The following is a 110,739-nucleotide window of genomic DNA, read 5'->3' as shown; positions in this document are numbered from 1 at the left end:
TCCCAGCGCTCGATGGGTCGGCCCCAGATGGTGAAGCGGTGTCCCTCCAGGGGCTGGATGTCGTTGGGAAAGAACCAGACGGCGAGCCATTCGGAATCGGTAATGGCGCGCCAGACAATGTCCACCGGATACTCGAACTCGGCTTCGGTGACGATGGAGCGGGTCTCGATAACATCCGACATGGACGAAACTCCCCAAAAAAGGCGATCAAACAAACAAGGGTGGCCCGCCTTGCGAGGAAGCAAGAAATGGGCCTCAAGCCACGGGCACCGCCGCGGCGAGAGCGGCATGGAACTGCCGCGCGAAGGCGGCGCGGTCGTCCTCCTGTGCAAACAGGATGTCGGCGCTCCACTCGATGCTTTGAGCGCCATCGGGCCAGAGGCGCTCCGCCCGATGCCACGACAGGGCCGGCCAGCGCGGATTGCGCAGGGGCAGGTCATCCACCCCCCGCTTTCCCGGGCGGCCGAGATGGAAGGTCAGGAACGCCACCACCTCGGGGCGAAACGCGAGGGCAAAGGCTACGCCGTGCCGGATGGTCCGGGGCGGCGGCCGCATCAGCGCCTGCTCGATCACAGCGAAGCCGGCCGGCCCGTCGCCGGCGGCAAGCTCGCGCAGCACCAGCAGGCGGAAGCCGTGCTCCAGCACCACAGCTGGAACCGCATGGACCGCGACGGCCGCCTCATGGGAGGGCGCGGCGGCGAGAGGCGGACGGGCGGGCGCGGTCATGCCGGCGCTCCCGGATAAACCCGGGCTGGCGCCACTGGCATTGTTCCTGCTTGGCGCGGAGCGCCCCACGCGTGGGGCAGGCGCGAGGGCACATCTTGGTCAAGACCGACTACATTCCCGAACTCAGCGAAGTGCGCATGGAACGGCGCGCCCCCGAGGGGCCGTACACCCTCGACGCCGACGACCGCGCCTATATCGAGGGCTGTCTCCGGCAGGTGGAGGCGGCGTTCGGCACCGAAGGCTTTCCCGGCATGCGGTTCGAGGCCATTCCCGGCCGCGCGCTGATCCGCCGCTTCATCGTGTGGTGGCGCACCCTGGAGCCGGAAAGCGAGGCGCAGAGCGAAGCCCACGCCCAGTTGCCCGGCGCCATCCGCCTGCTCGACACCGTCTCCTCCTACCTCGAAGAGAAGGCGCGCGGCGGGCGCTGAGGCGGCCACCGCCTCAGGCCTTTGCCGAGCCGGGTGCGGGCGGCTCGCGGTCGGCGGCCTTCAGGGCATCGATGCAGGCGAACAGGGCCAGCCGGCCGTCGGCGAGCGCCTCCTCCTCGGTCTCGCCGACACCGTGGCAGCCCGGCACATCCGGAAAGCTCGCCACGAAGCCGCCGCCCTCCTCGGGCGGCAGGGGCGCGAGGGTGACCGGATAGGCCTCAAGATCGGGGGGGACGGGGGCGCTCATTGGTCCATCTCGTCCATGCGGTCCACCATGGCGACGAACGCCTTCACATGGACGGGGCGGATCTTCTGCTTCATGGGCACGGCGACGCAATCGGGCACCGAGGGGTGGGTGAAGACCACGTGGGTTCCCGTCACCTTGCGAAATTTCATCGCATACTGGGATGCGGTGATCTCGATGTCGGCGGGCCGCCACTCCCCGCCGGGATTGGCGCGCAAGGCTTCGAGCCTCTTGTTATGCATGACAGTATCCGTCGAATGAAAAGGGATGAAGCTGTAAAGACTTCAGTGTAGGCGCACGCGCCCTGCGGGCAAGCCGAAATGGTGGGCAGGACCGAGAGGCAGGCCTGCGCCGGGCGCAGGCGGGGCGCAGACTTGAAAGCCAGCTGCCGGACCGGGCGCGCTCTGGAACCCTCGCCCGCTTGCGGGAGAGGGGGTTGAGGCCGTTCGAGCCTCCCCGGCCCCGCCGTCAGTCCCTGAGCAGCCTGCGGATGACCTTGCCGGTGGTGGTCAGGGGCAGTTCGTCCACGAATTCGAACGCGCGGGGATATTCATAGGTGGCAAGGCGGGTGCGCACGAAGGCGCGGATGTCGTCTTCCAGCGCCGCCGAGGGCTCGATCCCCGGCATCAGCACGATCACCGCCTTGACGATCTCCGTGCGCAGCGGGTCCTTCTTGCCCACGGCGGCGGCGATGGACACCGCCGGATGGCGCAGCAGCACATCCTCGATCTCCGCCGGGCCGATGCGGTAGCCGGCGGAAGTGATCACGTCGTCGTCGCGGCCGAGGAAGTGGAAATAGCCCTCCTCGTCCTGGGTCGCGAGGTCCCCGGTGATGAGCCAGCCGTCGCGCACCTTCTCCTGCGTGGCATCGGGCCGGTTCCAGTATTGAAGGAACATGACCGGATCGGGCGCGCGCACGGCGATCTGCCCCATCTGGCCGGGGGGCAGCACGGCGCCATCCTCGCCCAGCACCGCCACCTCGTGGCCCGGCACCGCCTTGCCGGTGGCCCCGGCCTTGGCCACGCCCAAAGCGGCCGACGAGCCGATGACGTAATTGCATTCGGTCTGGCCGTAGAATTCGTTCACCGGCACGCCGAGGGCCTGCCTGCCCCATTCGAAGGTCTCCGCCCCCAGCGCCTCGCCCGCCGAGCCCACGGTGCGCAGGTCGAAGTTGAAGCGGGCCTTGGGGTCCGGCACGGCGCGCATCATCTTGAGCGCGGTGGGCGGGATGAAGACGTTACGCACCTGCGCCCGCTTGATCAGATCGAAAGCGGCCTCGGGATCGAACTTGCCGCGCGGCTGCGCCACCACCGGCACGCCCAGCGCCAGCGCGGGGAGGATGGTGTTGAGCAGCCCGCCGGCCCAGGCCCAGTCGGAGGGGGTCCACATGCGGTCGCCCGCCTGGCCGATGCCGTCATGGGTGAAGGTGACGCCGCTCACATGGGGCAGAAGCACCCGGTGGCCGTGGAGCGCGCCCTTGGGCTGGCCGGTGGTGCCCGAGGTGTAGATCATCAGCGCCGGATCGTCCGGGCCGGAGGTGATGGCAAGCGGCCGGTCGGAGGCGGCGTCCAGCAGGGCAGTGAAGTCGAGCACCCCCGCCCGCGCCCCGTCCACATTGATGACCAGCCCCAGCGCCTCGGGCCGCTCCACGATCTTGGCAAGGCCGGCATCGTCGGTGACGAGGGCCTTCGCGCCGGAATCGGCGAGGCGATAGGCGATGGCGTCCACCCCGAAGGCGCCGGCCAGTGGCACCGCGATGGCGCCCATCTTGTAGACGGCGAGATGGGTGACCAGCACGTCCAGCGACTGGGGCAACAGGATCGCCACCCGGTCTCCGCGGCCGATGCCGTGGGCCAGAAGCGCATGGGCCAGCCGGTTGGAGGCCGCAGCCAGCGCGCCGTAGGAGACGGGGCGGAAGCCGGCGCCATGGGGCAGGAACAGGGCCGGACGGCCGGGCGCGCGGGCGGCGATGCCGTCGCAGGCATGGACCGCCATGTTGTAGCGGCGCGGGATATCCCAGCAGAACGCCCGGCGCCGGCGCTCATATTCACTCGTGTGCGCCAGCATAACCCGGCCGACCCTTCTGCCCCCGCAATGTTGCGGCGCACGCTACAGCTTCGCGACCGCGAGGTGCAAGGGTCTTTTGCCGGCCCCGGATGCGCCGGCCCAGGCCGAGGACGTCAGGTCACCGCCCGTTCTTGTCCGGCTCGGCCAGCACCAGCGCCCAATAGACCTTGTACTTGGAATTGGGCGCATTGGCCGTGGCGATGCCCATGCGGGTCACGCCCGGCTCCAGCATGTTCTTGTTGTGGGAGGGGGAATCGCGCCAGCCGGAGAAGGCTTCCGCCAGGGTGTGATAGCCCGCGCCCACGTTCTCCACCGCCTTGGAGGCGTTGTAGCCCGAGGCCTTCATGCGGGTCATGAAGTTGCGCCCGCCCACCTCGTGGGAGAGGTTGTCGGCCCGCGCCATGGCGTTGGCCTGGTCCTGGGCGATCTTGTTGAGCTGGTCGTCGAGGGTCACCGGGCTCAGCCCGCGCCCGACCCGATAGTCGGAGATGATGGAGGCGGCGGCGGCCGCGTCCACCGGTTTTCCGGTCTTGGCGAGGTTGATGTAGAAGGCCGGCTGGCTGTCGAGCTGGGTTTCGGTGGTGCCGCAGGCGCCCAGTGTCAGCAGCAGCGCGAGCCCGGCACCGGCGAGAAGGGGACGGCGGAGGATCGGGTCGCGCATTTCTCTCTTCCAGCTGGTTCGGGGGCTCCTCGCCCCTTGGCACATGTTCGGGGGGCTTCCGCCCCCTTGGCGCGTCCCGCCTTGTGCGCCCTCAGGGTTGAGGAAGCGTTAGCGTGGGGACGCGCCTTGCCGCGGGAACGCACGCCGACCGGATCGGCGCGCGCATCGCTGGAAGCTAGAGCGGGGCAGGGGGCGGCGCCACGGCGGCCGGGGCATGGGCTTGCACGGCCCAGGGTTGGGCGGTCATGCTGATGCCGGCCTTGCGGAAGCGCGCGAGCACCTGGAAGTGCAGGTCGCTCTTCACGGTCAGGCCATAATCCACGTTGGCCACCACGCAGCGCAGCTCGAAGCCCATGCCGGCGTCGGCGAACTTGGTAAGGAACACCCGCGGCGGCGGCGTCTGCAGCACCTGCGGATGGTCGCAGGCGCAGGCGACGAGGATGTCGCGCACCTCCTCCGCGTCGGCGTCGTAGGACACGTTCACCGCCACGATGATGCGGCCGGTGGTGTTGGAGTGCGTCCAGTTCTTCACCATGCCGGTGATGAGATCGGAATTGGGCACGATCACCGTGGCCCGCTCGAAGGTCTCGATCTCGGTGGAGCGTACCGAGATGCGCCGCACATAGCCCTCCTCGCCCTTCACATTGATGGTGTCACCCACCCGGATCGGCCGCTCTGCGAGCAGGATCAGGCCCGACACGAAGTTCGACACTATGGCCTGGAGGCCGAAACCGATACCCACCGAGAGCGCGCCGGCGACCAGCGCGATGTTCTCGAGGTTCAGCCCCACCTCGCTCATGGCGATCATGATCGCGATGATGGTGCCCACATAACTGACGATGGTGGCGATGGAGGATTGCAGCGACGGCTCCAGCCCCGAGCGCGGCAGCAAGGCGGTGGAGACCCAGCGCTGGAAGGCGCGGGCGGCCACCAGGCTCACCAGCAGCAGCAGCACCGCGTAGAACACGCTCCACAGGGTGATGGTGGCGGAGCCGATGCGCACGCCGAAGGAGGCGCGCTCCACCGTGTCCATCACGTCGGCGGTGGAGGTGCCCCAGCTTCCGGCGATAAGGAAGGCGGCCACCACGAACAAGAGCAGCTTCAGCAGGCCGGAGAGCACCACCCCGATCAGCTCGAGGCTGGTGGGCTGGAGGCCGAGGGCCTTGGACATGTGACGGGCGCGCGGCGTCTCGGCCGAAAGCCCCTCCCCGAAGAAGGAATCGATGAGGGCATAGAGCAGGTAGAGCCCGCCCAGCACCGCGGCGGCCACCACCATGCGGGCGGCGACGAAGGCGGCGAAGCTCACATAGCCCCCCACCAGGGCACCGATGAGCAGGATCACCGCCATCCAGATGACGAGGCGCAGCCATTGCGGGCGGCTGCCGGAGGCGCTCGCCGCCGGCTCCGCAGCCGGAGACACCTCGCCCTCGGTCTCGATGCCGCCATCCTCCGAGCGCGCCACCCCCACGAGGAAGCGGGCGATGAAGCCGGCGATGAACAAGGCGAGGAGCGCGCTGGTCAGCACCGTCAGGCCCACGGGGGCGAACAGCACCTTGTGCAGGGCGTTGAGGAAGGCGGCGATGGCCAGCGTCCACACCGCGAACGAGAAGTAGCGGAAAGCGAGCACCGCTGCCGCGTCCGAGAGCGGCGGCAGGCGGCGCCACGGCTCGTCGGGGGCGAGCAGCGCGCGCGCCACCGCATTGCCGATGGCCTTGATGAAGACCGCCACCACCAGCCCGTGCAGCAGGTCCGCGGCGCGCGGCGGCACCACGTCGAACCCGCCCAGGAAGGCGAGGGCGGCTATGGTGGCGGCGGGCGCCACGCAGGCGTTGAGGACGAGCACCTTCAGCGCCTCGCGGGCAGAGCGCAGGCGGGTGAAGTTCTCGCCCGGCCCCGGCGGCGGCGTGCGCAGCCGGCGGCGCAGCAGGCGCCCGCCCAGCACCACCGCCGCGCCAATGCCGAAGCCGCCGAGCACGATGCCGAGCATGGCGAGGGTGCCTTGGCGGCGCTGCGCGAACGAAGACCAGTCGTTCACGAAATACTGGACGGCCCGCCACTCGGACGACACCGAGGACAGGGCGTTGCCCCAGAGATCGGGATCGAGGATGGAGTCCGAGCGCTCGAATAGCTGGCCGGTGAACAGAGCCCGGCGGCGGGCACTGATGCGGTCGGAGATCTGGTCGGCGCGCAACAGCAGGGCGCGGTTCTGCTTCAGCACCCCGCCGAGGTCGGAGCTGATCTTCTGCAGGCGCTCGCGGTCGGCGGCCACCGCGGGGTCCTCGGCGGCGCCGTCGGCGGGCTTGGCACCGAGGCCGCTGAGCCGGCTCTCGGCGTCGGTGACGCGGGGCGCGATCTGCTCGCTCACCGCCGCAAGGTCGCGGCGGGCGGGATCGAGCCGCTGGCGCACCTCGTCGAGGTCGTTGGGGCGCAACCCCTCCAGCGCCAGGCTGGCGTCGAGGGCGTCGAGGGTGGCGCGCGCCGCCTCCAGCTTCTCGCGGGCGGCGACGATCATGGGGTCGGGCGGCAGCACCACCGGCTTGGCCGCTTCGGGCGCGGCGGCGGCAGGCGGAGCAGCGGCAGGCGGAGCAGCGGCAGGAGTTCCAGCGGCAGGCGTTCCAGCGGCAGGCGCAGCCGGCGCGCCCGCAGCGGGCACGCTCTGGTGCGGGGCGGCCTGCCCCTGCGTCGTCTGCGCCCCGGCCTGGGCCAGGGGAACCGTCGACAGGAAGAGCGCGACCAGAACGGCCGCGGGCTTCGTTACATGCATATCGGACCTCCGCGGCGGCGTTCCTGTCGCCCGAAGGCGGCATGTTCGTGGCAGATGGGAGAGAAAGGCGACGCGGCGGGGCTTCGAAATCACGAAAACCGGTATAAAGATCGTCCCGATTTTCGCCTTTTCGCATCCTCCGGCCGCAACCGGAGGCAGAGAGACTCTCGTGATGACCGGCGCCGCTCCCGTCAAGCCCCAGACTGCCCCTTCCGCCCCGCCCGCCCCCGTGGCCCCCCCCTTGGCTGCCGCCTCGGACCCGGTGGCGCTGGCCGCCGAGCTGATCCGCGCGCCCTCGGTGACGCCGCACGCGGACGATGCGCTGGAGCTGGTGGCCAAAAGGCTGGAGGCTGCGGGATACCGCGTGGAACGCCTGACGTTCGAAACCGGCGGCGTGCCCATCCCCAATCTTTACGCCCGTATCGGCGAAACCGGCCCCAATTTCTGCTTCGCCGGCCATGTGGACGTGGTGCCAGAGGGCGACGCCGCCCAATGGGTCCACGGTCCCTTCGCCGGCACGGTTGAAGACGGCGTGCTCCACGGGCGCGGGGCGGTGGACATGAAGGGGGCGGTGGCGGCCTTCCTCGCCGCCGCGCTCGCCTTCGGCCGGCCGGAGCGCGGCAGCCTCTCCTTCCTCATCACCGGCGACGAGGAAGGCCCGGCGCTGGACGGCACGGTGCAGGTGGTGGAGTGGCTGAAGGCCAAGGGCGAGACCATCGACCATTGCCTGCTGGGCGAGCCCACCAATCCCGATGCGCTGGGCGATGCCTTCAAGGTGGGCCGGCGCGGCAGCCTCTCCGGCATCCTCACGGTGAAGGGCGTGCAGGGGCACGTGGCCTATCCGCACCTCGCCGACAATCCCATCCCGCGCCTCCTGAAGCTCATCGGCGAGCTGACCGCCGCGCCCCTCGACCACGGCTCGGACTTCTTCCCGCCGTCCAACCTGGAGGTGGTCTCGGTGGACGTGGGTAACCCGGTATTCAACCTGATCCCGGCGCAGGCCACCGCCCGCTTCAACGCGCGCTTCAACGACCACTTCTCGCTGGCGACGCTGAAGTCCGAGATCATCCGCCGCATCGATGGCGCCGGCCTCACCTATGACCTCGAATTCCAGACCGGAGCGAGCCAGAGCTTCCTCACCGCCCCCGGCCCCTTCACCGAGCTGGTCGCCGGCGCGGTGGAGGAGGTGACCGGGCGCCGGCCGGAGCCCTCCACCTCGGGCGGCACCTCGGATGCCCGCTTCATAAAGGACATCTGCCCGGTGGTGGAATTCGGCCTTGTCAGTCGCACCATGCACAAGGTGGACGAGGCGACGCCGGTTAAGGACATCCACGCCCTCACCGCCATCTACAGCCGCATCATCGCCCGCTATTTCTCGACCTTCGCGTGAGTCCCCATGAGCCTTGACGAAGACTTCTCCCGCCTGGACGTGGGCGGCCGCGACATCGCCGTGCGCAGCGTGGCCGGGGCGGCGCCGGGCCTGTTCTGGCTGGGCGGCTTCAAGTCGGACATGACCGGCACCAAGGCCGAGCACCTCGCCCGCTGGGCCGCAGGCCACGGCCGCGCCAACGTCCGCTTCGACTATTCCGGCCACGGCACCTCCGGCGGCGCCTTCGAGGAGGGCACCATCTCCCGCTGGCTGGAAGAGGCGGTGGCGGTGTTCGACCAGAAGACGCAAGGCGAGCAGGTGGTGATCGGCTCGTCCATGGGTGGATGGATCGCGCTGCTGCTGGCGCGGCTTTTGGCCAAGCGGGGGGACAAGCGCCTGAAGGGGCTGGTGCTGGTGGCCCCGGCGGCGGACTTCACCGAGGACCTGATGCGGGCGCGCTTTTCCCCCGAGGTGTGGGCGCAGATCGAGACCACGGGGCGTTTCGAGCGGCCCTCGCCCTATGGTGACGGGCCTTATGTGATCACCCGCGCCCTCATCGAGGACGGACGCCGCCACCTGCTGCTGGGCGCCCCCTTCGCGGTGGGCTGCCCGGTGCGCATCCTCCAGGGCGCGCAGGATGAGGACGTGCCATGGGCGCACGCCATGCGCCTCGTGAGCTGCCTTGCCGAGGACGACGTGGTGTTCTCCCTCATCAAGGACGGCGACCATCGCCTGTCCCGCCCCGAGGACCTGGAGCGCCTGACCGACGCGGTGGCGGAGCTGGCCTGACGGCAAGGCCGGTGAAAGCGAGGCTTGCCCCCGCTCGCTGCGCCTGCGAAAAGGCGCGACCATGATCGTTCTCGACGATATTTCCCTGCGCCTCGCCGGGCGCCTGCTCATCGACCATGCCTCTGTCGCCATTCCGGAGAATGCGCGGGTGGGCGTGGTGGGGCGCAACGGCTCGGGCAAGACCACCCTGTTCAAGGCCATCGTCGGCGAGCTTGAGCTGGAGAGCGGCGCGGTGCGCCTGCCCAACCGCACCCGCATCGGCCGCGTGGCGCAGGAGGCGCCCGCCGGCCCCGACAGCCTGCTGGAGCGTGTGCTCGCCGCCGACACCGAGCGCGCCCAGTTGCTGCACGAGCGCGAGACTACCCACGACCCCATGCGCATGGGCGAGATCGAGATGCGGCTCCTGGACATCGACGCCCATTCGGCGCCGGCGCGGGCGGCCACCATCCTCGCCGGCCTCGGCTTCGACGAAAGCGCGCAGCAGCGGCCCTGCTCGGAATTTTCCGGCGGCTGGCGCATGCGCGTGGCCCTCGCGGCCCTGCTCTTCACCGAGCCGGACCTGCTGCTGCTCGACGAGCCCACCAACTATCTCGACCTCGAAGGCACCCTGTGGCTGCAGGATTACCTCGCGCATTATCCGCGCACGGTGATCCTCATCTCCCATGACCGCGACCTGCTCGACGAGAGCGTGGACCACATCCTCCACCTCACCGGAAAGAAGCTGACCATCTACAAGGGCGGCTTCACCGGCTTCGACCGCCAGCGCCGCGAGCGGCTGCTCCTGGACCAGAAGGCGCGCAAGAAGCAGGAGATGCAGCGCGCCCACATGGAATCCTTCGTGGCCCGCTTCCGCGCCAAGGCCACCAAGGCCAAGCAGGCCCAGTCGCGCCTCAAGGCCCTGGCCCGCATGGAGCCGCTGGCCGCCCAGGTGAGCGAGGAGGCCGCCGCCATCTCCATCCGCCACCCGGAGCGGCTGCTGTCGCCGCCCATATTGGTGATGAACCATGTGTCGGTGGGCTATGTGCCGGGCAAGCCGATCCTGCGCAATCTCGACCTCCGCATCGACGAGGACGACCGCATCGCCCTGCTTGGCCCCAACGGCAACGGCAAGTCCACCTTCGCCAAGCTCCTCGCCGGCCGCCTCCAGGAAGAGAGCGGCAGCGTGGTGCGCGCCGATAAGCTGGAAGTGGCCTATCTCGCCCAGCACCAGATCGACGAACTGATCCCCGGCGACAGCCCGGCCCAGCATGTGCGCAAGCTCATGCCCGACGCGCCCGAGGCGCGGGTGCGCGGGCGGGCGGCGGAGATGGGCTTTTCCGGCGGTGCCGCCGACACCAAGGTGTCGTCCCTCTCCGGCGGCGAGAAGGCGCGGCTGCTGCTGGGCCTTGCCACCTTCCACGGGCCGCACCTTTTGATCCTCGACGAGCCCACCAACCATCTGGACATCGAGGCCCGCGCCGCCCTCATCGAGGCCATCAACGACTATCCCGGCGCCGTCATCCTCGTCTCCCACGACCGGCATCTGCTGGAAGCCTGCGCGGACCAGCTTTGGCGCGTCTCCGGCGGCACGGTGAAGGCCTATGACGGCGACCTCGACCAGTACAAGCGCGAGGTGCTCTCCAAGTCCGACGGCGACCGCATGACCGATGCCGGCCGCAAGGACAAGGCCGAGCTGAAGAAGGACGGCACCCCGGCCGACGGCAAGCGCCGCGTCGCCACCGGCCCCCTGAAGAAGCGCATCCGCGAGCTGGAAGCGGCCGTGGAGAAGCTGGAGAAGGAGATCGCCGGCATCGACGTGAAGCTCGCCGCGCCGGATCTCCACGCCAAGAAGCCGCTGGATGCCGCCCGCTTCGCCAAGGCCCGCGCCGAGGCGGTGGAGAAGCTGGCCGTAACGGAAGAAGAATGGCTCGCCGTCAGCGCCGAGCTCGAGACCGCGGGCGGCTGACAGGCGCCGCAGCGGCGGTTTTCGCGGGAATCGTCGCGCCTGCTGCCGGCTCGCGGATCAGCGCCATCAGCGCCTGCGCCGCCCGCGAATGATAGCGATCGGCGTGGCGCAGCACGTAGAAGCGCCGGGCCGGAAAGGTCAGGGGCAGCTGGCGCAGGGTGCCGGTGGCAAGGCCCGCCGCGGCCACGAGATCCGAGATCACGGTCGCGCCCGCGCCTGCCGCCACCGCGCTCACCACCGCCTCGTTGGAGGGCAGCTCCAGCGCCACCTTGAGCCCGGCGGGGTCGAGCCCCGAGGCCCGAAGCGCATCCTCGAACACCTGCCTTGTGCCCGAGCCCGGCTCGCGCAGCACGAACGGCATCTCGAACAGATCTGCCGGGGCGATGGCGCGCCGTTTGGCGAAGGGGCTGCCCGCCGCCGCCACCAGCACCAGCCGGTCGCCGGGCACTGCGGTGCGGGCGAGCAGAGGCTCTTCCACCTCGCCCTCCACGAAGCCGAGATCAGCCGCCCCCTCCCGCACCGCCGCCGTCACCTGCGTGGTATTGCCGATGACCACCGACAGGGCGATGTCGGGATAAAGTTTGTGGAAGCGGTTGAGCACCGGCCCGAGCCAATAGTTGGCGATGGTCTGGCTGGCCTCCAGCGCCAGCCGCCCCCGCCTGAGGCCCGAGAGATCCGCGAGCACGGTCTCGGCGGCGGCGGCGCGGGCGAGCACGGCCTCAGCTTCAGGCACGAAGGCGTGGCCGGCCTCGGTCAATTCGATCCGCCGCCCCACCCGGTGGAACAGGGCGACGCCGCAGGACGCCTCCAGCGCCGCCACCGAGGCGCTCACCGCCGACTGGGTCATGTGGAGGCCCTCGGCGGCGCGCGTCATGTGCAGGGCGCGGGCCACGGCGACGAAGACCTTCAACTGCTCCAGCGTCATGGACCCTGCCTCGCCGCACTCGCGCTGCTTCGCTCAAACGCCGCGCGGGCTTGATCTTATGCCAACAGCCCCGGTCTGCGACCGGGCCGAGAGGGCACGCTCAGGCGCCGCGCGGGCTCACATGAGCGTCTTGATGAGGATAAAGCTCAGCACCGAGATGAACAGCCAGGCGGCAGCACCGAGCAGCAGGGGCTTCACCCCCTTCAGGCGCAGCTTGGCGATGTCGGTCTCCAGCCCCATGGCGCCCAGCGCCACCGCCAGCAGGAAGGTGGTGCCGATGGCGATGTCGCTCTTCACCTCCACCGGCACCACCCCGGTGGAATTCAGCATCACCATGCCGATGAAGCCGAACACGAACCACGGCATGGGCGGGCTGGCATGGCCGGCCTCCTTGTCGCCCCGCGCGCGCCAGATGGCGGCGGCGCCGAGGCCGATGACAAGGGGCGCCAGCAGCATCACCCGCGAGAGCTTCGCCACCGTGCCGAACTCACCGGCCTGCTGGCCGCCCTGGAAGGCGGCGGCCACCACCTGCGCCACCTCGTGGATGGAGGCGCCGGTCCACAGGCCGAAGGCGTGGGCATCGAGGCCGGTGTAGGGCAGCAGCGCCGGCATGATCAGCATGGAGAGCGAGCCGAACACGGTCACGCAGGCCACCGCATAGGCCACGTCCTCGTCCGAGCCGCGGGTCACCGTGTTGGTGGCGATCACCGCCGAGGCGCCGCAGATGGCGGTTCCGGCCGCGATCAGCTCCGACAATTGCTTGTCCACCCCCATCAGCCGGCCGAGCCAGCGGGTGGCGAAGAAGGTGGAAAACAGCGTGCCGGCCACGATGGCAAAACCCACGAAGCCGACCGAGCGCACCTGCGCGAAGGTGAGTTGCAGACCCAGCAGCACGATAGCGAAGCGCAGGATACGCCGCAGCGCGAACTTCACCCCCGGCTTGGCGATGGCCGGCGTGCCGAAGATGTTGTGGAGGCCCATGCCGATGACGATGGCCAGCACCAGCGGGCTCACCAGCCCCATGCCGGGGATCTGGCGCAGTCCATAGCTTGCGGCGGCAATGAGCACCGTCAGCGCCAGCCCCGGGAGGATGCCGCCGAACGCGCGCGTCAGGAAGCGCGGAGCGGCGGGAAGCAGTGTGGCATCGGGAAGGACGGCGGGCTCGGACAACGGCTTGTCGGTCATGGCGGGGTTCCTCGGACGCGGCGAGGATCGCGCCGCAGCATGCATCGATCAAACGAGTTATATTTCTACAATAGATCGATTTTTGTAGTTAGTTCCTCATCGCTGCAAGGCGGTGGGGCCACGAGCAGCGTGGGAATGTCACCCGTCATCCCCCGGACAGGCCGGGGGATGACGGGTGACGCGGCCCGATGACCAAGGCCCCAGGCACTCCTTCCCCTCACCGCTCGGCGAAGGCCTTCTCCACCACGAAGGTCTCGGGCCGGTGCCCCGCCCCTTCCGCGAAGGCGCGGCGCTCCAGGAGGTCGCGGGTGTCGGCGATCATCTGCGGCGAGCCGCAGAGCATCACCCGGTCAAAGGCGGGATCGAGATCGGGAAGGCCGAGGTCGGCGAAGAGCTGGCCGCTCTCCATCAGGTCGGTGACGCGGCCGCGATTGCGGAACGGCTCGCGCGTCACCGTGGGATAATGGAGCAGCTGCGTTGAGGCATATTCGCCGAGGAAATCGTGGGCCTTCAGCGCCGCCACCACGTCCTCGCCATAGGCCAGCTCCGCCACCTCGCGGCAGCCGTGCACGAGGATGATGTGCTCGAAGCGCTCATAGGCCTCCGGGTCCTTGGCGATGGAGACGAACGGCGCCAGCCCGGTGCCCGTGGCCAGGAGATAGAGCCGCTTGCCGGGCTTCAGATTGTCGAGCAGCAGCGTGCCCGTGGGCCGGCGCCCGACCAGGATGGGATCGCCCGGCTTCAGCATCTGCAGGCGCGAGGTGAGCGGGCCATCCGGCACCTTGATGGAGAAGAATTCCAGCTGGTCCTCGTGGGGCGCGCAGGCGAGCGAATAGGCGCGCAGCAGCGGGCGCTCCTCCGCCGGCAGGCCGATCATGGTGAACTGGCCGCTCTTGAAGCGGAACGCCGGATCGCGCGTGGCGGTGAAGGAGAACAGGCGGTCGGTCCAGTGGCGGACCTCGAGGACGGTCTCGGTGTTGAGATTGCTCATTACTGCCTCCTCACGCCGGGCCGGAAGCGGACGGGCTGGCCGCCTGCCCCGGCGCGGGCGAGAACGCGCTCTCGAACTTGTCGGCCACGTCCATCCACTGGGCGGCGTCGACCGGCGGCTCCTTCTTCTCGGCGATGTTGGGCCACAGGGCTGCATATTGCGCGTTCAGCGCGATCCAGGGTCCGGCTTCCGGTGCGGTGTCGGCAGCGATGGCGGCGGCGGGGCATTCCGGCTCGCAGACGCCGCAGTCGATGCATTCGTCCGGATTGATGACGAGCATGTTCTCGCCCTCGTAGAAGCAATCCACCGGGCAGACGGCGACGCAATCCATGAATTTGCAGCGGATGCAGCTGTCAGTGACGACATAGGCCATGGGGCAGGTCCTGTTAATTGTGCAACAAGACTATCCGGGCGGCGGCACAAGACTGAGTGTTAAGGCAAGATGAGGTCAATTAATTGCAGTATTTTTGCACTCAGGGGAACGAGAACGACAGCAAGAACCGGGCCCCGGATGCCTGCCCACAACAAAGCGTCGTCATGCCCGACCTTGTCCCGACCATGACAAGATAGCGTCACCCCCCGTGAAGAGGCCCCCCGGACAAGACAGAGGCTGGCGGGAGCCGCAGCTGCCGCCCTCACACCACCTGGGCGAGGCTCGATCCATTGAGGTTCACGGCGAGGCCCTTTAGGGCGTCCTCGTTCAGCTCGCCGCCCATGGCCTTCAGGCTCTCCTCGCGGATCAGCGCCCCAAGGTCCGCCCGCAGCTGGATGAATTCGGGCGAGAGCTGCAACGCCGCGTCGCGCGGACGCGGCAGCGGCACCGTCACCTCGGCCTTGATGCAGCCGGGGCGCGCGGTCATCACATAGATGCGGTCGGAGAGGAAAATCGCCTCGTCGATGTCGTGGGTCACGAACAGCACCGAGATGCCGAGGCGCTGCCAGAGGTTGGTGAGGATCTGCTGCATGATCACCCGGGTCTGGGCGTCCAGCGCGCCGAACGGCTCGTCCAGCAGCAGCACCTTCGGCCCCGTGGCGAGCGCCCGCACGATGCCCACCCGCTGCTTCATGCCGCCGGAAAGCCTGTCGGGATAATGGTTCTCGAAGGCCGACAGGCCGGCCAGCCCCAGCAGCGTACGCGCCGCCACCGCCCGCTCTGAGCGGCCCATGCCGCGCATCTTGAGGCCAAACTCGACGTTTTCCCGCACCGTCTTCCACGGGAACAGGGAATATTGCTGGAACACCATGCCCCGGTCGGCGGACGGCCCCTTCACCGCTTCCCCATCCACCGTGACGCGCCCGGCGGTGGGCTTGAGGAAGCCCGCCACCGCATTGAGCAGTGTGGACTTGCCGCAACCCGAGGGGCCGATGATGGACACGAACTCGCCGGGGTTCACCACCAGGTCGGCGTCGCTCACCGCGATCACCGCGCCGTCGATGGTGTCGTAGGCCAGCTCGAAGCCGGTGACCTCGATGAGGCCGGTCTGTGTGGGGGCGGTTGCGGGAATGGCCATGGCGCGCCTCGCGGGGTTCATTTGGCCCGGGACCAGGGCGTCACCGCCCGCCCGAGCAGCCGGATGAGAAAGGACGACGCGAGCCCCAGCACGCCGATGGTGATCATGCCCAATGCGATGTCCGGATACTGCACCAGGGAATAGGCCTCCCAGGTGAAATAGCCGATGCCGAACTGGCCGGAGATCATCTCCGCCGCGATCAGCGACACCCAGGCCACGCCCATGCCCACCGTGAGGCCGGTGAAGATCTGCGGCAGCACCGCCGGGAAATAGACCTCGCGGAAAGTGGCGCGCTCACTCGCCCCGAGGCACCGCGCGGCGCGCACCAGCACCTCGTCCACGTTGGCCATGCCATGCAGCGTATTGAGCAGGATGGGGAAAAATGCCCCGAGGAAGGTGATGAAGACGATGCTCTGCTCGTTGGTGGGCCACAGCATGATGGCCATGGGCACCCAGGCGATGGCCGGGATGGGCCGCAGCACCTCGCAGACCGGGAACACGAATTCCTTGATGAGCGCATAGCGCCCCATCAGCAGCCCCAGCGGCACCGCCACCAGCGCTGCCAGGGCGAAGCCGAGGAAGATGCGCCGGCAGGAGATGACGATATGGTTGAAGAAGGCGCCGGTGGAGAAGGCGGTGCGCGCGCTCTCCAGCACCTGTTCCGGCGAGGGCACGTTCAGGAACCGCACATAGAGATCCATGCGGTTCACGGTGACCACATGCCAGGCGAGGATGAAGAGCCCGATGGCCAGCGCCCCCAGCAGCGTCGCCCGGATCGCCTGCGCGTTCAGCTTCAGCCAGCGCCGGGCAAAGCCGGTCAGCGCGCGGTCCGGCGGCATCAGGGGGGCGGCGGCCGGACGCTCGGGCCGCAGCAGGATGGACCCGGCGGGGGGACGCGGGCGTGCCGCCTCCGCCGTGCCGGCAATATGCAGGGGCGTCTGCATCTTCACGGGGGATTTCGCCGCGGCGCTCTTCATAGCCCTCACCCACGCCCGGCGGTGGCGGCCTTCAGCGCATCGCCGAAGCTCATCACCTTGCCGCCGCCCTTGGCCGCCGCCGCTTCCGCATCGGCCTTCAGCATGAAGGGCAAGATCTCGCTCTTGCCGTCCTTCGCGGTCACCGCGAAGAACGCGTCGGTGGCGAACAGCTTGATGCCGCGGGCGGTGTCGAACAGATAGGTCATGTTGGCCTTCTTGCCCTGGGCGGTCAGCTCGGCCAGCGCCCCCAGCGTGCAGGCGGCGCTGGAATAGGGCTTGATGCCCTCGCCCTCGATCCAGATCTCGCCGGCCTTGCGCGGCTCTGCGATCTTCACCTTGCAGAAGCTGTCTTCGCCGCTCACCTCGTAGTTGGCGAGGCTCTTCAGCTGCGTTTCGTAATCGAGACCCATCTCCTTGAAGGCCTGGCGCATATAGGTGTCGTTGACCCAGGCCTTGGCGTCGAATTCCTTCATGCGTCCGAGCTTCTGGAGCACGGCGGCATCCTCCGCCGCGTCGGCCACGAGCTGGGGCTTGAGTGTGGGGTCCAGGGTCATGATGCCGCCCGGGCCGAGGAAGATATAGACCACTTCCTTGTCGATGCCGGTCCACTTGGCGATCTTCTCGGCGGCGCCCTGCGGATCCTTGCGGACCCAGTCATTGGCCTCGATCACCGCCTTCAGATACGCCACCACGACTTCCGGATACTTCTGCGCAAAATCGGTGCGCACCACCACGCCGTGCCAGGTGGGGGCATTGGTCTCCACCCCGTCGAAGATCTTGCGGGCAAAGCCCCGGAACGGCAGCAGCTCGGCGAAGGGCACGAAATCGGCGTGGGCGTCGATCTTCTTTTCCTGGAGGTTGGTGGAGCCCACCTCCGGCGACTGGCTCACCAGCTTGAAATAGTCGCTGGGCCAGCCCTTGTCCTGCATGGCCTTGAGGATCATGCCGTGGGCCGCCGAGCCGAACGGCACGCTCAGCACCTTCCCCTTCAGGTCGGACAGCTCGTAATAGGGCGAGTCCTTGTGCACCACCACGCCGTTGCCGGAGCCGTCGAGATTGTAGGCGGCGATGCCGATGAGCTGCGACTTGGACTGCGGATTGGACTGGAAGGTATAGCCGTTCACCACGAGGGGATAATCGCCCATGGCGCCGAACTGGAGCTTGTCCGCCATCATGCCGTTGGTCACCGGCGGGCCGGAGGTGAAATTCTGCCAGTCGATGGAGTAGGCCACGTTGGCGTACTTGCCGTCGTTGGGCAGGTACTTCTCCAGCAGCTTCAGCTCCTTGATCACCACGCCCGTGGTCACCGTGTTGGTGGTGGTGTCCTGGGTACCGATGCCGAAGCTGATGGCGGTCTGGGCGCGCGCGGGGAGCGCCCCAAGGGCGCAGCCGACGGTCAGGGCAATGGCGGCGGTGCGAAGAAGCTGGGTGCGGAAATGCTTGGAGCAAAACGGGGGCATCGGATCCACCTCTCGGGGCAAAGACGGCTCTCGACGGTGATCTTCGGGCGCCAGCTTCCATTCATTCAAAGGAAGATGCGGCGGGGGTGTCGATTAGTTGCCTCCTTTCGAGACCCGCCTCTTTCTTGGTCACAGGCTGCCTGCCTTCCCGGCGCGGGGCCACCTTCGCCCTGCGCCGGCCTCAACGGTTGCCGCGCATGGCGTGGAGCGCGTCGAGGTCATGGATCACGATCTTGGCCTTCTCCGCCCTCAGAACCCCCTGTTCCTGCAGCCGCTTGAGGCTGATGGTGACCCATTGCCGCGTCGCCCCGACCATGTGCGCGAGGTCGGCGTGGGTGAAGGCCGTGCCGATGACGATGGCGCCCTCCTCCCGCACCCCATAGGACTCCGCGAGGTGCAGGAGCAGGTGGGCGAGGCGCTCGGTGACCGAGCGGGTGCCCAGCATCTGGGCAAGGGCGGAATAGCACTTGCCCTTGAAGGTCAGCCCCTCGATGAGGCCGATGGCGAAGGCCGGGATCTGGGCGATGAGCCGGCGCAGGGTCTTGCCGGTCAGATGCACGACCACCGCATTGGTGGCGGCAACCCCTGACCACACATGCTGCCCCTGCCCGAACAGTTCGGGGCCGCCGACGAAATTGCCCGAGTTCCAATAGGCCAGGGTGATCTCACGGCCTGACGGCGCGATGTAGAAGACGCGGATGCGGCCGCTCTCGATCAGGAAGATCCCGTCGTGGGGCGTGCCTTGCGAGAACAGCATCTTGCCGCGATAGACCACGCGCTTCTGGCCCTCGCGCAGCACCTCTTCACGCTCCTTGGCGGTGAGGCGCTGGAACAGCAGCGGCGGCCCGTTGGTGAGGGCGGCATTCTCCGTGAGCAGAAGCGCCTGCGCGGGAGCGGCACCTGCCAGGAGCGGCGATGCGGCGACGGGAAGCGGCCCGTGGGGCGGAGCGTTCAGCATGGCTTCTCTCCCGGTTGGATCCATTCTCAACCGCAAGAAGCGTACCATTACTATTATAAGTTATTCCATAGATTAAATCTAATAATGCCGACACGCGATGTCACGCAAACGCAAACGGCGGCCTCACGGCCGCCGTCGGAACAGTCCTTCCCGCTGATGCGGCATCACGTTCACCCGGAACGAACCAGCGCGATCAGCCCACCAGCGAACGCTGGGGGATACTGCGACAGGTCCAGCCTCAGTGCCCGCCGCCGGCGCGGCCGCTCTCGAGGGCCGCATAGACCTGCTCGAGATCGGCAAGCTGCCGCGCGGCCCGCTGGCGGGTCTCGTCGGTGGTGGCGTCGGTCACGTCTTCCTTGGCATTCTGGATCTGCTGCTGCAGAGCACCCAGGTCCAGCTCCTCCAGCGGCTTTGCCTCTTCGGCGAGGATGGTAAGGCCGGCCGGGTTCACCTCGGCAAAGCCACCGCGCACGAAATAGGAGCGCGGCGAGCCGTCACCCTTGATGGTGAGGATACCGGGCTTCAGCATGCCGATGAAGGGCGCATGGCCCGCCAGCACGCCGAACTCGCCTTCCGCGCCGGGCACGATCACCTCGGTCACGGCGCCGGAAAACACGAGCCGCTCGGGCGAGACCAGCTCAAAGGGTAAGGTCGCCATAATTCTCGTCTCCGGGTCGTCCCGAACGGGAGGCGCCCCAACATCGGGTGCTCCTCCGGGCGCCATCCAGCCGGATGGACGCCCCAACTCCATGAAGGAAAGCGGCTTCACCGCACGGGCCTGGTCGGCCCGGGCGCAACCGCCTCCGCGGCATCAGCGCCGGCGATCGGCAACGAAGCCGACGCCGAGCCCGATGATGGCACCCACCACGGCGGCAAGGCCGATGTGCTGGCTTTGCTCCGAGGTCAATCCGCCGCGCGGGTTTTCGCCCTGCAGCTCGATATTGAGGCCCGGCAGCCGGATCTCGGCGACCTGCGGCCGGGTGAGCCAGCCGGTGATGCCGCCGGCCACAAGTCCCAGCACGAGGCCCAGGACCTTCACATTCATCATTTCCTCAACCCCTGATCCGAATTTGCCACTTGAGTACAACACCCTAAGCGGCAAATTCGCCTCAAAGCGGAGCAGGAAAATCACGCATTCCGATCACCATGCGAACGATGACCGGAAAGCCTTTGTCGAACGTCCGCTCAGGCCGCCTCGGCCGCGAGCTTCTTGCCCTTCTCGATGGCTTCTTCGATGGAACCCACCATGTAGAAGGCCTGCTCGGGCAGGTAGTCGTACTTGCCTTCCACCAGGCCCTTGAAGCCGGAGATGGTGTCCTTCAGGTCCACGAGCTTGCCCGGGGAGCCGGTGAACACTTCCGCCACGTGGAAGGGCTGCGAGAGGAAGCGCTCGATCTTGCGGGCGCGGGCGACCGTGACCTTGTCCTCTTCGCTGAGCTCGTCCATGCCCAGGATGGCGATGATGTCCTGGAGCGCCTTGTATCGCTGCAGGGTCTGCTGGACCTGGCGCGCCACGTTGTAGTGCTCGTCACCGATAACCAGCGGCGAAAGGATGCGCGAGGTGCTGTCGAGCGGGTCCACCGCCGGATAGATGCCCTTTTCCGCGATGGAGCGCGACAGCACGGTGGTGGCGTCGAGATGCGCGAAGGAGGCGGCGGGCGCCGGATCAGTCAGATCGTCCGCCGGCACGTAGATGGCCTGAACCGAGGTGATCGAGCCCTTGGTGGTGGTGGTGATGCGCTCCTGGAGCGCGCCCATGTCGGTGGCCAGCGTCGGCTGGTAGCCCACCGCCGAGGGAATGCGGCCAAGCAGGGCCGACACTTCCGAGCCGGCCTGGGTGAAGCGGAAGATGTTGTCCACGAAGAACAGCACGTCCTGGCCCTGGTCGCGGAAATGCTCGGCGACCGTGAGACCGGTCAGCGCCACGCGGGCACGAGCGCCGGGGGGCTCATTCATCTGGCCGTACACAAGGGCGCACTTGGAGCCGGCGGCCGAGCCGTTATGCTCGTGCGGATCCACGTTCACGTTGGACTCGATCATCTCGTGATAGAGATCGTTACCCTCGCGGGTGCGCTCGCCGACGCCGGCGAACACGGAATAGCCGCCGTGCGCCTTGGCGATGTTATTGATCAGCTCCATGATCAGCACGGTCTTGCCCACGCCGGCGCCGCCGAACAGGCCGATCTTGCCGCCCTTGGAGTAGGGCGCCAGGAGATCCACCACCTTGATGCCGGTGACGAGGATTTCCGCTTCCGTGGACTGGTCCGCATAGGACGGAGCAGGCTGGTGGATGGCGCGCCTGGTATCGCCCACCACCGGGCCCAGTTCGTCCACCGGCTCGCCGATCACGTTCATGATGCGGCCGAGGGTAGCTTCGCCTACCGGCACGAGGATGGGAGAGCCGGTGTCGGTCACGGGCTGGCCGCGCACCAGACCCTCGGTGGCATCCATCGCGATGGTGCGGACGGTGCTCTCGCCGAGATGCTGGGCCACTTCGAGCACCAGGCGGTTGCCGTGGTTGGTGGTCTCAAGCGCGTTCAGGATTTCCGGCAGATGGCCGTCGAACTGCACGTCGACAACGGCGCCGATGACCTGGGTGATGCGTCCGGTGGGATTCGCCATGTTCGTCGTCCTTTGTCCTCATCCAGGCCGTGGTCAGAGCGCTTCGGCGCCGGAGATGATTTCGATGAGTTCTTTCGTGATCTGCGCCTGGCGCGTCCGGTTGTAGATCAGCGTCTGCTTCCTGATCATGTCGCCGGCGTTGCGGGTCGCATTGTCCATGGCGCTCATCTGCGAGCCGTAGAAAGACGCCTGGTTTTCCAAGAGCGCGCGGAAGATCTGCACCGCGATGTTGCGCGGCAGGAGGTCAGCGAGGATCTCCTCTTCCGTCGGCTCGTATTCATAGACCGGGCCGCCCTCGTCCTGCGCCTCGAACACGGCGGGGATGATCTGCTGGGCGGTGGGGATCTGCGAGATCACGCTCTTGAAGTTGGAATAGAAGAGCGTGCACACGTCGAAGGCGCCCTGGTCGAGCAGGGCGAGGATCTTCGCCGCAATGGCCGAGGCATCCTTGAAGCTGAGGGTGCGCACGCTGCGCAGGTCCACCAGTTCGATGATGCGGTCGGGGTAGGTCCGGCGCAGCTGGTCGTAGCCCTTGCGGCCGACGCAGAAGAACGTCACGTCCTTCCCTTCGCCGATCAGCTGCTGCGCCTTCTCGCGCGCCAGGCGCACGATGGAGGTGTTGAAGGCGCCGCACAGGCCGCGCTCGCCGCTGGCCACCAGCAGCAGATGCTTCTGCGACTGCCCCGTGCCGGCGATCAGCACCGGCGCCTGGCCGGCACCTACGATGCCGGCGGCAAGGCTGCCCAGCACCGTATCCATGCGCTCGGCATAGGGACGGGCCGCTTCCGCCGCCATCTGGGCGCGACGCAGCTTCGCCGCGGCGACCATCTGCATCGCCTTGGTGATCTTCTGCGTCGCCTTCACCGAGGCGATGCGGTTCCTTAGGTCTTTCAGGCTCGCCATGGTGCCCGTCCGTCAGGTTCGAGGAACAGGCGCCGCTCAGGCAAAGCTCTTGGCGAAGGCGTCGAGAGCCTTCGTCAGCTTCTCGATGGTGTCCTTGGAAATTTCCTTGGACGAGCGGATGGCTTCCAGGATCTCCGGATGCTGCGAACGCAGCGCCAGAAGGAGACCCTGCTCGAACTCGCGCACCTTGGAGACCGGCAGCGGGTCGAGATAGCCGTTGGTGCCGGCGTAGATCACCGCCACCTGCTCCTCGACCTTGAGGGGCGCGAACTGGCTCTGCTTCAGCAGCTCGGTGAGGCGGGCGCCACGGTTCAGCAGCTTCTGCGTCGAGGCGTCGAGGTCGGAGCCGAACTGGGCGAAGGCCGCGAGCTCACGGTACTGGGCGAGCTCGCCCTTGATCTTGCCCGCCACCTGCTTCATCGCCTTGATCTGGGCCGAGGAGCCCACGCGCGACACCGACAGGCCGACGTTCACCGCCGGGCGGATGCCCTGGTAGAACAGGTCGGACTCAAGGAAGATCTGACCGTCGGTGATGGAGATCACGTTGGTCGGGATGTAGGCGGACACGTCGTTCGCCTGGGTCTCGATCACCGGCAGGGCGGTCAGCGAGCCGGCGCCGAGGGAATCGTTCAGCTTCGCCGCACGCTCCAGCAGGCGGGAGTGCAGGTAGAACACGTCGCCCGGATAGGCCTCGCGGCCCGGCGGGCGGCGCAGCAGCAGCGACATCTGGCGATAGGCCACGGCCTGCTTGGACAGGTCGTCGTGGATGATGAGGGCGTGCATGCCGTTGTCACGGAAATATTCGCCCATGGCGGTGCCGGTGAACGGCGCCAGGAACTGCATCGGCGCGGCGTCCGAGGCGGTCGCGGCCACGATGATGGAATATTCCAGCGCGCCCTGCTCTTCCAGCACCTTCACGAACTGGGCGACCGTGGAGCGCTTCTGGCCCACCGCGACATAGACGCAGTAGAGCTTGGCCTTCTCGTCCGTGCCCTGGTTGATGGGCTTCTGGTTGAGGATCGCGTCCAGCGCCACAGCGGTCTTGCCGGTCTGGCGGTCGCCGATGATCAGCTCGCGCTGGCCACGGCCGATGGGGATCAGCGCGTCGATGGCCTTGAGGCCGGTCTGCATGGGCTCATGCACCGACTTGCGCGGGATGATGCCCGGCGCCTTCACGTCCACCCGGCGGCGCTCGGTGTACACGATCGGGCCCTTGCCATCGATCGGGTTGCCGAGGGCGTCCACGACGCGGCCGAGCAGGCCCTTGCCCACCGGGGCATCGACGATGGCGCCGGTGCGCTTGACGGTCTGGCCTTCCTTGATCTCGCGGTCCGAGCCGAAGATCACGATGCCGACGTTGTCGATTTCGAGGTTCAGCGCCATGCCGCGCGTGCCGTTCTCGAACTCGACCATCTCGCCGGCCTGGACATTGTCGAGGCCGTAGACGCGGGCGATGCCGTCACCGACGGAGAGAACCTGCCCGACCTCGGAAACCTCGGCCTCCTGGCCGAAGTTCTGGATCTGGTCCTTGAGGATGGCGGTGATTTCAGCGGCTCGAATGTCCATCAGCGGACCTCTTTCATCGCATGCCGGATAGAATTGAGTTTGGTCTTGAGAGAGGCGTCGACCATGCGGGAGCCGAGCTTCACGATGAGACCACCGAGGATGGACGGATCGACGGTCACGTCGAGAATCACGTCCTTGCCGGTCTGCTGGGCCAGCGCATCCTTGAGCGCGAAGAAGTGCGCATCGCTCAAGGGGGCCGGCACCGTGACCTGCGCCGTCGTCTCACCGCGCTGGGCGGCGACGAGGGACGCGTAGTCGACAACCATGCGGGGCAGCGCGAACAGGCGGCGGTTCTGCGCCACCCGCTTCACGAAATTCCCGGCGAGGCCGGAAATGCCCGCCTGATCAAGTACCGCCGAAATGGCCTTCAGCTGCTCCTCGGCCGAAAAGACCGGGCTTTTGACCAGCCGCGCCAGATCCGCGCTCTCCGCAATAAGAGCCGACAAGCGATCGAGATCCGCCTTAACGGAATCGACGGCGCCGGCCTCTGTCGCCAGTTCGAACAGCGCGGTCGCGTAGCGCCCCGCCATGCCTGACACGATCGTATCCGCCACCCCGCACCTCTCTCGAACTTGCAGCCCATGCCGCGCGCCTTGCGCGGCTATTGCCCAAGCCCTTGATCTGTTGGGAATAATCTAGTGCGACCCCGCGAGAGGGCTAAACCCGCCTCTCGAAATCCCGGTGTGCCTAACACAGGCAGAAGTGGGCGGCAACATGACCGAACGATGGCGCCTAGGCCGCATTGCCGCACCGCGATGCCCGGATACCACCCGCGCCGCCACCCGGCGCCTTACGCCACACCGAGAAACTGCTTGAGCTCGGGCGTCTGAGGGTGCGTGAACACTTCTTCCGGCGGGCCGATCTCATGCACCCGCCCCTGGTGCATGAACACCACGCGGTCGCACACTTCGCGGGCGAAGCGCATTTCGTGAGTCACCATGAGGAGCGTCATGCCCTCCTCGGCGAGGGCCTTCACCACGGCGAGCACCTCGTTGACCAGTTCCGGGTCGAGGGCGGAGGTGATCTCATCACATAGTAGGGCCAGCGGCTTCATGGCCAGCGCCCGGGCGATGGCGACGCGCTGCTGCTGGCCGCCGGAGAGCTGGTCGGGGTAGGCATCGAACTTGTGGCCGAGGCCCACCTGTTCCAGCCGCACCCGGGCCTCCGCCTCCGCCTCCTTGGCCGAAACCTTCTTCACCACCATGGGCGAGAGCATCACGTTGCGCCCCGCCGTGAGGTGGGGGAACAGGTTGAAGCCCTGGAAGATCATGCCGACCTTGAGCCTGAGCGCGCGCAGGTGCAGTTCGTCCGGCGCCAGCTGGGCGCCGGCCACCACGATGGAGCCCTGGTCGATGGTCTCCAGCCCGTTGACGCAGCGCAGCAGGGTGGACTTGCCCGAGCCCGACTTGCCGATGATGGCGATGACCTCGCCCGGCTCGATGTCGAGGTTGATGCCCTTAAGCACCTCGTTCTGGCCGAAGCTCTTGCGCACCTCAGTGATTGTGATGAGCGACATTCAGCTTCCTCTCCAGGATCTGGCTCGACTTCGACAGGGGCCAGCACAGGGCGAAATAGATCAGCGCCGCGAAGCCGTAGACCGTGAACGGTTCGAACGTGGCGTTGGTGATGATGGTGGCGGCCTTGGACAGCTCCACGAAGCCGATGATGGAGGTCAGCGCCGTGCCCTTCACCACCTGCACCGAGAAGCCCACCGTGGGCGGCACTGCGATGCGCATGGACTGGGGCAGGATCACGTAGCGCAGTTGCTCCACGAAGCTCATGGCGAGCGACGAGGAGGCCTCCCACTGCCCCTTGGGAATCGATTCGACGCACCCGCGCCAGATCTCGGCGAGGAAGGCCGAACTCCACAGGGTGAGGGAGACGAACGCCGCCGCCCAGGGCGACACGTCGAGGCCCATGAGCGGCAGGCCGAAGAAGATCAGGAACAGCTGCATCAGGAGCGGCGTGCCCTGGAACAGCTCGATATAGAGGCCGGCGGCGCGCCGCAGCCACGCCCTGCGGGCGATTCGGGCATAGAGCACCACCAGCCCCACCACGCCGCCGCCGACGAAGGCAAGCAGCGAGAGCAGCACGGTCCAGCGGGCGGCCAGGAGCAGGTTGGAGACGATGTCCCAGGTGGAAAACGCCGTCATCGCGCGACACTCCTGCGGGGGAAGACCAGGGCGCCGATGCCCCGCATGACCTGCCGCACCAGCACGGCGAGGGCGAGGTAGAGGACGGTCGCGACGATGTAGGCCTCGAACGCCCGGAAGGTGCGGGACTGGATGAAGTTGGCGGCGAAGGTCAGCTCCTCCACCGAGATCTGCGAGCACACCGCCGAGCCGAACATGACGATGACGATCTGCGAGGACAGAGCCGGCCAGATCTTCTGCAGCGCCGGCACCAGCACCACGTGGCGGAAGGTCTGCAACCGGCTCATGGCCAGCGAGGCCCCCGCCTCGAACTGGCCCTTGGGGGTCGCCTCGAGGCCGGCGCGGATGATCTCGCAGGCATAGGCGCCGAGATTGATCACCATGGCGAGGATGGCGGCCTGCATCTCGGTGAGCCCGACCCCGATGGCCGGCAGGCCGAAGAAGATGAAGAAGAGCTGGATCAGGAACGGCGTGTTGCGGATCAGCTCCACATAGGCCTCCACCAGCGGCCGCAGCCAGCGCGGCCCCTGGGTCTTGGCCCAGGCGCAGGCGATGCCGAGGGTGACCCCCAGCACGCCGCCCACGGCGATCAGCTCCAACGTGACGCCGACGCCCTTCACGATCACTGGCACATAGTCCGCCAGGGAGGAGAAATCGAAGCTGTAGGCCATCTGTGCCCTTCCCCCAATGGCGGCACTCAACACTGCGGAACCCGCACTCCGGAACCGGGGCCGGCGCCCGAAGCCCGGCTCCCTCTCCCGCTTGGGGAGAGGGTCGAGGAGGGGGCGGCCCCGTCCTCATGACCCACCGCAGCGAAAGCGGAGCGGGCTGCCGCGCGCCGGTCGAAGGCGGCGCGCGCTACGACTCAGCCCCTCACAGATCCGCCGGAAGCGACGCACCGAGCCATTTCTGGGAGATCTTCTCCAGCGAGCCGTCCGCCTTGGCGGCGGTGATGATGGCGTTGACCTTCTCCAGCAGCTTGGGCTCGTCCTTGTTGAGGCCCACGTAGCAGGGAGAATTCTTGATCAGCACCTTCACCTGCGGCTTCTTCGGCGGGTTGCGGGCGAGGATGGCCGCCGCCACCACATTGCCCGTGGCCACCACCTTCACCTGGCCGGAGAGGAAGGCCGAGATGGTGGAATTGTTGTCCTCGTAGCGCTTGATGTCGGCGGTGGGCGGGGCGACCTTGGTCAGCTCCAGGTCCTCCACCGAGCCGCGAGTGACGCCCACCGTCATGCCGGCGATGTCCTCCACCTTCTCCACCTTCACGTCGGCGGGGCCGAAGATGCCGTTGAAGAACGGGGCATAGGCCACGGAGAAATCCATCACCTTCTCGCGCTCGGGATTCTTGCCGAGGCTGGAGATGACGAGGTCCACCTTCTTGGTCTGGAGATAGGGGATGCGGTTGGCGCTGGTCACCGGCACCAGCTCCGCCTTCACGCCGAGCTTGGCGGCGATGAGGTTGGCCACGTCGATGTCATAACCCAGCGGCTTGAGATCGACGCCCACCGACCCGAAGGGCGGGAAATCCTGCGGCACGGCGATGCGGATCACGCCAGCCTTCATGATGTCGTCGAGGGTATCCGCCCGCGCGGCCGTCGAGAGCGCCACCGGCGCCAGCGCGCCGAGCAGCGCACCGGCGACGAACGCCGTCCGAAGGAAAGTCCTGCGATCTGAGCGCATGTCGCGCCTGCCTCCCTGACACGGCGCCACAGCGCCTTTCGACCGGAGACTGAGCAAGGCCTATGCCAAGGGGATCCGGCGACGGGCCTGCCGCACGGGATGCGTGCTGTCACGCGGTGGTCACAAGGGGCAACGGCGCCGGGGCCGCAGGTTGAGACGCAACGGAGCCGCCCGGGGCAAAACGAAATGCCCCGCCCGATGTCTCGGACGGGGCATTTGCACAACCTTTAGGCGCCCATATTCCGGGCAGATCCCTGAAGGGCGAACTTCAGTTCGCCTGCCTCAGTTCGCCTGGGAAGCCTTGTTGGGGCTCGCCGGGAAGGCGGCGTTCTTGACGGTGCCCTTCATCAGCTCGACGGCGAGCTTCAGCTGGCTGTCGTCCTTCGGGTCCGGCGGAACGTAGGAGGGCGAGCCGGTCTGCTCGTCGTCGCCGTTCTTCAGGTGACCCTTCAGCGAGGCTTCGCCGCGGGTGGTGTCGACGGTGGCGCCGAGCTTCTGCTTCATCTCGTCCGGCAGGTCCTGGACCAGGACGATGTCCGGCTCGATGCCCTTGGCCTGGATGGAGCGGCCCGACGGCGTGTAGTAGCGCGCCGTGGTCAGGCGCAGCGCGCCCTGCTGGCCGAGCGGGATGATGGTCTGCACCGAGGCCTTGCCGAACGAGCGCGAGCCGAGGACGGTGGCGCGCTTGTGGTCCTGCAGGGCGCCGGCCACGATCTCGGAGGCCGAGGCCGAGCCGCCGTTGACCATCACGATCACCGGGCGACCCTTGGTGAGGTCGCCGCCGCGGGCATTGAAGCGCTGCGTTTCCTCGGCGTTGCGGCCGCGGGTGGACACGATCTCGCCGCGCTCCAGGAACGCGTCGGACACCGCCACCGCCTGGTCCAGCAGGCCGCCGGGATTGTTGCGCAGGTCGAGGATGTAGCCCTTGATCTTGTCCGGGCCGATCTTGGCGGTCAGATCGTCGATGGCCTTCTTCAGGCCCTCGTAGGTCTGCTCGTTGGTGAACGAGTTGAGGCGGATATAGGCGATATCGTCCGATTCGACCCGCGAGCGCACCGTCTGGATCTTGATGGTGTCGCGCACCAGCTTGATCTCGAGGGGCTTCTCCATGCCCTTGCGCAGGATGGTCAGCGTGATCGGCGTGTTCACCGGGCCGCGCATCTTGTCCACGGCCTCGTTCAGGGTCAGGCCCTGGACCTGGTCGTTGTCGAGCTTGGCGATGAGGTCGCCGGAGAGGATGCCGGCCTTGCTCGCCGGGGTGTCCTCCATGGGAGTCACGACCTTCACCAGGCCGTCTTCCATGATGACCTCGATGCCGAGGCCACCGAATTCGCCGCGGGTCTGCACCTGCATGTCGCGGTGGTTCTTCGCGTCCATGTAGGAGGAGTGCGGGTCAAGCGACTGAAGCATGCCGTTGATGGCGGCCTCGATCAGCTTGGCGTCGTCGGGCTTTTCGACATAGTCCGAGCGCACCCGCTCGAAGACATCGCCGAACAGGTTGAGCTGCTTGTAGGTGTCCGAGGACGCCGCCTCGGCGGCGGTGCCCAGGAAGAAGGGGGCCAGCACCCGCGGCTGAACCGCTGCAACGGCCACAAGGGCGCCAGCCGCCACGCCGAAAAGAAATAGAGACGTCCGACGCATCATCCACGTACCTTCTGACTGTCCGTTGCGGCCCACCACGGGGTAGGATCTATCGAGATCCCGTCTTTTCGGAACTCGACATACAATTGGGGCTGTCCCAAGGCTGCGCCAGCCTCATTGCCAAAACGTAATCCGGCAGCCGGAACAACGCTCGGGGCCTGACTTGAGGCCGGTACCGCCGCGCCGCGCGCCGCCGGTCCCGCGGTCCGCGACAGGCCACCCATCACCCCCACCGGCTCGCCCGCCAGGACGAACTGGCCAAGGTCCACGGTGATCCGCTCCATGCCTGCCATCAGGATATGGTAGCCGCCGCCCGCGTTGATGATCAAGAGTTGTCCGTAGCTGCGGAACGGCCCGGCATAGACCACCCAGCCATCCGCCGGCGCGCTGACGGGGGCGCCGGCACGGGTGGCGATGGTCATGCCCTTTTCGGCCCCGCCCACGCTGTCGGGGGCGCCGAACGTCTTCACCGTCACGCCGGCAACCGGCAATGGCAGCAAGCCCTTAGCCTGGCTGAAGGCGATGGCGGGGGTAATCCGTGCGGGATTGCGTAGGGCGGTGAGGTCCGGCTTGCCCGGTTCGATGGGGCGGGTCACGGCTTTCGCCGCGTCGGCGGCGCGGGCGGACGGACCCACTTCCGTCTCCAGCCGCGTCACGAGATCGTGCACGTCGCCGGTAGACTTGGCTACCGTTTCGGCCTGGCTCCTGTCGGTCTGCGGAACCGGCTGCTCCTCCGCCTGACGGCGCTGACGTTCGCTCACCAGGGCCGACAGGCGCTTCCTGTCGTCGTCCAGCTCGGCCTTGAGGCGGGTGAGGCTGTCGCGGGCGGCGGCCAGCTCGCCGCGCACCCGGGACAGCTCCGACAGGTCGGCGGCGAGGGTCTCCGCCTCCACCCTGAGTTCCGGCAGCAGCGCGCCCAGGAGGATGGCCGAGCGCACCGCGTCCAGCGCATCGTCCGGGCGCATCAGGAGCGCGGGCGGCGGTTCCCGGCCCATGCGCATCAGCGCCGCCAGCACCTGGGCCAGCACGCCGCGTCGCTTGGCGAGGGAGGCGTTGAGGTCCGTGGCGGAGCCGTCGAGCATGCCGATCCGCCCCTCCACGTCGATGAGCTGCTGCTCGACGGAGCGGGTACGGGTGGCGGTCTCCACCAGCATCTGGTTGAGCCGGCCGCGATCCCCCTTGGCCGCCTCCAGCTCCGCGCGCAGGCGCTTCTGCGCCTCCTCGGTGCCGCGCAGGTCGGATTTCAGCGCATCGGTATCAAGGCCGGAGCGCGCTGGCACGGGGGGCGGCAGCGGCACCACGGCGGGGGCGCCGCCCGGCTGCCCAAGCGCCGGCATCGCCGCCGGCAGCAGGCCGGCGAGCGCGAGCGACAGGAGCAGGGCGGCCCTTGCGGTCATGGCCCCGATCCTTGGGGAAACAGGGTTTAGGAGACGTTAACCTTGGCGTTCCGGCCGGCACATCCGACGGGGTTTCCCCCGCCGGATGCAAAGCCGCCCGCCGCGGTCAGCCCTCCATGCTCTCCAGCTCGGAGATCATGCGGTCGATGAGGGAGAGGCCGGTCTGCCAGAAGGCCGGGTCGCGGGCATCGAGGCCGAACGGGGCGAGCAGCTCCGCGTGGTGCTTGGTGCCGCCCGCCGAAAGCATCTCCAGATACCGGTCGGCAAAGCCGTCCGCCGCATTCTCGTAGACCGCGTAGAGCGAGTTCACGAGGCAGTCGCCGAAGGCGTAGGCGTAGACATAGAACGGCGAGTGGATGAAGTGGGGAATGTAGGTCCAGAACGTCTCATAGCCCGCGCCGAGGTGGATGGCCGGGCCGAGGCTCTCGCCCTGCACGTTCATCCAGATCTCGCCGATCTTCTCGGCGGTCAGCTCACCATTACGGCGCTCGGTGTGGACGTCGCGCTCGAAGGTGTAGAAGGCGGTCTGGCGCACCACCGTGTTGATCATGTCCTCCACCTTCTGGGCCAGCATGATCTTGCGGGCCCGAGGGGTCTCGGCGCCATCCAGCAGCCGGCGGAAGGTGAGCATCTCGCCGAACACCGAGGCGGTCTCGGCCAGGGTCAGCGGGGTGGGCGCCATCAGCGCGCCCTGCCGGGCGGCCAGCACCTGGTGCACGCCGTGGCCCAGCTCATGGGCCAGCGTCATCACGTCCCGCGGCTTGCCCTGGTAGTTGAGCAGCACATAGGGGTGCGCGGAGGGCACGGTGGGGTGGGCGAAGGCGCCGGGCGACTTGCCGGGGCGCACGGGGGCATCGATCCAGGACTTCTCGAAGAAGGTGCGGGCGATGTCCGCCATCTTCGGCGAGAAGGCGCCGTAGGCCGACAGCACCGTGTCCTTGGCCTCGCCCCAGCCGATGTCGCGGGTCTCCACCTTGGGCAAAGGCGCGTTGCGGTCCCAGAACTCCAGCCGGTCCTTGCCGAACCAGCGGGCCTTCAGCGCGTAGTAGCGATGGGACAGGCGCGGGAAGGAGACGCGGATCGCCTCCACCATGGCGTCCACCACCTCCTTCTCCACCCGGTTGGCGAGATGGCGGGAGGAGGCGACGTCCTCGAAGCCGCGCCAGCGGTCGGAGATTTCCTTGTCCTTGGCCAGGGTGTTGGTGATGAGGGTGAACAGCCGCAGGTTCTTGCCGAAGGTGTCGGCCAGCGCCAGCCCGGCGGACTTGCGCACCTCTTCCCTCGGGTCCTGCATGAGGTTGAGGGTGGGCTCGATGGCGAGGTCCTGCCCGTCCACGGTGAAGCGCAGGGACGAGATGGTCTCGTCGAACAGCCGGCTCCAGGCGCCGCGGGAGGGGTTCGACTTCTCGTGGAACAGCTGCTCGATCTTGTCGTCGAGCTGGTAGGGCTTGTCCTTGCGCAGGTCCTCCACCCAGGGGCGGTAATAGCCGAGCGCGGGATCCGCCATGGCGGCCTCGAGGGCCGCGTCGTCGAGCCGATTCATCTCCAACGTGAAGAACAGCAGGTGCGTGGAGGCGTCGGTGAGCCGCTCCTGGATATCGCCGTAGAACTTGGCGCGGGCCGGGTCGGAGGTGTCGCCGGCATAGATGAGGCTGCCGTAGGAGGCGATGCGGCCGAGCAGGTCGTCCACCTCCTCATAGCTTTTCACCGCCGCACCCAGCGCCGCGCCGCCGTCGGGGAGGGCGAGCAGGGCGGCAAGCTTGCCCTTGAAGGCGGTTTCGAACGCCTTGCAGGCGACATCGACCTTGCCCAGATCCGCCTTCAGCTCGGGCGAATCCATGGCCGGGTAGAGGTCGGTCAGGTTCCATTCGGGCAGGCGCTCGGCGGTCTGCACCGCTGCGGCGGTGGCGGGCGCGGCGTGACGGGCGGCGGCAAACGCGCTCTCGAAGTCGGCCGAAAGAACGGGATGGGCGGACGCGCGCAAAGCGGGCGAACGGAAGAATGGGTGCAACATGGGACCTCCGGACCGTGGCGACGCGCGCGGCTCGCACCGCGGGCGCCGGTCGTCGGGGACAAAATCGCCGCATTGGGCCGGCGCCGCAAGCCGGCCCCGCCACAGCGGCGCGAATGCAAGGCCGGGGCAGCGGGGCCGGAGGTGCTCAGGGGTTCTTAACCATCCCCCGCCAAGCTCCCGGTGATTCTCTCTTCCGTCCTGCCGCAAGCGATTCCTGAATGACCCTGCCCCTGCTTCTGGTCGAAGACGACCCTGTCGAGGCGCGCCGCCTCTCGTCGGCCCTGGCCGGCCTCGGCTACGAGGTGACCCTGGCCGAGGATGGCGACGCGGCGCTGGACCAGCTGGCCGTCCGCGCCTTCGACGTGGTGCTGCTGGATCTGGTGGTGCCCGGCCTCGACGGCATGGGCGTGCTCGACGCCATGGCGGCGCGCGGACTTACGGTTCCGGTGGTGGTGCAGGTGACGGCGGCCGGGCTCGATGCGGCCTCGGGCGCCATCCGCTCCGGCGCGCGGGATTTCGTGGTGAAGCCGGCAGGCGTGCTGCGCCTTCAGGTGGCCCTCGCCAATGCCGTCGCCCTCGGCCGCGCCGCGCCGCCGGCGACCCGGCCCGCGCGCGCAGAGACGGACAATGTGGTGGCCTTCCCACCCGTGGCGGCCACGTTCACGCGTGCCACGGTCCGCGACACCACTGCGGACGCCCCCCTGCCCCCGACGCTGCACACCGACAGCCTGGCCTATGCCCGCCTCGAGGCGGCCGGCCATGCCCGGCGGCTGGAGCAGATCGAGGCCGAGGCCATCCGCTTCGCCTGCCATCTCTACGGCGGGCGCATGGCGGAGGTGGCCCGCCGCCTCGGCATCGGCCGCTCCACCCTCTACCGCAAGCTCGCCGAACTGGAGTCCGATGCGGTAGGCAGCAACCGCGATGTGGAACCATCCGCAGCGCGGTTTGTTGCCGCTGAGTGACAAGGCAGTGAAAACCTTGGCCCGCTCAAGCTTGTGAGTTGATCGGAACGCCGGAGCACGGCACCAACGGGCGGGGCTGTGGCGAGGAGAAGGCCATGTTTGGGGCCAGTGGGTACGGGGCTAACGGGTATCGGCGTCAGGACGAAGGGCGCGTGGTCACGGGGCTGGCGGGAACGCTCGCCCGGCTGATGGCCGCGGGGCTCGTCGGCGCGTCGCTTGCCGCGTCCATCCCCGCCTTTGCGGAACAGCCCGATCCGCCCGCCGCCGCACCCATCACCGGCAATGCCGGCATGGGAACGGGCGACGTGCCCCTCACCACGCCGCTGCCGCCCTTGACAGCTCCCGCCCCGCGCGCTGCCACGGCCGCGCCGGCGCCTGTCTCCCCCGCGATATCGCCCGCTCGGGTGCGCGGCGGCGTGGATTCGGCCGGCGATACGCCCCATCCGCTTCCCCAGCCGGCGCAGGCGCAGGCGCAGTCGGCGCCGGCCGCCACCCCAGCCCAGCCGGCTGCGACCGTCGCCGCGCCCGCGCCGGCCGCGACCCCCGCGCCTGCGGCCCCGCCGGTGACCGTCGCGGTTGAAGATCCCCTCGCCCCGGTGGCCGAGGCCATCGCGGCGCTGCTGGCCACGCCCGAGAGCGTCACCGCCTCGAAGAAGGAGCAGGAAGCCCTCGTCGCCTTCTACGGCGCACGGCAGAACATGCCGGTGTTCGTGGGCCTGAAGGGCGTCGACGCCCGTGGCAAGGCGGCGATCGCCCGCTTCGAGGCCGCCGGCGAGGATGGCCTCGAGCCCACCGATTATGCTGTGCCCCTGCCGAAGCCCGGCGCCACCGCCGCAGATCTCGCCCGCACCGAGCTGAAGCTTGCCGTCGCGGCCCTCACCTATGCCCGGCATGCCCAGGCCGGCCGCTTCGATCCCGGCCGCATCTCGGCGCTGGTGACGCCGGTGCGCGAGATTCCCGATCCCACGGCGGTGCTGGCCAAGGTGGCCTATGCCCCTGATGCCAATGCGGCGCTGGCCGCCTTCAACCCGACCCATGCCGGCTATCGCGCGCTGAAGGCGCAGCTCGCCCGGGTCACCGGCCAGACCCCCGGCGTCGTCGCCGTTCCGCCCGGCGCGCAGATCCGCCCCGGTGCCAGCGACCCGCGCATTCCCACCCTGCGCACCCGCCTCGGCATCACCGGCAGGGCGGCGGACGACAACGCCTACGACCCGGCGCTGGTGGATGCGGTGAAGGCCTTCCAGGAGGCCTCCAAGATCAAGCCCACCGGCATCGTCGGCCCCTCCACCATCGCCGCCCTCAACGCCGGCGCCACCCCGGGCGGTGGCAGCCTGAAGTCGGACGTGATCGCCAACATGGAGCGCTGGCGCTGGCTGCCGCGTGACCTGGGTGAATCCTATGTGATGGTGAACATTCCGGAGTTTCTGGTCCGCATCTACCAGAGCGGCCACGAGATCCACGAGACGCGGGTGGTGGTGGGCAAGCCGGAGACGCCGACGCCCCTGTTGAGCCGCGAGATGCAGTACATCGTGGTGAACCCGGCGTGGAACATCCCGCCGTCCATCGCCCGCAACGAGATGATGCCGCTGTTGCGGTCCGACCCCTCGGCGCTGGCGCGGCGCGGCATCGAGGTGGTGCGCAACGGCTCCGGCGGTTATTCGTTCCGGCAGGTGCCCAGCGAGCGCAACGCGCTGGGGCGCATCAAGTTCATGTTCCCCAACGACCATTCGGTCTACCTGCACGACACCCCGTCCAAGGCGCTGTTCCAGAACGACCGGCGCGCCTACAGCCACGGCTGCGTGCGGGTCTACGAGCCGCTCAAGTTCGGCGAGGTGATCTTCAACCTCGGCCTGCCCAATGATCACTGGACGCAGGCGCGCATCGGCAAGATGTTCGGCAGCTCCGAGCGCTACGTGAACCTGAAGCAGCGCTTCCCGGTGCACATCGTCTATTTCAACGTGGTGGTGGACGATGCCGGCCGCCTTGCGGTGCGCGAGGACCTCTACGGCATCAATGCCGAGACCAAAGCCCTGCTCGGCCTCAACGGCAAGCAGCGAATCGCCGACGGCACCTCCACCCGGGGCACCGCGCCCAAGACGCGCTGACCCCTCACACCATACCGCTACGATAGGGACGGCCCAACGGCCGTCCCTTTGTTTTTCAATGACTTGAAGATCAGAACTGAATCACACACGCGTCAGTCTGCCGCGCCATCCGGCCTGTGAATATCGCATGTCACAGGTTGCCTGGTGCGGCAAAGCCACAGCCCGGCACTGGGGGCGGCACGTTTTTGCCACACTCCGCCGATAATTCACGGACCCGTGACCGATGCTTCAGGGAAACCTGCGGTTCGGTCGCATGGGGGCGCGGGGTGTCAACTCACCCTTAACCGAACCCGACAAGACTCTCATCCCATAGCGTCGCGGCAACAGTCGCGGCGTCCTTGACATCTGAGCCTCGGGTTCGAGACATTGGCCATACGTTCCGCGATCACCGCCGTCCGATCCCTGCGCGCAAAAGCCTTGCGCCTCAAGGGGCTGCCCGCGCTCCGGGCCGTCGCCATCGGGACGAGCCTTCTGATTGCCGGCACCTCCTCGCTGCAGAACGCGGTGGCCAACGGCGATACCCGCACCATCACCCTGCACCACACCCATTCCGGCGAGAGCGGCAGCTTCACCTTCAAGAAGAACGGCCGCTACGACGCCGAGGTATTGGCCCAGCTCAATCATTTCCTGCGGGACTGGCGCAACCAGAAGTCCACGCAGATGGACCCGGCCCTGTTCGACATCGTGTGGGAGGTCTATCGCGAGACCGACGCCACCGCGCCGATCCAGATCGTTTCCTCCTACCGCTCGCCCGAGACCAATTCCATGCTGCGCGCGCGCTCCAGCGGCGTGGCGAAATTCTCCCAGCACATGCTGGGCCGGGCCATGGATTTCTACATTCCCGGCGTGAACCTCACCGACCTGCGGGTGGCCGGCCTTCGCCTCCAGCGCGGCGGCGTGGGCTTTTATCCCACCTCCGGCTCGCCCTTCGTCCACATGGACACGGGCAATGTGCGCCACTGGCCGCGCATGACCCATGACCAGCTCGCCCGCGTCTTCCCCGATGGCAAGACCGTGCATGTGGGCACCGACGGGCGACCGCTCTCCGGCTATGCCGCGGCCCTCGCCGAAATCCAGGCGCGCGGTTCCAAGGCCGGCGTTGCCGTGGCCTCGGCCGATGGCGGCAAGGGCGTGAAGAAGTTCTTCTCCGGCCTGTTCGGCAAGAAGGATGCGGACGACGACGAGGGCGGCGAGACCACCACGGTCGCCGCGGCCGATACCGCCGCCGAGGACGCCACGCCCGCCCGCGCCGGGAGCAAGGCCGCGCCGGCCATCGTCCAGGTGGCGACCGCGCCCGTGCCCCCGTCCCGCCCGGCCGAGATCGCCACAGGGGCGCTGGTGGCCGCCAATGCCAGCCTGTTCGCGCCGCTGCCCCAGCGCCGCCCGGCCGAGGCCGGTGGCCGCGACAACCGGGTGGCAAGCCTGACCGCACCGGGCTCCAACGCCGCCTCGGTGCCGCTCCCCACCGTCATTACCCGTGGCGTAGCAAGCGAAGAAGGTCCGGCCCTGGGCTATGCCTCGCCCGGACCCTTGAGCGAGCAGCGCAGCACCCTCTCGGGCGGCATGATGCCCAACGCCGCCGCCCCGACCGTGGCGCATGCGCCGGCTCCCGCCGGAAAGCAGCGCGCCCGGGTTGCCGAGGTCACGTTCGGCCGGCTGTTCCTGTCGCCGAGCCTGTCCACGGAATTGTATCTGCGCACGCCAGAACTGCGGCAGCTCGCCACCTTCATGGCGCCGCCGCACGAAGTGGTGGCGTCCGCCTTCTCGCGGGATGGCTCGTTCGGCCTGAAATCGCGCTTTTCCGGCACGGCGGTGGCGGACCTGCCCACCTATGTGTTCCGCGCCCCGGCCATCGCCTACACCCAGCGCATGTGAGGGGCGAAGGCGCATGCGCCTTGCACCTTCCGCCTGAGATGGCCGCCTGACGCGGCGGGGCGAACCCCGCCGCCCATAACCTGCCTAGAGCGTTTTCCGCTCGCCCCGGCTCACGGCAATCGCTCTAGAGTCTTGTGTTGACGCGTTTTCTTTACGCGAACCGGTGTCCACTTCGCTCGAAAACGCCCTAGACGAAGATGCCGAGCGCCTGGAGATAAAGCTCCACGATCGCCTCCAGCTCCTTGCGCTCCTCCGCGTCTTCCTTGCGGATCTTGAGGATGGCGCGCAGCGCCTTCACGTCGAAGCCGTTGGCCTTGGCCTCGGCGAACACATCCTTGATATCGTCGGCAATGGCCTTCTTCTCCTCCTCGAGCCGCTCGATGCGCTCGATGAAGGACTTGAGCTGTTCCTTGGCAAAGCCCGCGGGGCCATCTGATACGTCTTCAGCCACCTGGCCGGTCTCCTTGGGTCGAAAGCGCATTCCCCAGGCCAAGCCGACCGGCGAAACGCGCGAAATACGGGTCCGGAGCCGGTACGGCTCCAGAACGGGACGAAGATAGAGGCCGCCGCGAGGCCCCACGTCAAGGATGCGTCCCCGCTATCCACGCTGCATCAGGGCTCGGCGGCAGCATATGGTATCTTGATCCGAAATGCCGTCCCATGCCCCCGCCCTGCGCTACCCATGCGGGGGCTGCGACCCGCGCACCGCAAGCCGAGCCGAACTGCGGGACGCACCACCGCCCCTCCCAACAGGCGCCGCGACACTCCAAGATCCGCCACGCCGTCGCGTGAGTCCGGCGCTCGCCCCCGCGAGGCGACCATATTGCGGGCGGCCGGGATTGGCGCGATACCCCATCCGGCCGCGACCGCCGGCTCAGGCGCGCCTGATGTCCCCCAAAACCCGATCTGCTTCGTGACAGCCCAGCCCTTCCCGCGCCTCGCCTTCGGCATCGCGACCCTGACCCTCGGCGCGCTCGCCATGGGCGCCTCCGTCCTGTTCGTGCGGCAGGCGGATGTGGGCCCATTCGCCAGCGCCTTCTGGCGGGTGGGCCTCGCTTTGCCCGTGCTCGCCGCCTGGGCCGCGCTGGCGGAGGGGCGCCAGGCCTTCCGGCCCGATCGCGCTTCCCTCCTCGCCGGGGGCTTCTTTGCCGGCGACCTCATCTTCTGGCACCTCGCCATTCTCGGCACCACGGTTGCAAATGCCACAGTGCTCGCCACCACCTCCCCGGTGTGGATCACCGCCTTCGCCGTTCTGGTGCTGCGCCAGAACGTCTCCCGCGCCGGCTGGACCGGGCTCGGCCTGTGCGTGCTCGGGGCGCTGGCGCTGGTGGGCCGCAGCTGGCAGTTCGATCCTGCGCACCTGCCGGGCGATGCCGCCGGACTGGTCACCGCCCTGTTTTTCGCCGGCTATTTCCTGGCCCTGAGCCGCGCCAGACAAACGCGGAGCGCGGCGGCGGCGACGCTGGTGTCCACGGCGGCGACGACGGTGATCCTGTTCGGGGTGGCTCTCCTCGCCGAGCCGACCCTCTGGCCGTCGAGCGCCGGCGGGGTGGCAGCGCTGGTGGCGCTCGCCCTCGTCGCCCAGGTCGGCGGACAGGGGCTGATGGCGGTGGGGCTCGCCCTGGTGCCGCCGGGCTTCGGCGCGCTGGTGCTCTTCCTAGAGGTGGTGTCGGCGGCGGTGCTGGGCGCCCTTCTCCTCCATGAGCCCATTGGGGCCCTTCAGGCCGTGGGCGGGCTGCTCATCCTCGGCGGGCTGGTGGTGGCCCGGCCACGGTAGGCCGAGAAACCGACACGGGAGCTGCCTCGCTCGCGCCCCGATCCGGCGGCAGAAGGAGCGGCAACGGCGCAAGACCATCCGCCAGACCGCCCATCCTCGCGCGGGCATTGACGGGCCGGCGCCTTAGAGGCACACACCATCGCGACATGTCCTTCCCGTCCGACGGCATGACCCGTTTCGCTCCCCTGAGCCGGCGCTTCCAGCGCGCGATGTCGCGCGGCCTGTGCCGGGTCCTGCTCGTGCTGTGCGCGGCAGCACCGGCCGTATCGCTCTTCCCCGATGCCGCCGCTGCCGAGTTCCGCCTGTGCAACCGCACCCAGAGCCGGATCGGCATCGCCCTCGGCTACAAGGACGGCGATATCTGGACCACGGAAGGCTGGTGGAACGTCTCGGCCAACAGTTGCGAGACATTGCTGCGCGGCGAGTTGTCGGCCCGCTTCTATTACCTCTACGCCGTGGATTACGACCAGGGCGGGGAATGGGCCGGCAAGGCCTACATGTGCACGCGGGAAAAGGAATTCACCATCAAGGCCGCCGACGACTGCCTCGCCCGCGGCTTCGACCGCACCGGCTTCTTCGAGGTGGACACGCAGGAGCAGAAGGCCTGGACCGTGCAGCTGACCGAATCGGGCCAGACCAAGCCGGCGCAGGGGAACGTGCCGCCTCCGCCACCCCCGCCGCCAAAGCCTCGGTAAGAACAGCGCCGACCGGAACGGTCCGTATCAGATGCCGCGGCCTTCCACCTTCAGCGACAGCTGGCTCTCCATCTCCTCGGTGCCGTCCAGGCGCGGATTGACGGCGCGGGCCTTGCGCACCGCCTCCAGCGCGCGCTTGTCGTCGCCCAGCTCGCGCATGATGAGGGCGAGGCCGTAGAGCATGGCGTAGTGGCGCGGCTCGCGGGCCAGCACCTCGCGAATGTCGGCGAGGGCGCCGCCATAGTCGTCCCGCAGGTAGAGGATGGTGGCGCGCTTGCTGAGGGCGCCCACGTAATCGGGTTCGATCTCGATGACCTGGTCAAGGATCTGGAGTGCCAGGTCGAACGCCTTGGCCTCGGCGGCGGCGCCTGCGCGCGCCATCAGCAGATCGACGCTCGGGCTGCTGGAATCGGAGAACAGCTGGTCGAGCCGGTCCGCGATCATCTTGGAGCTGCGGTCGTCCGGCGCCACCTTCAGCGCGGCGAACAGCCCTTCGAGCTGGGTCCGCTTGTCCTTGGGAAGGCGCGGACGAGCGGGCGCGGCCTCTCCCAGCGGAAGAGCGGCGGACGGCCCGGTCGGCACGCCCGGCAGCGGCACGGGAACCCGCTCTCCCGGCAGCACGGACTGGGCTCCGGCACCGGTGGACAGCGTGATCATGAGGGGAAAACAGAAAAGAAGCGCGACCGGCCGGACGCGCCTCTTCCATCTGCGGGAAGAGCGGATGAAAGGGGCGGGAATGGGCGGCGTGTCCTCGGTCATCCTTGAAGTGTCCGCCCATGCGCGGATCGCGTCAACTCACCCGCCGGCGGCAAGCCCGGCTGGATGGTCACGATGCGGAGAGACGGCAGGACGACAGAGGCTGGAACAGGAACCAGAGTCCAAATCCAGCCGGGACGAGCGATGGCGCGGGCAAAAAGATGAACAGCCCGCGCGCGGCTCAGCCCTGGCGCGCCTTGTAGCGCTTCTGGGTCTTGTTGATGATGTAGACGCGGCCCTTGCGGCGGACGAGACGGTTGTCCCGGTGGCGCCCGAGCAGCGACTTCAGCGAATTGCGGATCTTCATGACAAACTCTTTCCGGCCGACCGCTGCGCGTTTCCGCGCGGCCCATTTCGACACCGTGTTGCTGGATCGAGCCGGCGTGATAAGGGGCGGCGTGGCCGATGTCAATGCGGGCGCGCCGCAATGCGCCTCTACGAACGGCCGTGGTCTTTGACCAATGCCGAGAAGATTGCGCTCAGACGCCGCGCGGGCTTGCAACTGCGGGCCATGAGTCAAGCTCATGCCCGTGGGTTTTACGCCCGGTGGTAGGGATGGCCAGAAAGAATGGTGACGGCGCGGTAAATCTGCTCCGCCAGCATCACCCGCACCAGTTGGTGGGGAAAGGTGGCGGTGCCGTAGGCAACCATGAGCGCGGCCTTGTCCCGCACCGCGTCGCACAGCCCGTCCGCACCGCCGATGACGAAGGCAAGAGCCGAGAGACCGCCGTCGCGCTGGGCCGCCACGCGCGTCGCGAAATCCTCGCTGGAGAGCTGGCGCCCGCGCGGGTCGAGCACGATCAGCCCCGCCCCCGCGGGCAGGGCCGCGATCAGGGCCGCGCCCTCCTCCGCCATGCGGTCTTCGGCACGGCGGGCGGCGGATTCCGGAATCTCGATCATGTCGCAGGGGCCGAGGCCCAGGGGGCGGCCGGCGGGGCGGATGCGATCCACATAGCGCGTGACGAGGTCACGCTCGGCCCCGGCCTTCAGCCGGCCGACACAGGCAAGAACGAGGCGCACGCGGCTCTCAGCAAGCCGTCCCGGGGCGCATCAGGGGCGCGTCCCGGACCACATCTTCTCGATGTTGTAGAAGCTGCGGACCTCGGGCTGGAAGACGTGGACGATCACGTCGTTCGCGTCGATGAGCACCCAGTCGCAGGCCGGCTGGCCCTCGACCCGCACGTGCTTGATTCCAGCCGCCTTCAGCGCCTCGATGAGGTGCTCGGCGACAGCGCCCACATGCCGCTGCGAGCGGCCGGAAGCGATCACCATGTAGTCGGCGATGGAGGTCTTGCCACGCAGGTCGATGGAGACGATGTCCTCGGACTTGTCGTCTTCGAGCCGGGCAGTGACGAGGGCGAGAATCTCCTCGGCGTCGGGAAGCGCCCGGGAGACCGTGGCGGGCGGTGTCATCTCAGCGGCCGCCAGAAGTGCCGTCGTGGACAGGGGTCCAAATCCTCTTGATTGAGGCGACGGCACAAACCGTCGCACCCCCACACAATGGGGCTAAATCAACGAAAATTCAAGATGTTTGGCGGGCCGGCCCGTCGAGCCCCCCGCGTGCGGCCCGTATTCCCGTTGAAGACATGGGGGATTTCAGCCCGTGGAGGAACACCCAGGCGGGCGGTTTCAGGTCCGCCAGAAGGGGGGCGTCGCTCTCGTCGATGCGGTAGCGCCCCAGAGCCTGCGCCGCCACGGAGGCGGTGGCGGCAAGGCTTTCGCCCATGCGGTCCACCACCGCCATGGGCATGAGATCGGCAATGGCCCGCCAGCGCTGCCAGCGATCGAAACGAGCGAGATTGTCCGCCCCCATGATCCACACGAAGCGCACCGTGGGCAGGCGCCGCGCCAGGTATTCCACTGTCTGGTAGCTGTAGCGCACGCCGAGATCGGCCTCGAAGCCGGTCACGTCGATGCGCGGATGGCGCGCCACCCGCCGCGCGATGGCGACACGCTGCTCCAGCGGCGGCAGCGCGCGGTTGTCCTTCAAGGGGTTGCCCGGCGTCACCAGCCACCACACCCGGTCGAGCTTCAGCCGCCGCAAGGCGAGCAGGCTCGCCGCGCGATGGGCCTCGTGGGCCGGGTTGAAGCTGCCGCCGAACAGGCCCACGCGCAGGCCGTCCGTCACCCACGGCATGTGGCGCGCGGCGCGGGGGCTCACCGCGCCGCCGTCCCGCGTCCCCCCGCTGGCGGGTGGGAAGCTCACGGACGGGTCTGCCCCGAGCCGTGGATGCGGTATTTGAACGAGGTCAGCTGCTCGGCGCCCACCGGGCCACGGGCATGCATGCGCCCGGTGGCGATGCCGATCTCCCCGCCGAAGCCGAATTCCCCGCCGTCGGCGAACTGGGTGGAGGCGTTGTGGAGCACGATGGCGGAATCCACTTCCGCCAGGAAGCGCTCCGCCGTCGCCTCATCCTCGGTGACGATGGAATCGGTGTGGTGGGAGCCGTGGGCCTCGATATGGGCGACGGCACCGGCGAGCCCGTCCACCACCTTGGCGGCGATGATGGCGTCGAGATATTCCGTGTCCCAGTCCAGCGGCGCGGCGGGCTTGACGCGGCCGTCCACCGCCTGCACGGCCTCGTCGCCGCGCACCTCGCAGCCGGCGTCGATGAGCATCTGAACCAGCGGCTTCAGGTGGGTGGCGGCCACCGCCTGGTCCACCAGCAGGGTCTCGGCGGCGCCGCAGACGCCGGTGCGGCGCATCTTGGCGTTCAGCACCACGGTCTTGGCCATGTCGAGGTCGGCGGCCCTGTCCACATAGACGTGGTTGATGCCGTCGAGATGGGCGAACACCGGCACCCGCGCATCGCTTTGCACCCGCGCCACCAGGCTCTTGCCGCCGCGCGGCACGATGACATCCATATTATTATCGAGCCCGGCCAGCATCAGCCCCACCGCCGCCCGGTCGGCCACGGCGACGAACTGCACCGCGTCCTCCGGCAGGCCGGCGGACTTGAGGCCGGAGACGAAGGCGCGATGGATGGCGCCGGACGAAGCGAGGCTGTCGGAGCCGCCGCGCAGGATCACGGCATTGCCGGCGCGCAGGCACAGGGCTGCGGCGTCCGCCGTCACGTTGGGCCGGCTCTCATAGATGACGCCGATGACGCCCAGCGGCGTGCGCACGCGCTCGATCTTCAGGCCGTTGGGGCGGGTCCAGCTCTCGGTCACCTCGCCCACGGGATCGGCCAGGGCCGCCACCTGCTCCACGCCCTCGGCCATGGCCGCGATGCGGGCGGGGGTGAGGGTGAGGCGGTCGAGGAACGAGCCGGTCATGCCGTCCGCCTTCGCCTTGGCCACGTCGCCGGCATTGGCGGCGAGAATCTCGTCGGCGGCGGCGCGGATGGCCGCGGCGGCGGCATGGAGCGCCTGCGTCTTCGCCTCGGGTGCGGTGAGGGCGAGGGTGCGGGAGGCGGCGCGGGCGCGCCGGCCCATGTCGGCCATGTAGGCGGCAAGATCCACCCCGGTATCCGTCCCGACTTGCGCCGGCGGCACGGACCGGCCCGCGACGGCGGAAACATCGGTGCGGGCGGCGGAGGCGGTGGCCATGGCAGGGTCTCGCTGACGGGAAATGCGGTTCGGCCCCCTACATATAGGGAGGAACTCTTCACTAGCACGCTCGACACTGGGTGCGACAGCCCGCGCAAAGGGTCAGACGATCTCGGCGTTCGGCCACACCGGAAAGGCCATAGACCGTCACGATCGGGGAGTCCGTTAACCATGACTCCAAGAACATTTAGAGAATAAAGGTTGCACCAGACTTCTTGGTCGGGCATAGTCTCACTCATGGCTCAGGCTGGTGAAACTCTTTCCGACTTCCTTATCCGTCGCCGCCGGGAGATCGCGGAGGCACAGGATCGTCTGCATGCGGAGCTTCATGCTCTAAATGTTGAAAGCGACCAGATCGAACTAGCAGCTAAGGTCGCCGGCGTTGAGGACCATGTCGTCACCAAAGAGACTTACGTAGAGCGCACGATTTTTGGGGGGCTGATTCGCGGTAGTCGCGAAAAGGTAGTTGCCGAGCGAACGATCAAGGAGGCCGTGGTTCGGACTCTTACGGACGCCGGCCGCGGTATGACCGCCCAGGAAATCCTTCCCGTCGTTAACAAGCATTTGGGCGTAGACTACCCACGCACAAGCCTCAGCCCTCAGCTTTCCCGGCTGAAGCATGACGGAATAGTTGAGCGCAATGGAATCGTGTGGAGCCTCGTTTCGGCTCCCCAAAAGGAAGAGCCCCCTTCCGCTCCAGCGGAAGGGGGCTCGAAGCCTGAAGACGGAGGGGCCTCTAACCCCGCCCTCTTCGAGTAACCCCGCCTCGTCCGGGCGCATATGGAAAGGAGGTAAGCGTGTTCCTTCAACAGATCCGAGCAGCGGCGGGTTTTAATTTCCCGCTGCTCTTGTTGAAGAAGGCCGCCTAATAGCGGTCACCTAACCTGCCCCCTTCCACAAGGGGTAAGAGCATCGACGTCACACGATTCCAACCATGTGACGTCGATGTACATATGTAGCATCGACCGAATCAGATGGCAACCTAAGCATCTGATAAAAAGCATGAATCAGATCATAAGCTTGCGTTCGAATGTTCCCGCGAGAGCTTGCAAGGCAAGTTTGAGGGACCTTTGGAAAGCCCCCTCACTCCACGCCCAACGCCATGTCGTCGCGGTGGATCATCTCCGAGCGGCCCTGGCCGCCCAGCAGGGCCTCGATCTCGGGGGTGGTGCGGCCCATGATGCGGGCCGCGTGGGTGGAATCGTAGGCCACCAGCCCGCGGCCCACCTCGGCGCCATCGGGGCCGCGCAGCACCACCGCGTCGCCGCGGTCGAACAGGCCTTCCACCCGCTTCACACCGGCCGGCAGCAGGCTCGCGCCACGGCGCAGGGCCGCCACGGCGCCATCGTCCAGATGCAGCGTGCCGCGCGGCTCCAGCGCCCCGGCGATCCAGCTCTTGCGGGCGCGCACGGGATTGGCGGAGGTGAGGAACCAGGTGCAGCGCCCGCCTTCCACGATGCGCTTCAGCGGGTTCTTCACATGGCCGGAGGCGATGACCATGTGGGTGCCGGCGGAGGTGGCGATCTTGCCGGCCTCGATCTTGGTGCGCATGCCGCCGCGCGACAGCTCCGAGCCCGCATCCCCGGCGATGGCCTCGATCTCGGCGCCGATGCGCGGCACCACCGGAATGAGGGTGGCGTTGGGGTCCTGCGCCGGCGGGGCGGTATAGAGCCCGTCGATGTCCGAGAGCAGCACCAGCAGGTCGGCGCTCGCCATGGTGGCGACCCGGGCGGCGAGGCGGTCGTTGTCGCCGTAGCGGATCTCGGTGGTGGCCACCGTGTCGTTCTCGTTGATGATGGGCACCGCCTTCAGGTCCATCAGCCGGCCGAGGGTGGAGCGGGCATTGAGATAGCGCCGGCGCTCCTCGGTGTCGCCGAGGGTCAGCAGCACCTGGCCAGCGGTAATTCCATAGTGCCCGAGAATCTGCGCCCAGGTGCGCGACAGGGTGATCTGGCCCACGGCGGCGGCGGCCTGGCTGTCCTCCAGCTTCAGCGGCCCCTTGGGCAGGCCGAGCACGGTGCGCCCCAGGGCGATGGCGCCCGAGGACACCACCATCACCTCGCAGCCGCGCGCATGGAGGGTGGCGATGTCCTCCACCAGCGAGGTGAGCCAGGCGAGCTTCACCCGCCCGTGGTCACGATCCACCAGCAGGGCGGAGCCCACCTTGATGACGATGCGGCGGAAGTCGGTGAAGACAGGGGTCTTCGGCACCACCGAATTGGGCGCCGTCGAATCTGATGTTGAATCTGTCGATGCCATGGAAGTTCTGGACGCCGTCGCGGCACTCAGACGGGCAGGACGCGCACGTCGGTGCGGGAAAAGTCATCCCCCTTGAAGAGGAGCGGCACGTCATGCGCCTTGGCGACGGCATAGGCCATGCAGTCGCCGAAGTTCAAGCCCGCCGGATGCCGCCCCTTGCCAAAACGGTCGAAGGCCTCCCGCGCCAACCGCAACTGGAGCAGGTCGTGGGGCATGACCGTGACGTCACCTTCCTCCAGCCAGAGATCGAGCGCCTCCAAGGCGTAGGGGTAGCTGCGCCCCCGCAGGACGAGGTGGGTCTCAAGGAGCGTCGGTGCGCCGATCAGGCAGGGCGCTCCCGCGAGGATGGGGCGGTAGAGATCGGCATCCGGCTCGTTGGTGAAGGTGGCAATGAGCACCGATGTATCGATGGCGATCACCGGGGGGCGCCGTCCTCGCCATAGAGGTCGCCATGCTCGGAAGAGGCCTCAGGGGACGCCTCGCGGGCCTTGCGGCCAAGCTCAGCCAGGCGATCGTGCAAGGACTTCTGCCGGGGCGAAAGATCCCCATGCCGCAGGGCCTGGCCTTCGGCCTCGTCCATGCGGCGCAAGGCCCGCACCACCACTTCCGTGGTGGTCCAACCATGGCGTTCCGCAAGCCGCCTGGCGGTTTCGAAGGCCTCGTCGCTGCGGATGTTCAGCTGTCGCGGCATGGTGCTAGCTCCCGATCTCGGAATGCTAGCACACACGGGAACCGGCGTCAGCCCGGCCCCGTCACGGCCGCCACGCGTCCCGCGGCTCCTCTTCCTTCTCGGCGCCGCGCTCCTGCTCCACCACGGAGAGCAGCAGGCGCAACGCCTCCTGCACCCCCTGGCCCGACTGGGCCGAGAGCAGCAGCGGCGTCTTCTTGGCGGCGCGCTTCAGGCGCTCCTTCTGCTGCTTGAGCAGCTCGGGGGAAAGCGCATCCACCTTGGACAGCGCCACGATCTCCGGCTTCTCGTCGAGGCCGTTGCCATAGGCGGCAAGCTCGGCCCGCACGGTCTTGTAGGCCTTGCCGGCATGCTCGGAGGTGCCGTCCACCAGGTGCAGCAGCGCCCGGCAGCGCTCCACATGGCCGAGGAAGCGGTCGCCGATGCCGACCCCCTCGTGTGCGCCCTCGATGAGGCCGGGAATGTCGGCGAGCACGAACTCGCGCCCGTCCACCCGCACCACGCCGAGGCCGGGATGCAGCGTGGTGAAGGGATAGTCGGCGATCTTGGGCTTGGCCGCCGTGGTGGCCGCCAGGAAAGTGGACTTGCCGGCATTGGGCAGGCCCACCAGGCCGGCGTCGGCGATCAGCTTCAGGCGCAGCCAGATCCACCGCTCCTGGCCCTCGAGGCCGGGATTGGCGCGGCGCGGCGCCTGGTTGGTGGAGGTCTTGAATTGGGCGTTGCCGAAGCCGCCATTGCCGCCTTCCAGCAGCTTGATGCGCTGGCCCACCTCGGTGAGGTCGGCGAGAACGGTCTCTTCCTGTTCGTCGAGGATCTGGGTACCGGCGGGCACCCTCAGCACCACATCGGAGCCACGGGCGCCGGTGCGGTTGGCGCCCTTGCCGTGGTCGCCCTTCTTGGCCTTGAAATGCTGCTGGTAGCGATAGTCGATGAGCGTGTTGAGGCCATCCACGCACTCGATCCACACGTCGCCGCCGCGTCCGCCGTCGCCGCCATCGGGACCGCCGAACTCGATGAATTTCTCGCGCCGGAAGGAGACGCAACCCGCCCCCCCGTCGCCGGAGCGCACATAGACCTTGGCCTGATCGAGGAATTTCATGGCTTGGAGGTAGACGGGAGGCGCCGCAAACGCAAGGGCGGCCGCGCCCTCACAGCTTCAGGATGCGCTCGGCGTTGGCGTGGCACACCTTGGCGCGCACGGCTGGATCGAGCGGCGCCGCCTCGATGAAGGCGGCCGCGGTGGACGTGTCCTCATAGGGATAGTCGACCGAGAACATCACGGCATCCTCGCCCATGGCCGCGATGGCGGCGGCCAGCGCGGTCGGATCACACACGCCGGACGTGGTGATGGCGAAGTGGCGCCGGATGATGGCCGATGGCAGTTGCTCCAGCGGCAAGGTCTCCCCCAGGGTGCACTGCCAGCGGCTGTCGAACCGCCACAGGAGAGAAGGCAACGTCTCCCCCATGTGGCCGAGCAGGACCTTCAAAGTCGGAAACCGGCTGAAGGTGCCGCCGAAGACGAGCCGCAAGGCGTGGCTCGCCGTTTCCGCGGTCCATGCCCACACCGCCCCGTCCAGCTCCGGCCGCCCGGCGAACATGGCCGGCGCATCCGCCAATGCACCGGGATGGAGGTAGACCGGCACGTCGAGGTCGGCCACCCGCTCCCAGAACGGGAGAAACCGGTCGGCATCGAGATATTGGCCGTTGGTCTGCCCGTTGATGAGAGCCCCCTTGAAGCCGAGCTGGCGCACGCACCGCTCCAACTCGTCCGCCGCGACTACGGGGTCCTGCATGGGCAGGTGGGCAAAGCCGGCATAGCGCTTGGGCTGACGGCGGACCTCCTCGGCGAGCGCGTCATTGGCCTTGCGCGCAAGGCTGATGGCGGTCGCCGTGTCCTTCTCGGCCTGCACGCCGGGTGTGGTGACCGACAGCACGCACAGCGAAATGCCCGCCTGGTCCATGGCCTCCAGCCGCAGGCTGTCGAAATCCACCAGACGCCGCTCGATGTCAGCGAACAGCGCATCGCTGCGGGTCGGGCGGGCGACGTTGCGGCTGGCGAGGTCGGGGGTGGTGAAATGTTCTTCAAGAGCGATCTTGCGGATGGGACCGGCGGCGGGCACGCCCGCGCCGGGTTCCTTTGCAGAAGCAACCACTCCCACCTCCCATTGGACATGAACCACGGCCAAGCTATTGCACCTCAACCCTCCGTTCCACGGAAATGCACGCCGCCGCCCTGAACCCGCCTTCCGCCAGCATCGGGGACGGCCGCACGCGCCTTTGACCTTTCCCACCGGACGGACCAAAACACCGCCATGAGTGCGCGCACGGTCGATGTCCTTTTGCCCCTGGGCCTCGACACCCCCTATTCCTACCTCGTGCCCGAGGGAATGACGCTCTCCCCCGGCGACCTCGTGCATGTGCCTCTGGGCGCGCGCGGGATGATCGGCTGCGTCTGGCCGCGCCCCCCCGGCGGCGGATCCGGCAAGCCGGTGGACGTGGCGAAGCTCAAGGCCGTGAAGGCGAAGCTGGACTATGTCCCCCTGCCGCCGGACCTCTTGAAGCTGGTCGACTGGATGGCCGACTACACCCTCGCCCCACGCGGCATGGTGCTGCGCATGGCCCTGCGCCACGGGGAAAGCCCCGGCGCCGGCCGCGAGCGGGTGGGCGTGCGCCTCGCCGGCCCCGCCCCGGCGCGCATGACGGCCGCCCGCGCCCGGCTGCTCGACCTCCTCGCCGACGGCTTCGTGCGCGGCAAGTCGGAGGCGGCGCGGGAGGCCGGGGTCTCCCCCTCCGTGGTAGACGGGCTGGTGGACGAGGGCGCCCTTGAAACCGTGGTGCTGCCCCCCGAGCCCGCCGCCTATCCCCCCGACCCGACCTTTGCCACGCCCACGCTGTCCGAGCCGCAGGCGCAGGCCGCGCAGGCGCTCAGCGGGGCGGTGGATGCCAAGGGCTTCGGTGTCTTCCTGCTGGACGGCGTCACCGGCTCTGGCAAGACCGAGGTGTATTTCGAGGCGGTGGCGCAGGCGATCCGCGACGGGCGGCAGGCGCTGATCCTGCTGCCGGAAATCGCCCTCACCCAGGCCTTTCTCGACCGCTTCACCACCCGCTTCGGCGTGAAGCCGGCGGAATGGCATTCCGGCGTCTCCACCCGGCGGCGCGGGCGCATCCTCAACGAGGTGGCCTCGGGACAGGTGAAGGTGGTGGCCGGCGCCCGCTCGGCCCTGTTCCTGCCGTTCCGCGACCTCGGCCTCATCATCGTGGATGAGGAGCACGACCCGGCCTACAAGCAGGAAGACGGCGTCGCCTACCACGCCCGCGACATGGCGGTGGTGCGGGCGCGGCTCGCCGCCGCCCCCATCGTGCTCGCCTCCGCCACCCCCTCCATCGAGACCGAGGTGAACGCCCGGCGCGGGCGCTACCACCGCCTCGCCCTGCCGGTGCGCTTCGGTGGCGCCAAGGTGCCGGGCCTCCTGCCCATCGACCTGCGCAAGGAGGGACCGCCGAAAGGCCGCTGGATTGCCCCGCGCCTCGAAGCCGAGATCACCGATACGCTGGAGGCGGGCGGACAGGCGCTGCTGTTCCTGAACCGGCGGGGCTATGCGCCGCTCACCCTGTGCCACTCCTGCGGGCACCGCATGCGCTGCCCCTCCTGCACCGCGTGGCTGGTGGAGCACCGCTTCCGCCGCCGCCTCACCTGCCACCATTGCGGCTATCAGGCCCCGGTGCCGGAAGCCTGCCCCGCCTGCGGCGCCAAGGACAGCCTGATCCCCGTGGGGCCGGGGGTGGAGCGGCTGCAGGAGGAGGTGCAGGCGCTGTTTCCCGCCGCCCGTTCCCTCGTCCTCTCCTCCGATCTCGCCGGCGGGGTGGAGCGCATGCGCGCCGAGCTGGACGCCGTGGCCAAGGGCGAGGTGGACGTGGTGGTGGGCACGCAGCTCGTGGCCAAGGGCCACAATTTCCCCGGCCTGGCGCTGGTGGGTGTAGTGGACGCCGACGTGGGCCTCGGCCAAGGCGACCCGCGCGCGGCGGAGCGCACCTTCCAGCTGGTGCACCAGGTGGCGGGGCGCGCTGGGCGCGGCAAGACCGAAGGGCGCGGCTTCATCCAGACCCACATGCCCGAGCATCCGGTGATGCGCGCGCTGGTGACCGGCGACCGGGACGCCTTCTACGACACCGAGATCGCCGCCCGCGAGGAGGCCCAGCTTCCACCCTTCGGTCGCATGGCGAGCCTCATCGTCTCCGCCAGCGAGGGCCACGTGGCGGAGGGCCATGCCCGAAGGCTGGCCGCCTCCGCGCCCATGGTGGCGGGGGTGCGCATCCTCGGCCCGGCGGAAGCCCCGCTTGCGATCCTGCGCGGGCGCCATCGCTGGCGGCTGCTGGTGCGCGCGCCCCGCGCCTTCGACCTGTCGCGCTATTTGCGCGACTGGCGGGCCGTGGCACCGAAGGTGACGGGCAACATCCGCGTCGCCATCGACGTGGACCCGCAGAGCTTCTTCTGAACCATCGCCCGGCCGAGCCCATGAGACAGCGCCCCTCCTCCCGCCTTCTGGTCGTGAACGCGCAAGGCCGCCTGCTGCTGCTGCGGTTCGTGCACACAACCGGCGCGCTGGCCGGCGCCGTCTTCTGGGCGCCGCCGGGGGGCGGCCTCGATGCCGGCGAGAGCTTCGAGCAGGCCGCATGCCGGGAACTGCTGGAGGAAACCGGCCTTCACATCGCGGACCCCGGACCGCAAGTCGCCCGGCGGATCGTCACCTTCACCATGCCGGACGGGATCGCGGTGGAAGCCGACGAGCGCTACTTCCTCATCCACGTCGCGACGCTGGAAGTGTCCTCGGCGCTCTGGACCGCCGAGGAACGGGCGGTGGTCGCGGAGCACGCCTGGTGGTCGCAGGCCGATCTGGCGCGGGCGAGCGAGCAGGTGTGGCCGGAAGACATGGCCGGAATGCTGGTAGACGCCGGCGTGTGGAGTTCCTCCCGCTGAGGCCTGCGCACGGGTTACACCTCCCCACCAATGCAGCGCTTGCCCGATGGCGGCCATTGGGCACAATCCCCGCCATGCTCGCCCGTGCCGAATCAGTCTTATCGCCCCTCGCCACCGTCATCCTCGCCGGCGTCGAGCTGGTGCTGGATCCGTCCGGCGCGCTGCTGTGGCCGGACGAAGGGCTGATGGTGGTGGCAGACCTGCATCTGGAGAAAGGCTCCGCCTTCGCCCGGCGTGGCCAGATGCTGCCGCCCTACGACAGTATCGACACATTGAAGCGCCTTGCCGCCGCCATCGCCGTGCACCAGCCGCGCATGGTGATCGCCCTCGGCGACAGCCTGCACGACCGCTGGGCGCTGGAGCGCATGGCCGATCCCGTCCGCGAGGAAATCCGCCGCATCCAGGCCGGCCGCACCTTTGTGTGGATCGCCGGCAACCACGATCCCGTGCCTCACGACCTCGGCGGCGAGGGCACGGCAGCGCTCGCCCACGGTCCGCTGCTGTTCCGCCACGAGCCGGCGGAAGGGCCCGCCCCGGGGGAAGTGTGCGGCCACCTGCACCCCGCCGCTCGCATCGCGCTGCGCGGGCGGGGCGTGCGGCGGCGTTGCTTCGTCACCGATGGCAGCCGCATGGTGCTGCCGGCCTTCGGCGCCTATGCCGGCGGCCTGAGCGTGCGCGATCCGGCCATCGCCGGCCTGTTTCCGCCGCGCGGCTTCACCGCCCACCTCCTGGGCGCCGCTCGCACCTACGAGATGCCCGCCTCGGCCTGCATCGGGGATTGAGGCTTAGCCCAACTGAATTTCAGGCTTTGCGCCGGCGGATGCGCACATAGAGCGCGCCTTCCCCGCCATGGCGGCGGCCGGCGGCTTCGAAGCCCACCACGATCATCCGCAAATCCGGCTCGGCGAGCCATAAGGGCACCGCGCGCTTGAGCACGCCCCGCCCCTCGCCGAAGGCGGGGCCGGTGCTCATGAGCCGGTCGGGATCCCCCTTGCCGGTGATGACCAGCACCAGCGAATGGCCCAGCGCCTGCGCCTCGATCAGGAACAGCCGCAGCCGGCGATGAGCGGCGGCCTGGGTGAGGCCATGCAGGTCGAGGCGCGCATCCACCTCCGCGCCGCGGGTGAGCCGCCGGCGGGTCTTCGGCTCCAGGGAGGCGAGGGGCGGCGCGGGCGGGGGAGCGGGCGGCGTCTTGGAGCGGACGGCCTTGGCGGCCTTGGCCGGAGGGGCAGCGGCGGGTGGTTCCGGCACCACCGGTGGTGTGTCCGGCACCAGCGGGGCGACATCCTGCGGCACGGCCGGCAGCTTCAGCGGCTTCACCGAGCGCACCACATGGTCCCAGAGCGCGCGCTCTTCCGCCGAGAGCTGGCGTCGCCGTCCGCGCCGGCTCATTGGGGGCGCCCTGGTGTCCCGGCGGGCGCGAAGCGCGGTACCAGCAGGGTGAAGCTGCCGGAATGGCGGATGCGCCCGGCCACCGCGCCGGCCTCTGGCCCTGTGCCGAAATAAAGGTCCGCCCGCGCCGGCCCAACGATGGCCGAGCCGGTATCCTGCGCGATCATGAGGCGGCGGAACGGGTCGCGGCTACCCGGCGCGGACAGCGGCAGGTCCGCCGCCACGAACACCGGCGCGCCATAGGTGTGCAGCTTGCGGTCCACGGCGATGGAGCGGCCGGCGGTCAGCGGCACGCCCTGCGCACCCATGGCGCCGGCCTCGCCGCCGAGGTCGAGGGCCTTGAAGAACACATAGGAGCGGTTCTCGCGCCGGAGCGCCCGGCCCGCCTCCGGATCGGCCTCCATGAAGGCGCGGATGCGGTCCATGGACATCTCCTCTCGCGGCACCAGGCCCCGCGCGATGAGGAGCCGGCCCACGGGAAGGTACGGATGGCCATTATAGCCGTCGTAGTTGAGTCGCAGCACCCTCCCGTCCGGCAGGCGGACCCGGGCCGAGCCCTGGATCTGCATGAAGAACAGGTCGATGGGGTCCTTTAGCCAGGCGACTTCCAGCCCCCGGCCGGCGAGCGCCCCATCCTCGATGGCGGCGCGGTCGAAATAGGGCACCAGGGCATCGCCCTCCCGCCGCAGGGCGCCGCCCGAATTGGGGGTGGGTCCGCCGCCGCTCATCAGCAGGTCGGCCGGCCGGCCATAGACCGGCACGTCGAATCCGTTTCCGGGGGCCAGCGCGCCGGCCACCTCCGGCTCGTAATAGCCGGTGAAGAAGCCTTCGCCGCCCGTGTCCGGCACCACGCGGTAGGGCCGGAAATTGGCCTCGAAGAACAGCCGCGCCACCTCCCGCGACGGGGTGGTGGTGCCCAGCCGCGCGGCGGAGGCGCAGGCATGGGCGAGGCCGGCGGCCAGCGTCGGAGCGGACGCGGGGCCCACCTCGGCCGGCGGCGCGCGGCGGGCGGCGCAGCTGCTCAAAAAGGTCTGGAAGGCGGCGGCGTGGTCGTCCGCCGCCCAGCCGTCGAGTGCGCCGTAGGCGACCGGCATCAGCTTCGATCCGGCGATATCGGGCGGGGGAACCGCGTTCAGCATGGCTGCGTGGGTCGGCGCGGCGGCTGCAACGACAAGGGCGAGAACCACCCCCACCGTACACGGCAGGCGGCGCTTCGCGCTTCCGGCCGCTCCCGTCGCGGGGCGGCCGACAGGGCCATGACCCGTGTCACGCCCCCCGACACCGCCACTATCTTGGCCGGCATGTCGGCCATCGTCCCCACCACAATGGCTTGCCGCGTGCCGCACCGGAGGCCTCACTGGGCGGCTTCGGTGGCCACCAGCTTCCAGTTGGGATCGCGCGTGCCGAGGTCGCGGGCGAAGGTCCAAACGTCGGTCACGTCGGCAACAGTGTCGGGGCTGCCGTCCACCACCGCGCCGTCGGCGCTGCGGGTGACCGAGATCAGCTTGGACACGAAGCGCACCGTGAGCTGGGCGCTCCGGTCGCGCACCGTCACGTCCTGAAGCTCGGCCTGCTCGACGGCGACGAAATGCGATTCCATGGTCTCGCGCCGGCTCTCGCGGTCGGCGATGGCGGCGACGAAGCCGTCATAGACATCCTTGGCAAGCAGGTCCTTCAGCGCGCGACGGTCGCCGGCGGCAAAGGCGGTCACGATCATTTCATAGGCGGCGCGGGCGCCCACCAGGAAATGCTTGGCATCGAAGTCCGGCTCGATGCGGGCGATCTCGTCGAGGGCCGCGGCGTTGGCGGAGCCCTCCTGTGCAACGCCCTCCCAGCGATAGGCCTGCGGCGGCTCGTCCACCGGGGCGGCGGTGCCGGGCGGGGTCACCGGGCGCTCGGGCAGGGGCACCACCTTGTCGGAGGCCGGCTGCGGCGGGCGGGCGGTATCGCGGGAATAGGGATCGTAAGGCGGCCGCTCGCGCCCGGTCCGTTGCCCGAGCACGCTGCGCAGGCGCACGAAGATGAAGACCGCGAGGGCCAGGAAGATGATCGTGTAAATGTCGAGCACTGCGCTTCGCCATGCCTTTCGGGCGCCGCGGCAAAGCCGCATCGCCGTGTTGCCCCGTACCGGCATCATCCCGCCGACCGCGCCGCGGGCCGAAACCGATCTCAGCTTATGTACGTCGAAGCTGCGGTCCCGCCAGCCCCCATCTGCATGAGACGCACAGTTTGGCCGGACACACAATTTCAGTGTGAGCTTACGGCACGTGACCGCCCGGCGCCACCTCGCCCACCGCCGCAGGCAGCGCGGACGCCGGCGAGTGCTCTGCCCCACGAATAAAAACGATTGAGGCCGGCGCGGGAAACCGGACCGGCGGCACCATGATCCCGCGCCGGGTCCATCATCTGCGCGCGGCAGGTCTCGGGGTCGTGACCCGGCTTGTGCCGATCCTGCCGCTATGGTCAGCCATCGGCCGCCGCGCCACGGCCTGAGGAGAACGGGCAAGCCGGAACCACCGCCCAGGTGGGGAGGCAGCCGGCGCTTGCGTCCGGCCGGCGCTTGGCGCAGTAGAGCACGCATCCGCCCGGCTCCGACAGGCCGGGCGGTTCAGGCTTAAGTTACAAGGCGCTGAGCGCGCCTGGCCCCGATTGCCACCGCATCGGCGCCGGCGCGCGCGGCGCCCCATCCATCGGAATCTCCCATGGCTCCCACCGTATTGCTTGCGGACATCGGCGGAACCACGACGCGCATCGCCCGCGCCGGCGTGGACGGCATGCCGTTCGACATCCGTCTCGAGGCCAACGATTCCTACGGGTCCATCGAGGACCTGCTCAAGACCTATCTCGTTTCGCTGGGCGGCGAGCCGCCCCGCTGCGCGGCGCTGGCCGTGGCCGGCCCCATCGACGGCGACGGCGTGCGGCTGACCAACCGGAACTGGCGCTTCTCCACGCAGGCGCTGGCCCAGGAGCTGTCCTTCCTGCGCCTCACCGTGCTCAACGATTTCGAAGCTCTCGCCCACGGCCTGCCGCTGCTGACCCGCGACGACCTGATGGAGGTGGGCACCGGCCGCCGCGTCCCCGGCGCGCCCATGCTGCTGTCCGGCCCGGGAACCGGGCTCGGCACCGCGCTGATCCTGCCGCGGGAGGACGGCTACGAGGTGCTTCCGAGCGAGGCCGGCCACATGCGCCTCGGCGCGGTGACCACGGACGAGGCCCGCATCGTCGCCCATCTGGTGCGCGACCTCGGACCGGTCGCGGTGGAGCACGTCCTGTCCGGCCCGGGACTGGTGCGGCTGCACCGCATCCTGTCCGGCGAGCACTTGTCCTCCCACGCCATCATCAAGGCGGCGCTGGACGGCCAGCGGCAGGAAAAGGAGAGCTGCCACATCTTCCTGCGCCTGCTTGGCCGGGTGCTGGGCGACCTCGCCCTCGCCTTCGACGCCAAGGGCGGCGTCTATGTGGGCGGCGGCATCGGCCGGGCTATGGCGCCCCTGTTCGCCGAAAGCCCATTCCGGACTGCGTTCGAAGAGCATCCGCCCTATCTCGACCGCTTGTCGCTCATCCCCATCCATGTGGTGACGCACGCCACCCCCGGCCTGATCGGCATCGGCGAGATCGGCCGCCGGCTGCTGGTGGATGAATAGGGTCACATCTCGCGGCGCCCCTCAGGCCGCCGCCGCGCAGGCGGCTTCCCGGTCGCAGAAGCCCGCCACCAGCGCGGCAAGGTCGCGGGTGGCGGCACAGGCGGGATCGGCCACGCGCAAAGCCAGTTCCGTGGGCGGGATCGGCGGCCACAGCTCGGCCGCCGACAACACTCGCAGGCTCGGTTCCCGACGATAGAGCGACAAGGCGCTGAGGACCGCCACGCCGAGACCTCCCGCGAGCGCGGCGTCGATGCCGATGAGGCTCGGGCATTCATAGGCGATGCGCCACGCCCGGCCGGCCTTCTCCAATGCATGCACCGCCCGGTTGCGATAGAGGCAACCCTGCCGGAAGGCCACCAGCGGGACGGTGTCCGGATCCACCGCCACATCCCGCCCGGTGACCCAGACGAGGCGCTCCGGCCACACCGCGAGGGCCGGCCCGCTCGACGGCTCCCGCTTCACCAGCGCGATGTCGAGATCGCCGCGCGCGAAGGCGGCGGCAATGTCGCAGCTCAGCCCGCATTCCACTGCAAGGCGCACGCCGGGGCGAGCGCGGGCGAAATCGGCGATCACCTGGGTCAGCGCGGCAAGCGCGAAATCGTCCGGGATGCCGAGCCGCACCACCAGCGCCGGCGCCGCGCCGGACAAGGCGGCCTTCGCCTCGGCCCCCAAGGCGAGAATCCGCCGGGCATAGCCCAAGAGCCGCTCACCCTCGGCGGTGGGGGTCACACCGCGCGCGTCGCGCACCAGCAGCTGATGGCCGAGCTGGTCCTCCAGGCGGCGGATCTGCTGGCTGACCGTGGACTGGGTGCGGTGGACGCGCTCGCCGGCGCGGGTGAAGCCGCCGGCATCCACCACGCTGACGAAGGCCCTCAGCAGATCCATGTCGAGCATTGCGCACCCATTCGATTATTCACTAGCTAATATCACGACATTCAATTTTTCAATGCTCACATTTCGTGGTCTCTGGCGCAGGCGGGTCCCCGACACGGTGCCCTCGGCGGTGCGAAGGAGATCCCCGTGAGCTTGCCCATCCGCGCCATCGAAGCGCCCCATGCCACGGTCGGCCGGCCCAGCGCCCTGCCGGTGCTGATCATCCTGTTCTGCCTGATCTGGAGTTCGGCCTTCGCCGTGGCGAAGATCGCGCTGGCGGACTGCCCGCCTCTGCTGATGCTGGCGTTCCGCTTCCTCCTCGCCGGCAGCATCGTTCTGGTTGGCTGTGCGATCCTGCTGCCGCGCGAACACTTCTCGCGGGTCACCGGGCGGGACCTCGCCGCATTGGCGCTGATGGGGATCCTCAACAACGCCTGCTATCTCGGTCTCAGCTACGTGGGCATGACCCATGTGTCGTCGGGGCTCACCGCCGTGCTCATCTCCGCCAACCCATTGCTCACGGCACTGGCGGCGGCGCCGCTGTTGGGGGAGCGGCTCACCGGCCGCAAGCTCGGCGGCCTGGTGCTGGGCATGGCGGGGGTGGCGCTGGTGGTGCGCTCGCGCATCGTCTCCGGGCACGAGGACCCGGTGGGAGTGGCCTATGTGGCCGGCGCGCTGGTGACGCTGACCGCGGCGACGCTGCTGTTCAAGCGGGTGCGCACCTCCGCCTCCCTTTGGGTGGGCAGCGGCATCCAGTTGCTCGGGGGCGGGCTCGCCCTGCTGCCGGTGGCGCTGTGGCGGGAGAACCTCGCCGACGTGCATCTCACCGTGCCGCTGGCCCTGTCCGTCGCCTACCTCACGCTCGCCGGGTCGCTGGGGGCGTTCACCCTGTGGTTCTTCATCCTCGGCCGCACCAGCGCCACCCGCGCCAGCGCCCTGCACTTCCTGATGCCGCCGCTCGGGCTCATGTTCGGCTGGCTTCTCCTAGGGGAAAGGGTGCCGCCCTTCGACCTCGTCGGCATCCTGCCCATCGCCCTCGGCATCCGCCTCGTCACGACGACGCCCGGCAAAGGCTGAAATCAGAAGCGGTAGAAGCCGGTGAGCACCACGCCATTCTCCTGCGGCGCATTGCGGGCAAAGACGGTGGACACCAGGGCGACCCCCAGCGTCACGGCCGCGCTCAGGTCGTAGGCGGCGCCGAGCTGGAGCTTGTAATATTCATACGAGGTGCCGAAGTACGGCCCCTCCCCTGCCCCTTCCGAGATCACGTTGAACGACTGGAACAGGACCTGCCAGCGCTCGGCCACCCGCACGCCGAGGGTCAGGTCCAGATGGAACTCGTCCGGCGGATCGCCAAAGCGCAGGCGCTGGGCCGCCTCCACATCGAGAAAGGCGGCCTTGCCGAAAAGTGGGAAGGACCAGCCGGCGAGCAGCCGCAGGTCAAGCTCGGGGTCCTCGTAGCCCACCGCCGCCGCGCTCTGGGAATTACCGGTGCCGGGCAGGCGGCCGACCACCTGCGCGGAAACCACTATGTTGTTTTCATTATAGATCCGTACCCTCGCGCCCGCATCCGTATAGCCAAGCCCGGCATAGGAAGATGGCGCCGGCGCGCCCAGGTCCACCGAGAGCAATTGCGGGGCGACGATGAGGGTCAGCCAGTCGGACGCGCCATATTCGAAGACGAGGGTCGCCTCCAGCTTGTCATAGGGACGGCTGTCGTAGAGATCGGAGGACGGTCCGAATTCCGAGCCCGAATGCACTGCGCTGCCCTGCAGGATGACCTGACCGTGCCCCTCCTCCTGGGTCCAGGCGCCCGCCCCGGCGGGCGAGGGGGCGAGGAGGATGAGGGCGGGTAGCAACAGGATACAGTGCAGAGCCGTGAAGGCGGCAAGCCGGCAAAGCTTCGCCCTACCGCGACGCGGTGCAGCGACAGCCCCTCCCCTGCGCGCTCCGTCTGCGCCCTGCGTCCCCATTTCCGCCCACGCCCCAGCCCGGTTGCAATTATATGCAGGTGCGAAGACGGGTCACCACCTGACGTTAAGTGACCTTGCGTAAATTTCATCCGGGCTTGTCTTGCCGCCCTTTCGCGAACCCACCATATTGACCCCGGATGCGCAGGCGTGGTTTCGGCCGGCTGGCGCGTCACTCGATTTCTCAAAGGGGAACGACGATGTCCGATTATGATCGCAACGTCGCCGGGCGTTTCAACCCGTCGGTGGCACGCTCGCAGGCCGCGATCGACCAAGGCCTCCGTGCGTATATGCTCAGCGTCTACAACTACATGGCGCTGGGCCTCGCCATCACGGGCGCGGCGGCTCTTGGCATTTTCATGCTGTCGGTGACCACCGATCCGAGCCAGGCGGCAGCCCAGGTGCGCGGCGGAATCATGCTGACGCAGTTCGGCGTTGCTCTGTTCACGAGCCCGCTGAAGTGGGTGGTGATGCTGGCCCCACTGGCGGCAGTCTTCTTCATCAGCTTCCGCATTGAGCGCATGAGCGTCTCGGCGGCGCAGATTGCCTTCTGGGCCTTCGCAGCCGTGATGGGCGTGTCCCTGTCCTCGATCTTCCTCGTGTACACGCACGAGAGCATCGTGCGGGTGTTCTTCATCACCGCAGCCTCCTTCGGCGCGCTGAGCCTCTACGGCTACACCACGAAGAAGGACCTCAGCGGCATGGGCTCGTTCCTGATGATGGGCCTGTTCGGCATCATCATCGCCTCGCTGGTGAACATCTTCCTCGGCTCGACGATGCTTCAGTTCATCGTTTCCGTGGCAGGCGTGCTGATCTTCGCCGGCCTCACCGCCTACGACACCCAGCGCATCAAGGAGATGTACTTCGTCGGCGACGACGGCACGGTGGCCGGCAAGAAGGCCATCATGGGCGCCCTCTCGCTGTACCTGAACTTCATCAACATGTTCATGATGCTGCTTCAGCTGTTCGGCAACCGCAACAACTGACGCCAGAGCGTTTTCGAGCGAAGTGGATACCGGTTCGCGTGAAGAAAACGCGTTAACGCTCTAAGGTCGCGGCGGCAGCGTCGCGATCCTCACTCTGAAGGTTTCAGGCCCCGGCATCCGCCGGGGCCTTTTTCGTTTCACACGCCCCAAGGCGTTCTCGTCCGAGCCCGCTAGGCACGCGCCTTGATAGATGATATATCATATTTTATTGAACCGGTGCCGGTGCCGGTGCCGGTGCCGATGCCGCTTCGCACCCGCCGGGCGGGAGGGCGATGGGCTGCCGGTCCCGAGGAACGCCCAGACAGAGAGCCTTCATGAGCGCACGCGAACGCACCCTGCCCCCCGACGCGCGGCCCGCGTCCAACTTCCGCCCCACCGCCGAAACCCTTGCCCTGCTGCGGGAGAAGGCGCGCTTCGTGCGGCTGGAGACCATCCGGCTGATCGAAGTGGCGAAGGTCGGCCACTACAGCTCGGTGTTCTCCGCCGCCGAGATCTTCGCCGCGCTCTATTACGACGTGATGGACATCACGCAGGGCGACCCGCGCCGGCCCGACCGCGACCGCTTCCTGATGGGCAAGGGCCACGCCGCCGTGGGCCTGTTCCCCATCCTCGCCGAGCTTGGCTACATCGACCGCGAGACGCTGGACAACTACACCCGCCTCGGCAATCCGCTGGGCGACCACCCGGACATGCGCAAGGTGCCGGGCATCGACTTCTCCTCCGGCTCCATCGGCCACGCGCTCTCCGCCGGCCTCGGCATGGCCCTGGGCGGACGGATGCAGAAGCAGTCCTTCGACGTCTTCGTCATGCTCGGCGATGGCGAGATGCAGGAGGGCCAGGTGTGGGAAGCGGCCATCTCGGCGGCCCACCACAAGGCCTCGAACCTCATCGCCATCATCGACCGCAACGGCTTCCAGCTCGACGGCGCGGTGGACGACGTGATGGGCATCGAGCCGCTGGACGAGAAATGGCGCGCCTTCGGCTGGGAGGTCCACACCGTGGACGGCCACGACCTCGACGCCCTCACCACCCTGCTGCGGCAGGTGAAGGCCGACGAGGCGCGCACCAAGCCCTGCTGTATCATCGCCCGCACCCTGAAGGGTAAGGGCGTCTCCTACATGGAGACCGAGCCCGGCTGGCACCTCGGCTATCTCGACCCCTCGGACGCTGCCCGCGCCGTCGAGGAAATCATGAACCGCACCATCTGAGCCGAGGACACGCCTGACATGAACCGGCCCCTTTCGCCCAATTCCTGGCAGTATCGCGAGCTGAATGCCAAGACCCCCGGCCTCAGCCATCTCTCCGACGCCCTCATCTCCCTCGTGGAAGCGGGCGAACCGGTGGTGGCAGGCTCAGCCGACCTGCAATATTCCAACGGCCTCAATAAGTTCGCCGAGCGCTATCCGGACCGCTACATCCAGTTCGGCATTTCCGAGCAGAATATGGTGACCGCCGCCGCCGGCCTCGCCACCACCGGGCTCAAGCCCTATGTGGCCACGTTCGCCTCCTTCCTCGGGCTGCTGTGTTGCGAACAGATCCGCATGGACGTGGCCTATTGCGCCCAGCCGGTGCGGCTCATCGGCCATCACACCGGCATCTCGCTGGGCTTCTACGGCACCTCCCACCACGCCACGGAGGACATCGCCACCATGCGGGCCATCGCCGACCTCACGGTGGTCTCGCCCGCCGACGGCCCGCAGCTTGCCGCTGCCATCAAGGCGTCGGCGGACTATCCCGAGCCCATCTATTTCCGCATCGGCCGGGGCCGCGAGCCGGACGTATACCCCCTCGACACCCCCTTCATCTTCGGCAAGGCCATTGAGCACATGGTGGGCGACGAGATCACGATCATCGCCTGCGGCATGACCGTGCATCCGGCGCTTGAGGCGGCGCGGACCCTGAACGCGCAGGGCCATAGCGTGGGCGTCATCGACATGCCCACCATCAAGCCCCTCGACCGCGCCGCCATCCTGGCCGCCGCCGGGCGCTCGAAGGTGCTGATGAGCGTGGAGGAGCACAATGTGCTGGGCGGGCTGGGCAGCGCAATCGCCGAGGTGTTGACTGACGAGGGCGCGCCGGTGCGCCTGGTGCGCCACGGTATCCACGACGAGTACAGCCTGATTGCGCCGCCCACCCACCTCTATGCCCATTACCGCCTCGATGCGGCGGGCATCGCCGAGGTGGCGCGCGAGGCCATGGGCATCCGCGAGGCGGCCTGAACGACGGCACCGGTCAAGGACATGATCCCCGCGGCGGCGCCCGCGGGGACGACACAGGGAGGATCAAGAATGACCACCGCTGAACAGCGCGCTCCTGCCCCCGCCCCCCTCGACGAGCGCTGGCAGCCCTATCGCAAGCCCCAGCCTGCCGAGGCTGTCCCCGAGCTGGTGGTGGCGGCGGCGGTGCCGCAGGACGAGCGGCTGTGGGTGCCCATCGAGGACAATGTGTGGTTCCGCCCGCTGCTGCTGTCCGCCTCGTCCGGCTACTGGATGAGCGTGCTGCGGGTGCGCCGGGCCGGCGTGCTCTCGCGGCATCGCCATCCCCAGCCGGTGCACGGCTACGTCATCAAGGGCTCGTGGCGCTATCTGGAGCACGACTGGGTGGCGAGCGAGGGCGGTTATGTCTACGAGGCGCCGGGGGAGACCCACACGCTTGTGGTGGACCCGCACGTGGACGAGATGATCACCCTGTTCCAGGTGAACGGGACCATGATCTATGTGGACCCGGACGGGGCGGTCACCGGCTTCGACGATGTCTTCACCCGCATCGACAAATGCCGCGCCCACTATACGGCCGCAGGCCTCGGCGACCGCTTCATCGACCAGTTCATCCGCTGACAATGATCCGCCCGGGCCGGCACGCTGCCGGCCCGGGCACCGCGGAACCGGGATCAGCCGCGGCCGATGAGGGGCATCTTGGTGGCCATGATGGTCATGAACTGCACGTTGGCATCCAGCGGCAGGCTGGCCATGTAGACCACCGCGCTCGCCACATGGGCCACGTCCATCACCGGCTCCACCTTGATGGACAGGTCCGCCTGCGGCACGCCGGCCTTCATCTTCTGCGCCATGGGGGTGTCGGCATTGCCGATGTCGATCTGCCCGCAGGCGATGTCATAGACGCGCCCGTCCAGCGAGGTGGACTTGGTGAGCCCGGTGATGGCGTGCTTGGTCGCCGTGTAGGGCGCCGAATAGGGCCGCGGCGAGGTGGCCGAGATGGAGCCGTTGTTGATGATGCGGCCGCCCCGCGGCTCCTGCGCTTTCATCACCCGGAATGCCTCCTGGGTGCACAGGAACGGGCCGGTGAGGTTGGTGTCCACCACCTGCTTCCACTGGGCGAAGGTGAGGTCCTCGATGGGAATGGCGGGGGCGCCGGTGCCGGCGTTGTTGAAGACGACATCCACCCGTCCGAACTTCTCCACCGTGGCGGTGAACAGGGCGCGGACCGAATCGGGATCAGTCACATCCGTGGGCACGCACAGGGCGTCGTCGCCGATCTCGGCGGCGGTCTCCTGAAGGGCATCGAGGCGCCGGCCAGCCAGGGCCACGCCATAGCCGGCCCCGGCCAGCGCCACCGCCACCGCCCGCCCGACACCCGAACCGGCGCCGGTCACGATGGCGATCTTCTTCCCCGTCTTGCTCATGGCCGCTTCTCCCAAGTCCTCTGCCACGTCTCGTCCCACGTCTTGCCGTGCGTGACTGGTGCGGTTTTAAATCGTTTCGAATACCCCCGACAACCAGTCCGGCAGCTTTTTTCGCGTGCCGGAGCGTCAGTCCGGGGCGCGGGCGGCCAGGGCGTCGAAATCGATGTAGTGGCCGGCGCGGTCGCGCTTGGAGGCGAGGTAGCGCACATTCTCGGCGGTGGGACGGCCCAGCACCCGCTGGTCGGAGACCACGTCGAGCCCTGCCGCCTTCAGCGCCGCGATCTTCTGCGGATTGTTGGTGAACACCCGCACCGCCCTGACCCCCAGCTGGCGCAGCATCTCGGCGGCGAAGTCGAAGCGGCGCTGGTCGAGGTCGAAGCCCAGCGCCGCGTCAGCGTCGTAGGTGTCGTAGCCCTGGGCCTGCAGGGCGTAGGCGCGCATCTTGTTGGAGATGCCGTTGCCGCGCCCTTCCTGGTCCAGATAGAGCAGGATGCCGCCCTCGCCGTCGGCCATGCGGCGCACGCTGTCGCGCAGCTGGTCGCCGCAATCGCACTTCAGCGAGCCGAACAGATCGCCCGTGAGGCAAGCCGAATGCAGCCGCACCGCCACCGGGGCGGACAGGTCCGGACGGCCCACCACGATGGCCACCTGGTCGCGCAGGCCTTCGCCGCCGCGGAACACCACGAATTCGGTCTCGGGCGCGCCTTCCAGCGGCACCGGCGCGCGGCCGACGATGGCCAGCCGCGCCACCTGGGTGGCGCGATAGGCCATCACGTCCGCCGCATCCACCGCGAGGAGGCCGGCAACCGCATCGCCCGGCACCACGCACACCATCGCGGCGGGCAGCACGAGGGCGAGGCCCAGGAGCTCCAAAGCGGCATGATCGAGCCCATTGGCCGGCGCCACCGGCGCATCCACCCGCGCCTCGGCGCGCAGCGCCAGGGTCGCGACGCGTTCGGCATCAAGGGTCGGGAGGGATACCGAACCCGCCTGGGCGCGCGGGGCACCCAGCTTCAGCAGGCGCGGCGCCGGCAGCACGAGGCGGGCATCGCGTACCCCCGCAGCGGCGAGAGCGGCAGCAGTTGCGGCATCGAAGGCTTCGGCGCCGATGACCAGCACGGCCGTCCCGTTCGCCTCAAGACGCACGCCACGGCCGGCACGCAGCTCCGCCAGCGCCCGCTCCACCGCCATCTCTCCCGCGCCCCGGCCAAGGCCGAGGCCGTCAACCACCGTTGTCATGAAGACCCCTTACAGGCAGAGGCGGCGCCGCAACGCGCCAGAAAAAGATCCACGAACGCAGCAGGGTCGTAACAAACGAGGGCGTATGGCGTTCCTGCTCCACATGCTCCATCTCTACGGCGGGCGAGAACCGATGGATGACACGACCCGGCGGCGGTCGCCGCATCAGGCGACGACCTCCCCTGAAGTGGCGATATATCATCCCATTCACAAGGGCGAACGGCCCTTCGTGGTGGCCCAGCTCGGCCAGTCGCTGGACGGGCGGATCGCGACGCCCTCCGGCGAATCCAAATATATCAACGGCTCGCACGCCCTCGACCACCTGCACGCCCTGCGCGCCGACGTGGACGCCGTGGTGGTGGGGGTGGGCACCGTCATCGCCGACGACCCGCTGCTCACGGTCCGCCGCGTGGCGGGCCAGAGCCCGGCACGGGTCATCATCGATCCTTCCGGCCGGGCCGATCCGGCCGCCCGCTGTTTCGCGGCGGACGGTGCGCGCCGCCTCGTCCTGCGCCGGGCCGGGGTCGCCGCGCCCGTCGCCGAAGGGGTGGAAGTGATCGCCATCGAAGGCGCGGGCGCCTTCGAGCCTGCGGCCATGCTGGACGCCCTCGCCGCCCGCGGCCTGACCCGCATCCTGGTGGAGGGCGGGGCGCACACGCTCTCGGCCTTCCTGGAGGCCGGATGCCTTGATGCCCTTCACGTTTTCGTGTCCCCGGTCATCCTCGGCGCCGGCCGGATCGGACTGACGCGCAAGGCGTGCGACACTCTGGCGGACGCCCTGCGGCCCGCCGCGCGGGCGCATGTGTTTCCGGACGGGGACGTGCTGTTCGCGTGCGATCTCGCCCGGACCGAAGGCCACGTTGGCGACCTCGACCGTCCGCGACAAGCAGGGAGGGAGGGCCAAGCCCATGACAACCGAACGCATGACAACCGAGCCCAGGACGCCAAAGGCGACGATATCCGATCCAGCAATATCGGCAGCCGACGCACCCGCCGCCTACGTGCGACCGGCTAGATGGCTGCACTGGATCATGGCGGTGCTGGTTCTGTCCGTGATCCCGGCTGGCTTCACGATGATGAACCTGCCGGACGGGCCGGCGCAGGACTGGTTCTTCGACCTGCACCGGTCGATCGGCTTCACCATCCTGTGCCTCGCGGTCGTGCGGGTGGTGGTGCGCATCCTCAACCCGCCGCCACCCCGGCCCGCCAATCTGCCTTTCGCGCTCTGGCTGCCGGCGGAGATCATTCACTACGTCCTGTACACGTTGCTGCTGGTGATGCCGCCGCTGGGCTGGCTCGCCTCCAACGCCTTCGGTGCGTCGGTGCGCGTGTTCGGCCTGTTCACCCTGCCCAATCTGGTGGGCAAGGATGATGGCCTCGCCGACCTGTTCGGCCATTGGCACCAGCGGCTCGCCTATCTGATCACCGCGTTGGTGATCCTGCACATCGCGGCCGGCCTCTGGCACGGCATCATCAGGCGCGACGGGGTGCTGTCGCGCATGCTGCCCCATCTCTCGCGCCGGCAGGCATGACCGTGGGCAACAGGGCAAAGAGGGCGCCACCACGCGACCTATGACGGGAGATGTGAGGGGCCGGCGCTTCGCATGCGTCTTCCGTTGACACGTCGGCAAAGCACTCCTACCACTTAGGTAGCCGGCCGGTTTGTAATGCAGGATGGGTCGAGTTCTCGGCCCCTCCATAGGGGATCAAATCGCATGGCCCTACGCGTGTCCGGAAAGAATATCGACGTGGGCGAAGCCCTTCGTCTGCGTCTCACCGAGCGGGTCTCCGAAGTCCTCGCCAAATACTTCGATGGCGGATGGTCGGGACATGTCACCGTCTCCAGGGACGGTTCGGGCTACCGCTCCGAATGCCTGCTCCATCTCGATTCGGGCGTGAACCTGCAAGCGCATGGCAGCGCTCAGGACGCCAATTCCTGCGCCGATTCGGCGGTGGAGAAGATCGAGAAGCGCCTGCGGCGCTACAAGCAGCGCCTCAAGGATCGTCATGGCCATGGCAACGGCGCGAACGACTTCGCCGCCCAGAGCTACGTCCTCAGCGCCGCCCCCGAGGGGGAGACCGACGAGGAACTGGAAGGCTGGAGCCCGACCGTCGTCGCCGAGCAGGTGAGCCGCCTGCGTTCGCTCTCCGTCGCCGATGCCGTGGTGGAGCTCGACATCACCGGCGCGCCGGTGGTGGTGTTCCGCCACGCCGGGCACGGGCGGGTGAGCGTGGTCTACCGCCGCCCGGACGGCCACGTGGGCTGGATCGATCCCGCCGCCGAAGATCTCCACTAGAGAAAGAGCCGATCCGGCGGCATCGCAGCCGGATCGGAAAAACAGACTCTTTGCTTAAAGTCGGAGACGGAATTACCGTTCGGGTTGAATCGGCCCGAACGGCTCCGGCCAGAAGCCGTTCGGCCCGCGCGCGGGCCGTGGCTTGAGCATGGAGCGCGATCCCATTAATGGAGGCCGCGACGACGACCTCCGGGAGGGGGTGACCCTCCGCGTGTTGAACAGAGACGGATCGGGCCGGGTGGAGAAGCAGAGGCCTGCTTCTGTGCCCGGCATCCGGCTCTCGCGTCCGCCGCTTATTTCGAGCCTCGGCCGCTCGCCGCAGGGATCCGATCCATGCCTCTCGCCGACCTTCTCGCCCCGGAAGCCGTTTTTCCCACGCTGCGGGCGAGCAGCAAGAAACAGGCTCTCCAGGAATTGTCGCACCACGCGTCCGTCCTGATGGGCCGCGACCAGCGGGAGATCTTCGAGACCCTCCTCCAGCGCGAGCGCCTCGGCTCCACCGGGGTGGGCAATGGCATCGCCATCCCCCACGGCAAGCTGCCAGGGCTGACCAAGCTGTTCGGGCTGTTCGCGCGGCTGGAGAAGCCCATCGACTTCGAATCGCTGGATGGCGCCCCGGTGGATCTCGTGTTCCTGCTGCTCGCGCCGGAAGCCGCCGGTGCGGACCATCTGAAGGCCCTCGCCCGCGTTGCCCGCATGCTGCGGGATCCGGACGTGGTGGAAAAGCTGCGCGCCAGCCGCGACGCCGCCTCCATCCACACGCTGCTCACGGCGGCCTCAGCCTCCAACGCCGCCTGACCGGCGCGCGTCCCCACTTCTGAAGACGCGAATCAGCTGCGTGCCGCACGCTCCCGGTCCGATGCGAACTGGCGACGTGCGGCAGCTGACGGTCTCACTGCACGGCTGAAAGCCTGCTCAGTGCACGCTCACGGGCACCAGCTGGTGCTCCATGGCATTGGCGAGGGCCGCCTCGCGGCTGTCGGTGAGCATGATGGGGGTTCCGTCCGCCGCATGCAGGGTGAACAGCTTCATCCCCGGCGCGATCTGCGGCGCCTGCGGGAACAGGGCCTGCACATCCTCCGAGCGGATGGAGCGCACATAGGCGATCTCGCCGCCGCCGAGGACCGCAAGGGCTTCGGGGGTGATTTCCGCCGGGGTGATCTGGTGTTCGGTGTCGTGTGTCATCTCAATACTCCTCACTCCGGGCAATGCGGCACAGCTCCCCTCACGGGCGGGAGACGATGTCGATGCGCTTGGCGTGGCGAGCGGGTTCCGGGCGAACCAGATCCACCGAGAGCAGCCCGTTCTTCAGTTCGGCTCCGAGCACGTTCATGCCCTCGGCCAGAACGAAGGTGCGCTGGAACTGCCGGGCTGCGATCCCCCTGTGCAGGAATACGCGACCCTGGCCATCCTCGACCTGGCGGCCCCGGATGGTCAGCTCCTTCTCGTCGAGGACGACTTCGAGCTGTTCCGCCGTGAAGCCAGCCACCGCCAGGGTAATCCTGAGGCGCAGCGGCTCGCCGGCGGCTTCGATCCTCTCCACATTGTAGGGAGGATAGCCCTCGGCACTCTTGGCGACCCGGTCGAGCGCCCGCTCGACCTCGTCGAACCCCAAGAGAAACGGGGACGACAGCGAAGACATCCGCGACATCGGTCAAAGCCCTCGTCAAGCGACTTTGCATTGCCGGGCGCGCACCGCTCCGGCCGCGCCCGCCGGGGCCCTTACGGCACCCCGACCGACCGGATATGGGATGCAAGTCCCATCCCTGCAAGACGCCACCGGTCGCAAGCGCAGCCGGAGGTCAGGCGGCCCTGCGGGGACCAACGGCGGCGCGGGGTGCGAAGCTGTCGGCGTCGGCCGCCTGCCAGTCGGCCCCGTAGGCGGTCTCGTCCGGCGCCTCCAGCAGCGCGCCGGCGGCGAGGAAGGGATAGAGCCGGTCCAGCGGCTTCACCTCGATGGGGCTCACCCGGTGCCACACATGGTGCGGCAGCAGCTCCCCCGGATGGGAGAGGCCGGCGGCCGCCACCAGCTCCGCCAGCGCATGCACCGTGTGGCGATGGAAGCTCTCCACGCGCTCCGCCTTCTCCGGCACCACCAGGCCGCGCTGGAGGTGGGGATCGTTGGTGGTGACGCCGGTGGGACAGGTGCCGGTGTGGCAGCGCATGGACATGACGCAGCCCAGCGAGAACATGAAGGCGCGGGCCGCGTTGCACCAGTCGGCGCCGATGGCCATGTTCGCCGCCATGGAGAAGCCGGAGGTGACCTTGCCGGACGCGGCGAGCCGCACCTCCCGCCGCAGGCCCGTGCCCACCAGGGCGTTGCGCACCAGGATCAGCCCTTCGCGCAGGGGCATGCCGAGATGGTCGGCCAGCTCCGGCGGCGCCGCGCCGGTGCCACCCTCGGCGCCGTCCACCACGATGAAATCCGGCCGGACGCCGGTCTTCAGCATCGCCTTGGCGAGGGCGAACACCTCGCTGGGGTGACCCACGCACAGCTTCAGCCCCACCGGCTTGCCGCCGGACAGCTCGCGCAGCTGGGCGACGAACTCCATCATCTGCGCCGGGGTGGAGAAGGCGGAGTGGCGGGCGGGGGAGATGCAGTCCTCGCCCATGGCGATGCCGCGGGTCTCGGCGATCTCCGCCGTCACCTTGGCGGCGGGCAGCACGCCGCCGTGACCGGGCTTGGCCCCCTGGGAGAGCTTGATCTCCACCATCTTCACCTGGGGGTCGGCGGCACGCTCAGCGAAGCGCTCGGGCGAGAAGGTGCCGTCGCGGTTACGGGCGCCGAAATAGCCCGACCCCAGTTCCCACACGATGTCGCCGCCATGGACGCGGTGATAGGGCGAGAAACCGCCTTCCCCGGTGTCATGGTAGAAGCCGCCGGTCCTGGCCCCGAGATTGAGCGCCTCGATGGCATTGCGCCCCAGCGAGCCGAAACTCATGGCAGAGATGTTGAGAACCGAGGCGGAATAAGGCTTCGCACAGGCCGGCCCACCCACGCTGACGCGGAACGGCTCGTGGGCCACCGGCGCCGGGGCGAGGGAATGGGTCATCCACTCATATTCGGCGGAATAGGTGTCCAGCTCGGTGCCGAAGGGCTGGCGGTCTTCCTGGTTCTTGGCCCGCGCATAGACGATGGAGCGCTCCTCGCGGTTGAACGGGCGCTCGGAGAGGTCGTCCTCCATGAGATACTGGCGCAGATAGGGCCGCAGCGCCTCGAACATCCAGCGCGCCGAGCCGATCACCGGATAGTTGCGCAGCAGCGAGTGCTCGGACTGGGTGATGTCGAACACCCCCACCAACACCAGCGGGAACAGCACGCAGAACACGATCAGCCACGCCGACTGGTCGGTGAAGGACAGGACGAGGCTCAGGAGGGCGCCGGCCACCAGCGCGATGAAGACGCTGTAGCGGGCGAGCAGGGCCGCGAGGCTGGGGGAGATCAGGCGGCGGCTTGGGGGGGCGGGTGTTGGGGTGGGGGCGGCAGGTGCAGGCTTTTCGGTTTTCGGCGCGGCAGCGTATGGCTCTTGGGCTCTGTGCATGGCGACGATCCTCCCAGCGCCAAGCTAGAGCACTTCTGCGTCCCAATGAATCGCGAAAATGCTCTAGCTGATTGTTTTGACGTGTTTTCATCGCCCCACCTGGGAGGCCGTCTCAGGCCGGGACGCTGGCAGTCTCGGCGAAGCGGTCGGCGAGGGCGCGGACCACCGGGATCTGGGCGGGAAGCTCGCTCCAGTAACGGCGGTGCAACTCGAGGTTCACAACGGTGCCGGGGGTGAAGCGGCAGCGGGCGGCCACGTCGTCCCATTTGATGGCGCCCCAGCCCACCGGCAGGTGCAGGTCGCCTTCCCCAAGGGCCAGGCGCTCGGCCTCGTCCATGGTCCAGCTTTCCAGCGGACGGCCGAAGCTGTCGTGCACGTGGACGTGCCGGGCAAAGGGGGCCAGAGCACTGATCTCATTCAGGAAATCCACCCGCGCCTCGGTGGTGCGCAGGAAGGCGTGGCTCACGTCAAGGGTGGCGCGCACATGGGGATGGTCGAGGGCATCCAGCTCGCCGGCAAGGCGCGAGGGCAACGCCGTCTCGCGCATGGGCTCGAAGCGGAAGATGTTTTCAACGCAAAGCGTTACGCCCACATTTCCCGCCTTGTCGCCGGCCCGGGCGAGGGCGTCGCGCTGGCGGGAATAGGCCACGTCCACATCGTCGTCGCCGCGCACGCAGCCGGTGTGGAGGACGAGGTTGACCGCTCCCAGGGCGCCGGAGATGGCGATCATGGCGTCGAGCAGCGCTTCGTGGCGGGGCAGGCGGGCTTTGGGGGACATGAGATTGATGGCGAGCGGACCGTGCACCGTGTAGCCGAAGGGTCGCTCACGGGTCATGCGCACCAGCCGGTCGAGGCGGTCTTCCAGCACCCGCCCGTCCACCACGAGGTTCCAGGCGAAGGCAGGAAGCTCAACGAAATCAACGCCAAGCCCCTCGGCCTCGTCGAGCTTTGCGGGCAGGTCCTCGAACTCCGGCGCGGTGGCGCGGATGGAATAGCCGATGCCGCGGATCGCGGCGGCGGGCGTGCGGGCATCCATGGTGGATCTCCAGATCAGCGCCGCCGGGCCGGCGGAAACAGCATCGCTAGCCCACCATACCGCAGGACGATGACAGTCGTGCGGGGGATCAGCCCCATATCGGGAGGTTCGTCACCATCGGCAGGGTTCAGGCCGACTTCGGTTCGGTTTGCTCACCCGGCGCGGTGCCCGAACTACGGCGGGGACCCAGGAACGCGTCGAGGAAGGCGTCGAGCCAGCGGCATACCGCCCCGTCATACCGCCCCCAGCCGTCCAGATGCGCCTCGCGGGGCTGGGCGCCGGGACTGGTGAGGCGATGGGCGCCGCGCTCGGTCCAGGCGCACATCATCTCCCGCGTCACCTCGGGGTGGAACTGGAGGCCATAGGCGGTCCCGCCATAGCGGAACGCCTGGTTGGGGAAGGCCGAGCCGGTGGCGAGCAGGTCCGCCCCCACCGGCAGGTCGAAGCCCTCCGAGTGCCAGTGGTAGACATGGCTCGGCCACGGCATCAGGGCGGTGCCGGCCGTCGTGGCCTCCAGCGGGTAGTAGCCGATCTCGCAGGCGCCCGCCTCGTGGGGAGCGACGCGGGCGCCCAGCGCCCGGGCCATGAGCTGGGCGCCGAGGCAGACGCCGAGGCTGGGGGTGGCCGAGGCCAGCGCCCGCTCCAGGAGGCGGATCTCTTCCGTGATGAAGGGGGTCGGGTCGTTGGCGCTCATGGGGCCGCCGAACACCACCACCCCGTCATGGCCGTCGAGGCGGTCGGGCAAGGCATCACCCAGGGCCGGGCGGCGCACGTCCAGGGCATAGCCGCGCCGCTCGAGGCGCTCGCCGATGCGGCCGGGGGTGGAGCGCGCCTGATGGAGCACCACCAGCACGGTGCCGGCGGAAGGCGCCCCACTCAGCGCGGAGCTGTCCGCTCCCGCGCGGTCCGCCGGGTCCAGACCGAGCTGGTCCAGACCCAGCGCGTCCAGACCTGCCGGCACGAAGCCGTCGCCAGAGCTATTCCGGTTGCTCACCGCCAGTTTCCGTCTCCTCCCGGACCTCGCGGCGGATGCGGATGCGATCGCGCGAGCCGACGTTCAGAAGCTCGGCCGCGCGCCACACGAGGTTGTCCTCGAATTCGCTCAGGCCGCCATCGGCATAGGCAACCTCGAACATCATCTCCACGATGCGGCGGCGACCCTCGTCGTCCAGCGCGCGATTCAGCACGCTGGTGAAGGCATAAAGATCCACTGCCTCGGCATCCTTGGCAATGGCAAGCTCAACCAGAGCCTCGCTTTCCTTCGCGTCGAGCCCGAAGCGGTTGGCAAGGATGGTCCGCAGCACGGCCTGCTCGTCCACCGTCACCGCCCCGTCGATGGACATCACGTGCACGAGCAGGGCGGCCGCGGCGAGGCGATAGTCGGTCTCGTCGAAAGCAGCCGCCTCGCGGGCGCCGCCGGTAATGTCGGTAATGAAGTCGGAGAGGGTGCGGAACATGCGCCTTCTATCCTTGGATCGGGGCTGATCCGGCTGTGCCATGCCGCCTTTCGCCGCGCAAGAGTGGCGCGCGCGGCGACGCCCATGGTCCGGGGCAGATACGCCAGCGCAAGCCCGCACCCGTACAAACGACGCCTGCGTTCGGCATCCGGCGCACACAAACAAGGGCGGCGCCCAAAAATTAAGGTTGGAACCCACCCTCCCGGTCAGAGTTGACCCTGCAGCAGCCGGAAGGTGAACGCCTTCCACTGTCTGCAAGATTGATACGAATGAGCGTTCAGATTCGAGATCTGGAGCACCTAGGCTTCCTGCACCATCGGTGAAGCTGTGTTTCCCGTCACCGCAGTCTGGACCATTCGTGCATCCACAATTTCCGTGAGGAGAAAATCATGAACAAGATGCCGATCTACGCTGCCGCTGCGACCCTTCTTCTGTCCACCACCGCCATGGCCCAGACCACGGTCCCGCCCGCCATGCCCAACACCCCGGCCGCGACCACCCCCATGACGCCGGGCGCGACCTCGGGCCACTCGGCCTTCATCCAGCAGCAGCGAGCCGACCAGCATCTGGCCTCCAACCTCATCGGCATGAAGGTCCACGGCGCCGCCGACGAGAACCTGGGCGAGATCAACGACCTGGTCCTCGACCGCACCGGCGCTGTGACGGCCGCGGTGATCGGCGTGGGCGGCTTCCTGGGCGTCGGCCAGAAGGACGTGGCGGTGCCGTTCCAGGCGGTGGAGGTGACCCGCAACGCCGACGGCAAGAACCGCCTGGTGCTGCGCAAGACCAAGGACGAGCTGAAGGCCGCGCCGGAGTTCGCCAAGTATGATGCGGCGCCCTCCACCACCGGCAGCGTGGCCAAGCCGGCCCATCCGGTCACCACGCCGCCCGCCACCACCCGCTGACCGGCGGCTGAATAACGGGCATCCTCGACCGGTCTGCCGGATGCGGATGCCCGGCGGGGGAGACGGGAGCCGGGAGGCTCCCGTTTTCATTTGGCCGCCGGGGGCGTTTTCGGGCCAAGGCTCGGTGGCGTCTCAATCCGCAAATCCAGCGCTCCGGCCGGGCACGCCGTGGAACCCTCTCCCGCTTGCGGGGGAGGGAGAGGGAGTTGGCCGGCGTTGAGGTGGGAACCAGCGCTTCGTCACTTGGACCCGCCTCCAAGGCATGGCCCGAACGCCAAGCGTCCCCGGTTCGACGGACGGTACAGAAGTAGCAAACGCTTTCAGGCATCATTGATCATCCGCCGCGGAAACCATGCGGCGGCTCGAAGGTTGAACCTGACGCCCCATCAAGGGCATTGTGGCGGCCCGTTCGCTGCAGGAGCATGGATGAACCTGTCCAGCCGGGGCCTTGTAGGCCTTTTCCTCAAAGTCATTTCAGAGCCGCGCACCCTGGCGTCGCGGCTGGGCTTCGCCGGCGTGGTGCTGGGGGCGGCGTTCGGCCTGCGCTACGGCCTCAGCCTGTCGCTGCGGGAGCTGGCGCCGTTCCTGTTCCAGCTGCCCGCCATCGTCGTGGTGACGCTGATCAGCGGCGCGCGGGTGGGCTTTGCCGCCGTGGTGGCCCTCGTCCTCGCCAATGGTGCGCTGCTGCCGGCCAGCGCGTGGAGCAGTCTGGGCAGCGATCCGGGCAGCCCCGTTGACGGCAGCTTCGGCGCGGTGGCCGGCTTGTTCTCCTTCACGGTGAACGCCCTGGGCCTGTGGCTGATCGGGACGCTGATGCGGGTGAGCGTCCGCCGCCTGAACGCCACCCACGGCGCACTGCTGGCGGCGGTGGCCGAGCAGAACACCGTGGTGGCGACGTTGGAAGCCCTGCTGCAGCACGCACCCGTGGGCTTCGCCTTCTTCGACGGCCGGCTGCGCTTCATGCGGGTCAACGAGACCCTGGCGCGGATGGTGGGCATTCCCGCCGGCGAGCATGTGGGCCGCTCCCTCGCCGACATGCTGCCCCAGCTTTCAGGGGCCATCACCCCGGGGCTGGAGCAGGTGCGCGCCACCGGCGCAGTCCTCGCCGACGTGGAGGTGGAAGGCGCCACCCCGGCGGCGCCCGGCGTGTGGCGCCACTTCCTGGTCAGCTTCTTCCCGGTGCGCACCCAGGGCGAGGCCATCGGGCTGGTGGGCATGATCGTCACCGAGATCACCGGGCGCAAGACCGCCGAAAAGGCCCTGGCCGAGAGCGAGCAGCGCTACCGCCTGCTCGCCGAGGCCCTGCCCAAGATGGTCTGGACCGCCACCCCCGACGGCAGGGGCGACTACTACAACCGTAGGTGGAGCGAATATACCGGCGTCACCCCGCCGGCCGGGGAGGTGTCGGAATGGCACACCCACCTGCATCCCGAAGACCAGGCGGCCGCCCTCGATGCGTGGAAGTGCTGCCTCGCCTCGGGCGCGCCCTATTCCCGCGAATGCCGGTTCCGCGCCAGCGACGGCAGCTATCGCTGGTTCCTGTGCCGCGCGGTGCCGGTGCGCGACGACGACGGGCGCATCGACCGCTGGTATGGCAGCTGCACCGACATCTCCGAGATCGTCGCCGCCCGCGAGGCCCTCGCCCGCACCAACGAGGACCTGGAGCGCCTCGCCAGCGCCCGCACCGTGGAACTGGCCAAGGCAAACGCGCGGCTCAAGCAGGAGATGGAAGACCGGCTGAAGGCCGAGGCCCAGCTGCGGCAGGCCCAGAAGATGGAGGCGGTGGGCCAGCTCACCGGCGGCATCGCCCACGATTTCAACAATCTGCTCACCGTCATCATCGGCAACCTGGAAGCGGCCGAGCGGCGCGTGCCCAAGGACGACGCCAACAAGGACGCCACCGACATCCGCCGCTTCCTCGACTATGGCCGCCAGGGCGCGCTTCGGGCTGCCACCCTGACCCAGCAATTGCTCGCCTTCTCCCGGCGCCAGCCGCTGGACCCGCGCCCCACCGACATCAACAAGCTGATCACCGGCATGTCCGACATGCTGCGCAGCGCGCTGGGCGAGCGGGTGACGGTGGAAACCGTGCTGGCCGGCGGCCTCTGGCGCGCCGAGATCGACCACAACCAGCTGGAGAACGCCATCCTCAACCTCGGGGTCAACGGCCGCGACGCCATGCCGACGGGCGGCACGCTGACCATCGAGACCGCCAACGCCTATCTGGACGCAGCCTATTGCGCCGCCCACGAGGACCTGGAGCCGGGCCAGTATGTGGCGATCTTCGTCTGCGACACCGGCTCCGGCATGGCGGAGGAGGTGCGGGCGCGGGCGTTCGAGCCCTTCTTCACCACCAAGGGCCCGCGCGAGGGCACCGGGCTCGGCCTCAGCCAGGTCTACGGCTTCGTCAAGCAGTCGGGCGGCCACGTGATGATCTACAGCACCCCCGGCGAAGGCACCACGGTGAAGCTCTACCTGCCGCGCCACCCCGACGACGTGGCGAGCGAGCCGGTCGCCCCCCACCCGGACCGCTCGCGCCATGCCGGCGGCGCCCGCGTGCTGCTGGTGGAGGACGACGCCGCACTCCGCGCGCTCTCGACCGCCACCCTGCGCGACGCCGGTCACACGGTGGTGGAGGCCGCCGACTCCGCCTCCGCCCTCGCGGCGCTGGAGGAGGGCGCCGCGCCCGACCTGCTCCTCACCGACCTGCGCCTCGGCGCGGACGCGGATGACCAGCGGATGGACGGGCGCCATCTGGTGGACGAGGTGCGGCGGCGGCTCACCACGGTAAGGGTGCTATTTACAACCGCATATGCGAGAAATGCCGCCGGTCATCACGGACGGCTGGACCATGGGGTGCGCCTCCTGACCAAGCCGTTCACCCAGGCGGAGCTGGTGGCGAAGGTGAAGGACGTGCTGGAGGCGCCGGGAAACCGCGGCACCGTGCTCCTGGTGGAGGACGAGCCGTTCGTCGCCATGGTGGCGCGGCAGATCCTGGAGGATCACGGCTTCGAGGTCACGGTGGCGTCCCACGGCCATGCGGCGCTCGCCCATGCCGAGGCGGCGGTGGCGGAACTGTCGCGCAACGCTCTGGTTCTTGCGGTGGTGGACGTGGGCCTGCCGGACATGAGCGGCGACGAGGTGGTGCGCCGGCTCGGCGCCATCGCCCCCAACCTGCCAGTGATCATCGCCACCGGCTACGGCACGAAGGAACTGGAAGGCGAATTCGGCGCCTCGCCCAGGATTGCGCTCATGGGCAAGCCCTATGACGGCGCCACCCTTCGCAACGGCCTGCGCAAGCTCGGCTTCGACATCGAGAGCGAGTGAGGGCGCGGGCGGGGCCCGCGCCCTCACTCGCGGCCCGCTCAGCGCCGCAGCAGGATCTGGCCCAGGATGACGCCGACGCCGGCGGCGATGGCGCAGGCGGTGATGGGCTGCTCGCGAATGCTCTCCCGCAGGGTCAGAAACTGGCCCTCGGCCCAGTCGGTCACGTCCTCGGCGGCATTCGTCGCCTCGCCCTTGGCGCCCTTGACGCCGTGCTTGGCGGTCTTGCCGAGGGTGTCGATCAGCTGGGCGAAATCCGCCCGCAGCTGGTCGAGGTCGGCGCGGACATCGCTCAGGCTCGGCTCGGCGGTGGTGCTCACGATTTCGGGCTTCTGGACCATGTGGTGTCTCCACGGATGAATTCAGGTGGCGAGGGGTCCTGAGGGGCGCCTCGTGACCGGCGCTCAGGCCTGTCGCGGTGAGAAACGGGCGGGGCCGGTCACGCCGGCCCTCGCCCTTCCCTGTAGAGACGACCTGGGAGGCCCGATGGTTCCGCCAGGACCCGCCTTGTGTTCAGGCGGCCTTCTTCAGGCGGACGCCTTCACGCGGTCTTCATCAGGCGGTTTTGGCCTTGAGGCTCTCGGGCTCGGCCTTCGCCTCGTGGAAGAACAGCGCCTGGGCGATGGTGGCCTTCACCGTCTCGGTGAGGAACGGCTTGGTGATGAGATAGGTCGGCTCCGGCCGCTCGCCGGTCAGCAGGCGGTCCGGGAAGGCGGTGATGAAGATCACCGGCACGTTGAAGCTCTCCAGGATCTCAGTCACCGCCTCGATGCCCGACGAGCCGTCGGCGAGCTGGATGTCGGCCAGCACCAGGCCGAAATTGCCCGCCTTCGCCAGCTCCACCGCCTTGGAATGGGTGGGGGCGACGCCGATGACCTCGTGGCCCAGCTCGGTGACCAGGGTCTTCAGGTCGAGGGCGATGACCCATTCGTCCTCGATGATGAGGACGCGGGTGGCGATCTGGCGGTCGATCTCGCGCTGGGCCGCCACCACCTGCGCCTCCACCTCGTCGAGGGAGGTGCCGAGGATGTTGGCGGTCTCGGCGAAGGAGAAGCCCTCCATGGCGGTCAAAAGCAGCGCCACGCGGGAGGACAGGTCCATGGCCTGAAGGCGCTGGTCGGCGCGCGAGGGCACCGCGCCGCCTTGCGGCTGGCGGTTCCACACTTCGTGGAACGCCTTGTAGAGCGCGACCCGGGGCGAGACAGCGGCATCCACCGCCACCTTGCGATCCAGGATGGCCTGAAGCGTGTTCTGCACGAGGAGATCGCCGGCCGCCTGCGAGCCCACGAGCGCCCGCGTATAGCGGCGCAGGAACGGTAGCTGCTTGACGAGCGAGTTCGATGCCATGCGAAATCCCTTGGAACTGACGTGTTGTAATCCGACCTGCCAGCCGCTTGCCAGCCGGGAGCCGGCGAAGCGCGAACTTTGCCGGAAGCCAGGCCGCGAGCTGAAGCGACAGCTGTCAAACCCTCGTAACGCCTAAGCCAGGCAGGAAGTTCCCATGTTACGGGAACCTCGCGCCGCCTGCCGCATTATACTGTGTGCGCAGACGAGCATAAGCGGCGCGTTTCCGGTTTGCGCCGGGGGCCGCAAAAAAGAGGCGCGGGCACGGGGTTCCGGTCGGTCCGGCGCGCCGCGGTCCTTGCGGAGCGATCATGGATTTGGGCAAGGCGGAGGCCGCACGGGCACGCGACAGGGAGCGCAGTGCCATCTTTGCCTCGGCAGTCGGGCAGCCACGCACGCTTTTCGACAGCGTCCGGCGCCGCCTCGTCCTCGTCGTTCTCCTCGCGCTGGCGCCCATCGCGGTGCTGAACATCGCTCAGGGGGTGATGCAGCTCTCCAACGCGGAGGAGGCCGCGCGCCAGCGCCTGCTCCAGCAGGCCGTGGCCGCCGCCGTCACCCAGCAGAACATCTTCGCCTCCACGGAAAACGTGCTCTACGCCCTCAAGAACGTGGAAGAGGTGCGCGCGTCCGGCCAAAGCTGCACGGCCACCCTGCGCGGCGCCACCATCAGCCTGCCATTCGCCGCCAATATCGGCGTGCTCGATGCCGAAGGCCGGGTGACCTGCGCGGCCCTGCCCTTCCCCGGCCGCTCGGTGGGCGACGAGGCATGGTGGAAGGAAGCCATCGGCAGGACCGGCTTCAGCCTGGTGGGGCCGGCGCGCAGCCCCGGCGCCAATCTGGATGTGCTGGTGGGCATCCTGCCGCTGCGCGATGCCGCCGGGCGGCTGGAAGGCGCAATCGCCCTGGGCATCGACATCAGCTGGCTCGACAACCTGCTGAAGCAGCAGACCCCGCCCTCCGCGGGCATCGTCGCCCTGTTCTCCAACCGGGGGCAGGAGCTGGTGTCCAACGCCCGGACCATGAGCGCCGCCCTGTTCCAGCGCGAGCTGTTCCGGACCGTGGGCCAGGACCTGCGCAGCAGCCTCTACGAAAGCACCGACCCCGCCGGCAGGAGCTGGACCTTCGCCACCGCGCCCTTGGGCCGCGACGGGCTCACCGTGGCCTTCGCCATGCCGTCGGACCGGCTGTTCGGCTGGACCTTCGTGACGGTTGCGGCCAGCATCGCCCTGCCGGCGCTCATCATCATCCTGTCGCTCGCCGCCCTGTGGGTGGCGGTGGACCGCATCATCCTGCGCTGGCTGCTCTATCTGCGCCGGGTGACGGCGGTCTACGCGCAGGGTCATTACGGCTTCCGCCCGACCCGCCTCGATGCGGCGCCCTCGGAATTCCGCGTGCTCGGCCATGCGGTGGAGAACATGGCCTTCGCCGTGCGCCACCGCGACGCCCGCCTGCGCGAGAACCTGGCCGAGAAGACCGCGCTGGTGCGCGAGATCCACCACCGCATCAAGAACAGCCTCCAGGTGGTGGTGAGCCTGCTCAGCCTCTACGGATCTGGGATCGGCAAGAGCGAGGACCGCCGCCGCTTCGACCAGCTGCGGCTGCGGGTGAACACCCTCGCCCTCGTTCACCGCATCCTCTACGAGGCCAATGACGGCTCGCAGGTGCACCTGCGCGAGCTGCTCGGCGAGTTGGCCTCGCTGATCGAGGGCAGCACCGACACCAATGTCCGCATCACAGTGGAGGCGCAGGACGTGCCCCTGCCCACCGACATGGCGGTGCCCCTTGCCCTGATGGTGGTGGAAGTGGCGCTCAACCTCGCCCTGCCACCGGGCACCGGGTCCGCGCCCCTGGTGCTGAGCGGGAGCCGCAAGGGCGAGCGCCTCCACATCGCCCTGCGCAGCGCGGCGGGGTCCTGGGACGAGAAGGGCTCGGCCACCGACCTCGCCTCCGGATTTGCCGCCCAGCTCGGGGGCAGCCTCGGCTGCCGCGACGAGGCCGGCGGCGGCGTGGTGGTGGCCGGCGATTTTCCCTGCCGCACGGCCTCCGGCCCCCAGATGGGCCGCAAGGGCGGCCACGTCGCCTGAGATTTTCCCACATGCCGACGGCAGGCTGGAGCCCGGCGAAAACGGCGGCGTTTCCTTGAACATGCGGGATCGGGCGCAGGCCGCCTCAAACTTGGGCGGCTCTATCGGAACCGGAGCCGCCCTGGCTCGTTGTCCTTGGAGCACGCGCCCATCGGCCTGCGCCGCAAGCCGACCGGACACCGCGTTCTCATTGGATTGGGAGACGGATCCGCCGAAACACCCGACCGGATCTGGCTCCAGGGGTATCGCCATGGCGATACGGTCCCAGTTGGCAGGAGCAGAGCACATGGACAAGGCTCGAACCAAGGGCACATCGCAACGCGGGTTCGCCGCCATGGACGCGGAGAAGCAGAAGGCCATTGCCCGCAAGGGCGGCGAAAGCGTCCCCGCCGAAAAGCGCAGCTTCTTCCAGAACCGCGCGCTGGCGGCGGAAGCCGGACGCAAGGGCGGGCAGAGCGTCGCCGACGAACATCGCAGCTTCTCCCGCGACCGCGCCCTGGCCTCGCAGGCCGGGCAGAAGGGCGGGCAGAAGAGCAGCCAGTCGGGCGGCACGCCACCCACCGGCGGCACAACCTGAACGCCGCCGCCGGATACCGGCGCCGGTGATGGAACCGGGAGGCCCGTGGCGACGTTGAGTGGCATGACGAACGGCCGAGCTTCTGTGCGGCGCGGGTTTTCCGCGGGTGGTGTCCCGCTCGGCGACAGTCGGTCGGGACCGGTGATTTCAGGGAGGGCGATGGCGTGCGGGGACTATTCTTCTTGGCCCAGCGCCCCTGTCCGGTGCGCCAATCCGCCGGGCGCTCCGTACAGGATACAGCGCCGTGAACCGCCGCCACGCTTTGCCTTGCCACACCCCGCGTTGCCCCACCGTTTCGCCCGAAAGATAGGCCGCCGAATGGACTTGCTCGCGGATCGCGAAGGGGATCTCCCGGAAAGGGGTCGTCGAGACATGGATGCCGCCGCCCTGCGCACGCAGGTGCTCGAATTCCTCCCGGCGCTACGCGCCTTCGCGCGGTCGCTGACACGCAACCGCACGGAAGCCGACGACCTGGTGCAGGAAACCCTGCTCAAGGCCTTGTCGAACATGGACAAGTTCGATCCGGGCACGAACCTGCGCGCTTGGCTCTTCACCATCCTGCGCAATACCTACTACACCGAGATCCGCAAGCGCCGCCGCGAGAACGACGGCATGAGCGCCTTGGCCCAGCAGGACACCAACATCGGCCCCAGCCAGGAATGGTCGGCGACCCTGTCCTCCCTCAAGGAAGCCCTGGCCCGGCTGCCCGACGACCAGCGCGAGGCGCTGGTGCTGGTGGGCGCGGCGGGCCTGTCCTACGAGGAGGCGGCAGAGGTGTGCGGCTGCGCGCTGGGCACCATCAAAAGCCGGGTGAACCGCGCCCGCGCCAAGCTGCTCGTCCTCATGGGCGCCGAGACCACGGCGGACGTGGTGGAAGGCGACGCCGTCGCCATGTCCGCCGCCCGCAGCGTGGGCTGATTTCGCTCAATCGCCGCGCGGGCTTAAACAAAGCCCGCGACCTCAGTCCGGCTCCCAGCCGGGCGGGGCCAGTTCGAAGCCCTCGAACCGGAACGCCGGCGCCACGGTGCAGCCCACCAGCGTCCACGCTCCCCGGCTTTCCGCCGCCTGCCACGCGAACGGCGGCACCACCGCCTGCGGCCGCTCCCCCGCCTTGAGATCCGGCCCCAGCGCCACCTCGCGCCGGCCTTCGCCATCGGCGATGGCAAGCGTCAGCGGCGCGCCAGCGTGCCAGTGCCAGACCTCGGCCGCATCCACCCGGTGCCAGTGGGAGCGCTGGCCGGCTTTCAGCAGGAAATAGATGGCGGTGGAGGCGCCCCGCCCGCCGCCCTCGGGCATATCCCGGAAGGTCTCGCGGAAATGCCCGCCCTCCGGATGCGGCTGCAGCTGAAGGAGGGCGACCACCTCCTCGGCGGTCAGCCCATTGAGCGCATCAGCCACCGGTCAGCCCTTGAAGGCGTTCTTGCGCAGCCGCAGCTCGGTGAAGACGAGGGCCGGCTCCGCCCCCGCCATGCCGAGGCGCTCGGCCATGCCGGGATCGTCCGCGCGCAGGAAGGGGTTGGCGGCCAGCTCGTCGCCCAGCCGCGAGGGAATGGTGGGGGCGCCGGCGTCCCGCTTCCGCTGCGCGTCGCCATAGAGGCGGATGAGGGTGGGATTGTCCGGGTCCACCGTGGCGGCGAAGCGGGCGTTGGCGAGGGTGTATTCGTGGCCGCTGTAGACCTGAAGGTCTTCCGGCAGCGCGCGCAGGCGCTGCAGCGACTCCCACAGCACCGGCGGCTCGCATTCCAGCGGCCGGCCGCAGCCCAGCGTGAACAGGGTGTCGCCGGCGAACAGCAGCTTCTCGCCCTCGAACAGGTAGGTGGCCGGGCCGGCGGTGTGGCCGGGGGTCTCCAGCACCCGCCCCACCAGCGAGCCCACGGCCACCGGATCACCGTCCACCACCGTCACGTCGAGGCCGGGGATCCTGTCGGCCTCGGATTTCGGCCCCACCACGGTGGCGCCGAATCGCGCCTTCACCGCCGGGATGCCCTGGGTGTGGTCGGCGTGGTGATGGGTGACGAGGATATGGGTGAGGTTCCAGCCCTCCTTCTCCAGCGCCGCGATGACCGGGGTCGCCTCGGGCACGTCCACCACGGCGGTCGCCTCGGTGACCGGATCGTGGATCAGGACGGCATAATTGTCGGACAGGCAGGGGACGAGGCGGATTTCGGCTGGCACGGTCTCGGGTCTCCGGAGCGCGAGCGGAACGGCATTCGACGCGGCGCCCGAATGGGTTGCGGACGCGGCCGGCATGATCCTCTATTAAGCCGCCGAGCGGAAGAGCGGCCGGCGCGGTGTGCACACCGCGCGTTCGGCAGACCGGTGGCGGCCGGGAGAAGGGGATCCATGTTTCTCGACGTCGTCGACCTGCGCAATTTCTACGCCCAGCCCCTCGGCATCATGACGCGGCGCCTGCTGGGGCGGGCCATCCGCTCGCGCTTCGACAACGTCACGAACCTGCGGGTGCTGGGCCTCGGCTATGCGACGCCCTATCTCGGCGTGTTCCGCGAGGAGGCCGAGCGCTGCCTTGCGGTGATGCCGGCGGCGCAGGGGGTGGTGCGCTGGCCCTCCGCCGCGCCGACGCTGGCCACCCTCGCCGACGAGACGCTGCTGCCGTTTCCCACCGCCAGCATGGACCGGGTGGTGGCGGTTCACGCTTTGGAGATGACCCCCAACGCCGCCGAGATGCTGAACGAGGTGTGGCGGGTGCTGGCCCCCGGCGGGCGGCTGCTCGCCGTGGTGCCCAACCGGCGCGGGGTGTGGGCGCGGCTCGACACCACGCCGTTCGGCAACGGCCGCCCGTTCTCCCGCGGCCAGGTGGTGACGCTGCTGCGGCAGGCCCTGTTCACCCCCGTGGGCTGGAACGAGGCGCTGTACGCGCCGCCCAGCCGCTGGTTCCTGCGCACGGCAGTGGCGTGGGAGCGGGTCGGCGCCCAGTTCTCCCTGCCGTTCTCGGGGGTACTGGTGGTGGAGGCGACCAAGCAACTCTATCGCCCGGCCCCCGCCCGCAAGCCCCGCCTCGCCCCAGTGCTGGAACCGGCGCTGGACGGCAGCCTCGTGGGCGGCGTCGCGCCGGCAGGCCGGGTGCGGCTGCCGCGCTCCATGCCGGAGTGAGCGGGCGGGCGGCTGGCCTTCGTGCTGACGCGCCTTGCGTTCAGCCCAGCCAGATGCCCAGCAAGGCAGCGGCGATGACCCACAGGGCGAGGTTGCCCCAGAAGGCGCGCTTGGCCTCGGCGCGGCCGATGCCCTCCAGCGAGGCGGGCGACAGGCTCAGCCCGTCCCGCGTCGCCACGTCGAGCTGCTCCATCACCCGCGCGGTGCGGGTCAAAAGCCCCGGCAGGGTGGTGGCGAAATGGGCCATTTCGGAGAGGCCGCCGCCGGCGCGCTGGAGCTGGCCGACGGGGCCGAGATTGCCGGCGATCCAGTCCTCCACCACCGGGCGGGCGGTCTTCCACATGTCGAGCTGCGGGTCGAGGGAGCGGGCGACGCCTTCCACCACCACCATGGTCTTCTGCAACAGCAGCAGCTCGGGCCGCGTCTGCATGTCGAACAGGGCGGTCACCTCCAGCAGCAGTGCCAGAAGGCGCGCCATGGAGATCTGGTCGGCGGTGCGCGAGTGGATCGGCTCGCCGATGGCGCGGATGGCGAGGGCGAAATCATCCACCGAATGGTGGAGCGGCACGTAGCCGGCCTCGAAATGCACTTCCGCCGTGCGCCGCCAGTTGCGGGTGATGAAGCCGTAGAGGATCTCGGCGAGGAACCGCCGCTCCTTCAGGCCGAGCCGGCCCATGATGCCGCAATCCACGATCACCAGCCGGCCCTGGGCGTCCACGAACAGGTTGCCCGGATGCATGTCGGCATGGAAGAAGCCGTCGCGCATGGCCTGCTTCAGGAACGACTGCATGATGACGCGGGCGATCTCCTTGAGATCGTGCCCGGCCGCAACCAGCGCCTCCTTGTCGGAGAGCTTGATGCCATCGATCCATTCGGTGGTCAGCACCTCGCGGCCGGAACGGTCCCAGTCCACGCGGGGGACATGGATTTCCTTGTCCGCGCCGATGTTCTCGGCCAGCTCCGCATAGGCGGCGGCCTCGAGGCGCAGGTCCATTTCCATGGACACCGAGCGGGCCAGCGTATCCACCACGGTTTCCAGACGCAGCCGCCGGGCCTCGGCGAAATTGGTCTCGGCGAAATGGGCGATGCGGCGGAACGAGCCCATGTCGGACGAGAAGCGCCGCTCCACGCCGGGCCGCAGGATCTTCACCGCCACCGTGTGGCGGGTGCCGTCCTTGTCCGCCACCTCGGCCTTGTGGACCTCGGCGATGGAGGCAGCGGCCACCGCCGGGCCGAACTGCGCATAGATCTCGCCCACCGGCCGCTCGAAGGCCTCGGCGACGGTGGCCTCCGCCACCTCCTGCCCGATGATGGGCATGCGGTCCTGCAGCACTTCGAGGTCGCGCGCCACCGAGGCGCCCACCACGTCCGGCCGGGTGGCGAGGAACTGGCCGAGCTTCACATAGGACGGGCCGAGCCGGGACAGGGCCGCCGAGAAGCGCGCCGGCCGGCTGCCGGCATCCTTGCGGGCGATCAGCCGGGCGATGCGCAGCAGCGGGCGCGCCAGGGGCGGGGCCGCCACCGGGGACATGAGGGAGAGCACGCCCTCGCGGGCGAGCACGTAGCCGGCGCGGGCGAGCCGCGCCGCGTCGGCGGCGAGGAAGAAGATCATGGTCAAATGCCGCGCGCCATCAGATGCGCCAGCCCCAGTGCAGGGCCACCACGCCGCCGGTCATGCGCGTGAAGTCCACGCGGGAGAAGCCGGCCTCGCGCATCATGTTGGCGAACACTTCCGGATTGGGGAAGCGGCGGATGGATTCCACCAGATACTGGTAGGGCTCGGCATCGCCTGCCACCCGCTTGCCGAGCTCCGGAATGACATTGAAGGAATAGGCCTCGTAGATCTTGTCCAGGAACGGCACGTCCACCTTGGAGAATTCCAGCACGAAGGCGCGCCCGCCGGGCTTCAGCACCCGCCGCATCTCGGTGAGCGCCAGCGGGATGCGCGGCACGTTGCGGATGCCGAAGGCGATGGTGACCGCATCGAACGAGCGGTCGGGGAAGGGCAGCGCCTCGGCATTGGCCTCGGTGAAGGTGACCTTGTCGCCAAGGCCGCGCTTTTCCGCACGCTCGCGGCCCACGGCCAGCATCTCGGCGTTGATGTCGGCCACGGTGGCGCGGGTGCCCGCGCCGCCCGCCTTCACCACCCGGAACGACACGTCGCCGGTGCCACCGGCCAGATCCAGCAGCTCGAACGGGCGCGTGCCCTGGGGCGGGCGCACCTTGGAGACCAGCGCATCCTTCCACACCCGGTGCAGGCCGCCGGACATGAAGTCGTTCATGATGTCGTAGCGGCGCGCCACCTTGTGGAACACGTCGTCCACCAGCGCCTGCTTCTGCGTGAGCGGAACCGTGCGGTAGCCGAAATGGGTCTCGGTCCGGGGCGCGCCGGCGCCGGGCTGGGAATTCGGGTCCGTATTCAGGTCCGTATTCAGGTCCGTCATTGGGGAATCTGGCCGCACGCTGTTGTTTCGGGCCGGGACCTTATCGGATGATCCCGGCCGGCGCCATAAAGCCGGCGTCGCACACTGCAGCGTGATCCCCTCACCCCACCCTTGCGAGGCTGCGGGCGTGGTCGAGGGCCATCTCCAGCCGGTCGTTGCCCCAGAACAGCTCCCGGTCCGCCGTCACGAAGCTGGGGGCGCCGAAGATGCCGCGGTGCCTGGCCTCCTCGGTCTGGTGGCGCAGGCGGTCCTTGTTCTCCTGCTGCTCCGCCTCGGCGATGACATCGCCGTAGAAATGGCCGAGGCCGGCCAGAACCTGGCGCAGGGTCTCGCGGTCCGAAATGTCCCGGCCCTGGGCGAACTCGGCATAGAACACCGCGCGGGTGAAGGAAGGCCGGCACGCATCATTGAGATAGACCGCAAGGCGCGCCGCCAGAAGCCCGTTGGCCGGGAACGGGTCCGGCTTCGTCACCGGCGGCAGCCGCGCCAGCACGGCGAGGCGGTCCAGGTCCCGCCACATGTGGGCGCCCTTGAGCGGGTAGGTGTTGAAGGGCGAGGTGGTATAGCCCTGGCCCGCGAAGATCGGACCGAGCAGGAACGGCTTCCACACCACCTGCACGTCCGCCAGCTCGGCCAGGGCCGTGATGCGGGCGGCGGCGAGGTAGGAATAGGGCGAGGCGAACTCGTAATAGAAATCGAGGGTGCCGCTGGCCATGGGCGCGTCCTGCCTGTACATCGCTGCCTCAATCTGCGGCGGGGCACGGCCTTTCCGCAAGCGGTTGGATCAAAGTGGCCGGAGGTCGGGTGACGCCTTGAAGTGGGTGCTGTTCTTCGCGCTGGTGATCGGGGCCGCGGTGGCGATCCTGTTCACCGTCTTCCCGGACTGGGACATGGCCATCGCCAGCCTGTTCTGGGACGCGCCCGGACGCCATTTCGTCCTTGCCGCCGCGCCCTGGGCGCAGACCGTGCGCAATCTCGCCAACTGGATCCCCTGGGCCATCGCTGCCCCGGCCTTCGCCGCCATCGTGCTGAAGCTGCTGCTGCCCAGGGCGAAGATGTTCATGAACCCCAGGGCGGCGGTGCTGCTGGCGGTCACCATGGCGCTCGGCCCCGGCCTCGTGGTCAACGGCATCCTGAAATCGCACTGGGGCCGACCGCGGCCGGTGCATGTGGAAACCTTTGGCGGGAAAGACGAATATCGGCCCTGGTATCGCACCGACGGCACTTGCCCGGGCAATTGCTCCTTCGTCTCCGGCGAGGGCGCGCTGGGCTTCTGGCTGACCGCGCCGGCCAGCCTGGTGCCGGGACCGGCCGGGGTGGTGGCCATGGTGGCGGCGGTCGCCTTCGGCACTGTTGCGGGGGGCCTGCGCATCGCCTTCGGCGGCCATTTCTTCACCGACGTGGTGTTCTCCGGCGTCCTGGTAGTGCTGATCGTGGTCGCCACCCGCTTCCTGCTCTATGACCGCAAGGGCGCGCCCGGCGATGCCGAAGTGGAGCGCGCCATCGGCCGCGCCGGCCTTGCGCTGCAAGGGTTTGCGCGCACCCTCTGGCTGGGCCTGCGGCTGTTCGGGCGCCGCATTGCGCGCCGGGCGCGGACGATCCGGCGCGATCGACCACGGCACGGCCCACGGCACGACTTGCCACGGCGCGGCACGGGCCTATAGTCCGCGCCGCTTTCCTGACACCCTGACATTCCCGAGAGACGTGATGGCGCGTGACGTGAAGAAGGTGGTGCTGGCCTATTCCGGCGGGCTCGACACCTCCGTGATCCTGAAATGGCTCCAGACCACCTACAATTGCGAGGTGATCACCTTCACCGCCGATCTCGGGCAGGGCGAGGAGCTGGAGCCGGCGCGCAAGAAGGCGCAGCTGCTCGGCATCAAGGACGAGAACATCTTCATCGAGGACGTGCGCGAGGAATTCGTCGCCGACTACGTCTTCCCCATGTTCCGCGCCAATGCGGTCTATGAGGGCCTGTACCTGCTGGGCACCTCCATCGCCCGGCCGCTGATCGCCAAGAAGCAGATCGAGATCGCCCGCAGGATGGGTGCCGACGCCGTCTCCCACGGCGCCACCGGCAAGGGCAACGACCAGGTGCGCTTCGAGCTGGCCTATTACGCCCTCGAGCCGGACATCACCGTGATCGCCCCCTGGCGCGAATGGGACCTGACCTCCCGCACCCGCCTGCTGGAGTTCGCGGAAGCCCACCAGATCCCCATCGCCAAGGACAAGCGCGGCGAAGCGCCGTTCTCGGTGGACGCGAACCTGCTGCACTCCTCCTCCGAGGGCAAGGTGCTGGAAGACCCGGCCGACGACGCGCCGGAATACGTCTATCAGCGCACCATCTCCCCGGAAGAGGCCCCCGACGAGGCGACCCTCATCACCATCGCCTTCGACAAGGGCGACGCGGTGGCCATCAACGGCGAGGCGCTGTCTCCCGCCAGCCTGCTCACCAAGCTCAACGAGCTGGGCAAGGCCAACGGCATCGGCCGCCTCGACCTGGTGGAGAACCGCTTCGTAGGCATGAAGTCGCGCGGCGTCTACGAGACCCCCGGCGGCACCATCCTGCTCGCCGCCCATCGCGGCATCGAGAGCATCACGCTGGATCGCGGCGCGGCGCACCTCAAGGACGAGCTGATGCCCCGCTATGCGGAGCTGATCTACAACGGCTTCTGGTTCTCCCCCGAGCGGGAGATGCTGCAGGCCGCCATCGACCACTCGCAGGCCTATGTGACCGGCGAAGTGACGGTGAAGCTCTACAAGGGCAACGCCACCGTCATCGGCCGCAAGAGCCCCTATTCGCTCTACAACCAGGATCTGGTCACCTTCGAGGAAGGCGCGGTCGCCTACGACCACCGCGACGCGGCGGGCTTCATCAAGCTCAACGCCCTGCGCCTGCGCACCCTCGGCAGCCGGGCGCGCAAGATCTCGGAATAGGCGCGGCCCGGTCGCTTCGCCTTATCACCCACGTCGCCCCTCGCTTTCGCCTGCGTCACCCCCCGGCTCGACCGGGGGGCACGGCGCCGACGGGCTGGGGACCACGTGCCGGCACGGGCGGAGCCATGGATCCCCCGGTCAAGCCGGGGGATGACGTAGGTGAGAGAGACGAAAGCGCCGGCCGTCCGAAGGGGCGGCCGGCTTTTTTGTGCCTACCCCTCCCCCGGCCCGGGGATCAGCACCCTGAGGGCGTTGAGGATCACCGCCACGTCGATGGCCTCCTGCAAGAGCGCCCCCGCCACCGGCTCCAGAAGGCCGAAGGCGGCCGCCACCATGCCCACGAGCGACAGGGCGATGCCCACGAACACGCTCTGCCGCGCGATGGCGAGCGCCCGCCGGGCGATGGCCATGGCTTCGGCGAGCCGATCCAGCCGGTCCACCAGCAGCACCACGTCAGCCACCTCGGCGGAGGCGGCGGCGCCGCGGGCGCCCAGCGCCACGCCCACGTCGGCGGCGGCCAGCGCCGGGGCGTCGTTGACCCCGTCGCCCACCATCATCACCGTACCCGCCGCGAGCCGGGCACGGGCATCGGTGACGTGGGAGACCTTGCCGCCGGGCTGAAGGTCGCCGGCCCAGCTGTCGAGGCCGAGGCTGCGGCCCAGCGCCTCCACCGCCTCCACCCGGTCGCCCGAGGCGAGGGCGATGTGGTCCACCCCGCCGGCCCGGAGCGCCCGCACCATCTCCCCCGCATCGTCCCGCACCCGGTCGGCGAGGATGAGCAGGCCGGCAAAGCATCCGTCGATGGCCACCGCGACCACCGCGCTCGCCGCCGGCAGGCTGGTACGCAAGGCCGCCAGATCGCCGCGCGCCCGCGCCGCGACGAAAGTGCAGCCGCCCACCGCCACCTCCCGGCCCTCCACCCGCCCGGTGACGCCGACGCCGCCCTCTTCCGCCACGCCCTCCGGCACGGCGAGGGCGAGGCCGCGGGCCTTGGCCGCCGCCACCAGCGCCGCCGCCACCACATGGCCCGAAGCCTGGTCGAGGGCTGCGGCAAGGCGCAGCACCTCGTCGGGGGCGAAGTCCGGCGCGGTGCGGATCTCCTGAAGCTGGGCCCGACCGTGGGTCAACGTACCGGTCTTGTCGATCACCAGCGCCCGCACGGTGGCGAGCTTTTCCAGCGCGCCGCCGCTCTTCACCAGCACCCCGCGCTTCGCGGCCCGCGACAGGCCGGCCATGAGCGCCACCGGCACCGCGAGAATGAGCGGGCACGGGGTCGCCACCACCAGCACCGCCAGCGCCCGGCGCGGATCGCCGGAGAGGAACGCCGCCGCGAGCGCCAGCGCCAGCGACACCACCAGGAAGGCGAGGGCATAGCGATCGGCGAGGCGCGCCATGGGGGCACGGCTCGCGGCGGCCGCCTCCACCAGGCGGACGATGGCGGCGTAGGTGCTCTCGTCCGCCGGCCGCAGTACCCGCACGTCGAAGGCGCCGCCCACGTTGACGGCGCCGGACGGCGCCTCCTCCCCCTCCTCGAGCCGCACCGGGTGCGCCTCGCCGGTGAGGGAGGACTGGTCGAGTACCGCCGGGCCGCCGCAGATGCGCCCGTCGGCGGGGATCGTGTCGCCCTGCCGCACCACGATGAGGTCGCCGCCCTTCAGCGCGCCGATGGGCACCTCGCGGAGCGTGTCGCCCTCCCGCAGCAGGGCCGAGCGGGGCGCGCGGGCGGCGAGCGCGGTCATCTCCCGGCGGGCGCGACCTTCGGCGAAGCGCTCCAGTTGCTGGCCGCTGGCATACATGAGGGCGACCACATTGCCCGCCAGCGGCTCGCCGAAGGCCAGTGCCGTGGCCATGGAAAGGGCCGCCAAAAGGTCGAGGCCGAACCGGCCCTCCCCCAGCGCCCGCGCGATGTCGAACACCAGCACCGCGAGCACCGGCACGGTGCCGGCCACGAAGGCGAGGAACGCCGCGCGATCCTGCCCCGCCAGCAGCAGTCCGAGGCCGACGACCAGCGGCAGCACGGCGGCCGTCAGCAGGAGGTAGCGGTTGCGCGCCAGGCCGACGCCCATCACAGTCCGTGCCGACCCGGGCATGCATCTCTCCTCGCGGCTGGCCATGCGGCGTTTGGCCAGCCAGTGTTTGGCCATGCGGTCGCATTGCCTTTGCGGATCATCGCTATTCTAATGTTATTAGAAATATTCTAATTTGGAGTCATCCGGGATGTCCCGCTTTTTCCCCGGCCGCCGTCGCTTCGCCGATCTGTCCGAACAGGAAGTCCTCGCCCTCGCCATCTCCTCGGAGGAGGACGACGCCTATACCTACACCGACTATGCAGAGACCCTGCGCAAGGATTATCCGGACACCGCCAAGGTGTTCGAGGCCATGGCGGCCCAGGAACGCGGCCATGCCACCAGCCTCACCCGCGAATATGAGCGTCGCTACGGCCCCCATGTGCCGCTGATCCGGCGCGAGAGCATCGCCGGCTATTACCATCGCCGCCCGGTGTGGGCCGTGGCCAATCTCGGCATCGAGCGCATCCGCGCGGAAGTCGGGCGGATGGAGGACGAATCGGCGAACTTCTACCTGCAGGCCAAGAAGAAGGCGACCGACCCCGGCACGGTCAAGCTGCTGGAAAGCCTCTACCAGACCGAGCTGCAGCACGAGGAGATCGCCGGCTCGCTGGCGGAGCGCTACCTGCCGGTGGACAAGCGCGCCGAGGAGAACGAGAAGGCCCGGCGCCAGTTCGTGCTCACCTGGGTGCAGCCGGGCCTTGCCGGCCTCATGGACGGCTCGGTCTCCACCCTTGCCCCCATCTTCGCCACCGCCTTCGCCACCCAGAATTCCCACACCACTTTGCTGGTGGGCCTTGCCGCGGCGGTGGGCGCGGGCATCTCCATGGGCTTCACCGAGGCGATCCACGACGATGGCGTCATCTCCGGCCGCGGCTCGCCCATCAAGCGCGGCATCGCCTCCGGCGTCATGACGGCGGTGGGGGGGCTGGGCCACGCCCTGCCCTACCTCATCCCGGAATTCTGGACCGCGACGGCCATCGCCATCGTCGTGGTGTTCATCGAACTCTGGGCCATCGCCTTCATCCAGAACCGCTTCATGGAGACGCCGTTCTGGCGCTCGGTGATGCAGGTGGTGCTGGGTGGCGCGCTGGTGCTGGCGGCGGGCATCTTCATCGGCGGCAGCTGACGCGCAGGCGCAGGTTGCGCCATTGGGCGGCGCCTCAGCTTGAAAGCGTGCTGCCTGGACCGAACCCTCTCCCGCGTGCGGGGGAGGGGGCTAGCACGGCTTGCTCAAGATCATTGGCGCGGCGACCGCAAGGGTGCGAACCTTGCCCGGCACTCTCGGAGATCCGCATGCTCGCCATGGTCCTGAAGCGCAGCGGCGACAGGCTGGTCGCGCAGGAACGGCCCGATCCCGTCGCGGGGCCGGGCGAGGTGGTGATCGCGGTCACCGCCTGCGGCGTCTGCCGCACCGACCTCCATGTGGTGGACGGCGAGCTGCCCCAGACGCTGCTGCCCATCGTGCCCGGCCACGAGATCGTCGGGCGGGTGGCGATGCTGGGCGCGGGCGTGTCGCACCTCAAGCTCGGGGAGCGGGTGGGCGTGGGCTGGCTCGGCCACGCCTGCGGCAGCTGCCCCTATTGCACCGCGCAGGAGGAAAACCTCTGCGACACCCCGGTCTTCACCGGCTGCACCCGGGACGGCGGCTTCGCCACCCACACGGTGGCGGATGCGAACTTCGTCTATCCCCTCGGCGAAGCCGGCGACGACACGGCGCTGGCGCCGCTGCTCTGCGCCGGCCTCATCGGCTGGCGTACCCTGAAGATGGCGGGCGAGGGCCGGCGCATCGGCTTCTACGGCTTCGGCGCGGCGGCGCACATCATCGCCCAGGTGGCCCGGTTTCAGGGCCGGGAGATCTACGCCTTCACCCGCCCCGGGGATGAGGCGGCGCAGGATTTCGCCCGCTCCCTCGGCGCCGTCTATGCCGGCCCCTCCGACGCCCCCGCCCCCGAGCCGCTGGACGCCGCCCTCATCTTCGCCCCGGCGGGGGAATTGGTGCCGCAGGCCCTGCGCGCCGTGCGCAAGGGCGGGCGCGTGGTGTGCGGCGGCATCCATATGAGCGACATCCCCTCCTTCCCCTATCGCTGGCTGTGGGAAGAGCGGAAGATCCTGTCGGTGGCGAACCTGACCCGGGCGGATGCCCACGAATTCCTGGCGCTGGCCCCCAAGGCCGGCGTGACCACCCATGTGACGCCCTACCCCCTGGCGCAGGCCAATGACGCCCTCGACGACCTGCGCCACGGCCGCCTGAAGGGCGCGGCCGTGCTGGTGCCGTGACACCAAGGCCGAGACCCCCTCAGCGCTGCATCACATAGGTGCCAGGCGCCGGCCCCAGCGTGGGATAGCCGGGGCCGCCGATCTTCGGCAGGCCCACCGGCCCGGTGGAGCGCGCCGCCAGCCAGGCGTCCCAGGCCAGCCACCAGGAGCCGTCCTGCGGCTTCGTGGCCTCGACCCATTCGTCCGGACCCAGATGCATGTCGCCATGCTTGGTCTCATGCAGGCGGAAGTGCCGGTGCTTGTGCCCCGGCTCGCTCACGATGCCCGCATTGTGCCCGCCCGAGGTGAGCACGAAGGTGACATCGGTGTCGGCGAGCTGGTGGATCTTGAACACCGACCGCCACGGCGCCACGTGGTCGCGCTCCGTGCCCACCACGAACAGCGGCACCTTGATGTCGAGCAGCGACACCGGCCGCCCGTCCACGCGATAGCGGCCGGCGGCAAGGTCGTTGTCGAGGAAGAAGCGGCGCAGATAGTCCGAATGCATGCGGTAGGGCATGCGGGTGGCGTCCGCGTTCCAGGCCATGAGGTCGTTCATGGGTGCGCGCTCGCCCATGAGATATTCATGCACCAGGCGCGACCAGACGAGGTCGTTGGAGCGCAGCATCTCGAACGCCCCGGCCATCTGCCCGGCGGCGAGATAGCCTTGGTCCCACATCATGCTTTCCAGCATGTAGAGTTCGCTCGGATCGACGAAGAGCTGAAGCTCGCCCGCCTCCGAGAAATCCGTTTGCGCCGCCAGCAGGGTGATCGAGGCGAGCCGCGCATCGCCGGCCCGCGCCATGGCTCCGGCGGCCACCGACAGCAGCGTGCCGCCGAGGCAATAGCCCGCCGCATGCACCTTGCTGCCGGGCACGATGGCCGCGATGGCCTCAAGTGCCGCCATGACGCCCTGCGTGCGGTAGTCGTCGAAGCCGAGGTGGCGGTCTTCCTGGGTCACGTTGCGCCAGGAGATGCAGAACACCGTGTGGCCCTTCGACACCAGATGGCGCACCAGCGAGTTCTCGGGCGACAGGTCCAGGATGTAATATTTCATGATCCAGGCCGGCACGATCAGCACCGGCTCGGCAGCCACCTCATTGGTGGTCGCGCGATACTGGATCAGCTCGATGAGGTGGTTGCGGAAGACCACCTCGCCGGGCGTCACCGCCACATTCTGCCCCGGAACGAAGGCTTCCGCCCCCACCGGCGGCGCGTCGCTCGCCTTACGGGCGAGATCCGCCAATGCGTTGCGCGCGCCCTCCACGAAGTTCATCCCACCCGTCTCGCGGGTGCGGCGGATGACCTCCGGATTGGTGAAGGGCGAGTTGGAGGGCGAGAACACGTCGAGCAATTGCCGCGCGGCGAAGGCCACCAGCGCCTCGTCGTGGGGCTTCACGCCGGGCACCCCATGGGTGGCGTTGTGCCACCACTGCTGGTTCAGCAAAAACGCCTGGTACCAGAGGCGGAACGGCCAGTCCTGCCACACCGGGGCGCTGAAGCGCTCGTCGCCCGGCAGGGGGGTGATGCAATTGGGGAAGGTCCGGTCGAAGCTGGAGGCCACCGCATAGGAGCCGAACCGCGCCGCCTTGCGCCACGCCTTGAGCCCCAGTTCCGCCTGCTTGCCGGGGGCGCCCGCCAGATGCATCCACCAGTCGAGATAGGCCAGCGACAGCGCCGCCGGCGACAGGCCGGACGTGGCGCGCGCCACCAGTGCCGCCGCCGCCCGGTCCACTGCGCGGAATGCCTCGGGACCCGAGCCCCGGTCAAAATCCTCGTCATCCTGGCAGGTCAGGCGCGCCCACGTCTGCGCCAGCATCCGGGCAGATTCCGGCAAGCGGGAGAAGTCCATGGCCGGACGCTCCGGCCCGGATGCGGGCGGCGCGGGCGACGGCGGAGCAGCGGCCGGCCCGGCCTTCGGGGCCGCCCCGACGGGCGCTTCCGACGGCGCGGTCGGGACGAGGGTCAGGGACGGAACGCGGGTCTCGAGGGGCATCGGCCGGTCTCTTCGCAAACTCGGGAGCCGCCGGGCGGGTCGCCAGCGGCGCACATCTGTTCCTTGCCCGTGCTCGGGGCGCTTTCATGGCGCGCGAGAGCGCGATCCAAAGACAGAGCATGCGCGATGCCGATTACGGTACCATGACCCGCATCAAATGGCTGCGACCGGCTCAAGCAGCTCCCGATAGTGGGCGAGAAACGCCTTCGGCCGGAGCCGGAACAGCGCCTTGTGCCGGCGGCGGGCCTTCTTCTTCAGCCGCTTCTGGGCAAGGCCCATGGCGAAGTCGAGCCGGTGCCGCGTCCCCTCCGCCAGATCCGGCGCCGCCTGAAGCAGCGGGCGCAGGATCTCGATGTCCTGATGGGCGCCCAATATGTCTCGCAGGCGCTGGGCCTTGCGGGCGCGCTTCGCCCCCCGGCCGCCGAAGGCGGAGGCGATGAAGCTCATCTGGTAACGGTGGGCCACCACCCTTTTGCGGGTCTCGTGCAGAAGGTGCGGGTCGGCGAAGTGCGCGCGCCGGGCCTGGCGGTAGGCTTTCACAAGCCCGGCCCCCACGTCCGCCGCCGCCACCTCGGCCCCGAAATCGCCCGCGAGCTTTGCCCGCACCTCGGCCCCGAAGGCGGTAAGGTCGGCGCGATGGCGCTCGGCTTCCTCCGGCGGCTCCGCATCGGGGCCGATGGCGGCCCGCGCATCCGCCGCGTCGCAGGCGATGAGCAGGCCGGCGGCCTCGATCACGTCGATGGCCTCCCCGGCCGCGGCCTTGTCGCGCGCTCCGGACAGAGCGCGGGCCACCTCCGCCGTCTGCCGGCGCAAGGCCGAAGCGGTCTCACCGGGCACGAGGCGCAACAGGGCCCGCAATTCCTTCATGGCCTTGCGGGCGTCATGGACCATCTCCACCGGGTCCGGATCCTCGATCGCCTCCTTGAGGGTGTCGAGGACATCGATGAGCGCGAACACCAGCGCCTGCCCCGCCACCGAAGCGGGGGCCGGCGGCCCGGCGGGGCCAGCGGTGTCCGGTCGCGCGGTCCTGCCGGCGCCGGAATCCTCTCCAGATCTCATGCTTCAATCCTGCCACGGCCGGAGGGTTTCGTCTTGCCGGGATAGCACCATGGCGCTGGCGATGCCCCCCGCCCCGGCGATGGCCACCAGCGCCCGGCCGCCCGCCGCCCGGAGCCGGTGGAAGGCCCGCACCGCCAGCACCGCTCCCGAGGCCCCGATGGGATGGCCCCGGGCGAGCGCGCCGCCCTGCGCATTCACCCGCGCCGGATCAAGGCCAAGCCGCCCGATGGCGGCGAGCGCCTGAACGGCATAGGCCTCCATCAGTTCCACATGTTCCATGTCGCGCGCATGAAGGCCGAGCCGCGCGCACAGGGCGTCCACCGCTGCCACCGGTGCCAGCGCCGGCATCAGCGGATCACCGCCCCGCGCCAGCGCGCCCAGCACTTGCACCTGCCCGTCGCTACCCGGCCCGAGCAGCACCATGGCCGCCGCATCCGCCTCCACCGAAGTGGTAGCGGCGGTGACCCCATAGGCCGCCTCCCCCGCGATCACCGGCAGGCGGGCGAGCAATGCCGGGGACAGGACCCGCGCGAACGGGTCCGAGGCCACGGCGTTCACCGGCACGATCTCGCCGTCCGGCAGCGCGGCGGCCAGCGCCCGGCGATGGCTCTCCATCGCAAAGGCCTCCTGCACCTGCCGGGTGATGCCCTCGGCGCGCGCCAGCTCCGCCGCTGCGGCGGCAAGGTCCGGCTCGCGCTCGGGCCAGGGGGTGAAGGCGGGCTGGCGGTAGAAGGCCGGCGCCCCGTCCTTCGCGCGCGGACGATGGGCGCGCAGCGGGGCGCGGCTGAAGCTCTCCACCCCGCCGGCCAGCACATAGCGCGCCTCCCCGGCCGCGATGCGGGCCGCGCCCATGCGGATGGCGTCGAGGCCCGAGCAGCACTGGGTGTCCAGCGTCAGCGCCGGGATGTGCTGCGGCAGGCCGGCGGCCAGCGCCGCCACCCGCGCCACATTGCCGCCGCCGGACAGGGCATTGCCGAGGATCACCTCGTCCACCGCCTCGGGCGCGATGCCGGCCTCGGCGAGCAGGGGGCCGATGAGGGCCGCCGCCAGGGCGAAGGGCTCGAGGTCCCGGAAGGCGCCGCCACGCGGCACCACCGCCGTGCGCCTGGCGGCCAGAAGGGCGACGCCGGTCATCGCCACGCCGGTCATGAGATCAGCTCGCAGCCGTGCGGCCAGAGGCGGGCGACGGCGGCAAAGTCGGTCTTTCCGGAGGCCGTCAGCGGCCAGCGGGCGACCCGCGCATAAAGCCGCGGCACCTTGAACAGGGCGAGCCGCGGCCGCAGCCACGCCACGAGGTCCGCCCGTGTCACGGATGCCCCCATCTGCGCCCCTTCCTCCGGCTGGAGGAAGGCCACCAGCCGCTCGCCGCGCTTGCCATCGGGCACGCCCATCACGGCGGCGGCGGCGATGGCGGGGTGCAGCTCCAGCTGCCGCTCCACCTCTTCCGGATAAAGGTTCTTGCCGGAGGTGACGATCATGCGCTTGGCCCGCCCCGCCAAAGTGAGGAAGCCGGCAGCATCCAGGCGCCCCATGTCGCCGACGCTGATCTCCGCCCCGTGGCGCAAAAGGTCTTCGCTGTCTCCGGTGGCATAGTCGAGGAACAGGAAGGGGCTTTCCACGAAGACGAGGCCGGTGCGCCCCGCAGGCAGGCGCCGGCCGGCTTTGTCGCGGATGGCGAGGCGCACGCCGTCGAAGGCGCGGCCCACGGAGCCCTCGGGCACCGCCTCCTCGCCCTTCGCCACGGTGATGAACGAGAGTTCCGACGCGCCGTAGAATTCGGCGAAACCGGCCTTGGGCAGATGGCGGGACAAGAGCGCCTTGCGCCCCGCCGTCCATTTGGCGCCCGAGCACAGCACGAGGCGCACGTGGTCCAGCTGCGCGCCCTCCGCTTGCAGATGGTCGAGCAGCAAGGCGAGCTGGGTCGGCACGCCATAGAGCACGCTGGCCTGGTGCCGGTGCGCGAGGTCCGCCACCGCGCGGGGGCGAAAGCTCTTCGACAGGATCACATGGGCGCCGGCATCAAGGCCCCGCGCCAGCGCGTAGAGGAACAGGGAATGGGTGAGCGCCCCCGGCGCCAGCACCACATCATCTGGGCCGATGCCGAATTCGCGGGTGTCGGCGTCAAAGCTCTCGGTCCAGGAGCGATGGGCCCGGCGATAGCCCTTGGGCAGGCCGGTGGAGCCGGAGGTGAAGCCCACATACAAGGGCAAATCCGGATCCGGCGGCTCTTTCACCGCGTCCGCGCCGGCGCCCACCGCCTCGGCAAGACCCGCCAGCCCCTGCGCCGGAGACAGGCGCACATCCGCGTCCGCACCACACGACACCAGCAGCCCCGGCCGGATGCGGGCGAGGATGTCCGCCCTTTGTCCTGCCGGCCAAGAGGGGTCGAGCACCTGCCCCTCCCGTCCCGCATGGGCGGCCGCAAGGAACAGCACCGCCAGCGCCGCGCCATTAGGCAGGTCCAGCGCGATGCCGCCTTCGGGCGCGGCCCCGAAGCGGGCGGCGATGCGCTGCACCAGCGTGGCAAGGGTGCCGTAGGTGAGGCTTTCGCCCTCGCAGGTCAGGGCCGGCGCATGGGGGCGCTCAGTGCCGTGGCCGGCGAGATGGCGGGTGATGCTCACGGGCGCGGCTGCGCCGCCACCGACCAGTTGCGCAGTACGGTGGTGACCAGCACTGCCGCGCCCACTGCCTTGACGAGGTCGCCGGGCAGGAACACCGCCGCGCCGATCACCGCCTTGGAGAGGCCGATGCCCGCCGCCGCCGCCAGCACCGGGATGCCGAACAGATAGACCACGAGAATGCCGCCGACCACCGACGCCACCAGGGCCGAAGCGAGGGCCGGCAGTTTCAGCCGCTCGGCCAGGAAGCCCACCACATAGGCCCCGGCGATATAGCCGATGAGGAAGCCGGCGGTCGGTCCGGCGAGGATGCCGAGGCCGCCGCGCCCGCCCGCGAGCAGCGGCGCGCCCAGCAACACCACGAAGACGAACAGCGCCACCGCCGCCGCCCCCGCCCGCGCGCCCAGGAGCAGGCCGGCGAGCATCACGCCGAGGCTCTGGGCGGTGATGGGCACGCCGGCGGCCAGCGGCATGTAGATGGGCGGCACGAAGCCGAGCGCCGCGATGAGGGCCGCGATGAGCGCGATGCGCACGAGGGTGCGGGTGTCCATGGTCGATCCTTCACGGGTTCGGGCGCGGCGACGTGAGCGGGGCTGGCGGCTCCGGCTGATCGGGCATGCCGAAGCCGCGGGCGTCGAGGGCTTCCGCCACCTGGTCGGCAGTGGAAAGCGCGCCGGAGAAGAAGGCGCCGATGAGCACCAGCCCCGGCCGGCGCGGGCTGCGGGCGCGCCAGGCCTCCTCCCGTCCCCGCCAGCTTTCCAGCAGCACCGGCACGAAGCGCAGCACCAGCGCCACCGCCAGCGACAGCCGCTCGGGATCGAGCCCGAACCGTGCCAGCGGCTTCAGCGGCACGGCGATGGCGTCCATCATGTCCTGCAGGCGGGTGGACAGGGTGACAAGGTCGGCCATGAGCACCATCACCGCGATGCGCAGCACGCTCGCCACCGCCACCGACAGGGAGGCGGCCCACACCTGCAGCACGAAGATGACCACCAGCAGCGGCACCAGGCTGCGCCACGCCAGCACGCGCAGCACCCCGCGCCGGCCGAAGCCGGCATAGACCAGCACCACCGCCGCGAGCACGCAGGCCAGCACCAGCGGATCGCCGATGGGCAGGATGAAGACCGACAGCACGGCCAGCGCCATCAGCTTCACCCCCGCTGGCAGCCGATGCAGGAGGCTGGTGCCGGAGAGATAGCCGGCGATCACGGCTGGCCTCCCGCCGCCACGGCGCGGGCGCGGGCGTCGGCCTCATAGAGCGGGATGACCTCCCCCGGCGCGCCGTCGGCGGCGATGATACCGCCCTTCAGCCACAGCAGCCGGTCGAAGCCGTCGAACAGATGCAGATCGTGGCTCGCCATGACCACCTGGAGGTCGAGGCCGGCGAGCCGCGCCGCGAAGCCGAGGCGGGTGGTGAGGTCGAGGCTGGAGAACGGCTCGTCCAGCAGCAGGATGCGCGGCCTGGCCGCCAGCGCGGCGAGGATGCACACCAGCTGCTTCTGGCCTTCGGAGAGGTCGGCCACCGCCCGCTCGCCCCAGCCGGCGCAGCCGTGGCGGGCCAGCAGCAGGTCGGCGGCGGCGTTGGCCTCGGCCTTGGGCTGGCCCTGGGCGATGGGGCCGAAGGCGATCTCCTCCCGCACGGTGGGAAAGATGATCTGGTGGTCCACGTTCTGGAACACGAAGCCCACTGTCGCCGGCAGGCGGCGCCGCTCCTTGCGGGTGTCGAGCCCGGCCACGGTCACCGTTCCCGCGTCGGGCAGGAGCAGGCCGTTCAGCAGCCGCAGCAGGGTGCTCTTGCCCGAGCCGTTGTCGCCCACCAGCCCGATGCGCCGCTCGGACAGGGTGAGGGAGAGGCCGGCGAAGACCGAACGCGCACCACGGTCGAGCACCACGCGGTCGAGCACCATGCCGGCGGCGCGACCGGGACTGTCCGAGGCGGGCAGGTCGCCGGCGTCGGGGCGATTCGGCTGGCGCGCGGGGCGCGCGGATCGTGAAGCGGTGAACATCGCGGGTGCGAGATGGATTATACGCTTCCCCGCGCGGTGCAAACCCTTATCGCAGGCGGCCGGCTCCCGGCGGACACGAGGGAGAACAACGCACCGCGCGCGTCACAAAACTGAAACATCCTGATGAAATAGAGGCGGCACGCTCCCCTGGCGCGATCCCTTGGCGCGATCTACGGTCGCCGTCGTCCCTCAAGCCGGTCTCATATCCATGAACATCGAAACCCACGCCCTCGGCCCGGAACAGGTTCTGATCGTGCTCGACGGCCGGCTCGACATCGAGGGCACGGCGCAGATCGAGGTGGCGTTCAGCGCCGTCTCGAGCCACGCCAAGGCGACCTTGGTGGATCTGTCGGCGACGCCCTTCGTCGCCTCCATCGGCATCCGCCTGTTCATCAGCAATGCCAAGGCCCTGGCCCGGCGGGGCGGGCGCCTGATCCTGTTCGGTGCGGCGCCGACGGTGGAGGAGGTTCTCCTCACCACGGGCCTAGGCGAACTGGCCACCGTGGTCGCCACCCGCGCAGACGCCGACGCGGCCCTCGCCACCGCCGGCGCGGCCTCCTGATCGCGGAATTTCCCGAAAAGTCGGCACGCATCGCGAACGGTACAGGGCGGCTTCGGCCGCCCTTTTCTGTTTTGTGCAGCTCCAATCCCGATTGATTTCCGGCGCGCCGAGGCGCATATATCGCCAAAATCAAATCGATTAGAACCCGGCGCGTCGGAACGCCGGAGCACACAGATTTCCATGGAGACGCCCATGTCCGGTCAAGGCGACCAGCCCGAGAAGCACGGCCTCAAGCTCCGGTCCCAGCTCTGGTTCGACAATCCCGACAACCCCGGCATGACGGCGCTGTACCTGGAGCGCTACCTCAATTTCGGCCTGACCCGGGAAGAGTTGCAGTCGGGCAAGCCCATCATCGGCATCGCCCAGACCGGCTCGGACCTCTCCCCCTGCAACCGCCACCACCTCGACCTTGCCAAGCGCGTGCGCGACGGCATCGAGGCCATGGGCGGGGTGCCGTTCGAGTTCCCGGTCCATCCCATCCAGGAGACCGGCAAGCGCCCCACCGCCGCGCTCGACCGCAACCTCGCCTATCTCGGGCTGGTGGAAATCCTCTACGGCTATCCGCTGGACGGGGTGGTGCTGACCACCGGCTGCGACAAGACCACCCCCGCCTGCATCATGGCGGCCGCCACCGTGAACATCCCGGCCATCGTGCTCTCGGGCGGCCCCATGCTGAATGGCTGGTGGAAGGGCGAGCGCACCGGCTCCGGCACCGTGGTGTGGAAGAACCGCGAGCGCTTCGCCGCCGGCGAGATCGACTATGACGAGTTCATGGACGTGGTGGCGTCCTCCGCCCCCTCGGTGGGCCACTGCAACACCATGGGCACCGCCTCCACCATGAACGCGCTGGCCGAGGCGCTGGGCATGTCCCTGCCCGGCTGCGCCGCCATCCCCGCCCCCTACCGCGAACGCGGCCAGATCGCCTACGACACTGGCAAGCGCATCGTGGACATGGTGTGGGAGGACCTGAAGCCCTCCGACATCCTCACCCGCGAGGCGTTCGAGAACGCCATCCGCGTGAATTCCGCCATCGGCGGCTCCACCAACGCCCCCATCCACCTCAATGCCATCGCCCGCCACGTGGGCGTGCCGCTGAACGTGGATGACTGGCAGGCGGTGGGCCACAAGATCCCGCTTTTGGTGAACCTCCAGCCCGCCGGCGAATATCTCGGCGAGGAGTTCCACCGCGCCGGCGGCGTGCCGGCGGTGGTGGCCGAGCTGATCGCGAAGGGCAAGATCCACGAGGGCGCGCTGACCGTGAACGGGCGCTCCATCGGCGAGAACTGCACCGGCAAGCTCTCCTGGGACCGCGAGGTCATCAAGACCTATGACGCGCCCCTGAAGGAGGATGCCGGCTTCATCGTGCTGCACGGCAACCTGTTCGACAACGCGGTGATGAAGACCTCGGTGATCTCGCCCGAGTTCCGCCAGCGCTTCCTCTCCAACCCCAACGATCCCGAGGCCTTCGAAGGCCGCGCCGTGGTGTTCGAGGGGCCGGAAGACTACCACCACCGCATCGACGACGCGTCGTTGGGCATCGACGAATACACCCTGCTGTTCATCCGCGGCACCGGACCGCTGGGCTATCCCGGCGGCGCCGAGGTGGTGAACATGCAGCCGCCCACCGCGCTCCTCAAGAAGGGCATCCATGCCCTGCCCTGCATCGGCGACGGCCGCCAGTCCGGCACCTCCGGCTCGCCCTCCATCCTCAACGCCTCGCCGGAAGCGGCGGCCGGCGGTGGCCTCTCCCTGCTCAAGACCGGGGACCGGGTGCGCATCGACCTCAACACCTGCACCGCCGACATCCTGATCTCCCCCGAGGAGCTGGCGCAGCGCCGCGCCGACCTGCAGGGCCACGGCGGCTTCCCCATGCCGCAGAGCCAGACCCCCTGGCAGGAGATCCAGCGCTCCATGGTGGCGCAGTTCGACGAGGGCATGGTGCTGAAGCCGGCTGTGAAGTACCAGCGGGTGGCCCAGACCATGGGCGTTCCCCGCGACAACCACTGAGCGAGCAGACCCATGAGCGAACAGGCGGCGCCGGGCATCCGTTCCGGCGCAGTCCCCGGTGAGGTCGCCGACGCGGTGCCTCTGGGCACGCCGGTGGAGGGTGGCCCGGCCCGGCGGCCGGCGCCCGTGACCCTCCAGGGGCGTCACGTCGCCATCGTGCCGTTCGACGCCGACCGGCACGCCGCTTCGCTCTACGCCCTCTCCCACGGGCCGGAAAAAGAAGCGCTGTGGGCCTATCTCTTCGCCGCGCCCTTCCCCGACGAGGCCGCCTTCACGCGCTTTTACGCCGAGGCCGCCACCAAGGCCGACCCGCTGCTGTTCGCCATCGTCGAGGCCGAGACCGGCCGCGCGGTGGGCCACGCCACCTACATGCGCATCGAGCCGGCGCACCGGGTGATCGAGGTGGGCAACATCCTCTACACCCCCGCGCTCCAGCGCACGCCGGGGGCGACGGAAGCCATGTATCTCATGTCCCGCCACGCCTTCGAGGATCTCGGCTATCGCCGCTACGAGTGGAAGTGCAACGCCCTCAACGCCCCCTCGCGGCGGGCGGCGGAGCGCCTTGGCTTCAGCTTCGAGGGCCTGTTCCGCCAGCACATGATCATCAAAGGGTTGAGCCGCGACACCGCCTGGTACGCCTTGCTCGACCATGAATGGCCGCGCGCCAAAGCCGCCTTCGAGGCCTGGCTCGACCCCGCCAATTTCGACGCCGAAGGCCGCCAGACGCAGCGGCTGGAGGACATCCGCGCCGCATTGTGAGGCATCGCCTCACCAATCCCAAAAGCTCAAGAGGAACGCCATGGCTGGACGACTTCAGGGTAAGACCGCGCTGGTGACGGCGGCGGGACAGGGCATCGGCCGAGCCATCGCCGAGGCCTTCGTGCGCGAGGGCGCGAGGGTTGTCGCCACCGATCTCGACACCGCCAAGCTCGAAGGTTTTTCCGGCGCGGCCCACAAGCTCGACGTGCGCTCCACGCAGGCCGTCGCCGCGCTGGCCAAGGAGATCGGCCCGGTGGACGTGCTGGTGAATGCCGCCGGCTACGTGCAACAGGGCAACATCTTCGACACCTCGGATAAGGACTGGGACTTCTCCTTCGACCTCAATGTGAAGGCCATGCACCGCACCATCTCGGCCTTCCTGCCGGGCATGCTGGAGAAGGGCAAGGGCTCCATCGTCAACATCGCCTCGGCGGCGTCCTCCATCCGGGGCGTGCCGAACCGCTATGTCTACGGCGCCTCCAAGGCGGCGGTCATCGGCCTGACCAAGGCGGTGGCGGCGGACTTCATCCTGAAGGGCGTGCGCGCCAACGTGATCTGCCCCGGCACCATCCAGTCGCCCTCGCTGGACGAGCGCATCGCCGCCGTCTCGGCCCAGACCGGCCGCTCGCTGGACGACGTGCGGGCCGATTTCGTCGGCCGCCAGCCCATGGGCCGGCTCGGCACGCCGGAGGAGATCGCGGCGCTGGCGCTCTATCTCGCCTCGGATGAGAGCGCCTTCACCACCGGGCAGATCCACATCATCGACGGCGGCTGGGCGCTCTAGGGCGCCCGCCCCGCGACCTACCCTGAACCTTTAGCCAAACGCCGTCGTCGAGCGATCCGGAATCGACTTCTCTCGAACGGCCTTGAGGGACCCTCACATGCATATTCTCGTCATCGGCGGCGCCGGCATGGTCGGCCGCAAGCTCATCGAACGCCTCGCCCGCGAGGGGCGCCTGGGCGGCAAGCCCATCACCCGCCTCACCGCCCACGACGTGGTGCCGCCCAAGCCGCCGCAAGCGCCCTTTCCCATCGACACGCGGGTGTCGGACCTCTCCGTGCCCGGCGAGGCGGCGGTGGTGGTGGCGGAAAAGCCCGACGTGATCTTCCATCTCGCGGCCATCGTCTCCGGCGAGGCGGAGGCGGACTTCGACAAGGGCTACCGCATCAATCTCGATGGCACCCGCCACCTGTTCGATGCCGTGCGGCTCATGGAGGGCTATACGCCGCGCCTGGTCTTCACCTCGTCCATCGCGGTGTTCGGCGCGCCCTTCCCGGATGCGATTCCCGACGAGTTCTTCCCCACGCCGCTCACCTCCTATGGCGCCCAGAAGGCCATCGGCGAGCTGCTGCTGGCGGACTACACGCGGCGCGGCTTCTTCGACGGCATCGGCATCCGCCTGCCCACCATCTGCGTGCGCCCCGGCCTGCCCAACAAGGCGGCCTCCGGCTTCTTCTCCGGCATCATCCGCGAGCCGCTGGCGGGACAGGCCGCAGTGCTGCCCGTGTCGGAGGATGTCATGCACTGGCACGCCTCGCCGCGCTCGGCGGTGGGCTTCCTCATCCATGCCGCCACCCTCGACGGCGAAAAGGTCGGCCCGCGCCGCAACCTCACCATGCCGGGCCTCGCCGTGACGGTGGGCGAGCAGATCGAGGCGCTGCGCAAGGTGGCCGGCGACAAGGCGGTGGCCCGCATCACCCGCGCGCCCGACCCGGTGATCGAGAAGATCGTTTCGGGCTGGCCGCGCAAGTTCGAGCCCCGCCGCGCCACCGAGCTGGGCTTCGTGGCGGAAAGCTCCTTCGAGGAGATCATCCGCATTCACATCGAGGACGAGCTGGGCGGCAAGATCGCGGACTGAAGCGTTCAGGTCGCGGCGCAGGCGTGAACCAAAGGCCGATGAGCCAGGCTCATCGGCCTTTTGCATCAGGCGGCGGCGCGGGCCATCCGCAGGGCGATGCGCTCTTCCAGCCGGCCGATGGCGCCGTCGAGGTCCGGCATCAGGGTACGATAGGCGGCGCGCCGGGCGGCGAGGCCTTCACCCGGCGCCACCTCGGGCAGCTGCCAGAATTCAAAGCGCAGCAGGCCGATGAAGGTCTGGCGCCGCAGGGCGCGCCACGCCTGCGCCCCGAGCGCCACCACCACGTCGAGCCGGGGCGCGCCGGACAGGCTGAACACGCCCGCAGGCTTCGCCGAAAGGCCATCGGCGGGAACCCGCGCGGCCTCGAGGCAATCGATGAGCGCGGGGTCCACCGCGCCGGGCACCAGGGCGGCGGCACTGAACGGCCGCAGCCCCCGGTGGCCGTGAAGGGCGATGGCTTCCGCCATCAGGCTGGTGCCCGCATTGTCCGGGCACACGAAGAGAACAGTGGGCCGTCCGGTCATCGGCATGGGTCTTTCTCTCGCCCCGAAAGATGGAGCCCGCGTCAGGATTAAGATCGCGATGCCAGGATACGATCACGATGCCAGGATACGATCACGATGCAATGTGAGCGGCGCGTGCACTGGCGCGCCTTCGTCCCGCGAACCGATACCCACCTGGCTCGAAAACGCTGTGGCGGCATCCCGCCCGCCGATTCGCACCCTACGCCACGCAGCCGACGCGGCTGTGACAGGCGCCCCCCCCAGGCGAACACCTGCCGCGCGGCGCGAATCATTCCGGCGTCCTTGCGCTCGCCTGCGGCCGGGGAGATGGCGCCACGCCCGTCAGACGACGTCAAGGCGCCCAGCCAACCCTCTGGGGAGCATGGTGAAAAATCGCCGTTAACCATTCTGCAAATCTATCCGGAGATGGATCGGTTGCTGGCGGGCGTCTTGATTCGACCGAAGGTTCTGCGCCGGCGCGTTGAATTCGGAGATTGAGTCATGGCCAAGAAGCTGGCGAAGAAGCCGGAAGTGACGAGCGACAAGGTGAGCAGCATCGCGGCGAAGGCGCTGAAGGATCCCTCCAGCCTGTCCCACGACGAGATCCTGGCGCTGGCCGGCTCCGCGCTCACCCAGGCCCCGGACAAGCCCAAGGCCGCCGCTCCGAAGCCCGCCGCTCCCACTCCCGCCGCCACGCCTGCCGCGAAGCCCGTGACCAAGGCCAAGCCGGCGCCGAAGGCCGCCGAGCCGGCACCCGCCGTCAAGCTCGAGGCGAAGGCCCCGGCCAAGGCCGCCAAGCCCGCGGCCAAGACTCTCGCCAAGCCCCCCGCCAAGGCTGCCGCGCCGAAGGCGGTTGCCCCGGCCAAGAGCGTTGCCAAGAGCCCGGCGAAGACTGCCCCGGTGAAGACCGCTGCCAAGACCGTCAAGGCACCCGCCCCGAAGGTCGAGGCGGAACCCGCCAAGACCGCGCCGAAGGCGACGGCCAAGGGTGCCGCCAAGGCTGCTGCCAAAAGCACCGCCATGGGCACCGTTGAGACGGCGGCAAAGGCCCCGGCGGTAAAGGCTACTCAGACAAAGGCCGCCGCGCCGAAGGCGCCTGCCAAGGTGGCTCCCAAGCCCGCTGCTCCGAAGCCCGCCGCGAAAGCTGAGGCCAAGGTCGTTGCCAAGCCGGTCGTTGCCAAGCCGATCGAGGCGAAGCCCGCGAAGCCGGCCGCAAAGACTCCGGCCGCAAAGACCCCTGCCAAGGCTCCGGCAGCGAAGGCCGTGAAGGCCGAGGTCAAGAAATCCGAAGTGGCGAAGGCCCCGGCCGCGAAAGTTGCCGCGAAGGCCGCCACCAAGCCCGTCAAGGCGCGCAAGCCGGCCTGACCGGCACGCCGACAGCAGAGAGCACGCGCCGATCAGCTTGCTTCAATCTGATCGGATCGCGCCCTGAGCCAGCGTCATCACCGACCCAAAACGCAAAGCGCCGCCGCCCCCCCCCTTGGTCCGGGGGGGGGGGGGGTTTTGGGGGGCGGCCGCCGGGTTACCAACGGGCCCGGGCTTTGTCCGGGGGGGGGGGGGGGGGGGGGCGGGGCGCGCGCCGGCCCCCCTCCCCTCTCCCCGCGGAGCGGGGGGGCG

The 110,739-nt window shown here is 69.1% G+C and carries 108 protein-coding genes (1 of these 108 only partly in view); 39 read left to right on the top strand and 69 right to left on the bottom strand.

Annotation, left to right across the window (positions count from 1 at the left end):
• Nucleotides 1–182, bottom strand: partial view of an SRPBCC family protein gene (locus tag FZ033_RS09470; protein WP_149575901.1) — the start only. The gene continues 289 nt to the left of window position 1, outside the view; 182 of the gene's 471 nt are visible here — the first part of the coding sequence; it begins with the start codon at nt 180–182; the stop codon falls past the left edge of the window.
• Between the two features lie 73 nt (nt 183–255).
• Nucleotides 256–726: a hypothetical protein gene (locus FZ033_RS09465; RefSeq protein WP_149575900.1), complete on the bottom strand. Its 471-nt coding sequence runs from the start codon at nt 724–726 to the stop codon at nt 256–258.
• A 95-nt stretch (nt 727–821) separates the two neighbouring features.
• Between FZ033_RS09465 and FZ033_RS09460 the strand changes: the two genes are divergently transcribed.
• Nucleotides 822–1,154 (top strand): hypothetical protein, encoded by a 333-nt coding sequence (locus tag FZ033_RS09460; protein ID WP_149575899.1) that lies wholly within the window; start codon nt 822–824, stop codon nt 1,152–1,154.
• 13 nt (nt 1,155–1,167) lie between these two features.
• On the opposite strand, the gene FZ033_RS09455 is transcribed toward FZ033_RS09460, so the two are convergent.
• The 5 genes from FZ033_RS09455 to FZ033_RS09435 all read right to left on the bottom strand — a co-directional run bounded on the left by FZ033_RS09455 (nt 1,168) and on the right by FZ033_RS09435 (nt 6,890).
• Nucleotides 1,168–1,401 (bottom strand): type II toxin-antitoxin system HicB family antitoxin, encoded by a 234-nt coding sequence (locus FZ033_RS09455; protein WP_149575898.1) that lies wholly within the window; start codon nt 1,399–1,401, stop codon nt 1,168–1,170.
• On the bottom strand, nt 1,398–1,640 hold the full coding sequence (locus FZ033_RS09450) for a hypothetical protein (protein ID WP_149575897.1): 243 nt from the start codon (nt 1,638–1,640) through the stop codon (nt 1,398–1,400). The genes FZ033_RS09455 and FZ033_RS09450 overlap by 4 nt, the downstream gene beginning before the upstream one ends.
• Nucleotides 1,641–1,866: 226 nt before the next feature.
• Nucleotides 1,867–3,465 (bottom strand): AMP-binding protein, encoded by a 1,599-nt coding sequence (locus tag FZ033_RS09445; RefSeq protein ID WP_149575896.1) that lies wholly within the window; start codon nt 3,463–3,465, stop codon nt 1,867–1,869.
• 118 nt (nt 3,466–3,583) lie between these two features.
• On the bottom strand, nt 3,584–4,126 hold the full coding sequence (locus FZ033_RS09440) for a CAP domain-containing protein (protein WP_149575895.1): 543 nt from the start codon (nt 4,124–4,126) through the stop codon (nt 3,584–3,586).
• Nucleotides 4,127–4,301: 175 nt separating this feature from the next.
• Nucleotides 4,302–6,890, bottom strand: a complete 2,589-nt coding sequence (locus FZ033_RS09435) for a DUF3772 domain-containing protein (RefSeq protein WP_149575894.1) — start codon at nt 6,888–6,890, stop codon at nt 4,302–4,304.
• A gap of 172 nt (nt 6,891–7,062) precedes the next feature.
• Between FZ033_RS09435 and dapE the strand changes: the two genes are divergently transcribed.
• The 3 genes from dapE (at nt 7,063) to FZ033_RS09420 (ending at nt 10,993) form a co-directional block, all read left to right on the top strand.
• Complete coding sequence (gene dapE / locus FZ033_RS09430; protein ID WP_232847407.1) at nt 7,063–8,280, top strand: succinyl-diaminopimelate desuccinylase; 1,218 nt, start codon at nt 7,063–7,065, stop codon at nt 8,278–8,280.
• A gap of 6 nt (nt 8,281–8,286) precedes the next feature.
• Nucleotides 8,287–9,048 carry an alpha/beta hydrolase gene (locus FZ033_RS09425; protein WP_149575893.1) on the top strand — a complete coding sequence of 254 codons (762 nt, stop codon included), beginning with the start codon at nt 8,287–8,289 and terminating at the stop codon, nt 9,046–9,048.
• A 61-nt stretch (nt 9,049–9,109) separates the two neighbouring features.
• A complete protein-coding gene (locus tag FZ033_RS09420; RefSeq protein WP_149575892.1) occupies nt 9,110–10,993 on the top strand; it encodes an ABC-F family ATP-binding cassette domain-containing protein in 1,884 nt (627 codons plus the stop codon).
• On the opposite strand, the gene FZ033_RS09415 is transcribed toward FZ033_RS09420, so the two are convergent.
• The 21 genes from FZ033_RS09415 to FZ033_RS09315 all read right to left on the bottom strand — a co-directional run bounded on the left by FZ033_RS09415 (nt 10,962) and on the right by FZ033_RS09315 (nt 32,979).
• The gene (locus FZ033_RS09415; protein ID WP_149575891.1) at nt 10,962–11,918 is read right to left on the bottom strand and encodes a LysR substrate-binding domain-containing protein; all 957 of its coding nucleotides are present in this window, start codon (nt 11,916–11,918) and stop codon (nt 10,962–10,964) included. The genes FZ033_RS09420 and FZ033_RS09415 overlap by 32 nt on opposite strands.
• 117 nt (nt 11,919–12,035) lie before the next feature.
• Nucleotides 12,036–13,103, bottom strand: coding sequence for a YeiH family protein (locus tag FZ033_RS09410; RefSeq protein WP_232847406.1), 1,068 nt, complete (start codon nt 13,101–13,103; stop codon nt 12,036–12,038).
• Between the two features lie 217 nt (nt 13,104–13,320).
• Complete coding sequence (locus FZ033_RS09405) at nt 13,321–14,094, bottom strand: ferredoxin--NADP reductase (protein WP_149575890.1); 774 nt, start codon at nt 14,092–14,094, stop codon at nt 13,321–13,323.
• Nucleotides 14,095–14,104: 10 nt separating this feature from the next.
• Complete coding sequence (fdxA, locus tag FZ033_RS09400; protein ID WP_149575889.1) at nt 14,105–14,467, bottom strand: ferredoxin FdxA; 363 nt, start codon at nt 14,465–14,467, stop codon at nt 14,105–14,107.
• A gap of 262 nt (nt 14,468–14,729) precedes the next feature.
• Complete coding sequence (locus FZ033_RS09395; RefSeq protein WP_149575888.1) at nt 14,730–15,605, bottom strand: ABC transporter ATP-binding protein; 876 nt, start codon at nt 15,603–15,605, stop codon at nt 14,730–14,732.
• 17 nt (nt 15,606–15,622) lie between these two features.
• Nucleotides 15,623–16,582 carry an ABC transporter permease gene (locus tag FZ033_RS09390; RefSeq protein ID WP_149575887.1) on the bottom strand — a complete coding sequence of 320 codons (960 nt, stop codon included), beginning with the start codon at nt 16,580–16,582 and terminating at the stop codon, nt 15,623–15,625.
• Between the two features lie 5 nt (nt 16,583–16,587).
• The gene (locus tag FZ033_RS09385; protein WP_149575886.1) at nt 16,588–18,042 is read right to left on the bottom strand and encodes an ABC transporter substrate-binding protein; all 1,455 of its coding nucleotides are present in this window, start codon (nt 18,040–18,042) and stop codon (nt 16,588–16,590) included.
• Nucleotides 18,043–18,223: 181 nt separating this feature from the next.
• Nucleotides 18,224–19,000, bottom strand: coding sequence for a Crp/Fnr family transcriptional regulator (locus FZ033_RS09380; protein ID WP_149575885.1), 777 nt, complete (start codon nt 18,998–19,000; stop codon nt 18,224–18,226).
• A gap of 238 nt (nt 19,001–19,238) precedes the next feature.
• Complete coding sequence (locus FZ033_RS09375) at nt 19,239–19,658, bottom strand: F0F1 ATP synthase subunit epsilon (RefSeq protein WP_149575884.1); 420 nt, start codon at nt 19,656–19,658, stop codon at nt 19,239–19,241.
• Between the two features lie 153 nt (nt 19,659–19,811).
• Nucleotides 19,812–20,045, bottom strand: a complete 234-nt coding sequence (locus FZ033_RS09370) for a hypothetical protein (RefSeq protein ID WP_149575883.1) — start codon at nt 20,043–20,045, stop codon at nt 19,812–19,814.
• Nucleotides 20,046–20,185: 140 nt separating this feature from the next.
• A complete protein-coding gene (gene atpD / locus FZ033_RS09365; protein ID WP_149575882.1) occupies nt 20,186–21,622 on the bottom strand; it encodes a F0F1 ATP synthase subunit beta in 1,437 nt (478 codons plus the stop codon).
• A 33-nt stretch (nt 21,623–21,655) separates the two neighbouring features.
• A complete protein-coding gene (locus tag FZ033_RS09360; protein ID WP_149575881.1) occupies nt 21,656–22,525 on the bottom strand; it encodes a F0F1 ATP synthase subunit gamma in 870 nt (289 codons plus the stop codon).
• 36 nt (nt 22,526–22,561) lie between these two features.
• The gene (gene atpA / locus FZ033_RS09355) at nt 22,562–24,091 is read right to left on the bottom strand and encodes a F0F1 ATP synthase subunit alpha (RefSeq protein WP_149575880.1); all 1,530 of its coding nucleotides are present in this window, start codon (nt 24,089–24,091) and stop codon (nt 22,562–22,564) included.
• Nucleotides 24,091–24,645, bottom strand: coding sequence for a F0F1 ATP synthase subunit delta (locus FZ033_RS09350; protein ID WP_188079406.1), 555 nt, complete (start codon nt 24,643–24,645; stop codon nt 24,091–24,093). Before FZ033_RS09350 ends, atpA begins: the two co-directional genes overlap by 1 nt.
• A gap of 236 nt (nt 24,646–24,881) precedes the next feature.
• Complete coding sequence (locus tag FZ033_RS09345) at nt 24,882–25,607, bottom strand: amino acid ABC transporter ATP-binding protein (protein ID WP_149575878.1); 726 nt, start codon at nt 25,605–25,607, stop codon at nt 24,882–24,884.
• A complete protein-coding gene (locus tag FZ033_RS09340; protein WP_149575877.1) occupies nt 25,585–26,244 on the bottom strand; it encodes an amino acid ABC transporter permease in 660 nt (219 codons plus the stop codon). The genes FZ033_RS09345 and FZ033_RS09340 overlap by 23 nt, the downstream gene beginning before the upstream one ends.
• Complete coding sequence (locus FZ033_RS09335; protein WP_149575876.1) at nt 26,241–26,915, bottom strand: amino acid ABC transporter permease; 675 nt, start codon at nt 26,913–26,915, stop codon at nt 26,241–26,243. Before FZ033_RS09335 ends, FZ033_RS09340 begins: the two co-directional genes overlap by 4 nt.
• 202 nt (nt 26,916–27,117) lie before the next feature.
• Nucleotides 27,118–27,927: a transporter substrate-binding domain-containing protein gene (locus tag FZ033_RS09330; protein WP_232847405.1), complete on the bottom strand. Its 810-nt coding sequence runs from the start codon at nt 27,925–27,927 to the stop codon at nt 27,118–27,120.
• A gap of 282 nt (nt 27,928–28,209) precedes the next feature.
• A complete protein-coding gene (locus FZ033_RS09325; RefSeq protein ID WP_149575875.1) occupies nt 28,210–29,571 on the bottom strand; it encodes a S41 family peptidase in 1,362 nt (453 codons plus the stop codon).
• Nucleotides 29,568–30,965 carry a murein hydrolase activator EnvC family protein gene (locus FZ033_RS09320; RefSeq protein WP_149575874.1) on the bottom strand — a complete coding sequence of 466 codons (1,398 nt, stop codon included), beginning with the start codon at nt 30,963–30,965 and terminating at the stop codon, nt 29,568–29,570. The genes FZ033_RS09325 and FZ033_RS09320 overlap by 4 nt, the downstream gene beginning before the upstream one ends.
• A gap of 106 nt (nt 30,966–31,071) precedes the next feature.
• Complete coding sequence (locus FZ033_RS09315) at nt 31,072–32,979, bottom strand: M3 family oligoendopeptidase (protein WP_232847404.1); 1,908 nt, start codon at nt 32,977–32,979, stop codon at nt 31,072–31,074.
• A gap of 218 nt (nt 32,980–33,197) precedes the next feature.
• On the opposite strand from FZ033_RS09315, the gene FZ033_RS24660 reads away from it, so the two are divergent.
• The 3 genes from FZ033_RS24660 to FZ033_RS09300 all read left to right on the top strand — a co-directional run bounded on the left by FZ033_RS24660 (nt 33,198) and on the right by FZ033_RS09300 (nt 37,921).
• Nucleotides 33,198–33,941, top strand: a complete 744-nt coding sequence (locus FZ033_RS24660) for a response regulator (protein WP_408068474.1) — start codon at nt 33,198–33,200, stop codon at nt 33,939–33,941.
• A gap of 152 nt (nt 33,942–34,093) precedes the next feature.
• Entirely contained in the window at nt 34,094–36,046 is a 1,953-nt protein-coding gene (locus tag FZ033_RS09305; protein ID WP_149575873.1) for a L,D-transpeptidase family protein, read from the top strand.
• Between the two features lie 366 nt (nt 36,047–36,412).
• Nucleotides 36,413–37,921, top strand: a complete 1,509-nt coding sequence (locus FZ033_RS09300; protein ID WP_232847403.1) for a DUF882 domain-containing protein — start codon at nt 36,413–36,415, stop codon at nt 37,919–37,921.
• A 187-nt stretch (nt 37,922–38,108) separates the two neighbouring features.
• On the opposite strand, the gene FZ033_RS09295 is transcribed toward FZ033_RS09300, so the two are convergent.
• Complete coding sequence (locus FZ033_RS09295) at nt 38,109–38,402, bottom strand: DUF2312 domain-containing protein (RefSeq protein WP_232847402.1); 294 nt, start codon at nt 38,400–38,402, stop codon at nt 38,109–38,111.
• Between the two features lie 432 nt (nt 38,403–38,834).
• Here FZ033_RS09295 and FZ033_RS09290 point away from each other — a divergent pair, with 432 nt between their 5' ends.
• Complete coding sequence (locus tag FZ033_RS09290) at nt 38,835–39,698, top strand: DMT family transporter (protein WP_232847401.1); 864 nt, start codon at nt 38,835–38,837, stop codon at nt 39,696–39,698.
• 146 nt (nt 39,699–39,844) lie between these two features.
• A complete protein-coding gene (locus FZ033_RS09285) occupies nt 39,845–40,393 on the top strand; it encodes a DUF1036 domain-containing protein (RefSeq protein ID WP_149575871.1) in 549 nt (182 codons plus the stop codon).
• A 27-nt stretch (nt 40,394–40,420) separates the two neighbouring features.
• Here FZ033_RS09285 and FZ033_RS09280 read toward each other — a convergent pair whose 3' ends face one another.
• The 6 genes from FZ033_RS09280 to FZ033_RS09255 all read right to left on the bottom strand — a co-directional run bounded on the left by FZ033_RS09280 (nt 40,421) and on the right by FZ033_RS09255 (nt 44,593).
• Nucleotides 40,421–41,050: a tetratricopeptide repeat protein gene (locus FZ033_RS09280; protein WP_149575870.1), complete on the bottom strand. Its 630-nt coding sequence runs from the start codon at nt 41,048–41,050 to the stop codon at nt 40,421–40,423.
• A 280-nt stretch (nt 41,051–41,330) separates the two neighbouring features.
• Nucleotides 41,331–41,456, bottom strand: a complete 126-nt coding sequence (gene ykgO / locus FZ033_RS09275) for a type B 50S ribosomal protein L36 (protein ID WP_012114086.1) — start codon at nt 41,454–41,456, stop codon at nt 41,331–41,333.
• A 230-nt stretch (nt 41,457–41,686) separates the two neighbouring features.
• On the bottom strand, nt 41,687–42,169 hold the full coding sequence (rlmH, locus tag FZ033_RS09270) for a 23S rRNA (pseudouridine(1915)-N(3))-methyltransferase RlmH (protein ID WP_149575869.1): 483 nt from the start codon (nt 42,167–42,169) through the stop codon (nt 41,687–41,689).
• A gap of 30 nt (nt 42,170–42,199) precedes the next feature.
• A complete protein-coding gene (gene rsfS / locus FZ033_RS09265; protein WP_041575393.1) occupies nt 42,200–42,562 on the bottom strand; it encodes a ribosome silencing factor in 363 nt (120 codons plus the stop codon).
• 109 nt (nt 42,563–42,671) lie between these two features.
• Nucleotides 42,672–43,355, bottom strand: a complete 684-nt coding sequence (locus tag FZ033_RS09260) for a nicotinate-nucleotide adenylyltransferase (protein ID WP_232847400.1) — start codon at nt 43,353–43,355, stop codon at nt 42,672–42,674.
• On the bottom strand, nt 43,352–44,593 hold the full coding sequence (locus FZ033_RS09255) for a glutamate-5-semialdehyde dehydrogenase (protein WP_149576137.1): 1,242 nt from the start codon (nt 44,591–44,593) through the stop codon (nt 43,352–43,354). Before FZ033_RS09255 ends, FZ033_RS09260 begins: the two co-directional genes overlap by 4 nt.
• A gap of 342 nt (nt 44,594–44,935) precedes the next feature.
• On the opposite strand from FZ033_RS09255, the gene FZ033_RS09250 reads away from it, so the two are divergent.
• Nucleotides 44,936–45,457, top strand: a complete 522-nt coding sequence (locus FZ033_RS09250) for a hypothetical protein (RefSeq protein WP_149575868.1) — start codon at nt 44,936–44,938, stop codon at nt 45,455–45,457.
• 324 nt (nt 45,458–45,781) lie between these two features.
• On the opposite strand, the gene proB is transcribed toward FZ033_RS09250, so the two are convergent.
• The 5 genes from proB to FZ033_RS09225 all read right to left on the bottom strand — a co-directional run bounded on the left by proB (nt 45,782) and on the right by FZ033_RS09225 (nt 49,798).
• The gene (proB, locus tag FZ033_RS09245) at nt 45,782–46,957 is read right to left on the bottom strand and encodes a glutamate 5-kinase (protein WP_188079405.1); all 1,176 of its coding nucleotides are present in this window, start codon (nt 46,955–46,957) and stop codon (nt 45,782–45,784) included.
• 26 nt (nt 46,958–46,983) lie between these two features.
• Nucleotides 46,984–47,376, bottom strand: coding sequence for a type II toxin-antitoxin system VapC family toxin (locus FZ033_RS09240; protein WP_149575866.1), 393 nt, complete (start codon nt 47,374–47,376; stop codon nt 46,984–46,986).
• Nucleotides 47,373–47,648: a type II toxin-antitoxin system VapB family antitoxin gene (locus tag FZ033_RS09235; RefSeq protein WP_149575865.1), complete on the bottom strand. Its 276-nt coding sequence runs from the start codon at nt 47,646–47,648 to the stop codon at nt 47,373–47,375. Before FZ033_RS09235 ends, FZ033_RS09240 begins: the two co-directional genes overlap by 4 nt.
• A 61-nt stretch (nt 47,649–47,709) precedes the next feature.
• The gene (gene obgE / locus FZ033_RS09230) at nt 47,710–48,744 is read right to left on the bottom strand and encodes a GTPase ObgE (protein ID WP_149575864.1); all 1,035 of its coding nucleotides are present in this window, start codon (nt 48,742–48,744) and stop codon (nt 47,710–47,712) included.
• 49 nt (nt 48,745–48,793) lie between these two features.
• Nucleotides 48,794–49,798 (bottom strand): amidohydrolase family protein, encoded by a 1,005-nt coding sequence (locus tag FZ033_RS09225; protein WP_232847399.1) that lies wholly within the window; start codon nt 49,796–49,798, stop codon nt 48,794–48,796.
• A 159-nt stretch (nt 49,799–49,957) separates the two neighbouring features.
• Here FZ033_RS09225 and FZ033_RS09220 point away from each other — a divergent pair, with 159 nt between their 5' ends.
• The 3 genes from FZ033_RS09220 to pdeM all read left to right on the top strand — a co-directional run bounded on the left by FZ033_RS09220 (nt 49,958) and on the right by pdeM (nt 53,405).
• The gene (locus FZ033_RS09220; protein ID WP_149575863.1) at nt 49,958–52,141 is read left to right on the top strand and encodes a primosomal protein N'; all 2,184 of its coding nucleotides are present in this window, start codon (nt 49,958–49,960) and stop codon (nt 52,139–52,141) included.
• 20 nt (nt 52,142–52,161) lie between these two features.
• On the top strand, nt 52,162–52,623 hold the full coding sequence (locus FZ033_RS09215; RefSeq protein ID WP_149575862.1) for an NUDIX hydrolase: 462 nt from the start codon (nt 52,162–52,164) through the stop codon (nt 52,621–52,623).
• Nucleotides 52,624–52,697: 74 nt separating this feature from the next.
• Nucleotides 52,698–53,405: a ligase-associated DNA damage response endonuclease PdeM gene (gene pdeM, locus FZ033_RS09210; protein WP_149575861.1), complete on the top strand. Its 708-nt coding sequence runs from the start codon at nt 52,698–52,700 to the stop codon at nt 53,403–53,405.
• A 19-nt stretch (nt 53,406–53,424) separates the two neighbouring features.
• Here the strand turns inward: pdeM and FZ033_RS09205 are convergent, their stop codons facing one another.
• From FZ033_RS09205 to FZ033_RS09195, 3 genes are all read right to left on the bottom strand, one after another.
• Complete coding sequence (locus FZ033_RS09205; protein WP_149575860.1) at nt 53,425–54,015, bottom strand: Smr/MutS family protein; 591 nt, start codon at nt 54,013–54,015, stop codon at nt 53,425–53,427.
• The gene (mltA, locus tag FZ033_RS09200) at nt 54,012–55,154 is read right to left on the bottom strand and encodes a murein transglycosylase A (protein WP_232847398.1); all 1,143 of its coding nucleotides are present in this window, start codon (nt 55,152–55,154) and stop codon (nt 54,012–54,014) included. The genes FZ033_RS09205 and mltA overlap by 4 nt, the downstream gene beginning before the upstream one ends.
• Before the next feature lie 215 nt (nt 55,155–55,369).
• Nucleotides 55,370–56,083 carry a Tim44/TimA family putative adaptor protein gene (locus FZ033_RS09195; RefSeq protein ID WP_149575858.1) on the bottom strand — a complete coding sequence of 238 codons (714 nt, stop codon included), beginning with the start codon at nt 56,081–56,083 and terminating at the stop codon, nt 55,370–55,372.
• Between the two features lie 634 nt (nt 56,084–56,717).
• Between FZ033_RS09195 and FZ033_RS09190 the strand changes: the two genes are divergently transcribed.
• Nucleotides 56,718–57,659: a glucokinase gene (locus tag FZ033_RS09190; RefSeq protein ID WP_149575857.1), complete on the top strand. Its 942-nt coding sequence runs from the start codon at nt 56,718–56,720 to the stop codon at nt 57,657–57,659.
• 21 nt (nt 57,660–57,680) lie between these two features.
• Here the strand turns inward: FZ033_RS09190 and FZ033_RS09185 are convergent, their stop codons facing one another.
• Entirely contained in the window at nt 57,681–58,553 is an 873-nt protein-coding gene (locus FZ033_RS09185; RefSeq protein WP_210247877.1) for a LysR substrate-binding domain-containing protein, read from the bottom strand.
• 126 nt (nt 58,554–58,679) lie between these two features.
• Here FZ033_RS09185 and FZ033_RS09180 point away from each other — a divergent pair, with 126 nt between their 5' ends.
• Nucleotides 58,680–59,609, top strand: a complete 930-nt coding sequence (locus tag FZ033_RS09180; protein WP_149575856.1) for a DMT family transporter — start codon at nt 58,680–58,682, stop codon at nt 59,607–59,609.
• A gap of 2 nt (nt 59,610–59,611) precedes the next feature.
• On the opposite strand, the gene FZ033_RS09175 is transcribed toward FZ033_RS09180, so the two are convergent.
• Nucleotides 59,612–60,391 (bottom strand): transporter, encoded by a 780-nt coding sequence (locus FZ033_RS09175; protein ID WP_149575855.1) that lies wholly within the window; start codon nt 60,389–60,391, stop codon nt 59,612–59,614.
• A 311-nt stretch (nt 60,392–60,702) separates the two neighbouring features.
• Between FZ033_RS09175 and FZ033_RS09170 the strand changes: the two genes are divergently transcribed.
• The 4 genes from FZ033_RS09170 (at nt 60,703) to FZ033_RS09155 (ending at nt 64,325) form a co-directional block, all read left to right on the top strand.
• Nucleotides 60,703–61,488, top strand: a complete 786-nt coding sequence (locus FZ033_RS09170) for a Bax inhibitor-1/YccA family protein (RefSeq protein WP_149575854.1) — start codon at nt 60,703–60,705, stop codon at nt 61,486–61,488.
• 314 nt (nt 61,489–61,802) lie between these two features.
• The gene (locus tag FZ033_RS09165) at nt 61,803–62,696 is read left to right on the top strand and encodes a transketolase (protein ID WP_149575853.1); all 894 of its coding nucleotides are present in this window, start codon (nt 61,803–61,805) and stop codon (nt 62,694–62,696) included.
• A gap of 18 nt (nt 62,697–62,714) precedes the next feature.
• Nucleotides 62,715–63,707 carry a transketolase family protein gene (locus FZ033_RS09160; protein ID WP_149575852.1) on the top strand — a complete coding sequence of 331 codons (993 nt, stop codon included), beginning with the start codon at nt 62,715–62,717 and terminating at the stop codon, nt 63,705–63,707.
• Between the two features lie 69 nt (nt 63,708–63,776).
• Complete coding sequence (locus tag FZ033_RS09155) at nt 63,777–64,325, top strand: 2,4'-dihydroxyacetophenone dioxygenase family protein (RefSeq protein WP_149575851.1); 549 nt, start codon at nt 63,777–63,779, stop codon at nt 64,323–64,325.
• Between the two features lie 53 nt (nt 64,326–64,378).
• Here FZ033_RS09155 and FZ033_RS09150 read toward each other — a convergent pair whose 3' ends face one another.
• Both FZ033_RS09150 and ribA read right to left on the bottom strand, forming a co-directional pair.
• On the bottom strand, nt 64,379–65,131 hold the full coding sequence (locus FZ033_RS09150; RefSeq protein WP_149575850.1) for an SDR family oxidoreductase: 753 nt from the start codon (nt 65,129–65,131) through the stop codon (nt 64,379–64,381).
• Between the two features lie 126 nt (nt 65,132–65,257).
• Nucleotides 65,258–66,370, bottom strand: a complete 1,113-nt coding sequence (gene ribA, locus FZ033_RS09145; protein ID WP_149575849.1) for a GTP cyclohydrolase II RibA — start codon at nt 66,368–66,370, stop codon at nt 65,258–65,260.
• Nucleotides 66,371–66,557: 187 nt separating this feature from the next.
• Between ribA and FZ033_RS09140 the strand changes: the two genes are divergently transcribed.
• The 4 genes from FZ033_RS09140 to ptsN all read left to right on the top strand — a co-directional run bounded on the left by FZ033_RS09140 (nt 66,558) and on the right by ptsN (nt 69,465).
• A complete protein-coding gene (locus tag FZ033_RS09140; protein ID WP_232847397.1) occupies nt 66,558–67,385 on the top strand; it encodes a RibD family protein in 828 nt (275 codons plus the stop codon).
• 16 nt (nt 67,386–67,401) lie between these two features.
• Nucleotides 67,402–67,902, top strand: a complete 501-nt coding sequence (locus tag FZ033_RS09135) for a cytochrome b (RefSeq protein WP_232847396.1) — start codon at nt 67,402–67,404, stop codon at nt 67,900–67,902.
• Nucleotides 67,903–68,085: 183 nt separating this feature from the next.
• Nucleotides 68,086–68,667, top strand: a complete 582-nt coding sequence (gene hpf / locus FZ033_RS09130) for a ribosome hibernation-promoting factor, HPF/YfiA family (RefSeq protein WP_149575847.1) — start codon at nt 68,086–68,088, stop codon at nt 68,665–68,667.
• Between the two features lie 333 nt (nt 68,668–69,000).
• A complete protein-coding gene (ptsN, locus tag FZ033_RS09125) occupies nt 69,001–69,465 on the top strand; it encodes a PTS IIA-like nitrogen regulatory protein PtsN (RefSeq protein WP_149575846.1) in 465 nt (154 codons plus the stop codon).
• Nucleotides 69,466–69,582: 117 nt separating this feature from the next.
• Here ptsN and FZ033_RS09120 read toward each other — a convergent pair whose 3' ends face one another.
• The 6 genes from FZ033_RS09120 to FZ033_RS09095 all read right to left on the bottom strand — a co-directional run bounded on the left by FZ033_RS09120 (nt 69,583) and on the right by FZ033_RS09095 (nt 74,702).
• Nucleotides 69,583–69,852, bottom strand: a complete 270-nt coding sequence (locus FZ033_RS09120; RefSeq protein ID WP_138401485.1) for a BQ00720 family protein — start codon at nt 69,850–69,852, stop codon at nt 69,583–69,585.
• A 40-nt stretch (nt 69,853–69,892) separates the two neighbouring features.
• Nucleotides 69,893–70,318, bottom strand: coding sequence for an Hsp20 family protein (locus FZ033_RS09115; RefSeq protein WP_012114056.1), 426 nt, complete (start codon nt 70,316–70,318; stop codon nt 69,893–69,895).
• A gap of 151 nt (nt 70,319–70,469) precedes the next feature.
• On the bottom strand, nt 70,470–72,209 hold the full coding sequence (locus FZ033_RS09110; RefSeq protein ID WP_149575845.1) for an FMN-binding glutamate synthase family protein: 1,740 nt from the start codon (nt 72,207–72,209) through the stop codon (nt 70,470–70,472).
• A 112-nt stretch (nt 72,210–72,321) separates the two neighbouring features.
• The gene (locus FZ033_RS09105) at nt 72,322–73,245 is read right to left on the bottom strand and encodes a TIM barrel protein (RefSeq protein WP_149575844.1); all 924 of its coding nucleotides are present in this window, start codon (nt 73,243–73,245) and stop codon (nt 72,322–72,324) included.
• A 127-nt stretch (nt 73,246–73,372) separates the two neighbouring features.
• A complete protein-coding gene (locus FZ033_RS09100) occupies nt 73,373–74,125 on the bottom strand; it encodes a glutamine amidotransferase (protein ID WP_149576133.1) in 753 nt (250 codons plus the stop codon).
• A gap of 97 nt (nt 74,126–74,222) precedes the next feature.
• Complete coding sequence (locus FZ033_RS09095) at nt 74,223–74,702, bottom strand: tellurite resistance TerB family protein (protein ID WP_149575843.1); 480 nt, start codon at nt 74,700–74,702, stop codon at nt 74,223–74,225.
• 389 nt (nt 74,703–75,091) lie between these two features.
• On the opposite strand from FZ033_RS09095, the gene FZ033_RS09090 reads away from it, so the two are divergent.
• On the top strand, nt 75,092–75,607 hold the full coding sequence (locus FZ033_RS09090; RefSeq protein ID WP_149575842.1) for a PRC-barrel domain-containing protein: 516 nt from the start codon (nt 75,092–75,094) through the stop codon (nt 75,605–75,607).
• A 426-nt stretch (nt 75,608–76,033) separates the two neighbouring features.
• On the top strand, nt 76,034–78,934 hold the full coding sequence (locus tag FZ033_RS09085) for a hybrid sensor histidine kinase/response regulator (protein WP_149575841.1): 2,901 nt from the start codon (nt 76,034–76,036) through the stop codon (nt 78,932–78,934).
• A gap of 38 nt (nt 78,935–78,972) precedes the next feature.
• Here the strand turns inward: FZ033_RS09085 and FZ033_RS09080 are convergent, their stop codons facing one another.
• Both FZ033_RS09080 and FZ033_RS09075 read right to left on the bottom strand, forming a co-directional pair.
• Nucleotides 78,973–79,272: a DUF883 family protein gene (locus tag FZ033_RS09080; protein ID WP_149575840.1), complete on the bottom strand. Its 300-nt coding sequence runs from the start codon at nt 79,270–79,272 to the stop codon at nt 78,973–78,975.
• Between the two features lie 214 nt (nt 79,273–79,486).
• Entirely contained in the window at nt 79,487–80,278 is a 792-nt protein-coding gene (locus FZ033_RS09075) for a response regulator (protein WP_149575839.1), read from the bottom strand.
• Between the two features lie 308 nt (nt 80,279–80,586).
• Here FZ033_RS09075 and FZ033_RS09070 point away from each other — a divergent pair, with 308 nt between their 5' ends.
• The 3 genes from FZ033_RS09070 to FZ033_RS09060 all read left to right on the top strand — a co-directional run bounded on the left by FZ033_RS09070 (nt 80,587) and on the right by FZ033_RS09060 (nt 83,854).
• A complete protein-coding gene (locus FZ033_RS09070) occupies nt 80,587–82,359 on the top strand; it encodes a sensor histidine kinase (RefSeq protein ID WP_149575838.1) in 1,773 nt (590 codons plus the stop codon).
• A 286-nt stretch (nt 82,360–82,645) separates the two neighbouring features.
• Nucleotides 82,646–82,936, top strand: coding sequence for a con-10 family general stress protein (locus tag FZ033_RS09065; RefSeq protein ID WP_041575380.1), 291 nt, complete (start codon nt 82,646–82,648; stop codon nt 82,934–82,936).
• 372 nt (nt 82,937–83,308) lie between these two features.
• Nucleotides 83,309–83,854 (top strand): sigma-70 family RNA polymerase sigma factor, encoded by a 546-nt coding sequence (locus FZ033_RS09060; protein WP_149575837.1) that lies wholly within the window; start codon nt 83,309–83,311, stop codon nt 83,852–83,854.
• Nucleotides 83,855–83,896: 42 nt separating this feature from the next.
• On the opposite strand, the gene FZ033_RS09055 is transcribed toward FZ033_RS09060, so the two are convergent.
• Together FZ033_RS09055 and gloB are read right to left on the bottom strand one after the other, a co-directional pair.
• Complete coding sequence (locus FZ033_RS09055) at nt 83,897–84,334, bottom strand: cupin domain-containing protein (protein WP_149575836.1); 438 nt, start codon at nt 84,332–84,334, stop codon at nt 83,897–83,899.
• A 3-nt stretch (nt 84,335–84,337) separates the two neighbouring features.
• Nucleotides 84,338–85,111: a hydroxyacylglutathione hydrolase gene (gloB, locus tag FZ033_RS09050; RefSeq protein ID WP_149575835.1), complete on the bottom strand. Its 774-nt coding sequence runs from the start codon at nt 85,109–85,111 to the stop codon at nt 84,338–84,340.
• A gap of 168 nt (nt 85,112–85,279) precedes the next feature.
• Here gloB and FZ033_RS09045 point away from each other — a divergent pair, with 168 nt between their 5' ends.
• A complete protein-coding gene (locus FZ033_RS09045) occupies nt 85,280–86,047 on the top strand; it encodes a class I SAM-dependent methyltransferase (RefSeq protein WP_149575834.1) in 768 nt (255 codons plus the stop codon).
• Nucleotides 86,048–86,087: 40 nt separating this feature from the next.
• Here FZ033_RS09045 and ubiB read toward each other — a convergent pair whose 3' ends face one another.
• The 3 genes from ubiB to FZ033_RS09030 form a co-directional block, all read right to left on the bottom strand.
• Nucleotides 86,088–87,659, bottom strand: coding sequence for a 2-polyprenylphenol 6-hydroxylase (ubiB, locus tag FZ033_RS09040; RefSeq protein WP_149575833.1), 1,572 nt, complete (start codon nt 87,657–87,659; stop codon nt 86,088–86,090).
• Between the two features lie 19 nt (nt 87,660–87,678).
• Entirely contained in the window at nt 87,679–88,491 is an 813-nt protein-coding gene (gene ubiE / locus FZ033_RS09035) for a bifunctional demethylmenaquinone methyltransferase/2-methoxy-6-polyprenyl-1,4-benzoquinol methylase UbiE (RefSeq protein WP_232847395.1), read from the bottom strand.
• 100 nt (nt 88,492–88,591) lie between these two features.
• The gene (locus FZ033_RS09030) at nt 88,592–89,206 is read right to left on the bottom strand and encodes a 2-hydroxychromene-2-carboxylate isomerase (protein WP_149575832.1); all 615 of its coding nucleotides are present in this window, start codon (nt 89,204–89,206) and stop codon (nt 88,592–88,594) included.
• A gap of 106 nt (nt 89,207–89,312) precedes the next feature.
• Between FZ033_RS09030 and FZ033_RS09025 the strand changes: the two genes are divergently transcribed.
• Together FZ033_RS09025 and FZ033_RS09020 are read left to right on the top strand one after the other, a co-directional pair.
• A complete protein-coding gene (locus tag FZ033_RS09025; protein WP_232847434.1) occupies nt 89,313–90,155 on the top strand; it encodes a phosphatase PAP2 family protein in 843 nt (280 codons plus the stop codon).
• Nucleotides 90,156–90,198: 43 nt separating this feature from the next.
• The gene (locus FZ033_RS09020; protein ID WP_149575830.1) at nt 90,199–91,428 is read left to right on the top strand and encodes an argininosuccinate synthase; all 1,230 of its coding nucleotides are present in this window, start codon (nt 90,199–90,201) and stop codon (nt 91,426–91,428) included.
• A gap of 212 nt (nt 91,429–91,640) precedes the next feature.
• Here the strand turns inward: FZ033_RS09020 and FZ033_RS09015 are convergent, their stop codons facing one another.
• Nucleotides 91,641–93,518 (bottom strand): heavy metal translocating P-type ATPase, encoded by a 1,878-nt coding sequence (locus tag FZ033_RS09015; RefSeq protein ID WP_149575829.1) that lies wholly within the window; start codon nt 93,516–93,518, stop codon nt 91,641–91,643.
• 127 nt (nt 93,519–93,645) lie between these two features.
• On the opposite strand from FZ033_RS09015, the gene mbfA reads away from it, so the two are divergent.
• Nucleotides 93,646–94,623, top strand: coding sequence for an iron exporter MbfA (gene mbfA / locus FZ033_RS09010; protein ID WP_149575828.1), 978 nt, complete (start codon nt 93,646–93,648; stop codon nt 94,621–94,623).
• Between the two features lie 167 nt (nt 94,624–94,790).
• Nucleotides 94,791–95,774, top strand: coding sequence for a zinc-dependent alcohol dehydrogenase family protein (locus FZ033_RS09005; RefSeq protein ID WP_149575827.1), 984 nt, complete (start codon nt 94,791–94,793; stop codon nt 95,772–95,774).
• 19 nt (nt 95,775–95,793) lie between these two features.
• On the opposite strand, the gene FZ033_RS09000 is transcribed toward FZ033_RS09005, so the two are convergent.
• The 7 genes from FZ033_RS09000 to FZ033_RS08970 form a co-directional block, all read right to left on the bottom strand.
• Entirely contained in the window at nt 95,794–97,605 is a 1,812-nt protein-coding gene (locus FZ033_RS09000; RefSeq protein ID WP_149576131.1) for a PHA/PHB synthase family protein, read from the bottom strand.
• Nucleotides 97,606–97,902: 297 nt separating this feature from the next.
• Nucleotides 97,903–98,808 carry a CHAD domain-containing protein gene (locus tag FZ033_RS08995; protein WP_149575826.1) on the bottom strand — a complete coding sequence of 302 codons (906 nt, stop codon included), beginning with the start codon at nt 98,806–98,808 and terminating at the stop codon, nt 97,903–97,905.
• A 3-nt stretch (nt 98,809–98,811) separates the two neighbouring features.
• Nucleotides 98,812–99,957, bottom strand: coding sequence for a thiolase family protein (locus tag FZ033_RS08990; RefSeq protein ID WP_232847394.1), 1,146 nt, complete (start codon nt 99,955–99,957; stop codon nt 98,812–98,814).
• Nucleotides 99,954–101,429 (bottom strand): AMP-binding protein, encoded by a 1,476-nt coding sequence (locus FZ033_RS08985; protein WP_149575825.1) that lies wholly within the window; start codon nt 101,427–101,429, stop codon nt 99,954–99,956. The genes FZ033_RS08990 and FZ033_RS08985 overlap by 4 nt, the downstream gene beginning before the upstream one ends.
• Nucleotides 101,426–101,977: a biotin transporter BioY gene (locus tag FZ033_RS08980; protein ID WP_149575824.1), complete on the bottom strand. Its 552-nt coding sequence runs from the start codon at nt 101,975–101,977 to the stop codon at nt 101,426–101,428. The genes FZ033_RS08985 and FZ033_RS08980 overlap by 4 nt, the downstream gene beginning before the upstream one ends.
• A gap of 10 nt (nt 101,978–101,987) precedes the next feature.
• Entirely contained in the window at nt 101,988–102,635 is a 648-nt protein-coding gene (locus tag FZ033_RS08975; protein WP_149575823.1) for an energy-coupling factor transporter transmembrane component T family protein, read from the bottom strand.
• Nucleotides 102,632–103,333, bottom strand: a complete 702-nt coding sequence (locus FZ033_RS08970) for an energy-coupling factor ABC transporter ATP-binding protein (protein ID WP_408068478.1) — start codon at nt 103,331–103,333, stop codon at nt 102,632–102,634. The genes FZ033_RS08975 and FZ033_RS08970 overlap by 4 nt, the downstream gene beginning before the upstream one ends.
• Before the next feature lie 307 nt (nt 103,334–103,640).
• On the opposite strand from FZ033_RS08970, the gene FZ033_RS08965 reads away from it, so the two are divergent.
• From FZ033_RS08965 to denD, 5 genes are all read left to right on the top strand, one after another.
• A complete protein-coding gene (locus FZ033_RS08965; protein WP_149575821.1) occupies nt 103,641–103,994 on the top strand; it encodes an STAS domain-containing protein in 354 nt (117 codons plus the stop codon).
• A gap of 192 nt (nt 103,995–104,186) precedes the next feature.
• Nucleotides 104,187–106,001, top strand: coding sequence for an IlvD/Edd family dehydratase (locus FZ033_RS08960; RefSeq protein ID WP_149575820.1), 1,815 nt, complete (start codon nt 104,187–104,189; stop codon nt 105,999–106,001).
• Nucleotides 106,002–106,013: 12 nt separating this feature from the next.
• Nucleotides 106,014–106,760: a GNAT family N-acetyltransferase gene (locus tag FZ033_RS08955; protein ID WP_149575819.1), complete on the top strand. Its 747-nt coding sequence runs from the start codon at nt 106,014–106,016 to the stop codon at nt 106,758–106,760.
• 40 nt (nt 106,761–106,800) lie between these two features.
• The gene (locus tag FZ033_RS08950; protein WP_149575818.1) at nt 106,801–107,544 is read left to right on the top strand and encodes an SDR family oxidoreductase; all 744 of its coding nucleotides are present in this window, start codon (nt 106,801–106,803) and stop codon (nt 107,542–107,544) included.
• Nucleotides 107,545–107,641: 97 nt separating this feature from the next.
• On the top strand, nt 107,642–108,619 hold the full coding sequence (gene denD / locus FZ033_RS08945) for a D-erythronate dehydrogenase (protein WP_149575817.1): 978 nt from the start codon (nt 107,642–107,644) through the stop codon (nt 108,617–108,619).
• 65 nt (nt 108,620–108,684) lie between these two features.
• Here denD and FZ033_RS08940 read toward each other — a convergent pair whose 3' ends face one another.
• Complete coding sequence (locus tag FZ033_RS08940) at nt 108,685–109,149, bottom strand: arsenate reductase/protein-tyrosine-phosphatase family protein (RefSeq protein WP_149575816.1); 465 nt, start codon at nt 109,147–109,149, stop codon at nt 108,685–108,687.
• A 474-nt stretch (nt 109,150–109,623) separates the two neighbouring features.
• Between FZ033_RS08940 and FZ033_RS24000 the strand changes: the two genes are divergently transcribed.
• Nucleotides 109,624–110,487, top strand: a complete 864-nt coding sequence (locus FZ033_RS24000) for a hypothetical protein (protein WP_188079400.1) — start codon at nt 109,624–109,626, stop codon at nt 110,485–110,487.
• The last annotated feature ends 252 nt before the right edge of the window (nt 110,488–110,739 follow it).

The sequence above is a fragment of the Xanthobacter oligotrophicus genome (genome assembly GCF_008364685.1).
Lineage (GTDB): Bacteria > Pseudomonadota > Alphaproteobacteria > Rhizobiales > Xanthobacteraceae > Xanthobacter > Xanthobacter oligotrophicus.
The sequence above is the reverse complement of the archived record's forward strand: the minus strand, read 5'-3'. Positions and strand labels throughout refer to the sequence as shown.

What these genes read in the sequence shown, in the direction of transcription:
- FZ033_RS09070 (WP_149575838.1), top strand. Translation starts at nt 80,587, where the DNA reads ATGGATTTGGGCAAGGCGGAGGCCGCACGGGCACGCGACAGGGAGCGC.
- mbfA (WP_149575828.1), top strand. Translation starts at nt 93,646, where the DNA reads ATGTCCCGCTTTTTCCCCGGCCGCCGTCGCTTCGCCGATCTGTCCGAA.
- FZ033_RS09160 (WP_149575852.1), top strand. Translation starts at nt 62,715, where the DNA reads ATGAACCGGCCCCTTTCGCCCAATTCCTGGCAGTATCGCGAGCTGAAT.
- ubiB (WP_149575833.1), bottom strand. Translation starts at nt 87,659, where the DNA reads ATGATCTTCTTCCTCGCCGCCGACGCGGCGCGGCTCGCCCGCGCCGGC.
- FZ033_RS09360 (WP_149575881.1), bottom strand. Translation starts at nt 22,525, where the DNA reads ATGGCGAGCCTGAAAGACCTAAGGAACCGCATCGCCTCGGTGAAGGCG.
- dapE (WP_232847407.1), top strand. Translation starts at nt 7,063, where the DNA reads ATGACCGGCGCCGCTCCCGTCAAGCCCCAGACTGCCCCTTCCGCCCCG.
- FZ033_RS09410 (WP_232847406.1), bottom strand. Translation starts at nt 13,103, where the DNA reads ATGACCGACAAGCCGTTGTCCGAGCCCGCCGTCCTTCCCGATGCCACA.
- FZ033_RS09450 (WP_149575897.1), bottom strand. Translation starts at nt 1,640, where the DNA reads ATGCATAACAAGAGGCTCGAAGCCTTGCGCGCCAATCCCGGCGGGGAG.
- ykgO (WP_012114086.1), bottom strand. Translation starts at nt 41,456, where the DNA reads ATGAAGATCCGCAATTCGCTGAAGTCGCTGCTCGGGCGCCACCGGGAC.
- FZ033_RS09075 (WP_149575839.1), bottom strand. Translation starts at nt 80,278, where the DNA reads ATGGCATCGAACTCGCTCGTCAAGCAGCTACCGTTCCTGCGCCGCTAT.
- FZ033_RS09420 (WP_149575892.1), top strand. Translation starts at nt 9,110, where the DNA reads ATGATCGTTCTCGACGATATTTCCCTGCGCCTCGCCGGGCGCCTGCTC.
- fdxA (WP_149575889.1), bottom strand. Translation starts at nt 14,467, where the DNA reads ATGGCCTATGTCGTCACTGACAGCTGCATCCGCTGCAAATTCATGGAT.
- FZ033_RS09440 (WP_149575895.1), bottom strand. Translation starts at nt 4,126, where the DNA reads ATGCGCGACCCGATCCTCCGCCGTCCCCTTCTCGCCGGTGCCGGGCTC.
- FZ033_RS09255 (WP_149576137.1), bottom strand. Translation starts at nt 44,593, where the DNA reads ATGGCCGACATGGGCCGGCGCGCCCGCGCCGCCTCCCGCACCCTCGCC.
- FZ033_RS09415 (WP_149575891.1), bottom strand. Translation starts at nt 11,918, where the DNA reads ATGACGCTGGAGCAGTTGAAGGTCTTCGTCGCCGTGGCCCGCGCCCTG.
- FZ033_RS09155 (WP_149575851.1), top strand. Translation starts at nt 63,777, where the DNA reads ATGACCACCGCTGAACAGCGCGCTCCTGCCCCCGCCCCCCTCGACGAG.
- atpA (WP_149575880.1), bottom strand. Translation starts at nt 24,091, where the DNA reads ATGGACATTCGAGCCGCTGAAATCACCGCCATCCTCAAGGACCAGATC.
- FZ033_RS09135 (WP_232847396.1), top strand. Translation starts at nt 67,402, where the DNA reads ATGGCGGTGCTGGTTCTGTCCGTGATCCCGGCTGGCTTCACGATGATG.
- FZ033_RS09220 (WP_149575863.1), top strand. Translation starts at nt 49,958, where the DNA reads ATGAGTGCGCGCACGGTCGATGTCCTTTTGCCCCTGGGCCTCGACACC.
- FZ033_RS09280 (WP_149575870.1), bottom strand. Translation starts at nt 41,050, where the DNA reads ATGATCACGCTGTCCACCGGTGCCGGAGCCCAGTCCGTGCTGCCGGGA.
- FZ033_RS09150 (WP_149575850.1), bottom strand. Translation starts at nt 65,131, where the DNA reads ATGAGCAAGACGGGGAAGAAGATCGCCATCGTGACCGGCGCCGGTTCG.
- FZ033_RS09185 (WP_210247877.1), bottom strand. Translation starts at nt 58,553, where the DNA reads ATGCTCGACATGGATCTGCTGAGGGCCTTCGTCAGCGTGGTGGATGCC.
- pdeM (WP_149575861.1), top strand. Translation starts at nt 52,698, where the DNA reads ATGCTCGCCCGTGCCGAATCAGTCTTATCGCCCCTCGCCACCGTCATC.
- FZ033_RS08960 (WP_149575820.1), top strand. Translation starts at nt 104,187, where the DNA reads ATGTCCGGTCAAGGCGACCAGCCCGAGAAGCACGGCCTCAAGCTCCGG.
- FZ033_RS09405 (WP_149575890.1), bottom strand. Translation starts at nt 14,094, where the DNA reads ATGAGCAATCTCAACACCGAGACCGTCCTCGAGGTCCGCCACTGGACC.
- FZ033_RS09065 (WP_041575380.1), top strand. Translation starts at nt 82,646, where the DNA reads ATGGACAAGGCTCGAACCAAGGGCACATCGCAACGCGGGTTCGCCGCC.
- FZ033_RS09190 (WP_149575857.1), top strand. Translation starts at nt 56,718, where the DNA reads ATGGCTCCCACCGTATTGCTTGCGGACATCGGCGGAACCACGACGCGC.
- ubiE (WP_232847395.1), bottom strand. Translation starts at nt 88,491, where the DNA reads ATGACGGACCTGAATACGGACCTGAATACGGACCCGAATTCCCAGCCC.
- FZ033_RS08970 (WP_408068478.1), bottom strand. Translation starts at nt 103,333, where the DNA reads ATGGTGCTCGACCGCGTGGTGCTCGACCGTGGTGCGCGTTCGGTCTTC.
- FZ033_RS09315 (WP_232847404.1), bottom strand. Translation starts at nt 32,979, where the DNA reads ATGTTGCACCCATTCTTCCGTTCGCCCGCTTTGCGCGCGTCCGCCCAT.
- FZ033_RS09115 (WP_012114056.1), bottom strand. Translation starts at nt 70,318, where the DNA reads ATGTCGCGGATGTCTTCGCTGTCGTCCCCGTTTCTCTTGGGGTTCGAC.
- obgE (WP_149575864.1), bottom strand. Translation starts at nt 48,744, where the DNA reads ATGAAATTCCTCGATCAGGCCAAGGTCTATGTGCGCTCCGGCGACGGG.
- FZ033_RS09445 (WP_149575896.1), bottom strand. Translation starts at nt 3,465, where the DNA reads ATGCTGGCGCACACGAGTGAATATGAGCGCCGGCGCCGGGCGTTCTGC.
- FZ033_RS08955 (WP_149575819.1), top strand. Translation starts at nt 106,014, where the DNA reads ATGAGCGAACAGGCGGCGCCGGGCATCCGTTCCGGCGCAGTCCCCGGT.
- atpD (WP_149575882.1), bottom strand. Translation starts at nt 21,622, where the DNA reads ATGGCGAATCCCACCGGACGCATCACCCAGGTCATCGGCGCCGTTGTC.
- FZ033_RS08965 (WP_149575821.1), top strand. Translation starts at nt 103,641, where the DNA reads ATGAACATCGAAACCCACGCCCTCGGCCCGGAACAGGTTCTGATCGTG.
- ribA (WP_149575849.1), bottom strand. Translation starts at nt 66,370, where the DNA reads ATGACAACGGTGGTTGACGGCCTCGGCCTTGGCCGGGGCGCGGGAGAG.
- FZ033_RS09455 (WP_149575898.1), bottom strand. Translation starts at nt 1,401, where the DNA reads ATGAGCGCCCCCGTCCCCCCCGATCTTGAGGCCTATCCGGTCACCCTC.
- FZ033_RS08995 (WP_149575826.1), bottom strand. Translation starts at nt 98,808, where the DNA reads ATGAGATCTGGAGAGGATTCCGGCGCCGGCAGGACCGCGCGACCGGAC.
- FZ033_RS09345 (WP_149575878.1), bottom strand. Translation starts at nt 25,607, where the DNA reads ATGTCGCTCATCACAATCACTGAGGTGCGCAAGAGCTTCGGCCAGAAC.
- FZ033_RS09320 (WP_149575874.1), bottom strand. Translation starts at nt 30,965, where the DNA reads ATGACCGCAAGGGCCGCCCTGCTCCTGTCGCTCGCGCTCGCCGGCCTG.
- FZ033_RS09385 (WP_149575886.1), bottom strand. Translation starts at nt 18,042, where the DNA reads ATGCCCCCGTTTTGCTCCAAGCATTTCCGCACCCAGCTTCTTCGCACC.
- FZ033_RS09435 (WP_149575894.1), bottom strand. Translation starts at nt 6,890, where the DNA reads ATGCATGTAACGAAGCCCGCGGCCGTTCTGGTCGCGCTCTTCCTGTCG.
- FZ033_RS09465 (WP_149575900.1), bottom strand. Translation starts at nt 726, where the DNA reads ATGACCGCGCCCGCCCGTCCGCCTCTCGCCGCCGCGCCCTCCCATGAG.
- proB (WP_188079405.1), bottom strand. Translation starts at nt 46,957, where the DNA reads ATGGCATCGACAGATTCAACATCAGATTCGACGGCGCCCAATTCGGTG.
- FZ033_RS09030 (WP_149575832.1), bottom strand. Translation starts at nt 89,206, where the DNA reads ATGGCCAGCGGCACCCTCGATTTCTATTACGAGTTCGCCTCGCCCTAT.
- FZ033_RS09335 (WP_149575876.1), bottom strand. Translation starts at nt 26,915, where the DNA reads ATGGCCTACAGCTTCGATTTCTCCTCCCTGGCGGACTATGTGCCAGTG.
- FZ033_RS09020 (WP_149575830.1), top strand. Translation starts at nt 90,199, where the DNA reads ATGGCGCGTGACGTGAAGAAGGTGGTGCTGGCCTATTCCGGCGGGCTC.
- FZ033_RS09395 (WP_149575888.1), bottom strand. Translation starts at nt 15,605, where the DNA reads ATGGCCATTCCCGCAACCGCCCCCACACAGACCGGCCTCATCGAGGTC.
- FZ033_RS09390 (WP_149575887.1), bottom strand. Translation starts at nt 16,582, where the DNA reads ATGAAGAGCGCCGCGGCGAAATCCCCCGTGAAGATGCAGACGCCCCTG.
- FZ033_RS09340 (WP_149575877.1), bottom strand. Translation starts at nt 26,244, where the DNA reads ATGACGGCGTTTTCCACCTGGGACATCGTCTCCAACCTGCTCCTGGCC.
- FZ033_RS09330 (WP_232847405.1), bottom strand. Translation starts at nt 27,927, where the DNA reads ATGCGCTCAGATCGCAGGACTTTCCTTCGGACGGCGTTCGTCGCCGGT.
- FZ033_RS09080 (WP_149575840.1), bottom strand. Translation starts at nt 79,272, where the DNA reads ATGGTCCAGAAGCCCGAAATCGTGAGCACCACCGCCGAGCCGAGCCTG.
- FZ033_RS09295 (WP_232847402.1), bottom strand. Translation starts at nt 38,402, where the DNA reads ATGCGCTTTCGACCCAAGGAGACCGGCCAGGTGGCTGAAGACGTATCA.
- ptsN (WP_149575846.1), top strand. Translation starts at nt 69,001, where the DNA reads ATGCCTCTCGCCGACCTTCTCGCCCCGGAAGCCGTTTTTCCCACGCTG.
- FZ033_RS09105 (WP_149575844.1), bottom strand. Translation starts at nt 73,245, where the DNA reads ATGGATGCCCGCACGCCCGCCGCCGCGATCCGCGGCATCGGCTATTCC.
- FZ033_RS09425 (WP_149575893.1), top strand. Translation starts at nt 8,287, where the DNA reads ATGAGCCTTGACGAAGACTTCTCCCGCCTGGACGTGGGCGGCCGCGAC.
- FZ033_RS09120 (WP_138401485.1), bottom strand. Translation starts at nt 69,852, where the DNA reads ATGACACACGACACCGAACACCAGATCACCCCGGCGGAAATCACCCCC.
- FZ033_RS08980 (WP_149575824.1), bottom strand. Translation starts at nt 101,977, where the DNA reads ATGGACACCCGCACCCTCGTGCGCATCGCGCTCATCGCGGCCCTCATC.
- FZ033_RS08950 (WP_149575818.1), top strand. Translation starts at nt 106,801, where the DNA reads ATGGCTGGACGACTTCAGGGTAAGACCGCGCTGGTGACGGCGGCGGGA.
- FZ033_RS09000 (WP_149576131.1), bottom strand. Translation starts at nt 97,605, where the DNA reads ATGGACTTCTCCCGCTTGCCGGAATCTGCCCGGATGCTGGCGCAGACG.
- FZ033_RS09165 (WP_149575853.1), top strand. Translation starts at nt 61,803, where the DNA reads ATGAGCGCACGCGAACGCACCCTGCCCCCCGACGCGCGGCCCGCGTCC.
- mltA (WP_232847398.1), bottom strand. Translation starts at nt 55,154, where the DNA reads ATGCTGAACGCGGTTCCCCCGCCCGATATCGCCGGATCGAAGCTGATG.
- FZ033_RS09110 (WP_149575845.1), bottom strand. Translation starts at nt 72,209, where the DNA reads ATGCACAGAGCCCAAGAGCCATACGCTGCCGCGCCGAAAACCGAAAAG.
- FZ033_RS09250 (WP_149575868.1), top strand. Translation starts at nt 44,936, where the DNA reads ATGGCTCAGGCTGGTGAAACTCTTTCCGACTTCCTTATCCGTCGCCGC.
- FZ033_RS09060 (WP_149575837.1), top strand. Translation starts at nt 83,309, where the DNA reads ATGGATGCCGCCGCCCTGCGCACGCAGGTGCTCGAATTCCTCCCGGCG.
- FZ033_RS09170 (WP_149575854.1), top strand. Translation starts at nt 60,703, where the DNA reads ATGTCCGATTATGATCGCAACGTCGCCGGGCGTTTCAACCCGTCGGTG.
- FZ033_RS09015 (WP_149575829.1), bottom strand. Translation starts at nt 93,518, where the DNA reads ATGCCCGGGTCGGCACGGACTGTGATGGGCGTCGGCCTGGCGCGCAAC.
- FZ033_RS09215 (WP_149575862.1), top strand. Translation starts at nt 52,162, where the DNA reads ATGAGACAGCGCCCCTCCTCCCGCCTTCTGGTCGTGAACGCGCAAGGC.
- FZ033_RS09090 (WP_149575842.1), top strand. Translation starts at nt 75,092, where the DNA reads ATGAACAAGATGCCGATCTACGCTGCCGCTGCGACCCTTCTTCTGTCC.
- hpf (WP_149575847.1), top strand. Translation starts at nt 68,086, where the DNA reads ATGGCCCTACGCGTGTCCGGAAAGAATATCGACGTGGGCGAAGCCCTT.
- FZ033_RS08940 (WP_149575816.1), bottom strand. Translation starts at nt 109,149, where the DNA reads ATGCCGATGACCGGACGGCCCACTGTTCTCTTCGTGTGCCCGGACAAT.
- FZ033_RS09380 (WP_149575885.1), bottom strand. Translation starts at nt 19,000, where the DNA reads ATGCTGAACGCTCCGCCCCACGGGCCGCTTCCCGTCGCCGCATCGCCG.
- FZ033_RS24000 (WP_188079400.1), top strand. Translation starts at nt 109,624, where the DNA reads ATGGCCAAGAAGCTGGCGAAGAAGCCGGAAGTGACGAGCGACAAGGTG.
- FZ033_RS09370 (WP_149575883.1), bottom strand. Translation starts at nt 20,045, where the DNA reads ATGAATGTGAAGGTCCTGGGCCTCGTGCTGGGACTTGTGGCCGGCGGC.
- FZ033_RS09085 (WP_149575841.1), top strand. Translation starts at nt 76,034, where the DNA reads ATGAACCTGTCCAGCCGGGGCCTTGTAGGCCTTTTCCTCAAAGTCATT.
- FZ033_RS08990 (WP_232847394.1), bottom strand. Translation starts at nt 99,957, where the DNA reads ATGACCGGCGTGGCGATGACCGGCGTCGCCCTTCTGGCCGCCAGGCGC.
- FZ033_RS09095 (WP_149575843.1), bottom strand. Translation starts at nt 74,702, where the DNA reads ATGTTCCGCACCCTCTCCGACTTCATTACCGACATTACCGGCGGCGCC.
- rsfS (WP_041575393.1), bottom strand. Translation starts at nt 42,562, where the DNA reads ATGACACCGCCCGCCACGGTCTCCCGGGCGCTTCCCGACGCCGAGGAG.
- FZ033_RS09205 (WP_149575860.1), bottom strand. Translation starts at nt 54,015, where the DNA reads ATGAGCCGGCGCGGACGGCGACGCCAGCTCTCGGCGGAAGAGCGCGCG.
- FZ033_RS09375 (WP_149575884.1), bottom strand. Translation starts at nt 19,658, where the DNA reads ATGGCGACCTTACCCTTTGAGCTGGTCTCGCCCGAGCGGCTCGTGTTT.
- FZ033_RS09325 (WP_149575875.1), bottom strand. Translation starts at nt 29,571, where the DNA reads ATGATGCGTCGGACGTCTCTATTTCTTTTCGGCGTGGCGGCTGGCGCC.
- FZ033_RS09285 (WP_149575871.1), top strand. Translation starts at nt 39,845, where the DNA reads ATGTCCTTCCCGTCCGACGGCATGACCCGTTTCGCTCCCCTGAGCCGG.
- denD (WP_149575817.1), top strand. Translation starts at nt 107,642, where the DNA reads ATGCATATTCTCGTCATCGGCGGCGCCGGCATGGTCGGCCGCAAGCTC.
- FZ033_RS24660 (WP_408068474.1), top strand. Translation starts at nt 33,198, where the DNA reads ATGACCCTGCCCCTGCTTCTGGTCGAAGACGACCCTGTCGAGGCGCGC.
- FZ033_RS09005 (WP_149575827.1), top strand. Translation starts at nt 94,791, where the DNA reads ATGCTCGCCATGGTCCTGAAGCGCAGCGGCGACAGGCTGGTCGCGCAG.
- FZ033_RS09045 (WP_149575834.1), top strand. Translation starts at nt 85,280, where the DNA reads ATGTTTCTCGACGTCGTCGACCTGCGCAATTTCTACGCCCAGCCCCTC.
- FZ033_RS09235 (WP_149575865.1), bottom strand. Translation starts at nt 47,648, where the DNA reads ATGCCGCGACAGCTGAACATCCGCAGCGACGAGGCCTTCGAAACCGCC.